This window comes from Leifsonia sp. RCC_180 (genome assembly GCF_058138205.1).
The window spans coordinates 278,146-389,172 of record NZ_CP200340.1 but is presented as its reverse complement, the minus strand read 5'-3'; the positions used below and the strand labels follow the sequence as shown (position 1 = coordinate 389,172).

The 111,027-nt window shown below is 68.8% G+C and carries 114 protein-coding genes, 2 tRNA genes and 1 other RNA gene (2 of these 117 cut by a window edge); 50 read left to right on the top strand and 67 right to left on the bottom strand.

Features of this window, described 5'->3' with window-relative positions:
- Both AB7E03_RS01980 and AB7E03_RS01975 read left to right on the top strand, forming a co-directional pair.
- On the top strand, positions 1–1,590 hold the 3' portion of the coding sequence (locus tag AB7E03_RS01980) for a DUF4062 domain-containing protein (protein ID WP_489938834.1). 993 nt of this gene lie to the left of the window's left edge; only the last 1,590 of its 2,583 coding nucleotides appear in the window; its start codon lies off the left edge, out of view; the stop codon is at positions 1,588–1,590.
- Positions 1,587–2,393: a hypothetical protein gene (locus AB7E03_RS01975; RefSeq protein ID WP_489938832.1), complete on the top strand. Its 807-nt coding sequence runs from the start codon at positions 1,587–1,589 to the stop codon at positions 2,391–2,393. The genes AB7E03_RS01980 and AB7E03_RS01975 overlap by 4 nt, the downstream gene beginning before the upstream one ends.
- A gap of 75 nt (positions 2,394–2,468) precedes the next feature.
- Here the strand turns inward: AB7E03_RS01975 and AB7E03_RS01970 are convergent, their stop codons facing one another.
- On the bottom strand, positions 2,469–3,305 hold the full coding sequence (locus AB7E03_RS01970; protein ID WP_489938830.1) for an alpha/beta fold hydrolase: 837 nt from the start codon (positions 3,303–3,305) through the stop codon (positions 2,469–2,471).
- A 103-nt stretch (positions 3,306–3,408) separates the two neighbouring features.
- On the opposite strand from AB7E03_RS01970, the gene AB7E03_RS01965 reads away from it, so the two are divergent.
- Positions 3,409–3,978, top strand: coding sequence for a TetR/AcrR family transcriptional regulator (locus tag AB7E03_RS01965; protein WP_489938828.1), 570 nt, complete (start codon positions 3,409–3,411; stop codon positions 3,976–3,978).
- 27 nt (positions 3,979–4,005) lie between these two features.
- On the opposite strand, the gene AB7E03_RS01960 is transcribed toward AB7E03_RS01965, so the two are convergent.
- Together AB7E03_RS01960 and AB7E03_RS01955 are read right to left on the bottom strand one after the other, a co-directional pair.
- The gene (locus AB7E03_RS01960; protein ID WP_489938826.1) at positions 4,006–4,425 is read right to left on the bottom strand and encodes a type II toxin-antitoxin system VapC family toxin; all 420 of its coding nucleotides are present in this window, start codon (positions 4,423–4,425) and stop codon (positions 4,006–4,008) included.
- Positions 4,422–4,667, bottom strand: coding sequence for a type II toxin-antitoxin system Phd/YefM family antitoxin (locus AB7E03_RS01955; protein ID WP_489938824.1), 246 nt, complete (start codon positions 4,665–4,667; stop codon positions 4,422–4,424). The genes AB7E03_RS01960 and AB7E03_RS01955 overlap by 4 nt, the downstream gene beginning before the upstream one ends.
- 128 nt (positions 4,668–4,795) lie before the next feature.
- Between AB7E03_RS01955 and hpaH the strand changes: the two genes are divergently transcribed.
- The 7 genes from hpaH (at position 4,796) to AB7E03_RS01920 (ending at position 12,312) form a co-directional block, all read left to right on the top strand.
- Entirely contained in the window at positions 4,796–5,617 is an 822-nt protein-coding gene (hpaH, locus tag AB7E03_RS01950) for a 2-oxo-hept-4-ene-1,7-dioate hydratase (protein WP_489938822.1), read from the top strand.
- On the top strand, positions 5,602–6,438 hold the full coding sequence (locus AB7E03_RS01945; RefSeq protein ID WP_489938820.1) for an HpcH/HpaI aldolase family protein: 837 nt from the start codon (positions 5,602–5,604) through the stop codon (positions 6,436–6,438). The genes hpaH and AB7E03_RS01945 overlap by 16 nt, the downstream gene beginning before the upstream one ends.
- Positions 6,439–6,523: 85 nt before the next feature.
- On the top strand, positions 6,524–7,975 hold the full coding sequence (locus AB7E03_RS01940) for a fumarylacetoacetate hydrolase family protein (RefSeq protein ID WP_489938818.1): 1,452 nt from the start codon (positions 6,524–6,526) through the stop codon (positions 7,973–7,975).
- On the top strand, positions 7,957–8,640 hold the full coding sequence (locus AB7E03_RS01935; RefSeq protein WP_489938816.1) for a GntR family transcriptional regulator: 684 nt from the start codon (positions 7,957–7,959) through the stop codon (positions 8,638–8,640). The genes AB7E03_RS01940 and AB7E03_RS01935 overlap by 19 nt, the downstream gene beginning before the upstream one ends.
- Positions 8,641–8,667: 27 nt before the next feature.
- Positions 8,668–10,230 (top strand): 5-carboxymethyl-2-hydroxymuconate semialdehyde dehydrogenase, encoded by a 1,563-nt coding sequence (gene hpaE, locus AB7E03_RS01930; RefSeq protein ID WP_489938814.1) that lies wholly within the window; start codon positions 8,668–8,670, stop codon positions 10,228–10,230.
- 64 nt (positions 10,231–10,294) lie between these two features.
- Positions 10,295–11,428: a 3,4-dihydroxyphenylacetate 2,3-dioxygenase gene (hpaD, locus tag AB7E03_RS01925; RefSeq protein WP_489938812.1), complete on the top strand. Its 1,134-nt coding sequence runs from the start codon at positions 10,295–10,297 to the stop codon at positions 11,426–11,428.
- A gap of 47 nt (positions 11,429–11,475) precedes the next feature.
- Positions 11,476–12,312, top strand: a complete 837-nt coding sequence (locus AB7E03_RS01920; RefSeq protein WP_489938810.1) for a hypothetical protein — start codon at positions 11,476–11,478, stop codon at positions 12,310–12,312.
- On the opposite strand, the gene AB7E03_RS01915 is transcribed toward AB7E03_RS01920, so the two are convergent.
- From AB7E03_RS01915 to AB7E03_RS01900, 4 genes are read right to left on the bottom strand one after another with little or no spacing between them, the layout of a single operon-like run.
- Positions 12,309–12,770: a GNAT family N-acetyltransferase gene (locus AB7E03_RS01915; protein WP_489938808.1), complete on the bottom strand. Its 462-nt coding sequence runs from the start codon at positions 12,768–12,770 to the stop codon at positions 12,309–12,311. The two genes, AB7E03_RS01920 and AB7E03_RS01915, sit on opposite strands and share 4 nt — an antisense overlap.
- A 34-nt stretch (positions 12,771–12,804) precedes the next feature.
- Entirely contained in the window at positions 12,805–13,308 is a 504-nt protein-coding gene (locus tag AB7E03_RS01910; protein ID WP_489938806.1) for a GNAT family N-acetyltransferase, read from the bottom strand.
- Positions 13,309–13,319: 11 nt separating this feature from the next.
- Positions 13,320–13,658, bottom strand: coding sequence for a hypothetical protein (locus AB7E03_RS01905; RefSeq protein WP_489938804.1), 339 nt, complete (start codon positions 13,656–13,658; stop codon positions 13,320–13,322).
- Between the two features lie 42 nt (positions 13,659–13,700).
- On the bottom strand, positions 13,701–14,090 hold the full coding sequence (locus AB7E03_RS01900; RefSeq protein WP_489938802.1) for a VOC family protein: 390 nt from the start codon (positions 14,088–14,090) through the stop codon (positions 13,701–13,703).
- A gap of 129 nt (positions 14,091–14,219) precedes the next feature.
- Here AB7E03_RS01900 and AB7E03_RS01895 point away from each other — a divergent pair, with 129 nt between their 5' ends.
- The gene (locus tag AB7E03_RS01895) at positions 14,220–14,357 is read left to right on the top strand and encodes a hypothetical protein (RefSeq protein ID WP_489938800.1); all 138 of its coding nucleotides are present in this window, start codon (positions 14,220–14,222) and stop codon (positions 14,355–14,357) included.
- Positions 14,358–14,437: 80 nt separating this feature from the next.
- Here the strand turns inward: AB7E03_RS01895 and AB7E03_RS01890 are convergent.
- The 5 genes from AB7E03_RS01890 to AB7E03_RS01870 form a co-directional block, all read right to left on the bottom strand.
- Positions 14,438–14,509 (bottom strand) — tRNA-Gln (locus AB7E03_RS01890).
- A 57-nt stretch (positions 14,510–14,566) separates the two neighbouring features.
- On the bottom strand, positions 14,567–15,511 hold the full coding sequence (locus AB7E03_RS01885) for an NAD(P)/FAD-dependent oxidoreductase (protein ID WP_489938798.1): 945 nt from the start codon (positions 15,509–15,511) through the stop codon (positions 14,567–14,569).
- 5 nt (positions 15,512–15,516) lie between these two features.
- Positions 15,517–17,034 (bottom strand): glutamate--tRNA ligase, encoded by a 1,518-nt coding sequence (gene gltX / locus AB7E03_RS01880; RefSeq protein WP_489938796.1) that lies wholly within the window; start codon positions 17,032–17,034, stop codon positions 15,517–15,519.
- Positions 17,035–17,074: 40 nt separating this feature from the next.
- Positions 17,075–17,860: a fumarylacetoacetate hydrolase family protein gene (locus AB7E03_RS01875; RefSeq protein ID WP_489938794.1), complete on the bottom strand. Its 786-nt coding sequence runs from the start codon at positions 17,858–17,860 to the stop codon at positions 17,075–17,077.
- Between the two features lie 10 nt (positions 17,861–17,870).
- Positions 17,871–18,359, bottom strand: a complete 489-nt coding sequence (locus AB7E03_RS01870) for a MarR family winged helix-turn-helix transcriptional regulator (RefSeq protein WP_489938792.1) — start codon at positions 18,357–18,359, stop codon at positions 17,871–17,873.
- 54 nt (positions 18,360–18,413) lie between these two features.
- Between AB7E03_RS01870 and AB7E03_RS01865 the strand changes: the two genes are divergently transcribed.
- Together AB7E03_RS01865 and AB7E03_RS01860 are read left to right on the top strand one after the other, a co-directional pair.
- Positions 18,414–19,154: a hypothetical protein gene (locus AB7E03_RS01865; protein ID WP_489938790.1), complete on the top strand. Its 741-nt coding sequence runs from the start codon at positions 18,414–18,416 to the stop codon at positions 19,152–19,154.
- A complete protein-coding gene (locus AB7E03_RS01860; protein WP_489938788.1) occupies positions 19,151–19,876 on the top strand; it encodes an SDR family NAD(P)-dependent oxidoreductase in 726 nt (241 codons plus the stop codon). Before AB7E03_RS01865 ends, AB7E03_RS01860 begins: the two co-directional genes overlap by 4 nt.
- Positions 19,877–19,911: 35 nt before the next feature.
- Here the strand turns inward: AB7E03_RS01860 and AB7E03_RS01855 are convergent, their stop codons facing one another.
- The 4 genes from AB7E03_RS01855 to AB7E03_RS01840 form a co-directional block, all read right to left on the bottom strand.
- Complete coding sequence (locus AB7E03_RS01855) at positions 19,912–20,793, bottom strand: ketopantoate reductase family protein (protein WP_489938786.1); 882 nt, start codon at positions 20,791–20,793, stop codon at positions 19,912–19,914.
- Between the two features lie 95 nt (positions 20,794–20,888).
- Complete coding sequence (locus AB7E03_RS01850) at positions 20,889–22,019, bottom strand: branched-chain amino acid aminotransferase (RefSeq protein ID WP_489938784.1); 1,131 nt, start codon at positions 22,017–22,019, stop codon at positions 20,889–20,891.
- 25 nt (positions 22,020–22,044) lie between these two features.
- Positions 22,045–23,100: a 3-isopropylmalate dehydrogenase gene (locus AB7E03_RS01845; protein WP_489938782.1), complete on the bottom strand. Its 1,056-nt coding sequence runs from the start codon at positions 23,098–23,100 to the stop codon at positions 22,045–22,047.
- 101 nt (positions 23,101–23,201) lie between these two features.
- The gene (locus AB7E03_RS01840; RefSeq protein WP_489938780.1) at positions 23,202–24,728 is read right to left on the bottom strand and encodes an MFS transporter; all 1,527 of its coding nucleotides are present in this window, start codon (positions 24,726–24,728) and stop codon (positions 23,202–23,204) included.
- 60 nt (positions 24,729–24,788) lie between these two features.
- Here AB7E03_RS01840 and AB7E03_RS01835 point away from each other — a divergent pair, with 60 nt between their 5' ends.
- A complete protein-coding gene (locus AB7E03_RS01835; protein WP_489938778.1) occupies positions 24,789–25,349 on the top strand; it encodes a TetR family transcriptional regulator in 561 nt (186 codons plus the stop codon).
- A gap of 63 nt (positions 25,350–25,412) precedes the next feature.
- Here AB7E03_RS01835 and serA read toward each other — a convergent pair whose 3' ends face one another.
- Positions 25,413–27,005 (bottom strand): phosphoglycerate dehydrogenase, encoded by a 1,593-nt coding sequence (gene serA, locus AB7E03_RS01830; protein WP_489938776.1) that lies wholly within the window; start codon positions 27,003–27,005, stop codon positions 25,413–25,415.
- Positions 27,006–27,152: 147 nt separating this feature from the next.
- Between serA and AB7E03_RS01825 the strand changes: the two genes are divergently transcribed.
- Positions 27,153–27,533 carry a DoxX family protein gene (locus AB7E03_RS01825; protein ID WP_489938774.1) on the top strand — a complete coding sequence of 127 codons (381 nt, stop codon included), beginning with the start codon at positions 27,153–27,155 and terminating at the stop codon, positions 27,531–27,533.
- Between the two features lie 28 nt (positions 27,534–27,561).
- Here the strand turns inward: AB7E03_RS01825 and AB7E03_RS01820 are convergent, their stop codons facing one another.
- From AB7E03_RS01820 to AB7E03_RS01780, 9 genes are all read right to left on the bottom strand, one after another.
- Positions 27,562–28,290, bottom strand: a complete 729-nt coding sequence (locus AB7E03_RS01820) for a copper homeostasis protein CutC (RefSeq protein WP_489938772.1) — start codon at positions 28,288–28,290, stop codon at positions 27,562–27,564.
- Between the two features lie 75 nt (positions 28,291–28,365).
- Positions 28,366–29,394 carry a ketol-acid reductoisomerase gene (gene ilvC / locus AB7E03_RS01815; protein WP_489938770.1) on the bottom strand — a complete coding sequence of 343 codons (1,029 nt, stop codon included), beginning with the start codon at positions 29,392–29,394 and terminating at the stop codon, positions 28,366–28,368.
- A 35-nt stretch (positions 29,395–29,429) separates the two neighbouring features.
- Positions 29,430–29,939, bottom strand: a complete 510-nt coding sequence (gene ilvN / locus AB7E03_RS01810; RefSeq protein ID WP_441782613.1) for an acetolactate synthase small subunit — start codon at positions 29,937–29,939, stop codon at positions 29,430–29,432.
- Between the two features lie 2 nt (positions 29,940–29,941).
- Positions 29,942–31,747: an acetolactate synthase large subunit gene (locus AB7E03_RS01805; protein ID WP_489938767.1), complete on the bottom strand. Its 1,806-nt coding sequence runs from the start codon at positions 31,745–31,747 to the stop codon at positions 29,942–29,944.
- 49 nt (positions 31,748–31,796) lie between these two features.
- A complete protein-coding gene (gene ilvD / locus AB7E03_RS01800; protein ID WP_410781350.1) occupies positions 31,797–33,491 on the bottom strand; it encodes a dihydroxy-acid dehydratase in 1,695 nt (564 codons plus the stop codon).
- Between the two features lie 72 nt (positions 33,492–33,563).
- Positions 33,564–34,388 carry a trehalose-phosphatase gene (gene otsB / locus AB7E03_RS01795; protein WP_489938764.1) on the bottom strand — a complete coding sequence of 275 codons (825 nt, stop codon included), beginning with the start codon at positions 34,386–34,388 and terminating at the stop codon, positions 33,564–33,566.
- Positions 34,389–34,416: 28 nt separating this feature from the next.
- A complete protein-coding gene (gene otsA, locus AB7E03_RS01790) occupies positions 34,417–35,889 on the bottom strand; it encodes an alpha,alpha-trehalose-phosphate synthase (UDP-forming) (RefSeq protein WP_489938762.1) in 1,473 nt (490 codons plus the stop codon).
- A gap of 191 nt (positions 35,890–36,080) precedes the next feature.
- Positions 36,081–36,986, bottom strand: coding sequence for an SGNH/GDSL hydrolase family protein (locus AB7E03_RS01785; RefSeq protein ID WP_489938760.1), 906 nt, complete (start codon positions 36,984–36,986; stop codon positions 36,081–36,083).
- 43 nt (positions 36,987–37,029) lie between these two features.
- Positions 37,030–37,716, bottom strand: coding sequence for a TetR/AcrR family transcriptional regulator (locus tag AB7E03_RS01780; protein ID WP_489938758.1), 687 nt, complete (start codon positions 37,714–37,716; stop codon positions 37,030–37,032).
- Between the two features lie 119 nt (positions 37,717–37,835).
- On the opposite strand from AB7E03_RS01780, the gene AB7E03_RS01775 reads away from it, so the two are divergent.
- Together AB7E03_RS01775 and AB7E03_RS01770 are read left to right on the top strand one after the other, a co-directional pair.
- Positions 37,836–40,772: an MMPL family transporter gene (locus AB7E03_RS01775; protein WP_489938756.1), complete on the top strand. Its 2,937-nt coding sequence runs from the start codon at positions 37,836–37,838 to the stop codon at positions 40,770–40,772.
- Positions 40,769–42,649: a YhgE/Pip domain-containing protein gene (locus AB7E03_RS01770; RefSeq protein WP_489938754.1), complete on the top strand. Its 1,881-nt coding sequence runs from the start codon at positions 40,769–40,771 to the stop codon at positions 42,647–42,649. Before AB7E03_RS01775 ends, AB7E03_RS01770 begins: the two co-directional genes overlap by 4 nt.
- Positions 42,650–42,709: 60 nt before the next feature.
- On the opposite strand, the gene AB7E03_RS01765 is transcribed toward AB7E03_RS01770, so the two are convergent.
- Positions 42,710–43,864 carry an SLC13 family permease gene (locus AB7E03_RS01765; protein ID WP_489938752.1) on the bottom strand — a complete coding sequence of 385 codons (1,155 nt, stop codon included), beginning with the start codon at positions 43,862–43,864 and terminating at the stop codon, positions 42,710–42,712.
- 62 nt (positions 43,865–43,926) lie between these two features.
- Here AB7E03_RS01765 and AB7E03_RS01760 point away from each other — a divergent pair, with 62 nt between their 5' ends.
- Together AB7E03_RS01760 and AB7E03_RS01755 are read left to right on the top strand one after the other, a co-directional pair.
- Positions 43,927–44,145 (top strand): hypothetical protein, encoded by a 219-nt coding sequence (locus tag AB7E03_RS01760; protein ID WP_489938750.1) that lies wholly within the window; start codon positions 43,927–43,929, stop codon positions 44,143–44,145.
- Positions 44,146–44,296: 151 nt separating this feature from the next.
- Entirely contained in the window at positions 44,297–44,740 is a 444-nt protein-coding gene (locus AB7E03_RS01755; RefSeq protein WP_489938748.1) for a hypothetical protein, read from the top strand.
- A gap of 27 nt (positions 44,741–44,767) precedes the next feature.
- Here AB7E03_RS01755 and AB7E03_RS01750 read toward each other — a convergent pair whose 3' ends face one another.
- Positions 44,768–46,144 (bottom strand): glucose-6-phosphate dehydrogenase, encoded by a 1,377-nt coding sequence (locus tag AB7E03_RS01750; RefSeq protein ID WP_489938746.1) that lies wholly within the window; start codon positions 46,142–46,144, stop codon positions 44,768–44,770.
- Positions 46,145–46,173: 29 nt separating this feature from the next.
- On the opposite strand from AB7E03_RS01750, the gene AB7E03_RS01745 reads away from it, so the two are divergent.
- Genes AB7E03_RS01745 through AB7E03_RS01735 form a run of 3 tightly spaced genes read left to right on the top strand, consistent with a single transcriptional unit; the run spans position 46,174 to position 48,748 of the window.
- Positions 46,174–47,961, top strand: coding sequence for a glycoside hydrolase family 15 protein (locus AB7E03_RS01745; protein ID WP_489938744.1), 1,788 nt, complete (start codon positions 46,174–46,176; stop codon positions 47,959–47,961).
- Positions 47,958–48,248 (top strand): ATP-dependent Clp protease adapter ClpS, encoded by a 291-nt coding sequence (clpS, locus tag AB7E03_RS01740; RefSeq protein ID WP_489938742.1) that lies wholly within the window; start codon positions 47,958–47,960, stop codon positions 48,246–48,248. The genes AB7E03_RS01745 and clpS overlap by 4 nt, the downstream gene beginning before the upstream one ends.
- The gene (locus tag AB7E03_RS01735; RefSeq protein ID WP_489938740.1) at positions 48,245–48,748 is read left to right on the top strand and encodes a DUF2017 domain-containing protein; all 504 of its coding nucleotides are present in this window, start codon (positions 48,245–48,247) and stop codon (positions 48,746–48,748) included. Before clpS ends, AB7E03_RS01735 begins: the two co-directional genes overlap by 4 nt.
- A 270-nt stretch (positions 48,749–49,018) precedes the next feature.
- On the opposite strand, the gene AB7E03_RS01730 is transcribed toward AB7E03_RS01735, so the two are convergent.
- Both AB7E03_RS01730 and AB7E03_RS01725 read right to left on the bottom strand, forming a co-directional pair.
- On the bottom strand, positions 49,019–49,522 hold the full coding sequence (locus tag AB7E03_RS01730) for a hypothetical protein (protein ID WP_489938738.1): 504 nt from the start codon (positions 49,520–49,522) through the stop codon (positions 49,019–49,021).
- A gap of 130 nt (positions 49,523–49,652) precedes the next feature.
- On the bottom strand, positions 49,653–50,774 hold the full coding sequence (locus AB7E03_RS01725) for a baeRF11 domain-containing protein (RefSeq protein WP_489938736.1): 1,122 nt from the start codon (positions 50,772–50,774) through the stop codon (positions 49,653–49,655).
- A 184-nt stretch (positions 50,775–50,958) separates the two neighbouring features.
- On the opposite strand from AB7E03_RS01725, the gene AB7E03_RS01720 reads away from it, so the two are divergent.
- The 10 genes from AB7E03_RS01720 (at position 50,959) to AB7E03_RS01675 (ending at position 62,057) form a co-directional block, all read left to right on the top strand.
- The gene (locus tag AB7E03_RS01720) at positions 50,959–53,037 is read left to right on the top strand and encodes a hypothetical protein (RefSeq protein ID WP_489938734.1); all 2,079 of its coding nucleotides are present in this window, start codon (positions 50,959–50,961) and stop codon (positions 53,035–53,037) included.
- Positions 53,034–54,056: a LacI family DNA-binding transcriptional regulator gene (locus AB7E03_RS01715; RefSeq protein WP_489938732.1), complete on the top strand. Its 1,023-nt coding sequence runs from the start codon at positions 53,034–53,036 to the stop codon at positions 54,054–54,056. The genes AB7E03_RS01720 and AB7E03_RS01715 overlap by 4 nt, the downstream gene beginning before the upstream one ends.
- Before the next feature lie 32 nt (positions 54,057–54,088).
- Positions 54,089–55,393, top strand: coding sequence for an ABC transporter substrate-binding protein (locus AB7E03_RS01710; protein ID WP_489938730.1), 1,305 nt, complete (start codon positions 54,089–54,091; stop codon positions 55,391–55,393).
- Positions 55,394–55,395: 2 nt separating this feature from the next.
- Entirely contained in the window at positions 55,396–56,373 is a 978-nt protein-coding gene (locus AB7E03_RS01705) for a carbohydrate ABC transporter permease (RefSeq protein ID WP_489938728.1), read from the top strand.
- Positions 56,370–57,278, top strand: coding sequence for a carbohydrate ABC transporter permease (locus tag AB7E03_RS01700; protein WP_489938726.1), 909 nt, complete (start codon positions 56,370–56,372; stop codon positions 57,276–57,278). The genes AB7E03_RS01705 and AB7E03_RS01700 overlap by 4 nt, the downstream gene beginning before the upstream one ends.
- Positions 57,279–57,297: 19 nt before the next feature.
- Positions 57,298–58,317, top strand: coding sequence for a glycoside hydrolase family 130 protein (locus AB7E03_RS01695; RefSeq protein ID WP_489938724.1), 1,020 nt, complete (start codon positions 57,298–57,300; stop codon positions 58,315–58,317).
- Positions 58,314–59,372: a glycoside hydrolase family 130 protein gene (locus AB7E03_RS01690; RefSeq protein WP_489938722.1), complete on the top strand. Its 1,059-nt coding sequence runs from the start codon at positions 58,314–58,316 to the stop codon at positions 59,370–59,372. Before AB7E03_RS01695 ends, AB7E03_RS01690 begins: the two co-directional genes overlap by 4 nt.
- 101 nt (positions 59,373–59,473) lie before the next feature.
- A complete protein-coding gene (locus AB7E03_RS01685) occupies positions 59,474–59,815 on the top strand; it encodes a YciI family protein (protein WP_489938720.1) in 342 nt (113 codons plus the stop codon).
- 22 nt (positions 59,816–59,837) lie between these two features.
- Positions 59,838–61,127: an RNA polymerase sigma factor gene (locus AB7E03_RS01680; RefSeq protein ID WP_489938718.1), complete on the top strand. Its 1,290-nt coding sequence runs from the start codon at positions 59,838–59,840 to the stop codon at positions 61,125–61,127.
- A gap of 87 nt (positions 61,128–61,214) precedes the next feature.
- Positions 61,215–62,057, top strand: a complete 843-nt coding sequence (locus tag AB7E03_RS01675) for an NAD(P)-dependent oxidoreductase (RefSeq protein WP_489938716.1) — start codon at positions 61,215–61,217, stop codon at positions 62,055–62,057.
- Here AB7E03_RS01675 and AB7E03_RS01670 read toward each other — a convergent pair.
- Positions 62,038–62,967 carry an NAD(P)H-binding protein gene (locus AB7E03_RS01670; protein ID WP_489938714.1) on the bottom strand — a complete coding sequence of 310 codons (930 nt, stop codon included), beginning with the start codon at positions 62,965–62,967 and terminating at the stop codon, positions 62,038–62,040. The two genes, AB7E03_RS01675 and AB7E03_RS01670, sit on opposite strands and share 20 nt — an antisense overlap.
- 67 nt (positions 62,968–63,034) lie before the next feature.
- Between AB7E03_RS01670 and AB7E03_RS01665 the strand changes: the two genes are divergently transcribed.
- Positions 63,035–63,373 (top strand): metalloregulator ArsR/SmtB family transcription factor, encoded by a 339-nt coding sequence (locus AB7E03_RS01665; protein ID WP_489938712.1) that lies wholly within the window; start codon positions 63,035–63,037, stop codon positions 63,371–63,373.
- 31 nt (positions 63,374–63,404) lie between these two features.
- Here AB7E03_RS01665 and AB7E03_RS01660 read toward each other — a convergent pair whose 3' ends face one another.
- From AB7E03_RS01660 to AB7E03_RS01640, 5 genes are all read right to left on the bottom strand, one after another.
- The gene (locus AB7E03_RS01660) at positions 63,405–63,872 is read right to left on the bottom strand and encodes a WapI family immunity protein (protein WP_489938710.1); all 468 of its coding nucleotides are present in this window, start codon (positions 63,870–63,872) and stop codon (positions 63,405–63,407) included.
- 93 nt (positions 63,873–63,965) lie between these two features.
- Positions 63,966–64,133 carry a hypothetical protein gene (locus AB7E03_RS01655; protein WP_489938708.1) on the bottom strand — a complete coding sequence of 56 codons (168 nt, stop codon included), beginning with the start codon at positions 64,131–64,133 and terminating at the stop codon, positions 63,966–63,968.
- 195 nt (positions 64,134–64,328) lie between these two features.
- Positions 64,329–64,404: transfer RNA gene (locus tag AB7E03_RS01650), tRNA-Lys, on the bottom strand.
- Positions 64,405–64,481: 77 nt separating this feature from the next.
- Positions 64,482–65,618: an AI-2E family transporter gene (locus AB7E03_RS01645; RefSeq protein ID WP_489938706.1), complete on the bottom strand. Its 1,137-nt coding sequence runs from the start codon at positions 65,616–65,618 to the stop codon at positions 64,482–64,484.
- Positions 65,619–65,715: 97 nt separating this feature from the next.
- Entirely contained in the window at positions 65,716–66,060 is a 345-nt protein-coding gene (locus AB7E03_RS01640) for a hypothetical protein (RefSeq protein ID WP_489938704.1), read from the bottom strand.
- Positions 66,061–66,119: 59 nt separating this feature from the next.
- Between AB7E03_RS01640 and AB7E03_RS01635 the strand changes: the two genes are divergently transcribed.
- The 4 genes from AB7E03_RS01635 (at position 66,120) to AB7E03_RS01620 (ending at position 70,204) form a co-directional block, all read left to right on the top strand.
- Entirely contained in the window at positions 66,120–66,923 is an 804-nt protein-coding gene (locus AB7E03_RS01635) for an inositol monophosphatase family protein (protein WP_489938702.1), read from the top strand.
- Between the two features lie 96 nt (positions 66,924–67,019).
- Complete coding sequence (locus AB7E03_RS01630; protein WP_489938700.1) at positions 67,020–67,964, top strand: ABC transporter ATP-binding protein; 945 nt, start codon at positions 67,020–67,022, stop codon at positions 67,962–67,964.
- Positions 67,965–67,967: 3 nt separating this feature from the next.
- Positions 67,968–69,224 carry an ABC transporter permease gene (locus tag AB7E03_RS01625; RefSeq protein WP_489938698.1) on the top strand — a complete coding sequence of 419 codons (1,257 nt, stop codon included), beginning with the start codon at positions 67,968–67,970 and terminating at the stop codon, positions 69,222–69,224.
- Complete coding sequence (locus tag AB7E03_RS01620; RefSeq protein ID WP_489938696.1) at positions 69,224–70,204, top strand: NAD(P)H-quinone oxidoreductase; 981 nt, start codon at positions 69,224–69,226, stop codon at positions 70,202–70,204. Before AB7E03_RS01625 ends, AB7E03_RS01620 begins: the two co-directional genes overlap by 1 nt.
- Here the strand turns inward: AB7E03_RS01620 and AB7E03_RS01615 are convergent.
- Positions 70,107–70,556: a ribosomal maturation YjgA family protein gene (locus AB7E03_RS01615; RefSeq protein WP_489938694.1), complete on the bottom strand. Its 450-nt coding sequence runs from the start codon at positions 70,554–70,556 to the stop codon at positions 70,107–70,109. The genes AB7E03_RS01620 and AB7E03_RS01615 overlap by 98 nt on opposite strands.
- A gap of 81 nt (positions 70,557–70,637) precedes the next feature.
- On the opposite strand from AB7E03_RS01615, the gene AB7E03_RS01610 reads away from it, so the two are divergent.
- On the top strand, positions 70,638–71,651 hold the full coding sequence (locus AB7E03_RS01610; protein WP_489938692.1) for an adenosine deaminase: 1,014 nt from the start codon (positions 70,638–70,640) through the stop codon (positions 71,649–71,651).
- Complete coding sequence (locus tag AB7E03_RS01605) at positions 71,648–72,478, top strand: alpha/beta fold hydrolase (RefSeq protein ID WP_489938690.1); 831 nt, start codon at positions 71,648–71,650, stop codon at positions 72,476–72,478. The genes AB7E03_RS01610 and AB7E03_RS01605 overlap by 4 nt, the downstream gene beginning before the upstream one ends.
- A gap of 15 nt (positions 72,479–72,493) precedes the next feature.
- On the opposite strand, the gene AB7E03_RS01600 is transcribed toward AB7E03_RS01605, so the two are convergent.
- From AB7E03_RS01600 to AB7E03_RS01590, 3 genes are read right to left on the bottom strand one after another with little or no spacing between them, the layout of a single operon-like run.
- Positions 72,494–73,204: an ANTAR domain-containing protein gene (locus tag AB7E03_RS01600; protein ID WP_489938688.1), complete on the bottom strand. Its 711-nt coding sequence runs from the start codon at positions 73,202–73,204 to the stop codon at positions 72,494–72,496.
- On the bottom strand, positions 73,201–73,881 hold the full coding sequence (locus tag AB7E03_RS01595) for a GAF and ANTAR domain-containing protein (RefSeq protein ID WP_489938686.1): 681 nt from the start codon (positions 73,879–73,881) through the stop codon (positions 73,201–73,203). The genes AB7E03_RS01600 and AB7E03_RS01595 overlap by 4 nt, the downstream gene beginning before the upstream one ends.
- A gap of 11 nt (positions 73,882–73,892) precedes the next feature.
- The gene (locus AB7E03_RS01590) at positions 73,893–74,282 is read right to left on the bottom strand and encodes a DUF7882 family protein (RefSeq protein WP_489938684.1); all 390 of its coding nucleotides are present in this window, start codon (positions 74,280–74,282) and stop codon (positions 73,893–73,895) included.
- A gap of 156 nt (positions 74,283–74,438) precedes the next feature.
- On the opposite strand from AB7E03_RS01590, the gene AB7E03_RS01585 reads away from it, so the two are divergent.
- Positions 74,439–74,798 carry a DUF8129 domain-containing protein gene (locus AB7E03_RS01585; RefSeq protein WP_489938682.1) on the top strand — a complete coding sequence of 120 codons (360 nt, stop codon included), beginning with the start codon at positions 74,439–74,441 and terminating at the stop codon, positions 74,796–74,798.
- A 1-nt stretch (position 74,799) separates the two neighbouring features.
- Here AB7E03_RS01585 and AB7E03_RS01580 read toward each other — a convergent pair whose 3' ends face one another.
- The 4 genes from AB7E03_RS01580 to AB7E03_RS01565 form a co-directional block, all read right to left on the bottom strand.
- Positions 74,800–76,056, bottom strand: a complete 1,257-nt coding sequence (locus AB7E03_RS01580; RefSeq protein ID WP_489938680.1) for an arginine deiminase — start codon at positions 76,054–76,056, stop codon at positions 74,800–74,802.
- Positions 76,057–76,090: 34 nt separating this feature from the next.
- Positions 76,091–77,542 (bottom strand): basic amino acid/polyamine antiporter, encoded by a 1,452-nt coding sequence (locus tag AB7E03_RS01575; protein ID WP_489938678.1) that lies wholly within the window; start codon positions 77,540–77,542, stop codon positions 76,091–76,093.
- Positions 77,543–77,655: 113 nt separating this feature from the next.
- Positions 77,656–78,327 (bottom strand): Type 1 glutamine amidotransferase-like domain-containing protein, encoded by a 672-nt coding sequence (locus AB7E03_RS01570; protein ID WP_489938676.1) that lies wholly within the window; start codon positions 78,325–78,327, stop codon positions 77,656–77,658.
- Positions 78,328–78,387: 60 nt separating this feature from the next.
- Positions 78,388–79,413, bottom strand: a complete 1,026-nt coding sequence (locus AB7E03_RS01565; RefSeq protein WP_489938674.1) for a peptidoglycan-binding domain-containing protein — start codon at positions 79,411–79,413, stop codon at positions 78,388–78,390.
- 281 nt (positions 79,414–79,694) lie between these two features.
- On the opposite strand from AB7E03_RS01565, the gene AB7E03_RS01560 reads away from it, so the two are divergent.
- Positions 79,695–79,934 carry a hypothetical protein gene (locus tag AB7E03_RS01560; protein ID WP_489938672.1) on the top strand — a complete coding sequence of 80 codons (240 nt, stop codon included), beginning with the start codon at positions 79,695–79,697 and terminating at the stop codon, positions 79,932–79,934.
- A 21-nt stretch (positions 79,935–79,955) separates the two neighbouring features.
- Here AB7E03_RS01560 and AB7E03_RS01555 read toward each other — a convergent pair whose 3' ends face one another.
- On the bottom strand, positions 79,956–81,218 hold the full coding sequence (locus tag AB7E03_RS01555) for a DUF1254 domain-containing protein (RefSeq protein WP_489938670.1): 1,263 nt from the start codon (positions 81,216–81,218) through the stop codon (positions 79,956–79,958).
- Positions 81,219–81,346: 128 nt separating this feature from the next.
- Here AB7E03_RS01555 and AB7E03_RS01550 point away from each other — a divergent pair, with 128 nt between their 5' ends.
- Positions 81,347–82,102, top strand: a complete 756-nt coding sequence (locus tag AB7E03_RS01550) for an SDR family NAD(P)-dependent oxidoreductase (protein WP_489938668.1) — start codon at positions 81,347–81,349, stop codon at positions 82,100–82,102.
- A 36-nt stretch (positions 82,103–82,138) separates the two neighbouring features.
- Here the strand turns inward: AB7E03_RS01550 and AB7E03_RS01545 are convergent, their stop codons facing one another.
- The 8 genes from AB7E03_RS01545 to AB7E03_RS01510 form a co-directional block, all read right to left on the bottom strand.
- Complete coding sequence (locus AB7E03_RS01545; RefSeq protein WP_489938666.1) at positions 82,139–83,113, bottom strand: Gfo/Idh/MocA family protein; 975 nt, start codon at positions 83,111–83,113, stop codon at positions 82,139–82,141.
- A 12-nt stretch (positions 83,114–83,125) separates the two neighbouring features.
- Positions 83,126–84,073, bottom strand: coding sequence for an aldo/keto reductase (locus AB7E03_RS01540; protein WP_489938664.1), 948 nt, complete (start codon positions 84,071–84,073; stop codon positions 83,126–83,128).
- Complete coding sequence (locus AB7E03_RS01535) at positions 84,070–85,152, bottom strand: NAD-dependent epimerase/dehydratase family protein (RefSeq protein ID WP_489938662.1); 1,083 nt, start codon at positions 85,150–85,152, stop codon at positions 84,070–84,072. Before AB7E03_RS01535 ends, AB7E03_RS01540 begins: the two co-directional genes overlap by 4 nt.
- Complete coding sequence (locus AB7E03_RS01530) at positions 85,149–85,505, bottom strand: tautomerase family protein (RefSeq protein WP_489938660.1); 357 nt, start codon at positions 85,503–85,505, stop codon at positions 85,149–85,151. Before AB7E03_RS01530 ends, AB7E03_RS01535 begins: the two co-directional genes overlap by 4 nt.
- Positions 85,506–85,524: 19 nt before the next feature.
- A complete protein-coding gene (locus AB7E03_RS01525) occupies positions 85,525–86,271 on the bottom strand; it encodes a carbohydrate ABC transporter permease (protein WP_489938658.1) in 747 nt (248 codons plus the stop codon).
- A 41-nt stretch (positions 86,272–86,312) separates the two neighbouring features.
- Complete coding sequence (locus AB7E03_RS01520) at positions 86,313–87,248, bottom strand: carbohydrate ABC transporter permease (protein ID WP_489938656.1); 936 nt, start codon at positions 87,246–87,248, stop codon at positions 86,313–86,315.
- Positions 87,245–88,621, bottom strand: coding sequence for an ABC transporter substrate-binding protein (locus AB7E03_RS01515; protein WP_489938654.1), 1,377 nt, complete (start codon positions 88,619–88,621; stop codon positions 87,245–87,247). The genes AB7E03_RS01520 and AB7E03_RS01515 overlap by 4 nt, the downstream gene beginning before the upstream one ends.
- Before the next feature lie 284 nt (positions 88,622–88,905).
- Entirely contained in the window at positions 88,906–89,937 is a 1,032-nt protein-coding gene (locus AB7E03_RS01510) for a LacI family DNA-binding transcriptional regulator (RefSeq protein WP_489938652.1), read from the bottom strand.
- 190 nt (positions 89,938–90,127) lie between these two features.
- On the opposite strand from AB7E03_RS01510, the gene AB7E03_RS01505 reads away from it, so the two are divergent.
- Positions 90,128–90,895 (top strand): SDR family NAD(P)-dependent oxidoreductase, encoded by a 768-nt coding sequence (locus AB7E03_RS01505; protein WP_489938650.1) that lies wholly within the window; start codon positions 90,128–90,130, stop codon positions 90,893–90,895.
- Entirely contained in the window at positions 90,892–91,755 is an 864-nt protein-coding gene (locus AB7E03_RS01500; RefSeq protein ID WP_489938648.1) for an SMP-30/gluconolactonase/LRE family protein, read from the top strand. The genes AB7E03_RS01505 and AB7E03_RS01500 overlap by 4 nt, the downstream gene beginning before the upstream one ends.
- A 9-nt stretch (positions 91,756–91,764) precedes the next feature.
- On the opposite strand, the gene AB7E03_RS01495 is transcribed toward AB7E03_RS01500, so the two are convergent.
- Genes AB7E03_RS01495 through AB7E03_RS01475 form a run of 5 tightly spaced genes read right to left on the bottom strand, consistent with a single transcriptional unit; the run spans position 91,765 to position 98,408 of the window.
- Positions 91,765–93,216, bottom strand: coding sequence for an aldehyde dehydrogenase (NADP(+)) (locus AB7E03_RS01495; protein WP_489938646.1), 1,452 nt, complete (start codon positions 93,214–93,216; stop codon positions 91,765–91,767).
- The gene (locus tag AB7E03_RS01490) at positions 93,213–94,112 is read right to left on the bottom strand and encodes a fumarylacetoacetate hydrolase family protein (RefSeq protein ID WP_489938644.1); all 900 of its coding nucleotides are present in this window, start codon (positions 94,110–94,112) and stop codon (positions 93,213–93,215) included. The genes AB7E03_RS01495 and AB7E03_RS01490 overlap by 4 nt, the downstream gene beginning before the upstream one ends.
- Positions 94,112–95,821: an IlvD/Edd family dehydratase gene (locus AB7E03_RS01485; RefSeq protein WP_489938642.1), complete on the bottom strand. Its 1,710-nt coding sequence runs from the start codon at positions 95,819–95,821 to the stop codon at positions 94,112–94,114. Before AB7E03_RS01485 ends, AB7E03_RS01490 begins: the two co-directional genes overlap by 1 nt.
- 36 nt (positions 95,822–95,857) lie before the next feature.
- Complete coding sequence (locus AB7E03_RS01480; protein ID WP_489938640.1) at positions 95,858–96,910, bottom strand: zinc-binding dehydrogenase; 1,053 nt, start codon at positions 96,908–96,910, stop codon at positions 95,858–95,860.
- 55 nt (positions 96,911–96,965) lie between these two features.
- Positions 96,966–98,408, bottom strand: coding sequence for a glycoside hydrolase family 5 protein (locus tag AB7E03_RS01475; protein ID WP_489938638.1), 1,443 nt, complete (start codon positions 98,406–98,408; stop codon positions 96,966–96,968).
- 322 nt (positions 98,409–98,730) lie between these two features.
- Between AB7E03_RS01475 and AB7E03_RS01470 the strand changes: the two genes are divergently transcribed.
- The 3 genes from AB7E03_RS01470 (at position 98,731) to AB7E03_RS01460 (ending at position 100,610) form a co-directional block, all read left to right on the top strand.
- Positions 98,731–99,216 (top strand): hypothetical protein, encoded by a 486-nt coding sequence (locus AB7E03_RS01470; RefSeq protein WP_489938636.1) that lies wholly within the window; start codon positions 98,731–98,733, stop codon positions 99,214–99,216.
- 64 nt (positions 99,217–99,280) lie between these two features.
- Entirely contained in the window at positions 99,281–100,108 is an 828-nt protein-coding gene (locus AB7E03_RS01465) for a hypothetical protein (RefSeq protein ID WP_489938634.1), read from the top strand.
- Between the two features lie 184 nt (positions 100,109–100,292).
- Positions 100,293–100,610 (top strand): hypothetical protein, encoded by a 318-nt coding sequence (locus tag AB7E03_RS01460; RefSeq protein ID WP_489938632.1) that lies wholly within the window; start codon positions 100,293–100,295, stop codon positions 100,608–100,610.
- 51 nt (positions 100,611–100,661) lie between these two features.
- Here AB7E03_RS01460 and AB7E03_RS01455 read toward each other — a convergent pair whose 3' ends face one another.
- Both AB7E03_RS01455 and AB7E03_RS01450 read right to left on the bottom strand, forming a co-directional pair.
- Complete coding sequence (locus AB7E03_RS01455) at positions 100,662–101,003, bottom strand: hypothetical protein (RefSeq protein ID WP_489938630.1); 342 nt, start codon at positions 101,001–101,003, stop codon at positions 100,662–100,664.
- 619 nt (positions 101,004–101,622) lie between these two features.
- Entirely contained in the window at positions 101,623–101,889 is a 267-nt protein-coding gene (locus AB7E03_RS01450; protein WP_489938628.1) for a hypothetical protein, read from the bottom strand.
- 105 nt (positions 101,890–101,994) lie between these two features.
- On the opposite strand from AB7E03_RS01450, the gene proS reads away from it, so the two are divergent.
- Both proS and AB7E03_RS01440 read left to right on the top strand, forming a co-directional pair.
- The gene (gene proS / locus AB7E03_RS01445) at positions 101,995–103,419 is read left to right on the top strand and encodes a proline--tRNA ligase (RefSeq protein ID WP_489938626.1); all 1,425 of its coding nucleotides are present in this window, start codon (positions 101,995–101,997) and stop codon (positions 103,417–103,419) included.
- Between the two features lie 229 nt (positions 103,420–103,648).
- Entirely contained in the window at positions 103,649–104,059 is a 411-nt protein-coding gene (locus AB7E03_RS01440; RefSeq protein ID WP_489938624.1) for a DUF4304 domain-containing protein, read from the top strand.
- A 605-nt stretch (positions 104,060–104,664) separates the two neighbouring features.
- Here the strand turns inward: AB7E03_RS01440 and ssrA are convergent.
- Positions 104,665–105,059: a transfer-messenger RNA gene (ssrA, locus tag AB7E03_RS01435) on the bottom strand.
- Positions 105,060–105,185: 126 nt separating this feature from the next.
- Here ssrA and AB7E03_RS01430 point away from each other — a divergent pair.
- Positions 105,186–105,854: an SIMPL domain-containing protein gene (locus AB7E03_RS01430; protein WP_489938622.1), complete on the top strand. Its 669-nt coding sequence runs from the start codon at positions 105,186–105,188 to the stop codon at positions 105,852–105,854.
- A 21-nt stretch (positions 105,855–105,875) separates the two neighbouring features.
- Here AB7E03_RS01430 and AB7E03_RS01425 read toward each other — a convergent pair whose 3' ends face one another.
- From AB7E03_RS01425 to prfB, 6 genes are all read right to left on the bottom strand, one after another.
- Positions 105,876–106,532 (bottom strand): DUF5666 domain-containing protein, encoded by a 657-nt coding sequence (locus AB7E03_RS01425; RefSeq protein WP_489938620.1) that lies wholly within the window; start codon positions 106,530–106,532, stop codon positions 105,876–105,878.
- Between the two features lie 63 nt (positions 106,533–106,595).
- The gene (locus AB7E03_RS01420; RefSeq protein WP_489938618.1) at positions 106,596–107,336 is read right to left on the bottom strand and encodes a tyrosine-protein phosphatase; all 741 of its coding nucleotides are present in this window, start codon (positions 107,334–107,336) and stop codon (positions 106,596–106,598) included.
- A 29-nt stretch (positions 107,337–107,365) separates the two neighbouring features.
- Positions 107,366–107,842 carry an SsrA-binding protein SmpB gene (gene smpB, locus AB7E03_RS01415; protein ID WP_489938616.1) on the bottom strand — a complete coding sequence of 159 codons (477 nt, stop codon included), beginning with the start codon at positions 107,840–107,842 and terminating at the stop codon, positions 107,366–107,368.
- Between the two features lie 69 nt (positions 107,843–107,911).
- Positions 107,912–108,817 (bottom strand): permease-like cell division protein FtsX, encoded by a 906-nt coding sequence (gene ftsX / locus AB7E03_RS01410; protein ID WP_489938614.1) that lies wholly within the window; start codon positions 108,815–108,817, stop codon positions 107,912–107,914.
- Positions 108,814–109,863, bottom strand: coding sequence for a cell division ATP-binding protein FtsE (gene ftsE / locus AB7E03_RS01405; protein ID WP_489938612.1), 1,050 nt, complete (start codon positions 109,861–109,863; stop codon positions 108,814–108,816). Before ftsE ends, ftsX begins: the two co-directional genes overlap by 4 nt.
- A gap of 109 nt (positions 109,864–109,972) precedes the next feature.
- Positions 109,973–111,027, bottom strand: partial view of a peptide chain release factor 2 gene (gene prfB, locus AB7E03_RS01400; RefSeq protein WP_489938610.1) — the 3' portion only. The gene runs 58 nt beyond the window's last position; only the last 1,055 of its 1,113 coding nucleotides appear in the window; its start codon lies beyond the right edge, outside the window; the stop codon is at positions 109,973–109,975.

Sequence of the window (111,027 nt, the reverse complement as noted above, 5' to 3'; positions counted from 1 at the left end):
GACCCTCTTCCCTCCGACGACGCCATGCGCCTGTTCGTCGAGAGGGCGCACGCGGTGCGTCCCGACTTCGAGATCACGCCGGCGAACTCCGACGACGTTGGCAGGATCTGCTCGGCGCTGGACGGGGTCCCGCTCGCGATCGAGCTCGGTGCTGCGCGCATCCGGGTGCTTCCGCCCGCAGAACTCGCGCGTCGCCTCGACCGGCGGCTCCCGCTGCTCGTCGGCGGTGCTCGAGACCTGCCGGAGCGCCAGCGGACCTTGCGCGCCACCATCGAGTGGAGCGCGCAGCTCCTCGACGAGCCCGAGCGCGTCCTGCTCGCCCGGCTCGGCGTCTTCCAGGGCGGATTCACGCTGGAGGCGGCCGAGGCGGTCGACGCCGCCGTCCGGGAGGTGGCCGACGAGGAGCCCGGGGATGATGTGCTCTCGGCGCTCGGCGCCCTGGTCGACAACAGCCTCGTCCGCCAGCACGACGACGCCCACGAGGCCCGGTTCTCGCTGCTGGCTACCGTCCGCGAGTACGCGGTGGAGCGGCTGGAGGAGGAGGGTGAGCTTGCCCGGGCCCGCGACGCCCACGCCTCCTATTTCGTCACCCTCGGCGACCGTGCCGATGACGCGCTGGAGCACGCCGCCCAGCACGACTGGGTGGTGCGGTTGAGCGCGGACACCGGCAACCTCCGCGCGGCGGTGCGGCACCTGCTCGACGAGCGGGAGTGGGAGCGAGCCGCCCACTTCGCCTGGAGCCTCTACCTGTACTGGTGGGTCGCGGGGCTCCTCGGCGAGGTCCGCGGCTGGATGGACGAGTTGCTCGCCTCCGGCGACCCGCTGGATGACCGGACTCGCGCGATCGCCCTCTACTTCACGCAGGCGATCACCTTCTGGCAGGACCCGGAGGGAACGGTGGCGACCGCCCTCACCGAGAGTGCCGACCTGTTCCGGCGCACCGGGGACACCGACGGCGAGGCGCTCGCCCTCATCTCCTACGCGCTCGCCGTGCTCGCCTCCCCCGCACCGGACGACAGCGCGGCGAACGACGCGATGGACGCCAGCCTCGACCTCTTCCGCACCCGCGACGACCGCTGGGGTCAGGCGATGGCGCTGGTGATGCTCGGCAGGGTGGCATTGCTGCGCCAGCAGGTGGGGGATGCGCTGGCCCGTTTCGAGGAGAGCCTGACGCTCGCCCGCGACAACGGCGACGACCTGGGAGTCACGATCGCGCAGCACCACCGCGGCTGGGCGCGGCTCCTCCTCGGGGACGCGGCCGGTGCGACCTCCGACTTCTCGGCCTGCCTCGCCCTCTCCCGACGGCTCGGTCACGTCGAGGGGATCGCCTACGGGCTGGAGGGGATGGTCGCCGTCGCCGCCCTCGCCGGCGACGCCGAGCGGTCCGGTCGGCTGCTGGGCGCTTCCCGTGCCCTCCGCGAGCGCACGGGGCTGTACAACGCTCCGGTGTTCACGTTCCACCAGCTCTTCGTCGACGGGATGCTGGCGGCGGGCGCCGACCGGGACGCGTTCGACGCCGCCGTCACCGAGGGACGCCTCCTCGCGGCGGATGCCGTCGTGGAGCTGGCGGAAGGACGAGCGGCCGGATGAGCGACCGCATCCACCCGTACACTCGGCTGGTCGGGGCGATCATCCTCCCGTTCCTCGTCGCAGCCTTCGTGCTGCTTTACCCGCTCGCCGACACCACCGACCTGTTCTTCGCGTGGACGATCAAGCCGCCGATCACGGCCATGCTGCTCGGCAGCGCGTACGCCGGCGGCATCGTGTTCTTCGTGCATGTGGTGAGGCCCAACCGGTGGCGTTCGGTTCGCCACGGCTTCCCGGCGGTCCTGCTGTTCGCGACGCTGCTGGCTGCTGCGACCTTCCTGCACTGGGACCGCTTCCACTTCGGTCACCTGTCGTTCATCGTCTGGGTGACCCTGTACGTGCTCACGCCGTTCCTGGTGCTCGCCGCCATGATCGTGAACCGCGGCGAAGATCAGGGAGGGCTGATCGAGCAGGATGCCGTGCTGCCCGGGTGGGTGCGCATCCTGCTTGCCCTGATCGGCCTCTGCTCGCTGGTGACCGGTCTGGTGCTGTTCGTCGTCCCGCAGCTCGCCATCTCCGTGTGGGCGTGGCCGCTCACCCCACTGACCGCGCGAGTGTGCGGCGCCATCCTCACCCTCCCCGGCATGGTGAACGTGTGGATGCTCGGCGATGCCCGGTGGAGCGCGTTCCGGCAGATCTTCCAGGCGCAGCTCGTCGCGCTCGCGCTGATGCTGCTCGCGCTCGGCTTCCGCGCGGGCGAGCTGCTGTGGGAGCGGCCGTCGGCCGCGCTGTTCGTGGGCGGCCTCGGCGCGTCGTTCGTCGCCTACGTCGCCCTCTACGTGTGGGCCGAACGACACCGACGGTGAAAAGGCGCGGCGCGGACCGCCCGAGGTCCGCACCGCGCCTGCTCCACGCCCGCCTGTTCTCTTGCCGGGGGCGGGTTACTTCCGGAGGAAGGCGAGGAGCGCCTCGGTGACTTCGGCCGCGTGCGTCCAGAGCAGGCCGTGCGGCGCGCCCTCGACCTCCACGTAGTCCGCCTCGGGGAGAAGCGCGTGGAAGGGACGCGCGGTGGCGTCGATCGGGAGGATGTTGTCGGCGGTGCCGTGCAGGATGAGCGCAGGGACGTCGATCTTCGCGATGTCGGCCCGGAAATCGGTGAACCACGTCAGCGGTGCCGCTGCCGAGGCGACCGCTCCGCTGCCCGCGGCGATGTTCCAGCTGTTGCGCACGGCCTCCTCGCTGATGCGGGTGCCCAGGTTCTCGTCGAGGTTGTAGAAGTCCTTATAGAACTGGGTGAAGTAGGCGTAGCGGTCCGCCTTCACCGCCTCCACGATGCCCTCGAAGAATTCGCGCGGCGCGGCGCCGGCCGGGTTGTCGTCCGTCTTCAGGAGGAACGGCTCGAGCGAGGCGAGGAACGCGACCTTGGCGATGCGCTCCGAGCCGTAACGGCCGAGGTACCGACCGACCTCGCCCGTGCCCATGGAGAACCCGACGAGCACGGCATCCCGGAGGTCGAGCGTTTCGAGCACGACCTGGAGGTCGGCGGCGAACGTGTCGTAGTCGTAGCCGGTGCTCGCCTGGCTCGACTGGCCGAAGCCGCGACGGTCGTACGTGATGACGCGGTAGCCGGCCTCGAGCAGCGCAGCCGACTGCTTCTCCCAGGAGTGACCGTCCAGCGGGAAGCCGTGGATGAGCACGACCGGCTGCCCGCTTCCGTGGTCCTCGTAATAGAGCTCGATCGGGGTGCTGTTCTCGGTTCCGACGGTGATGTACGACATCGTCGCGTTCCTTTCGTTCATCCGCTGCGGTGAGAACGATCGTTCTCGCCGGTGATGACGACTCTATGAGAACTATCGTTCTCAGTCAAGCTAGAATCGGAGTATGGTGGATGAAGAAACGCGCAGCCGGATCGTCGACGCCGCCGACGCCCTCTACTACGCACGCGGTTTCCACGCTGTCGGGATGGACCAGGTGCGGGATGCGGCCGGCGTCTCACTGCGCCGGCTCTACACGCTCTTCCCTTCCAAGGACGACCTCGTGCTCGCCGTGCTCGCCAAGCGCCACGACCTGTGGACCGACGGCGTGGCCGCTCGCGTCGCGACGGTCGCCGACCCGGAGGGAAAGCTCCTCGCGATCTACGACTACCTGTCGGACTGGTTCATCCAGGACACCTTCCGCGGCTGCGGGTTCATCAACGCCTTCGGAGAGCTGGGAGCCGCAGATCCGCGCGTCGCCGAGGCCGCCCGGCGCCACAAGGAGTCGTTCCAGGCGTTCGTCGCCGAGATCGCCGCGCAGGCGGGGGCATCCCCCGCGCTGGCCCCGCAGCTGGCGATCCTCGCCGAGGGTGCGCAGACGACCGCGGCGATCGCCGGCACCCCCGACGCTGCGGCCGACGCACGCGCGGCGGCGCAGGTGCTCATCCGGGCGGCGCTACCGGCCGGCGCGCACTGAGGGGCGCGCTGAGGGGCGCGGCTCGGTTCACCGTCCGGTCGGCCACGGATTGAAAAGAGTGACGCCGAAGCGCTCGAAGTCGCGCGTATTGCGCGTCACCACGACCAGCCTTCCCACTTCGGCCGTTGCTGCGATCAACGCGTCTCTCTCGGGCCGCGGATCGGGCACGTGGTAGGAGGCAGCGACGCTTGCGACCTCATGATCCACCGGCAGAATGCGCTCTCCGAAGAGCATCTGGACGTCATCCACCCAACGCCGGAGGTCCGCGCCGTGCGAAGGATCACTGCGCTCCTTCTGCGCCGTGCCCAGTTCGATCTCGAACATCGTCATCGCGGAGATGTACAGCGAATAGGGATTCTGCAGCTCGAGCCAGCGGATAACCGCCGGATCGGCGCGTTCAGGTCGCCGCGTCGCGCTGAGAGCGTCCGTATCGAGAAGCCACTTCACAGCTCGATCCGCTTCGCGTTGACCTGAGCGCGCGGGAACTCCATGTCGAAGTCTCCCCGCTCGTCCTGCCGGAGAAGATCGACGATGCTCCGAGTTCCGCCGGTGAGGCGCTCGTATTCGGCGTACGTCAGGAGCACGTACGACGGCTCGCCGCGGTCGGTGATGATGAGTGGCTCTGCTGCCGCGCTCCGCTTCGCCGCCGACGTGTCCTGATTGAATGCCCGCGCTGTGATGATGGCCATCTCGTCCCCTCGTATGTAGCTACGTAGAACCATATCAGGGTGCGCCCCGTTCCCCGGGCTATGAAGGCATTCACACCCACAGCACCTGGCCGAGGTGTACAGGAAGATATACGATCCACTCGGGGCGCATGCGTTCCTCCTCCGATGCCGAAGGGAGCCCACCGGTGCTCGACAGCCCGACCATCCAAGCCATCGCCGACGAACTCGCGACCGCCGAACGCGACCGGAAGACGGTCCCCCTGCTCACCGCCCGCCACCCCGAGATGACAGTGGAGGACTCCTACGCCGTTCAGAAGGTGTGGGTCGAGCGCGGTCTCGCCGACGGCCGCCGGCTCGTCGGCCGCAAGATCGGGCTGACCTCCAAGGTGATGCAGCAGGCGACCGGGATCACCGAGCCCGATTACGGCGCCATCTTCGCCGACATGGTCTACGAGACCGGCTCGGTCATCCCGTTCGATCAGTTCTCCAACGTCCGCATCGAGGTCGAGCTTGCCTTCGTGCTCGCGGAGCCGCTGGAGGGCCCCGACGTCACGCTGTTCGATGTGCTGAGCGCGAGCCGGTACGTCGTCCCGGCTCTCGAGATCCTGTCCTCGCGCATCGAGATGCAGGGCCGCACGATCGTCGACACCATCTCCGACAACGCCGCGATGGGCGGCATGGTCGTGGGCGGCAGGCCGGTGGCGGTGGATACGCTGGACCTTCGCTGGGTCTCCGCCCTGCTCTACCGCAACGAGACCATCGAGGAGTCCGGCGTCGCCGCCGCGGTGCTCGACCACCCGGCGACCGGCGTCGCGTGGCTGGCGAACAAGCTGGCCCAGCACGGCACGCGCCTCGAGGCCGGCGACATCGTCCTGGCCGGGTCGTTCACCCGACCGATGTGGGTGGAGCGCGGCGACACCGTCCACGCCGACTACGGAACCCTGGGAGCCGTCACATGCCGATTCGTCTGAACCCGTCGATGCACGAGCCGACGCCCACCTTCGCCGACCGGCTGCGGTCGGCCGACCGCACGCTGTACGGAATGTGGTCCTGCGCGGGAAGTCCGCTCGTGGCGGAGATCTGTGCCGGTAGCGGACTGGACATCGTCCTGGTCGACGGCGAACACTCCCCCGTAGGCCTCGAGTCGATCCTCGCCCAGCTGCAGGCAGTCGCCGCGTATCCGGCGGTGCCGCTCGTGCGTGCGCCGATCGGCGATCCGGTCCTCCTGAAGCAGCTGCTCGACCTCGGTGCGCAGAACATCCTGGTGCCGATGGTCGACAGCGTCGCCGAGGCCGAGGCGATGGTGCGGGCCGTCCGCTACCCGCCGCACGGCGTGCGCGGCGTCGGCAGCGCCCTGGCGCGTTCGTCGCGCTGGAGTCGCATCCCCGACTACCTCGCCCGCGCTAGCGACCTCGTGTCGCTGACGGTGCAGATCGAGACGGTGGAGGGACTCGAGGCCTCAGCCGGCATCGCGGCGGTCGAGGGCGTGGATGCGCTCCTCGTCGGCCCGGCGGACCTCGCTGCGTCGATGGGCCTGCTCGGGCAGCAGAACCACCCGGACGTGATCGCCGCCGTCGAGCGCGTGATCGCCGCGGGCCGGGCCGCGGGTACGCCGGTCGGCGTGAACGCCTTCGATCCGGCGACCGCCGATCGCTACGCGGCCGCGGGCGCGGCCTACGTCCTCGTCGGCGCCGACGTGACCCTGCTCGCCCGGGCGTCGGAGGCCCTGGCCGACCGCTTCATCCGGACCTCAGAGCCGGACGCGGGCTCCCCCGCCCCTGCCAGCTATTGAACGCATTGTCTGGAGAAGGGGAATCGTATATGATCTCGAATACGGTCCACCGGGACCCATCCCCGACGACGAGGAGCCGCCACCCGTGAGCGCCACCAGCCCGACCGGACTGCGAGAACAGGCCGGCAAGATCATCGCGGTGCACCTGAACTACCGCTCCCGCGCCGCGCAGCGGGGGCGCACCCCGGCCCAGCCGTCCTACTTCTTCAAACCCACCTCCTCCCTCGCCGCGACCGGCTCGGAACTCGAACGCCCGGCCGGGACCGAACTGCTCGCCTTCGAAGGCGAGATCGCCCTCATCATCGGCCGGCCCACGCGCCGCGTCTCGCCGGAGGACGGCTGGGCCGCCGTCTCGGGCGTGACCGCCGCCAACGACTTCGGCCTCTACGACCTGCGCGCCGCAGACAAAGGCTCGAATGTGCGCTCCAAGGGCGGCGACGGCTTCACGCCGGTCGGGCCCGGCGTCCTGGCCGCCGAGGACCTCGACCCCGATGCCCTCCGCGTCCGCACCTGGCTGAACGGCGAACTCGTGCAGGAGGGGACGACCGACGACCTGCTCTTCCCGTTCGGCCGGCTCATCGCCGACCTCTCGCAGTTGATGACCCTGGAACCCGGCGACATCATCCTCACCGGGACCCCCGCCGGCTCCTCTGTCACGCAGCCAGGCGACACGGTCGAGGTCGAAGTGGATGCGCCCACCGCGCCCGGCGCGCCCAGCACCGGCCGCCTGGTCACCCGCATCACCGAGGGCAGCATCCCGTTCGGCGACGTCGGGACGAAGCCCAGCCCCGACGACCATCAGCGCGCGGAGGCCTGGGGCACTCCGCCGGAACCCGCCTGGACCCTGACCGAGGAGCTGCGGGCCAAGCTGGCCAGCGTCGCCACCGCCACGCTCAGCTCGCAACTGCGCAAGCGCGGCCTGAACAACGTGTCCATCGACGGCCTCACCTCCACGCGTCCCGGCACCAAGGTGGTCGGCACCGCACGGACGCTGCGCTACATCCCCAACCGCGAAGACCTCTTCGCCGCTCACGGCGGCGGCTACAACGCCCAGAAGCGCGCCTTCGACGCCGTGGGCCCCGGCGAGGTGCTCGTCATCGAGGCCCGCGGCGAGCGCGGCAGCGGTACCGTCGGCGACGTGCTGGCCCTGCGCGCTCAGGTCAACGGTGCCGCCGGCATCGTCACCGACGGCGGGGTGCGCGACCTCGACGTGGTCGCTGCCCTCGACATCCCCACGTACCACAACGGCCCGCACCCCGCGGTGCTCGGCCGCAAGCACGTGCCCTGGGACACCGACGTGACCATCGCGTGCGGCGGAGCGGCCGTGCAGCCGGGCGACGTGATCGTGGGCGACGCGGACGGCCTCCTCGTCATCCCGCCGGGCCTCGTCGAAGAGGTCGTCGCCGATGCCCTCGAGCAGGAGCGCGAAGAGGAGTTCATCGCCGAGCAGGTCGCCCAGGGCGCCCCCGTCGACGGTCTCTTCCCGATGAACGCCGAATGGAAAGAGAGGTACCGCGCATGGTTGACGCAGCGCTGAAGACCGCGGCACCGAGCAAGTCGCAGCTGGCCTACGAGTTCATCCGCGCCCGGATCGACGACGGCCGGTACGTCTCCGGCTTCCGGCTCGTGCTCGGGCAGATCGCCGGCGAGCTCGACATCAGCGTCGTCCCCGTGCGCGAGGCGATCCGGCGGTTGGAGGCGGAGGGCCTGGTGACGTTCGAGAAGAACGTCGGGGCCCAGGTCGGCCTGCTGCAGGAGGCCGAGTACACCTACACCATGGAGACGCTGGCGCTCGTCGAGGGCGCAGCGACCCAGCTGTCCGCTCCCCTGCTGACCGCCGACCACATCGCCCGGGCGCGCGCGGTGAACCGCGAGATGATCGCGTGCCTCGACGACTTCATCCCGCACCGGTTCACTCAGCTCAACCAGGAATTCCACTCGGTGCTCTACGAGGAGTGCCCGAACCCGCACATCCTCGACCTCGTGCACCGCGGCTGGAACCGCCTGACGGTGCTTCGCGACTCCACCTTCAGCTTCGTGCCCGGCCGAGCCCGCGAGTCGGTCGACGAGCACGAGCAGATCCTCACGCTCATCGAATCCGGCGCGGAGGCGCTGGAGATCGAACTCGCCGCGCGTCGGCACCGGCTGGCCACGCTCCAGTCGTTGCACGCGTACCAGAGCGAGCACACGCAGCAGCACTGACCGTTTTCTACCGACAGGAGGCCGCGCATGGCGCAGCACCCCGCATCCACCCACCACATCCCCGAGAACCTGCCGGACAAGATCCAGCACTTCATCGACGGAGCCTTCGTCGACAGCGTGTCGGGGAAGACGTTCGACGTGCTCGACCCGGTTTCCAACGAGACTTACGTGCGGGCCGCCGCCGGTCAGAAGGAGGACATCGACCTCGCCGTCGCCGCCGCCACCCGCGCGTTCAAGGAGGGCCCCTGGCCGCGGATGAAGCCCCGCGAGCGTGCCCGCGTGCTGAATCGCATCGCCGACGCGGTCGAGGCACAGGATGCCCGCCTCGCCGAGCTCGAGACCTTCGACACAGGCCTCCCGATCACGCAGGCGCTGGGCCAGGCGCAGCGCGCGGCCGAGAACTTCCGGTTCTTCGCCGACCTGATCGTCGCGCAGGCCGACGACGCCTACAAGGTGCCGGGCAGCCAGCTCAACTACGTCAACCGCAAGCCGATCGGCGTCGCAGGCCTGATCACGCCGTGGAACACCCCGTTCATGCTGGAGAGCTGGAAGCTCGCGCCCGCACTCGCCACCGGCAACACGGTCGTGCTGAAGCCCGCCGAGTTCACTCCGCTGTCCGCGAGCCTCTGGGCCGAGATCTTCCGTGCCGCCGGTGTCCCGGACGGCGTCTTCAACCTGGTCAACGGACTCGGCGAGGAGGCGGGGGACGCGCTGGTGAAGCATCCCGATGTCCCGCTCATCTCCTTCACCGGTGAGAGCCGCACCGGGCAGATCATCTTCGCGAACGCCGCGCCGTTCCTGAAGGGGCTCTCGATGGAGCTCGGCGGCAAGTCGCCCGCGGTCGTCTTCGCCGACGCCGACCTCGACGCTGCCATCGACTCGACTCTGTTCGGCGTGTTCTCGCTGAACGGCGAGCGCTGCACCGCCGGTTCGCGCATCCTCGTCGAGCGTCCGGTCTACGACGAGTTCCTTTCTCGTTACGCCGAGCGCGCCAAGAACATTGTCGTCGGCGATCCGCACGACCCCAAGACCGAGGTCGGCGCGCTCGTGCACCCCGAGCACTACGAGAAGGTGATGAGCTACGTCGAGATCGGCAAGCAGGAGGGCCGGCTGCTCGCCGGCGGCGGTCGTCCGGAGGGTCTCGAGACCGGCAACTACGTCGCCCCCACGGTCTTCGCCGATGTGGCCCCCGACGCACGAATCTTCCAGGAGGAGATCTTCGGACCGGTCGTGGCGATCACCCCGTTCGACACCGACGATCAGGCGCTGGAGCTCGCCAACGGCGTCCGCTACGGCCTCGCCGCCTACCTGTGGACGAGCGACCTGCAGCGCGCGCACACCTTCGCCCAGAACGTCGAGGCCGGGATGGTGTGGCTCAACTCTCACAATGTCCGTGACCTGCGCACGCCGTTCGGCGGCGTGAAGGCCTCCGGACTCGGGCACGAGGGCGGCTACCGCTCAATCGACTTCTACACCGACCAGCAGGCCGTCCACATCACGCTGGGCCCCGTCCACACCGCCCGGTTCGGCGCCACCGTGCACCGGCCGGAGGAGGCTGGAGAGGCGGCCGAGGACGCCGGCGACGCCTGACCCGGCGCCCAACCCGGCGCCCGATCCCCACTCGATTCACTCAATGCAGAGGAACAGCACCACCATGAGCATCACCCCCGGCTCCCCGGAGCCCATCGTGACCGCCGGCGACCCGATCCCGGCGCCGGCCGACCGCATCCCCACGCCGAAGGCCACTCCGCCGGACGTCGTGCGCTGCGCCTACATGGAGCTGGTCGTCACCGACCTCGCCGCCAGCCGCGAGTTCTACGTCGATGTGCTGGACCTCGTCGTGACGGAGGAGGACGAGAACGCCGTGTACCTTCGGTCGTTCGAGGAGTTCATCCACCACAACCTGGTGCTGCGGAAGGGACCGGTCGCGGCCGTCGCCGCCTTCGCGTACCGCGTGCGCACCCCCGAGGACCTGGACCGCGCGGTCGAGTTCTACACCGAGCTCGGCTGCCGGGTGGAGCGTCGCGCCTCCGGCTTCACGAAGGGCGTCGGCGACTCGGTGCGCGTGGAGGACCCGCTCGGCTTCCCCTACGAGTTCTTCTACGAGGTCGAGCACGTCGAGCGCCTCGCCTGGCGCTACGACCTGTACACGCCGGGGGCGCTCGTCCGCATCGACCACTTCAACCAGGTCACGCCGGATGTCCCCAAGGCCGTGAAATATATGGAGGACCTCGGGTTCCGCGTCACCGAGGACATTCAGGACGAAGCGGGCACCACCTATGCCGCGTGGATGCGCCGGAAGCCGACCGTCCACGACACCGCCATGACCGGCGGAGACGGCCCTCGGATGCACCACGTCGCGTTCGCCACGCACGAGAAGCACAACATCATCGCCATCTGCGACAAGCTGGGCGCCCTGCGCCGCAGCGACTGCATCGAGCGCGGCCCCGGCCGCCACGGCGTCTCGAACGCGTTCTACCTGTACCTGCGCGACCCCGACGGCCACCGCGTCGAGATCTACACGCAGGACTACTACACCGGCGACCCGGACAACCCCGTCGTCACCTGGGATGTGCACGACAACCAGCGCCGCGACTGGTGGGGCAACCCCGTCGTCCCCTCCTGGTACACGGAGGCGTCGACGGTCCTCGACCTCGACGGCAACCCGCAGCCGCTGACCAGCCGCACCGACGACTCCGAGATGGAGGTCACCATCGGAGCGGACGGCTTCTCGTACACGCGCAAGCACGACGAGCCGCGGGGCTTCAAGCTGGGAGCGCAGGTCTAGCGCCCATCCACCCCTCGGCGGAGCGGGCGACTTGCTAAGGTCGACCCATGATCCGTTGGGGGGTGGGTCGCGTCGCCGCGGCCCTGGTCGTGGCCGCTGTCGTCGGGCTCGTGTCAGGATGCGCACTGCTCGCTCCGCCACGGCCGGCGCACACCGCTGCCCCCACCGAGGCCCCTGCTGCCGTTCCGATCGCCGAGCAGCTGCCGGACCCGAGGGTTCCCGGTCAGACGATCGGGACCGCCCGGCTCGTGGCCGTGGCGCACGACCCCATCACGGATCCCGTCGCCCAACATCCGCTCACCGGAGATGTGCGCATCGTCGTGAACTCGGACAAGCAGGTGGAGGTGCGCATCCGGCCCACCGGTTCCTCCGGCGCTGGCCTGGCGGCGCTCTCCGGCCTCGACCTGTTGATGTCCGGAAAGAGGTACGACGGCCTGCCGGAGAACATCCAGGCCCAAAGCAGATTCAGCCTGATCTCAGACCTGAACAGAGTCGACCCGGACGGCGAGCTCGTCCTGCAACTCGCGCCGGGCTTTGAAGCCCTCAACGACCCGTCGTTCCTGCACTCCATCGAAGAGTCCGTCTCCAGCGACGCCCGGGTGATCGCCGTCGCAGCGGTCACGTGGACCCTGCCTTCCCCCTTCCCGCATCTGAAGGCAGTGGACCACGGAGTGGTCTTGTACGCCCACGGCCGCGTCCTGATGGACGGCGACACTCTCGCCACGTACATCCCGAACCCGCTCGACACGCTCTACATGGTGTCCCGCCGGTTCGGCCTCACCGAGGTGCAGCTGGTCTGGCTGAACCCGGAGCTGCTGATCGGTGCGTCCGAACCCATGCTGAAGCAGGGAATCGGCGTCAACCTGGATCCGGCTCGCCGCTAGACCTGCGTGGCTGTCGGACCGCGCACGAGGTGGAGGTGGTGGATGCCCTCCTCCACTTTCTCCTCGCCGTCCGGCCGGAAGTCGGCCTTGCGGTAGAACGCCTGCGCCCGTGGGTTGGGATCGGCCACCCAGAGGGAGGCCGGCTCGTCGCCGAGCACCGCATCGAGAAGTCCTCGGCCGAGGCCCGAGCCGTGGTGATCGGCGAGCAGGTAGAGGAGGTAGAGCTCGGTCGGGCGCGCGGCTTCCGTCGCGTCACTGGCGGGCCCGGACATCGCGATGCCGACGATCCGGCCGTCGCGTTCGGCCACGGCGACCCTGTTGCCGGAGAAGCGTTCGTCGGTGAGGGCGGCGGTCCAGAATCGGACCCGGCGCTCCAGAAGGCCGGGGTCGTCGAGCAACTCGTCGCTCATGATGCCGCGGTACGTCTGCCGCCACGACTCGACGTGCACCTGTGCCATCGCGGCGGCATCCTCCGGCCTCGCACGGCGGATGTCAGCGTGCATCGCCGCCCGCCCCTACCGCCGGGGCATCACGGTGGACGACGTAGACGTGCAGCAGACGCCCCTCCGCCGCGAAGCCGTGGCGCTCGTAGACGACGACGGCTCGCGGGCTGGAGTGGACGGTCACGCGCTCAAGGCCCAGCTCGCGTGCACGGCCCACGATCGCGTCGATCAGACGTCCGCCGATGCCGCGGTTGCGCCGGCCGGGTTCCACGTAGGCGCACTGCAGGTCGCCGGAGGCCCTATCGAACGCCCGAGCGCTCGGCACGCGGGGCACGATTGCGAGCCACGTCATCCCGACGACCCGGCCATCCTCCACGGCGACGAAGCACTCGTGGGAGTCGCGGTGACCTCCGGCCCAGGCGGCGAACTGCGCCGCGAAGACCTCGCGAGCATCCAGCGCCTCTCCGCCGAACTCGTACACCGAGTCCCAGCGCAGACCGCCGACCGCCTCCCACTCGCCAGGCAGCGCCGGACGGACCTCCACCTCGCCCACGGCGGAGTGCGTCAGTGCGAGCCGAGCTGCGTGCCGACCATGGAGTAGCCTCCGCGGGGATCTTGCGACGCCTGCGGTTCGTCGAACCGCGCGTTCGCTTTGCCCGGCATGCTTTCCGGGACCGCACGCAGGCGGACCGCCGCGACGATCGCGAGCACCGTAGCCGCCACGAGAACCGCACCAGCGGCCACGAGCATCCAGCCGATCGCCGAGCCGCGCGTGAGCTCCACGACGCCCAGCGGAGCCGTCAGCCACACGCCGACACCGGCCAGGCAGGCGAGCACGATGAGCAGGATGCTGCGCCGCCTGCGCCGCTCGGCCTGCTCGAACTCCTTCATCAACTGCGTCATGGTGGACCCCCTTTTCGCCCACCCTACCGGGCCTCCGCCCTATTACGTCAGTTCCACGACCTCGAATCGATTCCCGTCGGGATCGTGCGCGGCGAACATGGCGGGGACGCCCGGCCAGCGCAGCACTTCGCCCACCTCGCCGCCGCCCCGGACCAGCGCGTCGTGAGCGCGGTCCGCATCCTTCGCTTCGAAGCGGATGCCGGTCTCCACCCCCGCCGGCGCCTCGTCTTTCTGCAGGACCAGCGAGACCGTCACCGGTGAGCCCGGCGCACCGAGCATGATCCACCGGCCGCCGAGCTGCGGCACCGGCGCATCCATCCGCACCTCCAGCCCCAGGACGTCCCGATAGAACGCGAGTGCGCGATCCTGATCCGCGACCAGGATGCCGATCGTGCTCACGCCGACGATGCCGGCGCCCTCCGTGTCTGTCATGGGCCGTATCCTCCCGCTGTGGACGCCGGATGGGAAGACGGTCGATCGAAGGAGATCCGGGCGGGTTTCTCCTTCGTTAACGGTCCGCACAGAGGCTCTCCTATGATGCAAGGGTCGAAAGGGATGCGCATGGCCAGACACAGACGCGAGGAGGCCGCCGCCGAGCAGGCGGAGGCCCAGGCCGAAGCGGCCACAGCTGCCACCGAGGTGGACGACGACTTCGTCGACGCGGATGAAGAACTGGAAGCGGACGAAGAGCCCGATTGAATGCGGACCCGAGCGTTTTGTGACGCGCCCGACATGCAGAAAACCCCGGTGATCACCGGGGTTTCGACTGGATTTTACTGCTGGGGTACCTGGACTCGAACCAAGAACAACGGTACCAGAAACCGCCGTGTTGCCAATTACACCATACCCCATCGCTCCGGACCACGGCCCGGGCACGAGAACCAACTCTAGCCTACCCGAAGGCCGGACTACAAAACGGCGGCGTCCTCCAGGGAGAGCCCGATGAGGTCACGGTTGAGCGCCGCCGCGACCACCGCGCCGGACCCCGCCGCCACGATCAGCTGCTGCGGACCGGGGGCCGTCGTCTCCCCTGCGGCGTATACGCCGGGCAGGGAGGTACGGCCGTGCGCGTCTGTGAGGAGGTAGCCCTCCGAGTCGCTGTCGAGGTCCAGATCCTCCGCGAATGCGAGGGCGGGCGACCACACGGGACGGAGGAATCCGCCGGCCCGCGCGATGGTCGTGCCGTCCTCCATCCGGATGCCGGTCATCACGCCCTTCTCCCCCACCACGTCGTCGATCCGGCGGCGCTCGACGGTCACGCCGAGCCGCGCGAGCGCGCGCTCCTCGTCCACCTCGACGACGTCTGCGCCGTTCGTGAACACGAGGAGGTCGTCCGTCCACTGCGTGAGAAGCAGGGCGCGCTCGGCGAGATCGGATGTCTCGCCGATGAGGGCGAGCGGCTTACCCGCCGACTCGTACCCGTCGCACTCGATGCAGCTGTGCAGCTGGGTCCCGTAGAAGGCGCGCAGGCTCGGGATGGCCGGCATCGTCTCCGTCACGCCCGTCGCGATCAGTACGGTGTCCGTGCGCACGTCGACATCCGCGCCGCCGCGCACTCCGCGGGCGGTGACCCGGAAGCCGTCACCCTCGACGGACACGGCGCCCACCTGCGCGAAGACCACGGATGCGTTCTCGTACGCATCGACCTCCTCCCGGCCCATCCGTCGCAGCTCGAGCGGAGAGATGCCGTCGCGGGTCAGGAAGCCGTGCGCGAGCAGGGTCGCGGCGTGCCGGGGACGGTTGCCGTCCACCACCAGCACGCGCCGCCGGGCGCGTGCCAGGTTGAGCGCCGCCGACAGCCCGGCCGGGCCGCCGCCGATGACGACGACCTCGTACGACGAATCGTCGGCCATCGCGCCTATCCCAGTGCCGCCGACAGCCGGTCCAGCCGCGCGATCGTCTCGTCCTTGCCGAGGATCTCCATCGACTCGAACAGTGGCGGCGACACCCGGCGACCGGACAGGGCGACCCGGAGCGGGCCGAAGGCGACCCGGGGCTTCAATCCGAGCCCCTCGATCAGCGCGTCGCGCAGGGCGGACTCGATGCTCTCGTGCGTCCACTCTGCCTCGGGAACAAGCTCCAGGGCGCCGAGAGATGCGGCCAGCACCTCGCCGGCGTTGTCCGGAAGGGACGCGCGCGCGTCCTCCTCGATCACGAGGGATACCGCATCGGTGAACAGGAAGCCCAGCATCCCGGGCGTCTCCCCCAGCAGCTGGACGCGCTCCTGGACGAGCGGCGCCGCCTTCGCGAGCACCTCGTGCTGGGCGGGCGTCAGCGGCTCCTCGAGCACACCGGCCGCGACGAGGTACGGGATGGTGCGCTCGGCGAAGTCGGAGACATCGAGCAGACGGATGTGGTCCCCGTTGATCGACTCGGCCTTCTTCAGGTCGAAGCGCGCCGGGTTCGGGTTCACGTCCTTCACGTCGAACGCCGCCACCATCTCCTCCAGCGAGAAGACGTCGCGGTCGTGCGTCAGCGACCAGCCGAGCAGCGCCAGGTAGTTCACCAGCCCCTCGGGGATGAAGCCGCGGTCACGGTGGTGGAACAGGTTCGACGACGGGTCGCGCTTGGACAGCTTCTTGTTACCCTCGCCCATGACGTACGGGAGGTGACCGAAACGCGGGACGAAGGTCGTCACTCCTGCGTCGATCAGCGCGTGGTACAGCGCGATCTGCCGCGGGGTGGAGGACAGCAGGTCCTCACCGCGGAGCACGTGCGTGATGCCCATGAGGGCGTCATCCACCGGGTTCACGAACGTGTAGAGGGGATGCCCATTCGGCCGCACGACGACGAAGTCGCTGAACGAACCGGCCTTGAAGGTGATCTCGCCCCGCACCAGGTCGTCGAAACTGAGGTCGTCGTCCGGCACCCGCAGCCGCAGAGCGGGCTCCCGGCCCTCGGCGCGGTAGGCGGCCTTCTGCTCGTCGGTGAGGTGGCGCTCGAAGTTGTCGTAGCCGAGCTTCGGGTCGCGGCCCAGCGAGATGTTGCGGGCCTCGATCTCTTCGGCGGTGGCGAAGCTCTCGTAGATGTGACCGGAGGCACGGAGACGCTCGATCAGGTCCTGGTAGATGCCGTAGCGCTGCGACTGCCGGTACGGGCCGTCGGGGCCGCCCACGTCGATACCCTCGTCCCAGTCGAGGCGGAGCCAGCGGAGCGCATCCAGGATCTGCTGGTAGCTCTCCTCGCTGTCGCGCGCGGCGTCGGTGTCTTCGATACGGAAGATCAGCTTGCCGCCGGTGTGGCGCGCGTACGCCCAGTTGAACAGGGCCGTGCGGATGAGGCCGACGTGCGGCGTGCCGGTGGGCGACGGGCAGAACCGCACGCGCACATCGGCGCCTTCGGCGGTGGAGAACGGGTGAGCGATCGAGTCAGACATACGTCTTCGATCCTACCGGGGACGCTCCTGTGGGGGCGCGCTACTTCGGAGCGCGCACCGGATTCACCAGCGAACCGACGCCCTCGACCTCCACCTCGACAGTGTCGCCGGGATTCATCGGGCCGATGCCCGACGGCGTCCCGGTCAGGATGACATCCCCGGGCAGCAGCGTGAACACGCTCGACGCGTAGGCGATGATCGAGGGGATGTCGTGCACCATGTCCGAGATCGGCGCCTCCTGCTTGAGCTCGCCATTCAGTCGCGTGCGCAGGATTGCGTCCGGTGCGAGCTCCGTCTCGATCACCGGCCCGAGCGGGCAGAACGTGTCGAAGCCTTTCGCGCGCGTCCACTGCCCGTCCTTCTCCTGCAGGTCACGGGCGGTCACGTCGTTGGCGACCGTGTAGCCGAAGATGTGCGCGGCGGCGTCCTCGGCGCGGACGTTGCGGGCGATCTTCCCGATCACGACGGCCAGCTCGCCCTCGTAGTCGACGCGCTGCGACTGCGGCGGCACGACGATCGCATCGCCCAGGCCGATCACCGCGGTGTTCGGCTTCAGGAACAGCAGCGGCTCTCCGGGCGCCTCACCGCCCATCTCGGCGGCGTGCTCACGGTAGTTCTTGCCGACGGCGACCACCTTCGAGCGCGGGATGACCGGCGCGAGCAGCGAGCCGACCTTGCCGAGCGGCACGCGCTCCCCGGTCGTGTCGAACCCGGTGAACATCGGGTCGCCGGCGAGCACCACCAGGGCGTCCTCGTCCACGATGCCGTAGTCGATCACCGGCGAGGTCGAGCCGTCGCGGGTGTGGCTGAAACGTGCGATCTTCACGAGTTCGAGCCTAGCGCCGAGAGGATGCGCGCGAGGGGTCGCCCTCGGCGTAGCCCGAATGGACCTCGGGGTCGAGCCGGTGGGCGGCGGCCAGTTTCGCGACCAGCGCCGTGAACACGTCCCGCTCCTCCGCCGCGAGAGGCGCGAGGAGATCGGCGCTCTGGGTGTCGGCGGCGGCACGCAGGGTGCCGAGGGCGACGTCCCCCGCTTCCGTCACCTCCAGCCGATGATTGCGGCGGTCCAGCGGGTCGCGGCTCCGCATCACCAGGCCCGCCGCCTCGAGCGCATCGACGAGAACGACTACCCGGCTGGGAGCGGAGCCCAGCCGCGTCGCCAGCGCTCGCTGGCTCAGCCCGGGCTCTCTGGAGAGGATGCGCAAGACGCCGGCCGTCGCGGGCGTCAGCCCGGACGGCTTGATGAGTTCGCCGAAACGGGCTGAGGCGAAGGCGCCGAGCTGGGAGACGAGGAACCCGATGCGAGCGGGCCGACTTGAGGTCACACAGCGATCATAGCTCCATTGACAGAATGATTCACCGTATGCATCATTAATGGCATGACCGAACTGAACCCCTCCCCGAGCCGCCGCTCGCAATCGGGCGGCCCGCCTCTCGGCCCGCTGGCGATCGTCGCCTTCGTCTTGACGCTTGCCGGAGTCGCGACGCTGCTGGTGGGAACCGGATCCGCGCCCGACCCGTTCGCCACCCCTCGCGAGGTGGCCGCCTGGTATGCGCTGAATCCGACCGCGGTGCGCGTCGGGGCACTGCTGACCTTCGGGTCGGCCGTCCCTCTCGGAATCTTCGCCGCCACGGTCTACGCACGTCAGTTACGTCTGGGCGTGCGCGTTCCCGGTCCCGTCATCGGGCTGTACGGCGGGATCGCCGCGTCGTTCGCGCTGCTGACCTCCGCCCTCGTCACCTGGTCGCTCAGCTTCCCGAGCGGACCCGGTGCGGATGCGGTCACCGCCACCCTCGCTCGCTTCGCCTTCGGGTTCGGCGGAGTGGGCTACGCCACCGGGCTCGGCCTGCTGATGGCCGGCATCGCCGTCCCGGCCTACATCCTCCGGCTGCTCCCCCGCTGGGTCGCCGGAATCGGGCTCGTGCTCGGCGCTCTCGGCGAGCTGTCGTTCCTCACGCTCGCCCTCGAGCCGTTGCAGCCTCTGCTTCCCATCGTCCGTTTCGGCGGAGGCGCGTGGCTGATCGCCATCGCGTTCCTGCTCCCAGTGAACCGGGCGAAACGCCGGCCGCGGGGCGCAGACGACGGAGGCATCGGAGCAGAGGGCGAGGACGTGCCGTGAGCACGGCGCTCGTCGTCGGCGCCAACGGCCTGATCGGTTCGGCGATCGCCCGTAGGATCGCCGCGAACTCGGATCGGATGCTCCTCGTCGCCCGCGACGCCGCTCAGCTGGACGCGCTGGCGGCCGAGCTGCGAGCCGAGGGGGTCATCGTCTCCACGGGCGCGTTCGACGCTGCCGAGCCCGGCGCGGTGCGCGGTTTCCTGACTGCGAATGCGGACGACGGCATCGACGTCGCGGTGAACAATGCCGGCGTATCGCATCCGCCGACACCCTTCGCAGATCTCCCCGAAGAGGTCGTCGTCCATATTCTCCATACGGACCTCACCGGGCTCGCGCTGTGTCTGCAGGCCGAGCTGTCCCTGATCCGCGACGGCGGTGCGATCGTGAACGTGTCATCGACCGCGGGAATCGGCGGGGCACCGGGCATGGGCGCATACGCCGCAGCCAAGCACGGCGTCGTCGGACTGACCCGCACCGCCGCCCTCGACTATGCCGCCCGCGGCATCCGCATCAACGCGGTCTGCCCCGGTCCGATCGAATCGGGGCTCGTCATGGCGCAGCCCGCCGCAGTCCGTGAGGCCATCGGGTCGTACATCCCGATGCGGCGCATGGGCCGCGCCGACGAGGTGGCAGAGGCCGTCGCCTGGCTGGCCTCCCCGGCGGCGTCCTTCGTCACGGGTGTCGCCCTTCCCGTCGACGGCGGCAAGACCGCGGCCGCCTGACCGGGCATCGCCCTCTTTCGGACCGCTGCGACGAGCTAGGAGTCCGCGTCCAGCGCCGAGAGGATGCGCGCGAGGGCGGGCGTCGGGATGCCGTGGCGCTCGCCCACACGTATGAGCGCCCCGCCGAGCGCGTCGAGTTCGCTCGGCGCACCGGCCGCGAGATCCTCCTGAAGGGAGGTCCGCATCCCGCCGGGGACGCTGCGGAGAGCGCGCACGAGGTCCAGTTCGGAGGCCGGCACGCCCTCGGCCGTCGAGCAGGCGGCGACCTCGGAGACGACGGCCTCCGTCAGCTCCGGGTCCTCGCTCAGTGCAGCACCCGCCGGCTGCCGCCAGTACGACGTGAGCAGCGCAAGGGAGGCGAGCAGGCGGAACTTCGCCCACAGTACTTCCGCCTCGCTGCCACTGACCCGCACGCTCGGACCCGCATCCGTCAGCGCCCGCACGGCCGCGAAATCCGCAGCGGACTCGGGGGCTTCGACGCGGACGAACGGGCTGCGGTGGTCGATCACGGTGGTGGATGCGCGCAGAGCCGACACGGCGACGGACGCACCAGCGACCGGAATCCCGGGCAGGGCGTCCCGCAGCGGCCGCATGTGCTCGATCCCGTTCAGGAACGAGATCACCTCGGCGGGGTTCGCGGAGACGATCCCGGGGAGCACATCCTCCAGCCCGTAGGACTTCGTCGCGAGGATGACGCTCGCACCCTCCGGCACCTCGGTGGCGGCCCTCACCCGCTCGATGCCGCTGCCGAACAGCTCGCTCCGTACCTCGATGCCGTCGCGGTTGATCGCATCCACCGTCGCCTGCCGCCCGACCGCGACCACGTCGTGCCCGGCGCGCCGCAGCAACCACGCGAGCAGTCCACCGACTGCTCCCGGTCCGACGACCGCGAACACGGTCTCGTCACCGTCCGTCACCCCACACTCCCCTCATCCGCCTCGCCGAGGTGCTCGCAGGTGCGGGGGCGCACGGCGTGTCGAGGGCAACTGCGAGCACCTCGCGAAATGGAAACCTACGCGTCGAGGCGGTACATCCAGTTGTGGCGGTCGTGGATGCGGCCGTACTGGATGTCGGTGAGTTCCTGGCGCAGCGACATGGTCAGCTCGCCGGGAGGCGCCGTGATGTCGCCCACCGTGAAGGTGTCCGACTTCAGCTCGCCGATCGGAGTGATAACCGCGGCCGTCCCGCAGGCGAACACCTCGACGATGTCGCCGGACTCCACGCCGTCGCGCCACTCGTCCAGGGTCACCTTGCGGCGCTCCACGGTGTGGCCACGATCGCGCGCGAGCTGCAGGACCGAGTCGAGGGTGATGCCCTCGAGGATGCTGTCCGACTCTGGCGTCACCAGCGTGCCGTCCTTACGGACCAGCACGACGTTCATCCCGCCAAGCTCTTCGAGATACGTGCCCTCGACCGAGTCGAGGAAGAGCACCTGTGCGCAGCCGTGCTCGTACGCCTCCGCCTGGGGCAGCAGGCTGGAGGCGTAGTTGCCGCCGGTCTTCGCCGCACCCGTGCCGCCCTTGCCTGCGCGCGACCAGCGGTCGGACAGCCAGATGGACACCGGGGCGACACCGCTCGGGAAGTACGCGCCCGCGGGGCTGGCGATCAGGTAGTAGGCGACCTTGTTGGCCGGGCGCACGCCGAGGAACGCCTCCTTGGCGAACATGAACGGCCGCAGGTACAGGCTCGTCTCCGCCGCATCCGGAACCCAGTCGCCGTCGACCGCGATCAGCTGCTTGAGCGAGTCGAGGAAGTGCTCCACCGGCAGCTCGGGCAGCGCCAGCCGGTAGGCCGAGCGCTGCATGCGCGCCGCGTTCGCCTCCGGGCGGAAGGCCCAGATCGAGCCGTCCTGGTGGCGGTAGGCCTTGAGCCCCTCGAAGATCTCCTGCGCGTAGTGGAACACCGCGGCCGAGGGCTCCAGCTGGATGGGGCCGTACGGTGAGACGCGCGGCCGGTGCCAGCCGCCCTTCGCCGACCAGCAGATGTCGACCATGTGGTCGGTGAAGTAGTTGCCGAACCCCGGATCCGCCAGGATCTCCGCACGTGCGGCCGCCTCGCGGGCGGCCTCATTGCGGCTGACGTTCCAGAGCAGACCCGACGTCTCGGTGGGTCCGTTGGTGAGAGAGATGCTGGTCGAGGTCATGACTGGTCCTTTACGCGACGGTGAATCAATTCTGCGCCACTCGCGCGGCGATCGCGTCGCCGATCTCGGCGGTCGTTCGCGCAGCGCCCGTGCGGGCGGCGAGGTCGGCGGTCACCGCCTGCTCGACACGCTCGGCCAGCTCCTTCTCGCCCAGGTGGCGGAGCAGGAGCGCGGTGGAGAGGATCGCGGCGGTGGGGTCGGCCTTCTGCTGGCCGGCGATGTCGGGGGCCGATCCGTGAACCGGCTCGAACATGCTCGGAAAGGCCCCGGCCGGGTTGATGTTGCCCGAGGCCGCCAGCCCGATGCCGCCGCTGATCGCGGCCGCGAGGTCGGTGAGGATGTCGCCGAAGAGGTTGTCCGTGACGATCACGTCGAATCTACCAGGATCCGTGACCAGGAAGATGGTCGCCGCATCCACGTGCAGGTAATCGACCGCGACGTCGGGATGCTCGGCGGCCACCGCATCCACGATCCGCTTCCACAGACCGCCGGCGAAGGTGAGGACGTTCGTCTTGTGCACGAGGGTCAGCTTCCGGCGTCGCTGCTCGGCCTGCTCGAACGCGAACCGCACGACGCGCTCGACGCCGTAGGCGGTGTTCACCGACACCTCGTTGGCGATCTCGTGGTCGGTGCCCTGCCGGATCGCGCCGCCGTTGCCGACGTACGGCCCCTCGGTGCCCTCGCGAACCACGACGAAGTCGACGTCGCCCGGGTTCGCGAGCGGGCTCGCGATGCCCGGGAACAACGTCGTCGGGCGAAGATTGACGTAGTGGTCGAGCGAGAAGCGCAGCTTCAACAGCAGACCACGCTCGATGTTCGCCCCCGCGAGCCGCGGGTCACCGGGCTTGCCGCCGACCGCGCCGAGCAGGATGGCGTCGTGCGCAGCGATTGCGGCCAGGTCGTCGTCCGTCAGCACGTCACCGGTGGCCAGGTAGCGGTCGGCGCCGAGGGAGAAGTGCGTCTTCTCGAACGACAGGTCGCTGCCGTCCACCACCGCGTCGAGCACCTTGACGGCCTCGCCGATGACCTCCGGACCGATCCCGTCCCCGGGGATGACGGCGAGCTTGACGGAACGGGACATGGCACTCCTGCGCTGATCGATGGGCGGAATCGGTAGTGCCACCCTATCGCCGCCCCGCTGATGCCGATGGCTGGTCAGACCCGTCGGCCAGAAGCGGCCGGTCAGGAGCGGACGCGACGCAGGGTCACCAGGGCGACGACTGCCGCGGAAGCGACCAGCGCAGCACCGATGACGGCCGTCACCCCCACGCCGCTGTCGAAGGCGGCACGCGCGGAGGCCAGCAGCTCCCCGGCGAGCGGTCCGGGCAGCCCGCGCGCGACCGTCACGGCCCCGCCGAGGGTCTCGCCCGCCGCATCGGACTGCGCGGCCGTCAACCCGTCCGGGATGACGAGCGCCGCCCGGTAGGACGCCGTGATCAGCGTCCCGAGCGTCGCCGTGCCGAGCACCGCCCCCAGCTCGTACGCCGTCTCCCAGACGGCCGAGGCTGCGCCCGCCTTCGCCGCCGGAGCGGTCGAGATCGCGAGCTCGTTCGAGACCGTCTCCGCTGCGCCGATACCCGCCCCCAGCAGCACGAAGGCGGCAAGGAGCACACTCCACGGCGCACCGCCACCGGTCATGGCGACCAGCAGGTAGCCGCCGGCTGACAGCGTCAGGCCGCCGGCGATGACGATGCCCGGGCGGATCCGGCGGGCGATCGGCACCACCACGAGGCTCGCCACGATCATCGTCGCGAGGCCCGGCACGAGCACCATGCCCGCCTGGATGGGCGTCAGCCCTAGCACCAGCTGCAGGTGCTGCGAGACGAAGAACAGGAAGCCGACGAGCGAGACGACGCTGAGCAGGTTCACCACGACGGCACCGCTGAACGCCGGACGCGTGAACAGTCGCATGTCGAGCATCGGGATCGGGCGCCGCAGCTGGCGACGGACGAACAGCGCACCGCATCCCACGCCCACGGCGATCGCGAGGACAGCGACCGGCGAGAACCCGTCGACCGCGAGCGTCTTGATGCCGTACACGACCGGCGCCATGGTGAGCAGCGACAGCACGATGCCGGGCACATCCACCGGACCGGGCGCCGGGTCGCGCGACTCGCGCACGAGCAGCGGGGCGAGGACCAGCAGCGGGATGAGGACGGGCACGGCCAGCAGGAACACCGAGCCCCACCAGAAGTGCTCCAGCAGCAGGCCACCGACGATCGGGCCGAGGGCCGACCCAGCGGCGAAGCCGGACGACCAGATCGCGATCGCGAGCCGGCGCTGCTCGCGGTCGGCGAAGACGCCGCGGAGCAGCGACAGCGTCGACGGCATGAGCATGGCGCCGAAGACGCCGAGCGCGGCACGGGCGGCGATCAGCAGTTCGGCGGTCGGCGCGAACGCCGCAACCGCGGACACCGCGGCGAAGCCGGTCGCGCCGATGAGGAGCAGGCGGCGGCGGCCGATCCTGTCGCCCAGGCTGCCCATCGCGACGAGCAGGCCCGCGAGCACGAGCGGGTATACGTCGACGATCCACAGCATCCCGGTCGCCGAGGGCTTCAGGGCCTCGGAGATCGCGGGCAGCGCGAAGCTGAGCACCGTGTTGTCGACCGAGACGAGCAGGGTCGGGAGCATGAGGACGCCGAGCGCGAGCCACCCGCGCGCGCCGGCGCGGGTGGCCGCGGGGGTCGAGAGGGTCGTGGTCGCGGACATGCGATCTACTGTACCGTCCGGACGGTACAGTGGCAAGCGGATGCGGCTAGCATGGCTCTCATGCCGCCCGCCACCGCATCCGACTCCCCGTCTGCCCGCGACCGCGTGCTCGATGCGTTCGAAGAACTGCTCGCGGAGCAGAGTGAGCGTGCGGCCACGCTCGACGCCGTCGCCGCGCGCGCCGGGGTCTCCAAGGGTGGACTGCTGTACCACTTCGCCTCCAAGGAGGCGCTCGTGGCGGGCGTACTCGACCGGTTCGCGGCACTCATCGACGAGGATGTGGCGCGCATGCGGGCGGCGGAAGACGGCCCGGTCGACTACTTCCTGCGCACGTCCATCCCCACCGACTCCCGCTTCGAGCGGGCGGTCGTGGCCATCGCGCGCCTGGCGCAGGCGGCGGACCCGCGGGCGCGCGACGCGCTGGCGAGCGCCCAGCGTCAATGGCTGGCAGTGCTGCAGGAGGCCGTGGGCGATCCCCTCGTCGCGCGCACGATCATGCTGATCGGCGATGGGATGTACTACAACACCGCGCTGCTGCCGGCGGCCAACAACGTGCTCCGCGACGAGACCGACGTGGACGAACTGGTCGCCCTCATCCGCCGGTTCGCCGAGGGTCGCTGAGTCTCCGGAACCCCGCTGAGTCTCCCCGAACCACGCTGAGGCCGGCCGAAATGCCGCCGAGCCTCAGGACTCGGTGATGTCGATCTCCTGCATGAGGTCGGCGTCGATCGCCAGCCGCACCTTCTCGAGCAGGCCGTCCGGCACGCGCGAGTCGACCGTGAGAACGCTCAGCGCCTTGCCTCCGGCGGACGTTCGGGCGATCTGCATGCCCGCGATGTTGATCGCGGCCTCGCCGAACTCGCGGCCGTAGACGGCGACGATGCCGGGGCGGTCATCGTAGACCATGACGACGAGGTGCTCGGCGACCGGCACCTCCACGTCGTAGCCGTTGATGCCGACGATCTTCTCGATCTGCTTCGGGCCGGTCAGCGTGCCGGACACCGAGATCTGCGACCCGTCGCTGAGCGCGCCACGCAGCGTGATCAGGTTGCGGTACTCCTCGCTGACCGAGTCGGTGATAAGCCGAACCTCGATGCCGCGCTGATCCGCGAGCAGCGGCGCGTTCACGTAGGACACGGTCTCGCTGACGATGTTGGTGAAGATGCCCTTGAGCGCTGCCAGCTTCAGCACGCTGACGTCGTAGTCGGCGAGCTCTCCGCGCACCTCTACGTCGACGCTGGTGACCGGGCTGTGGGCGAGACCGGAGAACACCTGGCCGAGCTTCTCGACGAGCGGGATCCCGGGGCGCACGTACGGGTCGATGACGCCGCCCGCGACATTCACCGCGTCCGGCACGAGCTCGCCCGACAGCGCGAGGCGCACCGAGCGTGCGACGGAGACACCCGCCTTCTCCTGCGCTTCATCCGTCGAGGCGCCCAGGTGCGGCGTGACCACCACGTTGGGCAGCTCGAGCAGCGGCGATTCCTGCGGCGGCTCGGAGACGAAAACGTCGAGGCCGGCGCCGGCGATCGTGCCGGTCGTGAGGGCGCGGTACAGCGCATCCTCATCGATGAGACCGCCGCGCGCCACGTTGACGACGAAAGCGGTCGGCTTCATCAGGGCGAGCTGGTCGTCGGAGATCATCCCTGTCGTCTCGGGGGTCTTCGGCATGTGGATGGTGACGAAGTCGGCCTGCGCGAGAAGCTCATCCAGCGTCACCAGCTGCACGCCGAGCTGCTGCGCCCGTGCGCTCGTCACATAGGGGTCGTACGCGATGACGTTCGTACCGAAAGCCTGCAGGCGGGCCGTGATGAGCGCCCCGATGCGGCCGAGGCCGATGATGCCGATCGTCTTCTCGTAGAGCTCGACGCCCGTGTACTTCGACCGCTTCCACTGGCCCTGCGCGAGTGCGCCGTGCGCCGCCGGGATGTGACGGGCGAGGCTCAGGATGTGACCGACGGTGAGCTCGGCGGCCGAGATGATGTTGGAGGTCGGAGCGTTGACGACCATGACGCCCGCGTTGGTCGCGGACTTGATGTCCACGTTGTCGAGCCCCACACCGGCGCGGGCGATGACCTTCAGGACCGGTGCGGCGGCGATGACCTCGGCGTCGACCTTGGTCGCGGAGCGCACCAGGATGGCGTCGGCGTCCGCGACGGCGGAGAGCAGGGCCGGCCGGTCGGTCCCATCCACCGATCGGACCTCGAAGTCCGGCCCGAGGGCGTCGACGGTGGCGGGCGAGAGTTCTTCGGCGATCAGGACGACCGGCTTTGTCACGTGGCAGATCCTTACGAAAAGCGAGGCTGGCTTGGGAGGGGCGCCACGGTCGGTGGGGCGCGGAACGGGTTAACTCTAGCGGGCGGTCAAGCGCGCTTTTCGCCGCGTTACGCCCGGCTGTGGATGACCGCGCGAGAGGATGGGCTGGTGACGCTTTTCGAGATCACCCAGCTGATCGTCCGCATCGCCCTGGCCGTAGTGTTCGTGGCGATGGGCGCGCTGCACTTCGTGCCGGGGCCGTCGCGCGGGATGGCGGCGATGGTCCCGCCGGCCCTGCGGGTGGTCCGGCCGAGCATCCTCGTGGCCTTCACCGGGCTCTGCGAACTCGCGGGCGGAGTCGGCCTGCTGATCCCGGCGACCCGCGTCGCCGCAGCGATCTGCCTGGCGGTCTTCCTGATCGCCGTGTTCCCGGCGAACGCCTACGCCGCAGGGAAGACGGACCGCTTCGGTGTGTTCGCCACGCCGCTCGTGCCGCGCGCCATCCTGCAGGTCGTCCTGATCGCGCTCTGCGTTTTCTGCGCCCTGTAGGGGCAGACGGTCCTGTGGCCGCAGACGGTCAGCGCTGCGCCGCCGCGGCGACCGCAGCACGCACTGTCGCCGGATCGGTGACGTCGTAGGCGGCATCCCCACCGCCGGGACCGCTGGGCGCGCCGAGCACCGGCTCCCGCGCCGACAGATGCACAGCGCCGATCCCCGTGGCAGCAAGCGCCGGGATGTCGTCGACCCGCACTCCCCCGCCCGCCATGACCTGCAGACGCCCGGAGACCGCCGTTGACAGAGCCTGGAGCACCTCGACGCCGTCGATGCTGCGCGCGGCCCCGCCGGAGGTCAGCACGCGCGTCACGCCGAGCTCCGCGAGCGCTTCGGCGGAAGCGACCGGATCACGCACGACGTCGATCGCCCGGTGGAAGGTCACCTCGAGCCCTTCGGCCGCAGCGACGATCCGCCGGACAGTCTCCAGATCGATCGCGCCGTCGCCGGTCAACGCCCCCACCACGACCCCGGAGGCACCGGCCTCCTGCGCGAAGCGGACGTCGGCAAGGGTCAGGGCGAGCTCGTCGGCGTCGTAGACGAACCCGCCGCCCCGCGGCCGGACGAGCACCTGGACGAAACCGTCGCGCCCGGCATCCCGTGTTTCGGCGACCGCCGCCCGGACGAGACCCGCCGACGGTGTCAGGCCGCCCAGGCCGAGGGCGCTGCAGAGCTCCACCCGGTCGGCGCCCTCCGCGAGGGCCACGCGTACTCCGGCGATGTCCTGGACCGCGATCTCGACGGCGATGCCCATACGGCTCCTGACGCAGAAGGGTGGCGCACGCGTCGCGTGCGGCACCCCGAGACTACTGCGTGGCGCGGGCTGGGATCAGCGCGCGACCTCGCCGTCGACGTAGTCGTCGTCGTTGGATGCGTTCCAGGCGAACAGCTTGCGCAGCTCGCGACCGGTCGCCTCGATCGGGTGCTCCTCGCCCTTCTTGCGGAGGGCCAGGAACTCCGGCGCGCCGGCGTCCTGGTCGGCGATGAAGCGCTTGGCGAAGGTGCCGTCCTGGATGTCGGCGAGCACCGCCTGCATGTTCTCCTTGACGTGCGGGTCGATGACGCGCGGGCCGGAGACGTAGTCGCCGTACTCGGCGGTGTCGGAGACGCTCCAGCGCTGCTTGGCGATGCCACCCTCCCACATCAGGTCGACGATGAGCTTCAGCTCGTGCAGCACCTCGAAGTAGGCGACCTGCGGCTGGTAGCCGGCCTCGGTCAGGGTCTCGAAGCCGTACTGGACGAGCTGCGAGACGCCGCCGCAGAGGACGGCCTGCTCGCCGAACAGGTCGGTCTCGGTCTCCTCGGTGAAGGTGGTCTTGATGCCGCCGGCGCGGAGGCCGCCGATCGCCTTGGCGTACGAGAGGACGAGCGGCCAGGCGTTACCCGACGAGTCCTTCTCGACGGCGACGATCACGGGGACGCCGCGGCCGGCCTCGTACTCGCGGCGCACGGTGTGCCCCGGGCCCTTCGGCGCGACCATGATCACGTCGACGCCCTCGGGCGCCTCGATGTAACCGAAACGGATGTTGAACCCGTGGCCGAAGACGAGGGCGTCGCCGTCCTTCAGGTTGTCCTTGATGTCGTCGGCGTACAGGTGACGCTGCACCTGGTCCGGTGCGAGGATCACGATGACGTCGGCCCAGGCGGCCGCGTCGGCCGCGCTGAGGACGCGGAAGCCCGCCTCCTCGGCCTTGGGCTTCGACTTCGAGCCCTCCTTGAGGCCGATGACGACCTCGACGCCCGAGTCGCGGAGGTTCTGCGCGTGCGCGTGACCCTGCGAGCCGTAGCCGATGACGGCGACCTTCTTGCCCTGGATGATCGAGAGGTCCGCGTCGTTGTCGTAATAGATCTCAGCCACTGGTGCTTCTCCTTGCTGGTTGGTTCGTGGGTCTTCTAGTTTTTGAAAACGCGCTCGGTGATCGACTTGCCGCCGCGGCCGATCGCGAGGAGGCCCGACTGGGCCATCTCCTTGATGCCGTACGGTTCGAGCACCTTGAGCAGCGCCTGGGTCTTGCCGCTGTCGCCGGTGACCTCGATCACGAGCGCGTCGGTCGCGACATCGACGACGCGGGCGCGGAAGAGGTTCACCGCTTCGAGCACCTGCGAGCGGGTGGAGTTGTCCACCCGTACCTTGATCAGCAGGTGCTCGCGCTGCACCGACTGCGACGGTTCGAGCTCGACGATCTTGATGACGTTGATCAGCTTGTTCAGCTGCTTGGTCACCTGCTCGAGCGGGAGCTCTTCCACGTCGACGACGACGGTGATGCGCGACAGGCCGTCGACCTCGCTGGTGCCCACCGCGAGCGAGTGGATGTTGAAGCCGCGACGGGCGAACAGGCCCGCCACGCGCGTCAGCAGACCGGGCTTGTCCTCCACGAGGAGGCTCAGAACGTGCGTGCTCATGGTCACTCCCCTCCGAACGACGGGCTGTGGTCGCGGGCGTACTGGACGTAGCTGTTGCTGACGCCCTGCGGCACCATCGGCCACACCATCGCGTCGGCGCTCACGACGAAGTCGATGACGACCGGGCGGTCGTTGGTCTCCAGCGCCAGCTTGATCGCGGCATCCACCTCTTCCTCCTTCGTGACGCGGATGCCGAGGGCGCCGTACGCCTCCGCCAGCTTCACGAAGTCGGGGACGCGCACGGTGTCGTGACCGGTGTTCAGGTCGGTGTTCGAGTAGCGGCCGTCGTAGAAGAGGGTCTGCCACTGCCGCACCATGCCGAGCGACGAGTTGTTGATGATCGCGACCTTGATCGGGATGTTGTTGATCGTGCAGGTGGCGAGCTCCTGATTTGTCATCTGGAAGCATCCATCGCCGTCGATCGCCCACACCGTGCGGTCCGGCTGCGAGACCTTCGCACCCATCGCCGCGGGCACCGCGTAGCCCATCGTCCCGGCGCCGCCGGAGTTGAGCCACGAGTTGGGGCGCTCGTACTTGATGAACTGCGCCGCCCACATCTGGTGCTGGCCGACGCCGGCGGCGTAGACGCCCTCCGGCCCGGTCAGTTCGCCGATGCGCTGGATGACGTACTGCGGAGCGAGCAGGCCGTCGGTGGTGGCCGTGTAGCCGAGCGGGAACTCCTCACGAAGCCCGTTCAGGTACGTCCACCATTCGACGGTGTCGGGCGTGGTCGCCCGGATCGCCTCCTGGTACGCCGCGGTCAGATCGACGATGACGTCCTTGGCATCGCCGACGATGGGGACGTCGGCGACTCGGATCTTGGAGATCTCGGCGGGGTCGACGTCGACGTGCACGATCTTCGCATTGGGTGCGAACAGGGAGGTGTTGCCCGTCACGCGGTCATCGAACCGCGCGCCGAGCGAGATGATCAGGTCGGCCTCCTGCAGAGCGAGGACCGCGGGCACCGTCCCGTGCATGCCGGGCATGCCGAGGTGCTGCTTGTGCGTGTCCGGGAAGGCGCCGCGGGCGGTGAGCGTGGTCACCACGGGCGCGCCCGTCGCCTCGGCGAGCTCCAGGAGTTCCTGCGAGGCACGGGCGCGGATCACGCCGCCACCGACGTAGAGCACCGGCTTCTTGGCCTCCGCGAGCAGCTGGGCGGCCGCGAGGACCTGCTTGCCGTGCGCCTTGGTGATCGGTCGGTAGCCTGGCAGGTCGACCTTCGGCGGCCAGATGAACGGCGCCGAGTTCTGCTGCGCGTCCTTGGTGATGTCGACGAGCACCGGACCCGGACGCCCGGTCCCGGCGATGTGGTACGCCGCCGCGATCGTCGAAGGGATGTCCTCGACGTCCTTCACCAGGAACGAGTGCTTCGTGATCGGCATGGTGATGCCGACGATGTCGGCCTCCTGGAACGCGTCCGTGCCCATGAGCGTGGAGAACACCTGGCCGGTGATGAACACGACGGGGACGGAGTCCATGTGCGCGTCCATGATCGCGGTGACGAGGTTCGTCGCGCCGGGGCCGGAGGTCGCCATAGCGACTCCGACCTTGTTGCTCGCGACCGCGTAGCCTTCGGCGGCGTGACCGCCGCCCTGCTCGTGGCGGACGAGGACGTGACGGATCCGCGTGGAGTCCATGATCGCGTCGTAGATGGGGAGGATGGCACCGCCGGGGAGCCCGAAGACGTCGGTGACGCCGAGGAGCTCGAGGGTGCGGACGACCGACTGGGAGCCGGTCAGCTTCTCGGGCGACGCCTTACCGGGCGCCGCGGACGGCAACACACTGCTGGGGGTTGCATCCGTGGACATGCGTGTGATCAGTCCCTTACATAGGAAGAGTGGATGGTGTCGGCGACGTTCAGCCCGTGACCGCGCCTTCGGCTGCGGAGCGCACGAGCTTGGAGAACTTCGCGAGAACGCCACGGGTATAGCGCGGAGGAAGAGGCGCCCAGCCTTCACGGCGGGCGGTCAGCTCTGACTCGTCGACAAGTAGGTCGAGGGAGCGAGCCGCGATATCGACCCGTATCAGATCACCATCGCGCACGAAGGCGATGGGACCTGCGTCCACCGCTTCGGGTGCTATGTGGCCGATGCACAGGCCGGTTGTGCCGCCTGAGAATCGTCCGTCCGTCAATAGTAGTACATCCTTGCCGAGGCCTGCGCCCTTGATGGCGGCGGTGATGGCGAGCATCTCGCGCATCCCCGGACCGCCCTTCGGGCCCTCGTACCGGATGATGACGACGTCGCCCGCGTAAATGCGGCCCTCGGTCAGCGCGTCCATCGCCTCCCGCTCGCGCTCGAACACGCGCGCCGGGCCCTCGAACACCTCGGCGTCGAAGCCGGCCGTCTTGACGACGGCGCCGTCGGGTGCGAGCGAGCCCTTGAGGATGGTGATGCCGCCGGTGGGGTGGATCGGGTTGTCGAGCGTCCGCATCACCTCGCCGTCGGGTGCAGGCGGGTTGATCTCGGCCAGGTTCTCGGCCACCGTCTTGCCGGTCACGGTCAGGCAGTCGCCGTGGAGCAGGCCCGCGTCGAGCAGGGCCTTCATGACGACCGGGACGCCGCCGTGGCGGTCGACGTCGTTCATGACGTACTTGCCGAACGGCTTCAGGTCGCCGATGTGCGGGATCTTGTCGCCGATGCGGTTGAAGTCGTCGATCGTCAGGTCGACCTCGGCCTCGTGCGCGATGGCCAGCAGGTGCAGGACGACGTTGGTCGAGCCGCCGAACGCCATGGCCACCGCGATGGCGTTCTCGAACGCCTTCTTGGTGAGGATGTCGCGAGCGGTGATGCCCTTGCGGAGCAGGTTCACGACGGCCTCGCCGGAGCGATGCGCGTAGTAGTCACGGCGACGGTCCGCCGACGGCGGCGCTGCCGAGCCCGGCAGGCTCATCCCGAGCGCCTCTGCGACCGAAGCCATCGTGTTCGCGGTGTACATGCCGCCGCAGGCGCCCTCGCCCGGGGCGATGGCGCACTCGATGCGCTTGAGGTCTTCCTCGCTCATCTTGCCGGCCTTGCACGCGCCGACCGCCTCGAAGGAGTCGATGATCGTGACGTCCTTCTCCGTGCCGTCGGAGAGCTTCACCCAGCCGGGCGCGATGGACCCGGCGTAGAGGAACACCGCCGAGAGATCCAGCCGGGCCGCTGCCATCAGCATGCCGGGGAGCGACTTGTCGCAGCCCGCGAGGAGGACGGTGCCGTCGAGGCGCTCGGCCATCATCACGGTCTCGACGGAGTCGGCGATGACCTCGCGCGATACGAGCGAGAAGTGCATCCCCTCGTGGCCCATCGAGATGCCGTCGGAGACCGAGATGGTGCCGAACTGGAGCGGATAGCCGCCCCCGGCGTGCACGCCCTCCTTCGCGCCCTGCGCGAGACGGTCGAGCGAGAGGTTGCAGGGGGTGATCTCGTTCCACGAGCTGGCGATGCCGATCTGCGGCTTCTCCCAGTCTTCGTCACCCATTCCGACGGCGCGGAGCATACCGCGGCTGGTGGTGGCTTCGATCCCGTCCGTGACGACGCGCGAACGCGGCTTCCAATCGACTTCTGGCATGGAACAACTCTAGGACGTCTCGAATGCCGCTCGGACCATGCGTCCCGCACCCGTGGAGAACGGGCCCCCGCGTCAGGCTGTGGACGACTTCAGGTGCGCCTCGCGCGCCTGCGCGAGCAGTCCGAGCAGCGTCGCGATGGCGCGCTCGTCCGCGACGCGGTACTGCGCCGCGGTCTCCCCCGCGCCGACCTTGATGCCGACGTCGCCCTGCGACGGGCGCAGCACGGTGAAGCCGTCCTCGTCCGTGACGTCGTCGCCGGCGAACAAAACGGCAGTCGCCTTCGTGTACTCGCGCAACCGCTCGACGCCGTCGCCCTTGTTCGCCCCGCGCACTGAGAACTCGATGATGTCCTTGCCGTCGCGGATCGTCAGCTCGGGGCTCACGGCGGCAGCCGCTTCGCGCGCACGGGCGACGACCTCCGCACCGCGCTCCCCCGCCACGCGCCGGTAGTGCACGCCGAATCCGACCGGCTTCGTCTCGAGCTTGGTCTCCGGGATGCTGTCCACGAGCCCCTGCAGCGCGTCGCCGAGCCGGCGCAGCGTGTCCTGCTCCTCCTCCGTCAGGTCGAGGGAGACGCCGTCGCGGCCGAAGCGGATCTCGACGCCGTGCGAGCCGATCAGCAGCGCATCCTCGTCGGCCTCGGTCACGAGTTCCAGGCTCGACAGCGGGCGGCCGGACACGTACGCCACCCAGGTGTTCGGCAGGTGCTCCAGGCGGTCGAGCGCCGCCTTCGACTCGGGCAGTGCCCGGGCGCCCCGTGGGACGTCGACGAAGGGCGCGAGCGTCCCGTCGAAGTCGAGGGCGAGGAGCAGCCGGTCGGCGGTGGCGAGCCTCTGCAGGGCGGAGGCGAGGGCGACGGCGGAGGCGGGCGGCAGGTGCGAAGCGGTGTGAGTCATATGTCTTTCAGAACAGTGAAAAGGGAAATCAGCGCCGGTTGACGGGCGGGTCCTGCAACGGGTGGTCGCCGTGGGCGCTACGGGTGAGCGCGTCCAGGAAGGAGGCGGACCAGCGCGCAACGTCGTTGGTGAGCACCTTCTTGCGCAGGGCGCGCATCCGGCGGGTGCGGTCGCGTTTGGGCATCGCGAGCGCCTGCATCACGGCATCCTTGAGGCCCTCGATGTCGTGCGGGTTGATCAGCAGGGCCTGGCGGAGCTCGTCCGAGGCCCCTGCGAACTCGCTGAGCACGAGCACGCCGTCCTCATCAACCCGGGTCGCGACATACTCCTTCGCGACCAGGTTCATGCCGTCGCGCAGCGCGGTCACCAGCATCACGTCGGCCGCGAGGTACAGCGCCACCATCTCCTCACGGGGGTAGCCGTGGTGGAGGTACGCGATGGCGGTGTGGCCGAGCGTCGAGTAGTCGCCGTTGATGCGGCCGACGGTTAGTTCGATCTCATCCCGGAGCTGGCGGTACGTCTCGACCCGCTCCCGGCTGGGGCTGGCGACCTGGACCAGGGTGACGTCCTCCGCCTTCACCCGGTCCTCGGCGAGGAGTTCGCCGAACGCGGCGAGGCGGTGGCCGATCCCCTTCGTGTAGTCGAGCCGGTCGACGCCGAGCATGATCTTCTCGGGGTTGCCGAGCTCTTCACGGATCTCCTGGGCGCGCGCCTGGATCTCGGGACGGCGGGCGAGCTCCTGGTACTGCTCCGCGTCGATCGAGATCGGGAACGCCCGGGCGAGCACGGTGCGCACGAGGCCCCCGCGGCGGTCTGTTGTGACGTGACGGTGCGATCCGGCCTCCGGATCGTCGGTGTCGATCGGCACCTCGATGATCGGCCCGCGGGTCTCGAAACCCTTCAGGCGGCGGACGGCGCGGGAGAAGTTGCCGGCGTCGGCGACCCGCTGGAAGCCGATGACGTCGGCGCCGAGCAGTCCGTCGATGATCTGCCGCCGCCAGGGCAGCTGCGAGTAGATGCCGTACGGCGGGAACGGGATGTGGTTGAAGAACCCGATCACGAGGTCGGGCCGCAGCTCGCGCAGCATCGCCGGGACCAGCTGCAGCTGGTAGTCGTGCACCCAGACGACCGCGCCGGGCGCCGAGGCGGACGCGGCAGCCTGCGCGAACCGCCGGTTCACCTTCACGTAGGTCTCCCACCACTCGCGGTGGTAGCTCGGCTGCGCGATGACGTCGTGATAGAGCGGCCAGAGGGTGTCGTTGGAGAAACCCTCGTAGTACTCCTGCAGCTCCTGCTCGGAGAGGGGCACGGGCAGGATGTTGATCCCGCCGGCCTCGAACGGGTCGACCTCTTCATCCGAGACGCCGGCCCAGCCGACCCAGATGCCGTCCTGCGACCGCATCATCGGCTCAAGCGCCGCGACGAGGCCGCCCGGTGAGGGCCGCCAGTCGGCGTTCCCGTCGTCGTCGAGCACCCGGTCCACGGGCAGCCGGTTGGACACGATGACCAGGTCGTACGTGTCGTCGTCGCTGTCGGTGGTGGTCGCGTTCGTCGCGTTCGTCGCGTTCGTCGTCGTCGAGTCAGGCTTCGCGGTGATGGTGGGTCAACTCCCTCAGGGGGTCGCGGTGGACACCAGCCAGGGTACCAGCGTCCTCCAACCCCGCCCGGGGCGAACCCGGGTTCCGCGCGGGGCTACTGCGCCTTCCCGAGCAGCTGGATGAGTCTGCTCGCGTACTCGGCGTAGCCCGCGGCGGTCGGGTGGAAGACGTCCGGACCGGTGGTGTTCAGCCAGGGCTTCCGGTCGCCGATCGCGTGCCCGGCGAAGTCGACGGGGAGGTACTCCATCGGCTTGCCGTCGGCCCGCTGCTCGTCGACCGCTTGGCGGATCACCTCGTTCAGCCCGAGTGTCGCGGCGTTGAGTGCGGCGGCGGTTCCGAAATCGGGAGCGTTCGGATCCGACGAGTCGTAGAGCAGCGTGTAGCCGGTGACGACGATGCGGGCGTTCGGCGCCGCCTGCGCGATGGCGCTGTAGACGGTGTCCAGGCGGTCGGGCAGTACGTTGAGCAGGGAAAGCGCAGCCGTGACCTCGTTCCGGCAGGCGGCCGCCTTGCCCGCCGCGCAGTCGCCGGCGATCGCCGCGACGCCCAGGTCGTTGCCCCCGATGCTGACCGTGACGAGATCGGTCCGGTCGTCGAGCGCGAGCAGCTGGTGCTTGAGGAGGTCGGATGTGGTGGCGCCGGCGCACGCGGCGTTGACCACCAGGTCGATGCCGGCCTTACGGGCGAACACCGGCGGGTACGCGGCGGGACTCAGCCGGCACTTCCCCTGCTCGTCGCCTCCGCCCATCCCGGCCGCGAACGAGTCGCCGACGGCGACATAGCGGGTGGATGCTGTCAACGGCTCCTTCGGGAAGGGGTCGGGGGCGGCTGTGGGCGTCGGCGCGGCCGTCGCCGCGGCGCGCGGCGTCTCCGCGCCTCCGGGCGACGCAGAACACGCCGTCAGGAGTGCCACGACCGCAGCCGACGCGAGCAGCGCGGCGGCGCGGAACGCTCGGGGCACGCGCGGCGCGCGTGGGTTGCGGGATGCTTCGGGTCGCATCCCTCAAACAGTAGTGGCCGACGCTTGGCGAACGCTCAAACGGTCAGACCCGCTCGGTCAGCGCCAGCAGGATGGTCGGCACCGACTCGGAGAGCCGCTCGGTGAAGGTGCGCTCGTCTCCGGCCAACACCGCGCGGGCCTCCCCGCTCCCGCACAGCTCGGCGATGACCCGGACCGCTTCCTCCGCATCGATGGTGAAGCGCCGCCCCGCGCTGTCGAGGGCCGCGACGACGATCTCCGTCAGGTCGGCGAAGAACTCGTCCTGGTAGCGCAGGTAGTCGGCCGCGATGGAGTGGTCGCGGAGCGCCATGAGCTGGAACTCGGCCTGCACCAGCCACCAGCGCCGGTCGTCGGACTGCAGTTCGAGGATGCGCGTGATCGTCTGCAGCACATCCTGGTCGCCGAGGCCGGCGTTCCCGTCGCCCACGAGCGGGGTGAGGAACTGGGCGACGCCGGTGTTCAGCTGCTCCAGCCGGATGGTCTTCTCGCGGTCCATGAGCGCGAAGAACAGCTCCTCCTTGCTGGAGAAGTTGGAGTAGAAGGCGCCCCGGGTGAACCCCGCGGCCTCCGCGATCAGCTCGACGCTCGCGGCACGGACACCGTGCTCGGCGAAGACGTCGAAGGCCGCGTCGAGCAGGCGCGCGCGGGTGCGCTGCCGCCTCGCCGACTCGGTGGGCGCATCCTCGCGGACCTCTGCCGCGGCGTCGTCACTGAGAGTCGTGCTGTCCAAGCTGAAACCTTCCTGAATCCAACTTACGATACAGAAGTGTATCGGATACGGTCATGTATGGATACAACGGTGTATCGAACACCCTTGATCACTTTCGGTACTCACCCACTGGAGAACGCGTGTCCTCGCTTCTGTATTCGGTCGGCCGGTGGGCCTACCGCGCCCGCCGTCTAGTCGTCATCATCTGGATCGCACTCCTCGCCCTCCTCGGCGGCGGCGCGCTCCTGTTCAACCAGGGCACAGATAACAGCTTCAGCATTCCGGGCACCGAGTCGCAAGAGGCTCTCGACACGCTGAGCCGCACATTCCCGCAAGTCAGCGGCACCACGGCGCAGATCGTCGTCGTCGCTCCGGAGGGTCAGACGGTCGACGACGCCGACATCAAGCAGCCGGTCGAGGATGCGGTCGAATCCATCAAGGACATCGACGGCGTCTCCAGCGCCAGCTCCCCCTATTCGGCGCAGGTGAAGAACCTGATCTCCGACGACCGCTCGGCCGCGATCATCACTGTGCAGCTGAAGGGTCAGATGACCACCGTGACCGCCGAGACGAAGGATGCCGTCAAGGCGGCCGGGGCCGAGCTGGCGAAGGATCTCCCCGACGGATCGAAGTCCGCCGTGGGCGGGCAGCTCTTCTCGCAGAATCTCCCGACGCTCTCCGTCATCGAACTGATAGGCGTCGGCGTCGCGCTGGTCGTCCTGATCCTGACCTTCGGCTCGTTCCTCGCGGCCGGGATGCCGCTCCTCACGGCCATCCTGGGCGTCGCCCTGTCGATGTGCCTGATCTTCATCGCGACGCTGTTCGGGTCGATCTCCTCCACCACACCGATGCTCGCGCTCATGCTCGGGCTCGCGGTGGGGATCGACTACTCGCTGTTCATCATCTCCCGGCATCAGGCACAGCTGAAGGCCGGTGTTCCGCCGGAGGAGTCGACCGCCCGTTCGGTTGCGACGGCGGGCTCCGCCGTGCTCTTCGCCGGCATCACGGTGATCATCGCCCTCGCGGGGCTCGCTGTGGCGAACATCCCGTTCCTGACGACGATGGGCCTGGCGGCGTCCGTGGCCGTGGCGGTCGCGGTGCTGGTCGCGCTGACGCTGACCCCCGCGATGCTCGGCTTCGCCGGGGCGCGGCTGACGCCTGGGCGCCGTAAAGCCGCACGGGAGGCCAAGCGGCAGTCGGCGGAGACGGCGGAGGGAGCGGCCGTCGCGCCGGCGCCGACACCCGCACCGACACCCGCACCCGCACCCGCTGACGCGACAGCGCCGTCCTTCGCGCACGCGGCAAAAGCCGACATCCCGCCCGGATTCTTCCGCGGCTGGGTCCGCGCGGTCACCCGCTTCCCGATCGTGACCGTCGTGGCCGTGATCGTCGCGCTCGGCATCGCCGCCCTCCCCGCGCTCCAGCTGCGGCTGGCCCTTCCCGACGCCGGCTCGCAGCCCGAGAGCTCGTCCGCACGCGTCGCCTACGACCTGGTCTCCGAGCACTTCGGTCCGGGCTACAACGGCCCGCTGATCGTGACCGGCTCCATCATCTCCAGCACCGATCCGGTCGGGCTCATGACGAAGATCGGGGATGAGATCGCCGATCTCCCCGGTGTCGCCTCCGTCCCGCTCGCCACCCCGAACGCGACCGCCGACACCGGCATCGTGCAGGTCGTCCCGACCACCGGTCCCGACGACGCGAAGACGGCGGACCTCGTCTCGGAGATCCGGTCGAAGCACCAGCACTTCCTCGACGAGTACGGGGTCGACCTCAAGGTGACCGGAAACACGGCGGCGCAGATCGACGTCTCCTCGCGACTGGGCGGAGCGCTGCTGCCGTTCGGCGTGCTCGTCGTCGGCCTCTCGCTGATCCTTCTGACGATGGTGTTCCGCTCCATCGCGGTGCCGATCAAGGCGGCACTCGGCTACCTGCTCTCGGTGGGCGTCGCGTTCGGGGCGGTCACGGCCGTGTTCGAGTGGGGATGGTTCGCCGACGCCCTCCACGTCGACAAGACCGGGCCGATCATCTCGTTCATGCCGATCATCCTGATGGGCGTGCTCTTCGGCCTGGCGATGGACTACGAGGTCTTCCTGGTCAGCCGCATCCGCGAGGACTACGTGCACGGCGGCGAGGCGCGCCGCGCCATCCAGAGCGGATTCGTCAGCTCGGCGAAGGTCGTCACCGCGGCCGCGATCATCATGATCTCCGTGTTCGCCGCATTCGTGCCGGAAGGCGACGCCTCGATCAAGCCGATCGCGTTGGGCCTCGCCGTCGGTGTGTTCGTCGACGCGTTCATCGTGCGGATGACGCTGGTGCCGGCGGTGCTGCAGCTGCTGGGAGACAAGGCCTGGTGGATGCCGCGCTGGCTCGACCGCATCCTACCCTCCTTCGATGTGGAGGGCGACGGCCTGCAGAAGGAGCTGGAGCTCGCCCACTGGCCCGAGGGCACGACCGGCCTGGTGGCCGCGGCGGACGGGCTCGGCGTCAGCACGCGGAAGAAGCGCCTGGTCGGGGACGTGTCGTTCCGGCTTTCAGACGGCGAGGTGCTCGTGGTGCACGGCGACGACCGCACCGCCGCGCTCGCGCTCCTCATGGCGGTGACCGGGCACACTCCGGTCGACACCGGAACGGTCAAGGTGGCGGGCTTCGTCCTGCCGACCCGCGGTTCGGCGGTGCGCGCGCGCACCTCACTCGTCCGGATGGAGGCGTCCGAGACGCCCGTCGGCGACATCCGGCTGGCCCTCGCCGGCCGTCCGCAGCTGCTGGCGCTCGACGCCGTCGACTCCGTCACCGACCCGGTCGAGCGTCGCCGCATCCGCGCCGAGCTCACCGCGGCGCTGAGCCGAGCCCGGGTCGAGGAGCGTCCCTTCGCGCTCGTGGTCTCCTGCGTCGACCCGGCCGGACTCGACGATCTCCTGCCCGACAGCGCCGAGCCGACGGCCGTCGACCTGGATGCCGCAACGCGACCGGCGCGTCGTCCGGGCGCACCTGGGGCGGACGCCGCGGACACCGACCTCACCGACCCCGACCGCGCCGAGCACGGCGCCCACCTCGAGAAGGCTGACGCCCGATGACCACCCCCACCTCTCCCCTACGCCGCCCGGGTTCGCTGTTCTCGCTGGAGCGGATGCGCTCGGACAAGCGCGTCACCTGGCTGACCATCGCCGGCATCCTGCTGGTGCCCATCGTCATCGGCGGGCTGCTCGTCTGGGCGCTCTGGAATCCGACCGAGCGCCTCGGCGACGTCAAGGCGGCCGTAGTCAACCTCGACCAGCCGGTGAAGGTGAACGGCCAGACCGTTCCGCTCGGCCGGCAGCTCGCGGCCGGCCTCCTCGACACCAAGAACGACAACTTCGACTGGGTGCTGACCGACAAGAAGGATGCCGACAAGGGCATCGCGAGCGGCGAGTACGTCGCCGTGGTCACCGTGCCGGAGAACTTCTCGAAGGCGGCCACCTCGACCGCCGGCGCCGCGGCCGACGCCACCCAGGCGACCATCGACGTGCGCACCAGCCAGCAGTCGAAGCTCGTCGACCCTGCGATCAGCCAGGCCGTCACCACCACCGCGACCGCGGTGCTGAACAAGCAGCTCACCTCGACCTACATCGCCAACGTGTACGTCGGGTTCAACACGCTCGGAGAGCAGCTCGGCAAGGCGGCGACGGGAGCCGACCAGCTCGCCGGAGGACTGACGCAGCTGGCGAGCGGGACGCATCAGCTGGCCGACGGCGCAGCGCAGCTCTCGACCGGAGCGTCGTCGCTGGCGGGCGGGATTTCGCAGCTCTCCGACGGCACGTCGCAGCTGTCGGACGGCCTGAACACTCTGGCGTCGAGCGGAGCGCAGGTGCAGAGCGGCGCCCAGCAGCTGGCGGATACCGCGGGCACCGCATCCACCACTCTCAGCAGGGCGACCACGGGGATCAACACGGCGGTTGCGCAGAACTGCGCTCCTCCGATCGTCGACCCGAAGCTCGGTGCGCTCTGCGAGCAACTCAAAGCCCAGCTGACCGACCTCAACACGGCACAGGCGTACGGGGCGGGCCTCGCCTCCGGAACCCAGACCTTCTCCTCGCAGCTCGGGCAGTACACCGGCGGCGTCACGCAGTCGGCGTCGGGAGCCTCGCAGCTCGCCTCCGGCGCCTCCCAGTCGGCGGACGGCGCGCAGCAGTTCGCCACCGGTGTGCAGCAGCTGAGCGCCGGCATCCCGGCCCTCGCCACCGGTGCCGACCAGTCGGCGTCCGGTGCCGCATCCCTCGCCGCTGGCCTCCACACGGCGGTGAAGCAGCTGCCCAGCTACGACAAGGGCGAACGGACCAGCCTCGCCGACGTGGCGGCACAGCCGGTCGGGCAGAAGACCTCCGGCAACACTGCGTTCGGCACCTCCAGCATCCCGCTGTTCGCCGCGGTGGCGCTGTGGCTCGGGGCGCTGGCGACCTTCCTCGTGCTGCAGGCGCTGTCGCGGCGCGCGCTGCTGACCTCCCGCGCAGCCAGCCGGATCGCCCTCGACGGGTTCCTGCCCGCAGCGGCGCTCGGGGTCGTGCAGGGCGTGCTGGTCGCCGGGATCATGGCGCCGGCGCTCTCGCTTGACGTCGGCCACTGGTTCGGCTTCGCCGGGCTGGCCGCGGCGGTCGGGATCGCGTTCGCCGCCGTCAACCACGGCCTGGTCGCCCTCCTCGGCGGGGTCGGGCGGTTCCTGTCGATGCTCGTCGTCGTCGTGACACTCGCCTCGGGAATCGTGTCCACCGCGCCCGGCTTCTTCGACGCGGCCCTGCCGTGGCTGCCGACGTCGTCGGCCATCACGGCGCTGCAGGGCGCGATCGACGGCTCGGCGGACGCGTGGCGCGGCCTTGGCGGCCTGCTCCTGTGGGCGGCGTTCGGCTTCGCCCTGGCCCTCATCGCCGTGGCCCGTCGCCGCGTGGTCAACGCCGCGCGCCTCCTCCCCGCCGAATAAGCCCATCCAGTTGACGCGACACGCCGTCCAGCGCACCCGCGCGACGGCGTGTTGCGTCACCTAGACGGTGAAGGCCAGCGCCAGCGTCGCCAGAATGACCGTCACAGGCGCGACGATCAGGCCGAGCAACACGTAGCGGCTCCAGCGGATCTCCACGTCGAACGACGTCAGCCGCTGGTGCCAGAGCAGGGTCGCGAGCGACGCCCACGGCGTGATCAACGGTCCCGCGTTCACGCCGATCAGCAGCGCGGCCAGACGCGCGGGGCTGTCGGCCGCAGGCTCCAGCGCCAGATATGCCGGGAGGTTGTCGATCGCGTTCGCGCCGACCAACCCCGTGAGGGACAGCCGCAGGAGGGCGAGCGGCGACTCCCCCATCCCGGAGACGGTCGCCATCAGCGTCCCGAGGCCTTGCGCGTGCAGCGCCTCGATGAACAGGAACAAGCCGGACGCGAGCAGCACCAGCTGCCAGGGCACCAGCCCGAAGCGCACGACGCCACGCTTGCGGACGAGGAACACCACCGCGAGCAGTACGGCTGCGACACTGGTCGGCAGCCACACCGGCAGGCCGGAGACGAGCAACGGGATGAGAACCACGAGGACCACGGCCGAAATCCAGAACAGCACCGGGTCCTCGATGCCGTCCTCCTCGCCCGTGGCGTACCGGACCAGCAGCGATCGCCGCGCGATGAGGAACACCACGACCATCGGGACCGCCATCGCCACAAGAGCGGGAGCCAGCATGAGCGACGCGAAGGCGGCGGGGGTCGGGTCACCCATCGCGTGCTGGGCCAGCAGGTTGGTGAGGTTGGAGACGGGAAGCAGCAGCGAGCCGGCGTTCGCCATCCAGACCGTCGTCAATGCGAAGGGAAGCGGGTTCAGCCCGGCGTGGCGCGCCATCACGATGACCACGGGAGTGAGCAGCACGGCGGTCGTATCGAGCGACAGGAAGATCGTGCTGAGTGCTGCGACGACCACGACGAGCAGCCAGAGCGCCCAGGCACGGCCACGCCCCCAGCGAGCCGTCTGCTGGGCAAGCGCGGTGAACACGCCCGCCTCGGCGGCGAACTCGGTCACCACGGTGATGGCCACGACGAACAGCAGGATGGGCCACACGCGATCCCACAGCTCGACGGCTTCGGGAACGGGCAGCAACCCGGTCGCGACGGCAACCCCACCGAGTGCGAGGAGCACGGCGCCGACGATCGCGGTGCGCATCCTCCTCCTCCCGGTCCGGACCTAGGAAGCGTACGCTACGGGTCGACATCGAAAGGAACAGGATGCGCAAGTACCTCTTCAACGGCGCGGTCATCAGCGCGGCGTTCGGTCTGTGGACAACGGTCCAGTCGTCCAAGAAGGGCGTCCGTGACTGGCGCGTCCCCCTGATGTGGATCAACGCCGCTATCTCGCTCGCCCTGGCCGTCGGAGCGGTGATCCAGGAGTCGCGGGAGGCGTCCGAGCGCGAATCCAACCCCCTTGGTGCACGAAAGAGCCGTTGACCCGCTGATTTCCGCAAAACTCCCGGCGTGTCCGGCGGGTTCGCGCGGCTTCCGTCCATGACACTTGTATTCAGGTGAACCTGGAAGGGGTTGCGCGATGTTTGGTCGTAGGCGGCACGCCGCCGTAGTTCCGGTGGCTCCAGTCCCTCAGTTGACGGACGCTCAGATCCTCGAACTCGTGCACACCAAGGTTGCCGAGTTGATCGGCGTGAACGGCGAGTGGACGGTCATCCGCCGTGCGCACGACGACACCGACACCATCTTCCACTCCATCCTCGCCCAGTCGGTCTCGGTCGGCATCGCCGCCGCCCTCGCCGAAGCGCGCCGACGGCTCGAAGCGGGCGAAGCGCTCTCCGAGCCGCAGCACCTGGCCCCCTCGGTCGCGGATGCACCCGCGCCGGCCGAGGCAGCCGAGGTCATCGCTACTCCGGCAGAGGCCGCCGTCGAGACTCCCGCCGCCGTGGCGGACGTCCCCGTCGCCGAGGCTCAGCCCGCCGCCTTCAGCTGGGAACCCGCGCCGATCACCCAGTGGACCGACCTGCGGAAACCCGTGACCGGCGAGTTCCCGCTCGTCTCCGTCCGCTCCGCGGCCTAGAAGCCGACAGAGAAGCCCGGCTCGGCCTCAGCCGAGCTCCTTCCAGTCCTCGGGCCCTTCCGACCCCGCCGGGTACTCCTCGAGCGGCACGCGTCCGTCGTGCCACGCCTTCAACACGGGCTCGACGATCCGCCAGCACTCGACCGCCGTGTCCGCACGCACCGACAGCGTCGGGTCCCCGTCGAGGATGCCCTCCAGCACCTCGCCGTAGGCCAGCAACGCGCCGGGCCCGAAGTCGGCCTGGAGTGATGCGCGCTCCAGCTCGTACGGGTCGTCCGACCCATTGATGTTGATCTCGAACGACATCCGGTCCGGAGCGAACATGAGCCGCAGCTTCGCCGGCTCCATCGTTCCCGTCAGCCCCGTCGGGATGTGCTGGGCCGGCGCGAACGTGATGACCATCTCCCGCCGTCTTCCGCCGAGCGCCTTGCCCGAGCGCAGTGTGAACGGCACGCCCTTCCAGCGCCAGGTGTCGATCTGGAAGGTCACCTCGGTCAGCGTCTCCGTCTCGCGCGAACGGTCCACCCCGGACTCGTCGGCGTACGCCGGCAGCTTCTTGCCGTCGATCTCGCCTGCCGCGTAGCGCGCCCGCCGGCTCGCTGTGACCGGGTCGTCGTTCCAGACCCGCGTTGCGCGCAGCACGAGCTCCTTGGCGTCGCGGAGGTCCTCCGCACCGAGGGTCGAGGGCGGCTCCATCGCGAGCACGGCCAGCACCTGCAGGAGGTGGCTCTGGATCATGTCCATCAGCGCGCCTGCGGTGTCGTAGTACCGGGCGCGTCCCTCCAGCGCCAACGTCTCGTCGTAGATCACGTCGACGCGTTCGATGTGCAGCCCGTCCCAGATCGGCTCCAGGATGCTGTTGGCGAAGCGCACGCCCAAGATGTTGAGCACGCTGGAGCGCCCGAGGAAGTGGTCTACCCGGTGGATCTGGTCCTCCGGCACCAGCCGGGCCAGCTGCTCGTTGAGTCGAATCGCGCTCTCACGGTCGGTGCCGAACGGCTTCTCCAGCGCGAGTGTGAGCCCCTCGGGCAGGTCGAAGGTGCCGAGGGCGTCGCACGCCTTCGCGGTGACGGCGGGTGGGAGGGCGAAGTACAGCGCGGGCACGCCCTTCGCCTCCGCGAGGAGCTTCATCAAGTCGTCGGCGCTGGTGGCATCCCCTTTGATGTAGCGGGTCTCCTTCAGCAGCCGGTCGACCGCCTTCCCCTTCGCATCGACCGTCGCGAACGACTTCTTCACGAGCGAACGCCAGGCGTCGTCGTCGAGGTCGTCGCTGCTCGAGCCGATCAGCGTGAACGCCCGGTCCGGCTGGCCGGTGAGCAACTGTCCGATAGCGGGGAGGAGGAGCCGTGACGTGAGGTCGCCGGATGCTCCGAGAATCACAAGAGTGTCCACGGACTGCGTCATGCCGATCACAGTACGTCCATACTGGGAATATGTCGCTCCCCATCGAGGATTACGCCCTGATCAGTGACTGCTTCACCGGGGCGCTCGTCGGCAAAGACGGCAGCATCGACTGGCTGTGCCTCCCCCGGTACGACTCGCGGTCCACGTTCGGCGCCCTACTCGGCACCGAGGACCACGGGCGCTGGCTGGTCGCGCCGACCGATGCGTCTGCGACGAGCACCCGTCACTACGAGGAGGACACCATGATCGTCGTCACCCGGTGGCGCACCGCCGAGGGCGAGGTCGAGGTGGTGGATGCGATGCCGATGGGCGACCACCGCGCCGATATCATCCGGCGCGTTCGCGGCGTCAGCGGCCGGGTGCACATGCGCCAGGATCTCCGCATCCGGTTCGGCTACGCGGACGCGATGCCGTGGGTGCGGCAGGATAAGACGGACCGCCCGCATTCCCTGATCGCCGTTGCCGGCCCCGATGCCATCGTGGTGCGCGGCTCGCAGCTGCACCCCGCGAATCACGCCCACCAGGGCGAGTTCACGGTGCGCGCCGGCGAGATCGTCGACCTCACGATGACGTGGTTCCCTTCGCACCGCGACGCACCCGTCGCCCTCGACGTCGACACCGCCCTGCAGCACACCCGCGAGTGGTGGACCGGGTGGGCGAAGGGATGCGCGCACGAAGGGCCGTACCGCAGCGAAGTGGTCCGTTCGCTGCTGATCCTGCGCGCGCTCTCGCACCTCGAGACCGGCGGCATCGTCGCGGCGGCCACCACCTCGCTGCCGGAGGCGTTCGGCGGCGAACGCAACTGGGACTACCGCTATGTGTGGCTGCGGGATGCGTCGCTGACGATCGGCGTGCTCCTCTCGCACGGCTACAACGACTACGTGGACCACTGGCGCGACTGGCTGCTGCGCGCGATCGCGGGCGACCCCGGCGATGTGCAGATCATGTACGGGCTCGCCGGCGAGCGGTACCTGGGCGAGCGGACCATCGACAGCCTCCCCGGCTACCAGGGCGCGCATCCCGTGCGGGTGGGCAACGACGCCTCGAACCAGTTCCAGGCCGACGTGATCGGCGCGGTCATGCTGGGGCTCGACCACGGCCGCCGCGCCGGGAACACGGAGACGCGGTTCTCCTGGGCACTGCAGCGCGCGCTGATGGGCTACCTGGAAGCGCACTGGCGCGAGCCCGACCACGGCATCTGGGAGATCCGCGACCATCCGCAGCAGTTCACGCACTCGCGTGCGCTGGTCTGGGCCGCCTTCGACTGCGCCATCCGGGGCGTCGAGCAGTACGGCCTCGACGGTCCGGTCGAGCGCTGGAAGCGGGAGCGGGACGCCATCCGCGCCGACATCGAGGCGAATGGCTGGGACCCGCACCGCGGCACCTACGTGCAGCACTACGGCACCACCGAGGTGGATGCGTCCCTGCTGCAGCTGGCCCAGGTCGGCTACGTCAGCGCCGACGACCCGCGGATGCTCGGCACAGTGCGTGCACTGGAGGAGGACCTCCTGCGGGACGGCCTGCTGCTGCGCTATCGCACCGAGTCCGGGGTGGATGGGCTGCCGCCGGGCGAGCACCCGTTCCTCGCTTGCTCGTTCTGGCTGGTCGAGCAGTACGCCACGTCCGGCCGGAAGGAGGACGCGGTCCGGCTCATGGACCGGCTGGTCGCGCTGGCGAACGACGTCGGTATGCTCTCCGAGGAATACGACGTCGAAGGCCGGTCGCACGCGGGCAACACCCCGCAGGCGCTCACCCACCTGACGCTGGTGCGCGCCGCGGACGCGATCGCGGGCATCCCGCTGTGGCCGTCGTCGTGACCGACGCAGGAACCCTGGAGCAGACGGGCACCGACGAGCTGCTGGAGCTCGGCTCCCCGTGGGTGACGATCGTGTGGAACGACCCGGTGAACCTGATGAGCTACGTCACCTACGTGTTCCAGACCTACTTCGGCTTCCCGCGGGCGGAGGCGAAGCGCCGGATGATGCTGGTGCACACGGAGGGTCGTGCGGTGGTCGCCACGGGCACACGCGAGGAGATGGAGCGGCACGTGGAGGCGATGCACGAGTACGGCCTGTGGGCGACGCTGACGAAGGCGGACGCATGACGCCGTTCCGCCGGCGCCGGGACGGTCGGGTCACGGCGTCCTTCGCGCCGGAGGAGGCGCAGTTGCTGCGCTCGCTCACCGAGGAGGCTGTGGAGCTCGCTCGGGCGGCGGCCCACCCGGAGAACCAGCTCGCCGACCCCGCCCTCGGCCGGCTGCTGCCGGATGCGTACCCGGACGACCCGGAGGCGTCCGCCGAGTTCCGCCGGTTCACGGCTGCGGGGCTCGCCGACCGCAAGGAACGCAACGCAGAGGTCGTCATGGAGTCGCTCGCTCAGCCTGCGGACGGCAGGGTGAAGGTCGTCCTGGACGAGGCGCAGGCCAGCGCGTGGCTCCGCACCATCACGGACGTGCGCTTGGTGCTCGCCGCGCGGCTGGGCATCCGCGAGGACGGCGACGAGGGCGACATCCACGACGAGGAGTCCGCGATGCAGCGCGCCGTCTACGACTGGCTCGCCGGCGTGCAGGAGCTGCTGGTGCTGGCGCTGCAGCGGCGGCGCTGAGCGCGTCCCGCGCGGTCCCACGCTGAAGCGATGCCCCCTGCAACCCGGGCTCGTGGGGTCATTGCGTCCCGAACCGAGTCGTCAGAACCCGGCCCACGGCGCGATCTCTCTCTGGCAGCCGCTGAACATGTTCAATCCCGATTGGGACAACGAAGCGGTTCGGACCGAGGTGAGCCTGATCCTCGACGACAAGCGGGCCGTCTCCGTCTCGCCGCCTGATCCCGCGACGTTCTCAGGAGACTCGCGAGAGCCTGCCGAGGCCGCCCTTACTTAGCGCCCGGCTAGAACGGAGCGCGCGTGCCTCCCCGCTTGCTCGTAGAAGTTGGCTACTTCTCGGCCGAGGCCATCGACATAGGCGAGGCCTTCCTTCGTCGTTACCCAGCCGTTCCCCTGCTTCACGATGTGGTCCAATCCTTCATCGAACTTCGCGTGTGCCCGAAGTACGGCAGGCGGAGCGCCATACAACTTCAGCATCTGGAACCCGTGCATGAGCCGGGATGCATCAGCCTTCTCGAAAGCTCGTAGGACGTCTGCCGCCTGCACGTCCCCCGACGCACCCTTCATCGCGATTGCTCCTGCTCGAATCGCGCGCTGTACTTCCACGAGAGATCTACCGGCCTCGCCATAAGCCGAAACAAGTTCCTCGTATCTTTGCCGCCTTTGCTCCCTGTTCGCGGCTCCTCGGCTCTGCAAGAGGTTGGTCACCAAGCCTGCGATGGCTACTACTAGGGTGGTCGCCGTCGCAACGAGCGCGACAATTCCGGACTCCGTCATGGCTCAAAGATAGGGGTAGGGATCTACGTGGCCCTCTACCTCGCAGACCCGGAGGGCCCCGACCTGCCGAGTTGATCGAGTCGCTCCTAGTCCCGCTCGCCGCACGGTATCGCCGAGGCCCCCACCGCCGTCAGACGGGATAGCGCACGGCCGCGGCCGCCGCTCCCCCGCCGGGCACGTCCTCCGCCCGCAGCGCGTACACCCGTGCCTTCGCGAGCAGTGCTCGCCGCAGGATCTCGTCGACCACGCCGTAGGACCCGGACTCTTCGTCGTCGCCGAAGGCGATGGCGCCGGTCTCGTCATCGACGGTGCCGGGGACGCGCCGGTCGATGTCGATCACGAGCGACTCGACGGCGCCGAAGGTCGCCGCGCGGGCGATGTCGCTGAGGTCGACGATGGCGGTGCCGGCCGCGATGCGGGCCTCATACGCTTCCCGCAGCTCCCCGACCTTGTGCGCGTACAGCCGGTCGAGCACGCCCCTCGCCGCAGTGGCGAGCTCCTCATCCGTCTTGTCCTCGGGATTGCCGGGGATGGTCTCGGCGACGAGCCTCGGACGCTCACCGGCGCCCCGGAAGATACTCGCCAAGGGCTCGGCCGCCGCGAGGATGAGCGGCTCGGTCGAGTTGGGCAGCATCGGGCGGAGCGCACGGTCGATCGCCTGGGCGTACTCCAGCATCCGTACCTTCTGGCCCTCCGATCCCTGGATGCGTCCGTCCGCCGTCCGGCCGCTCACGGAGGCGAGTCCCACGGCCGCGGCGACATCGCGCGGCATGCCGGGCACGTCGATGCGCTCCGGCGGGCGGTCGGGCGTCACGTGCAGGAGGCGCACCGAGTTGCCCGCGAGCGCCAGGATCAGCGCCGACTGCGGGAAGGTCAGCGCGCGCAGCAGCGGCTTCACGTAGAACCGGTCGGCGATCTCGCACGCGGTCGTCAGCCGGTTCGGAAGGCGGAAGGTCTCTGCGAGCTCCCCGTCGAGGAAGACCGCGAGCGAACGGGACTGGTACCTCCAGAAGTCGCGATCCTCGAGGATGCGCTCCCCCTCGGCCTGCACCCTCTGGATGCGGTCCCGCGGCACCCCGAGCTTCTCGAGCGCGCGCACAGCGCTGGCGAGGTGATTCTTCAGCTCGATCCGGGCCTTGTCGGCCTCGGCGGGGGTGGTCCCGGTCGGGAGGTAGATGCTCACGCAACCGGGCTGTCGCATCGCGGCGATCCGTTCGACGTCGGCTTTGGTGGGTATGTCCTTGTACTCCACGGAAGTTCCTCCCTGCCCCATCGGTGCGGCGTCGTCGGTCGCGGTGCGGCCAGTCTGGTCGCGTACGGGTGGCTTCACAAGACCGACGTTGACTTTCTCGGAGACCGGGCCTACCGTCCCTTAAACCGGTTTAGATGACGGCCTCGAAGCCTGGGGGCCGCCCCATCCATGAGGGGTCGCAACGATGCGCAACCGACAACTGACGATGCCGCGGGCCGTGCTCGCTCTAGGCCTCGGCGCTCTGCTCGCCCTGACGGCGACCGGCCTTCCCGCGCAGGCAGCTGGCACCGCAGAAGCGCCGGCCGGGGCCGCCGCCGAGGCGTCGCAGCCGAAGCTGACGAACCTCGCGCATCTCGACTTCCTGCTCGACGATGTCCCGCTCCTCGCGGGCGTCGCCGGGCACACCACCTACCGTGCCGCTGAGGAACCCGTCGCCCGCGCCCCCTGGGTGTATGCGGACCGGCAGGCCGACGGCAGCTTCCACCGCGTCGGCGGCGGCCCGATCACGGATCCCGCCCGCGGCTGGTACGCCCAGGGCGCCTACGACGCCGACGACATCTCCCGAGCCGCGGTGGTCTACCTGCGCGACTGGAAGCAGAACGGCACCGCGACGAGCCGCAGCAGCGCATACGAACTGCTCCGCTCGCTGACGTACCTGCAGACGGCCGACGGCCCGAACGCGGGCAATGTCGTCCTCTGGCAGCAGCACGACGGAACACTGAACCCGTCCGCCATCCCGAAAGAGCTGCCCGACCCGTCCGACTCCGCCGAGTCGTTCTGGCTGGCGCGCACAGTCTGGGCGCTCGGTGAAGGATATGCGGGCTTCCGTTCCGCCGACCCTGCCTTCGCCGCCTTCCTCGCCGACCGGATGCACCTCGCGCTCACGGCACTCGGCCGCCAGTCGCTCGCCCAGTACCCGCAGACCCAGGTCGCGAACGGGGTCACCGTCCCCGGGTGGCTGATCGTCGGCAGCGCCGGTGCGACTGCGGAGGCAGTCCTGGGCCTCAGCGCGTACGTCGCCGCACAACCGGCGGACACCGTCGCCCGCACCGCTCTTGCGCACTACGCGGAGGGCATCGCGAAACTGCAGAGCGGAGGCATCGGACAGTGGCCGTTCGGCGCGCTGCTGCCCGAGGCCAACTCCCCCACCTTCTGGCACGCCTGGGCCGGGATGCAGCCGGCGGCTCTCACTTCCGCCGCGACCGTGCTCGGCGACGCCTCCCTTCAGCGGGCCGCATCCACCGATCTCGCCCAGTTCACCGCCCAGCTGCTCGCGACCGGCGGACCGGACAACGGCTGGACGCCGACGCCGGCCGACCGCACGCAGATCGCCTACGGCGTCGACTCCCGGCTGGAGGGGCTGATCGCCGCCTCCGACGCGACCGGGGCCACAGGTCTCGCCGCCCTCGCGGGCGCTCAAGCCGCCTGGTACTTCGGGGCGAACCGCGCCGGCGCCCCGGCATACGACCCGGCCACCGGTGTCTGCGTCGATGGGATCGCCGGCGACGGCACCGTCAACCACAACTGCGGGGCCGAGTCCGTCATCCACACCCAGCTGAGCATGCTGGCTCTGGATGCGCATCCCGCCATCGCCCGCACCGCCACCTCCCTGACCCGCACGACCGCGACGGTCGGGCTGACCGTCGCCGAGGCCGAGAGCGGCACCACCGCGGGCCCGGTGACCGTCGTGACCCCACCATCTGCATGGACCGGTTCCGCGAACTGGTCGGGCGGCGCCTACCTGCAGGCGGGCGACGGGTCGACCGTGACCATCGCGCTGCCGGCGGGCCACCCGGCGGCGCGCATCCTGCCGATCGCGGACCTCGGCCCCGGCGGCTCGGGGACAACCAGTTGGACCGCTCCTGTCGGCCGCCTCGCCCTCCCGCTCGGCCGCACCGACAACGTGCGCCCCGGCGAGCAGGGCATCGCGCCCAGCCCGGTCTTCCTGCTGCCGCAGACGCTCCCCGTGCCGGTGCCCGCGCAGGCGACCTCGGTGACCGCGCGCGTCTCCGGAACGGCGCGACTGGATGCGGTGCTCGTGCAGCCGATCGTGTCCCATCTCGGCCTTGCCGGCACCTCCTCCCTCGACGTCTACGTCAACGGGACGAAGGTCCCCGTGCCGCAGAAGCTCGACGCGAGCGGACCCGTGACCGTGACGCGGTACGACTCGGCCGGACGACAGGTCGGGCGCACGCAGACCGTCGGCGCCCACGGCATCGTCTGGGTGCAGCCGGGAGGGTTCACGACGGTGAGCCCCCGATGAGTCCGGAGAGCGTGACGATCAACGACGTCGCCCGCGCGGCGGGCGTCAGCAAGTCGCTCGTGTCGCTCACTCTCAACGCGCGGCCGGGGGTGGCGAGCGGGACGAGGGAGCGCATCCTGCAGACCGCCCGCGACCTCGGCTGGACCCCGCACCCGGGCGCGCGTGGTTTGACCACCCGCCGGGCGTACGCCCTCGGGCTGGTGCTGCGGCGCGAACCACGGACCATCGAGGTCGACCCGTTCTTCGCCGCGTTCATCGCCGGTGTCGAGACCGTCCTCTCGGAGCGCGGGCACGTCCTCGTGCTCACCGTGGTGCCCGACCGGGAGACGGAAGAGCGCGCGTACGAGCGCCTGGTCGCGGACAAGCGCGTCGACGGGTTCCTGCTCACCGACCTGCTGGCCGAAGACGAGCGCATCCCGCTTGTCGCCCGGCTCGGCTCGTACGCGGTGTCGCTCGGTGAACCGCTCGGCGGCAGCCCCTTCCCGGTCATCACGCGCGACTACGACTCCGGAATCGACGAGCTCGTCGCGCATCTCGTGGGTCTCGGCCACCGCCGCATCGCCCACGTCTCGGGTGACGAGCGGATGCTGCACGGCCTCCGCAGGCGCGAGCGGTTCGAGAGCGCGGCGCTGGCCGCCGGCCTCTCCCCCGTCGTCGTCACCACCGACTTCTCTCCCGAACAGGGCGCCGAGGCCACCAAGGCCCTGCTCGAGACCGAAGACCGCCCGACCGCGATCGTCTACGGCAACGACCCGATGGCCATCGCGGGGATGGGCGTCGCACACGAACGAGGACTCGACCTGCCGGGCGAGCTCTCGGTCACCGGGCTGGACGGCTCCCACATCGGGTCGTTCGTCTACCCCTCCCTCACCACCCTCGACAACGACCCGGCCGGTTGGGGCATCGCCGCCGCCACTGCACTGCTTCGGCTGGCGGACCACGGCGAAGCGGACGACGTCGCCCTGCCCCCCGCCCGGCTGGTGGTGCGCGCATCCACCGCACCGCCGGCATCCCGCTGAACGAACCCCGCACACCCCGAAAGGCACACACCATGAGATGGAACACCCCACGACGGCGTCGGATCGCCGTCTCGCTCCTCACCGCCGGTCTCATCGGCGGCACCCTGGCCGCCTGTGGCTCCAGCGGCGGCGGCAGCGACGCCATGAAGGCGCACGGACCGATCACCATCTGGTACTCGAACAACGCCCAGGAGGTGCAGTGGGGCAAGGCCATGGTCTCGGCCTGGAACTCCGCGCACCCCAAGGAGAAGATCAAGGCCCAGGAGGTGCCTGCCGGCAAGAGCACCGAGGAGGTCATCGGCGCCGCGATCACCGCCGGCACCACGCCCTGCCTGGTGTTCAACAACCTCCCCGCTGCGACCGGCCAATGGCAGAAGCAGGGCGGCCTCGTCGACCTGTCGAAGTTCTCGGACGGCGCCAAGTACATCGAGGCGCGCAGCGGTGACGCGGCGGCCCAATACAAGTCGGCCGACGGCGACTACTACCAGATGCCGTGGAAGCAGAACCCGGTCATGATCTTCTACAACAAAGCCATCTTCCAGAAGGCGGGCCTCGACCCGGAGAAGCCGGACCTGTCGACGTATGACAAGTTCCTGGCGGCCGCGCAGAAGATCAAGTCGTCCGGCGCTGCACCGTACGCGATCTACCCGGCGCCGACCAGCGAGTTCTTCCAGGTGAACTTCGACTACCTCCCGCTACTGGCCGCCCAGACCGGCGGGAAGACCTTCATCGAGGACGGCAAGGCGAGCATCACGAGCCAGGATGCGCTCGACGTCGCGAACTTCTGGAAGTCCGTCTACAGCGACGGACTCGCCGGCAAGGAGCAGTTCCAGGGCGACGCGTTCGCCGAGGGCAAGGCCGCGATGGCGATCGTCGGACCGTGGGCCATCGCGTTCTACGGCGACAAGGTGCAGTGGGGCTCCGTCCCCGTCCCGACGAAGGACGGAAAGTCGGCCGACGAGACCTATACCTTCCCCGACGCCAAGAACATCGGAATGTACACCTCGTGCAAGAACCAGGGCACGGCGTGGGATGTGCTGAAGTTCGCGACCAGCAAGGACCAGGACGGCAAGCTGCTCGACGTGAGCGGCCAGATGCCTATCCGCAAGGACGTCGCCACGACGTTCGCTTCGTACTTCGATTCGCACCCCGCGTACAAGGAGTTCGGAGCGCAGAGCGCCCACACCGTGGACGACCCCACCGGCACCAACACGATCGCCCAGATGCAGGCGCTGCGTGACGCGTACACGAAGGCGGTCGTGAACGGCAACGGGTCGGTGGAGGACGCCTTCAAGGCGGCCGCGCAGAAGATCGACAAGCTGCAGGCCCAGAAGTAGCCATGACCACCTCCGTTCGCGGCTCAGCAGCCGCGGGCCCGGCGGCGGGCCGCACGCCCACCGCCGGGCCGGACCGTCGGCATCGGCGCCCGCTGGTGCAGCGCATCCTGGGCACCAACCCCCTGGGCTGGCTGTTCAGCGCGCCCTACCTGGTCTTCGTCCTGGGGATCTTCGCCTTCCCGCTGTGCTTCGCGGTCTACATGTCGTTCTTCGACTACTTCTTCGCAGCGCCGGGGGCGAACGTCGACCGGCCGTTCGTCGGATTCGACAACTACATCCAGGCGTTCACCGACCCCCAGGTGCAGCAGTCGTTCGTCAACGTCGGCATCTTCCTGATCATCAACGTGCCGCTCACGGTGGTACTCGCGCTGCTGCTCGCCTCCGGGCTCAACAGCATCGTGCGGTTCCGCACGTTCCTGCGCGTCAGCTACTACGTGCCGTATGTGACGGCGAGTGTGGCGACCATCGCGGTGTGGCTGTTCCTGTTCGGGCAGAGCGGACTCGTCAACCAGATCCTCGGGCCACTCGCGCCGAGCCCCAGCTGGCTGTCGAGCCCGACCCTCGCCATGCCCTCCATCGCGATCTACGTGACCTGGAAGGGCCTCGGCTTCTACATCCTGCTCTACCTGGCAGCGCTGCAGAACGTGCCGACCGAGCTGTACGAGTCGGCGGCGACCGACGGCGCGGGCAAGATCCGGCAGTTCTTCTCGGTCACCGTTCCGGGGGTGCGCCCGGCGACCGTGCTCGTCCTGCTGCTTGCCACCATCACCGGCGCCAATCTGTTCACCGAGCCGTACCTGCTGACCGGTGGAGGCGGACCGGAGGGACGCTCGGCGTCGCCGGTCCTGCTCATCTACCAGCAGGGCATCCAGCAGGGCCACCCGGGCTACGCCTCCGCGATCGGAGTGGTGCTCGTCATCGGGGTGCTCATCATCGGCTGGCTTCAGAACCGCTTCGTCGGAGGGAGGGACCAGTCATGACCACACGGACGCCCATGCCGGCGGCGACAGCGCCGAAGACGCGGCGGAGGGACCTGGGGACGCCACGGCGGCTCAGCCGCAAGCAGATGATCCTGCAGGGCATCGTGCTGACGATCGGCGCGTTCGCCTTCCTCTTCCCGTTCTACTACATGGTGATCGGGTCGCTGCAGTCGTCGCCGGACACCTCCGTCGCCGGCGCGTTCCCGAACCCGGCAAACCTGACGCTGAACAACTACGCCGAGATCAACTCCCGCATCAACCTGGTCACGGGCCTGGTGAACTCGGGGATCTTCACCGGCGGCGTCCTGCTGTGCACGGCGGTGTTCGGTGTGCTCGCCGGCTACTCGCTCGCGGTGCTGCAGTGGCGCGGCCGCGGGGTCACCTTCGCGCTGGCGCTGCTGGTGCAGACCATCCCGTTCCAGCTGCTGATGATCCCGCTCTACGTGCTGATCGCACGCAACTACGGGCTCGCCGACAACTACCTCGGGATGATCCTGCCGTTCGCGATCAATTCGGCCGCGGTGCTCATCTTCCGGCAGTACTTCCTGCAGTTGCCGCGCGAGCTGTTCGACGCAGCGCGGGTGGATGGCGCCGGCGAGTTCCGCCTGCTCTGGCGGGTCGCACTGCCCCTGGTGCGCCCGGCGCTGGTGACGGTGCTTCTGCTGACCTTCATCGGCCCGTGGAACGAGTTCCTCTGGCCGTTCCTGATCACCAAGGAGGCGAGCCTGCAGCCACTCGCGGTCTCACTGGCGAACTACATCTCGACCGTCGCGGGCTCGACCGCGAACCCGTACGGCGCGATCCTCTCGGGGGCCGTCGTGCTGGCGGCGCCCGTCGTGGTGCTGTTCATCCTGTTCCAGCGCTACTTCACTTCGACCGACCTGGGCTCGTCCGTCAAGGGCTGAGCCGATACGTAAGGAGACCATGGAACCCCTCGCGCCCGCCGACCACGACGCGCTGCTGGCGAGCTACCAGGAGGCGCTCGCGCACACGAACGCCCTGACGGACCGCATCTCGACCGACCAGTTCTCGGCGCACTACCCGGTGCGCCCGGACTGGGCCATCGGACCGTTCGAACGCGACGACGGGCTGACCTTCCGCCTGGAAGGCCAGTGGGACGATCCGACAGGGGTGGGATGGACGAGCGATTCCATCTTCAACCCGACGGTCATCGAGCGCGGAGACGAGGTGCACCTGTTCTACCGGGCCTCGCCGCGCAAGGAGTCGACGGCGAGCAGGATCGGACACGCCGTCCGACAGGACGGCGTGTGGCGGGATTCGACAGCCAACCCGGTCATCTATCCGACGTTCGAGAACGAGACGCTCGGCTGCGAGGACCCCAAGGTCTACGCCCTCGACGACGGCTACGTGATGTTCTACAACGGGATCTGGCGGCGGGACGACGGCACGGTCGCCGTCGACATCCTCTCGGCCGTCTCCGACGACCTGGAGCGGTGGGACAAGCGCGGCCTCGTCGTGCCCTACGAGGTGTCGGAGTACTGGGCGAAAGGCGCGGTCATCCCCCGCGACGAGCACGGCCGGGCGGTGCGCATCGGGGGCGAGTACCTCATGTTCCTGTCGGAGGGAACAGGCGGCCGGCCTACCGTCGGGCGTTCCCCCGACGGGCTCGACTGGAGCTTCGACGTCCAGCCCTACCTCGACCTTTCCCCGCTCGGCGGCTCGCTGTTCGAGGTCGCCTGCGCGGTCCTCGACGGCGAGCACCTGGTGCTCGACTTCTTCTACGCCGACCCCGACGGCGACTTCGCCGCGGCGCAGGCGCTGTACCGGCGAGGCGAGCCGTTCACCCAGCTGGAGGTGAACCGCGGCGGATCCCTCGCCTGGGGCGGCCTCCAGAAGCTGGACGGGCGCTGGTCCTTCGCCCAAGGCTGGGATGCGGCCGCCGGACTTCGTGAACTGTACTTCTACCGGGAGGTGGACGCATGACTGTGTTTCCGTATCGGCTCTCGCGCGCGGGTGTCGTGATGACGCCCGTCGCAGGCGACCCCCTGGAGGCGGAGGGCGTGCTGAATCCGGCGTCGGGGCGCGGCCCCGACGGCGAGCTGTACCTGCTGCCGCGCCTCGTCGCCGAGGGCAACGTCTCGCGCGTCGGCCTCGCCCGGGTCGTGGTGGAGGACGGCGTCCCCGTCGCGGTCGAGCGCCAGGGCGTCGTGCTGGAGCCCGACCGTCCGTTCGAGCGCGGCCGGTCCAACGCGGGCGTCGAGGACCCGCGCGTCACCTTCGTGCCGTCCCTCGGCCTCCACGTGATGACCTACGTCGCCTACGGGCCGCTCGGGCCGCACACCGCGGTCGCGGTCTCCGACGACCTGCGTGCCTGGCGCCGGCTCGGCCCTGTCTCGTTCGAGTACGACGACGCGCTCGGGATCGACCTGAGCCTGTTCATCAACAAGGACACCGTGTTCTTCCCCGAGCCCGTCACCGCGCCGGACGGCACCCCGAGCCTCGCGGTGCTGCACCGGCCGGTGTGGGATCTCGGCGACATCCGCGCGGGCGAGGGCGCGCATCCACCCGCCGGGGGCGAGGAACGGCCGAGCATCTGGATCGCGTTCATTCCTCTGGATGCGGTGCAGCGCGACCTGCGGGAGCTGGCCCGCTGGCGGCAGAACCGGTTCGTCGCGGGCCCCGAGTTCCCCTTCGAGGAGCTCAAGATCGGCGCAGGGCCGGCGCCCCGCCGCGTCCCCGAGGGCTGGCTGCTGCTCCACCACGGCGTGACCGGGAGGCTCGAGACGGGGGTCGCGCAGCAGAAGAACGTCAACTACGCGGCGGGCGCGATCATCCTCGACGCTGACGAGCCGTGGCGTGTCGTTGACCGTACGAGCGAGCCCCTGCTCTCGGCCGAGACGGAGGACGAGCGGAGTGGGATCGTGCCGAATGTCGTCTTCCCGACCGCGATCGAGACCGTGGACGGCCGCGACTGGGTCTTCTACGGCATGGCCGACTCGAAGATCGGGGTGGCCCTGCTGGAGCGGGTGGCGGGCTAGGCGAAGCTCAGAACTAGCGGACGGTGTCGAAATAGCGGGAGGGTGTTCGTGTAGACGGTGAGAGCGCCGCCGCGACGGCGGCGCCGGAGAGGATCACGACCATGACCCAGTACCTGCTCAGCGTCTACCAGCCCGACGGCCCCATCCCGGAGCCCGACGCGCTCGCCGAGATCGGAGCGAACCTCGACGCCCTCAACGCGGACATCCGAGCGGCCGGCGCCTGGGTGTTCTCCAACGGACTGCTGCCGGCGTCGGCCGCGACCGTGCTGCGTCCAGAAGGCGGCGACGTGCTCGTCACCGACGGCCCCTTCGCCGAGGGCAAGGAGCACCTCGGCGGCTTCACCATCGTCGAAGCGCCCGACCTGGATGCGGCACTCGAGTGGGGCCGCCGCCTCGCGCTGGCGACGACCCTGCCCATCGAAGTGCGGCCGTTCGCGGGCTGACGGGCGGGGAGCGGGAACCGGGATGGATGCGGTCGGCACGGATGCGGCTGAGCCGGATGCGGCTGGCTCGGATGCGGCCGAGCCGGACGGCGCCGCCGTCGCCCTCGTGTTTCGCGAGCAGTTCGGCCGCGCCGTCTCGGTGCTGTACCGCGTCCTCGGCGACCTCGACCTCGCCGAGGACTCGGTGCAGGAGGCGTTCGCCGTCGCGGTGGTGCGCTGGCCGCGGGACGGCATCCCCCCGTCGCCTGCGGGATGGATCATCACGACCGCGCGCCGCCGTGCGATCGACCGGCTGAGGCGGGATGCGGCGGGCAGGACCAAAGAGGTCGAAGCGGCGAGGCTCGCCGAGCTGACCGCCGCGGACGCTGCGCCGGAGGCCGACGACATCCCGGACGACCGCCTCCGCCTGATCTTCACGTGCTGCCATCCCGCCCTCTCGCCGGAGGCGCGCGTCGCCCTCACCCTCCGCCTGCTCTGCGGCCTGACGACGGCGGAGATCGCGCGCGCATTCCTCGTTCCCGAGGCGACGATGGCGCAGCGGATCTCCCGCGCGAAGGCGAAGATCCGGGATGCGCGTATCCCGTATCGCATTCCCTCGGCCGCAGATCTGCCCGCGCGCCTGGGTTCAGTGCTCGCCGTGCTGTACCTCGTCTTCAGCGAGGGCTACGCCGCGAGCGTCGGCGATCGACTCGTGCGCGAGGAACTGTGCGAGGAGGCGATCCGGCTCGCTCGCGAGGTGCGCTCCCTGCTCCCCGACGAGGAGGAGGTGCTGGGCCTCCTGGCGCTGCTGCTGCTGGTGGATGCGCGCCGAGCCGCGCGCGTGGATGCCGAGGGCGCGTTGGTGCCGCTCCCTTCGCAGGACCGTACGCAGTGGGACGCTGCGCGGATCGCCGAGGGGCACGAACTCGTGCGCGCCTGCCTGTTGCGCGGCCGCCCGGGTCCGTACCAGCTGCAGGCGGCGATCCAGGCCGTCCACGACGACGCGCGCACGGCTGCGCAGACGGATTGGCCGCAGATCGTGGCGCTGTACGACCAGTTGCTGCGGGCATCCCCTACCCCGATCGTCGCGGTGAACCGGGCGGTCGCCGTCGCGGAGGTCGACGGGCCGGAGGCTGGGCTGGCCGCCGTGGAGCCGCTGCGGCAGGCGCTCGACGGCTTCTACCTGCTCCACGGGGTGCGGGCGGGGCTGCTGCTGCGGACGGGCCGGGAGGCGGAGGCCGCGGAGGAGTACGGGGTCGCCGCATCGCTGTGCGGGGGCGAGGCGGAGCGTGCGTTTCTGCTGCGGCGCCGCGATGCGCTCGCGGGGTCCTGAAGACAGGCACAGGCTCGCCCGCGGGTCCTGAAAACAGGACCAGCCCCGCCCCTTCCCCGAGCGCGGCCGGAGGCGCACAGTGGACGCATGGACATCGCCCTCCTCGGCCTCGGACGCATGGGCCGCGAACTCGTCACCCACCTCATCGACGCGGGGCACCGGGTCACCGCGTGGAACCGTTCCCCCGGGCCCACCGAGACGGTCGGTCGTCGCGGCGCCCGCATCGCCGCGTCCGCCGCGGAGGCGGTCGAGGGCGCCGAGGCTGTCATCACCGTGCTGTTCGGCCCGGATGCGGTGCGGGAGACGGTGATCGAGCCAGCGCTGCCCATCCGCTCGGGCGCCCTGTGGATCGACGTGACCACCGTGGCGCCGACCGACGCTGACGGCTTCGCGTCCTGGGCCCAATCGAAGGAGGTGCGCTACGTGCACTCTCCCGTAGTCGGCTCCCTCGCGCCCGCCCGCGCGGGCAGCCTCGCCGTGCTCATCGGCGGCGAGCACGACGCCGCCCGCGAGGCGCGCACCATCGTCGCCCTGTGGGCGGACCCGGACAAGATCCGCACCTTCGACTCTCCGGCAAAGGCGGCGACCGGGAAGCTCGTCGCGAATCTCGCCCTCGCGATCTCGATGGAGGCGCTGAGCGAATCCCTGCGACTTGGACGCTCTGGGGGCCTTGCGACCGACGAGGTGCTCTCCCTGCTCCCCCTCACGACGATCGCACCGATCGCGGGCATGAAGGGGCCGGTCGTCGCGTCCGGCGAGTTCGACGACACTCAGTTCTCCGCAGCCCTTCTCGCGAAGGACCTGCGACTCATGCTCGCGACCGCCGACACGCCCCTCCCCGCGGCTGCCCTCGTCGCTGCCGAACTGCAGCGCGCCATCGACGCCGGCCAGGGGGACAAGGACTTCTCGGTCATCGCCCGCGACCGCTGACCGCGGCGGCACGCTTGCGCGCCCACCACTCCACGATCCGCAGGTCCTCCCAGCCGAAGCCCCCGACCGGCAGCGCAGCGCGGATCCGCTCGTCGCTGAACGACCGCGACGGCCGGAGGTCGATCGGCAGTTCCGGAACCGCTGGCGCGGCCTCGCTGACGCCCTCGTCCAGCATTCGCGCCTGGGCCTTCGCGACGAGCGGGACGACCATCGTCCACTCGGTGAGCTGCGCCAGTGCGCGGATCGTCCACACCGGGGCGGGGACGTAGACCGGGCGACGCCCGGCGACCCGCGCGATCCGGCGCACCGCCTCGCCAAGCGTCAGCTCGTCCGCGCCCATCACGGCGACCGTCGGCTCCGGGATGCGTCCCTCGATCGCCGCCTGCAGCACGTCCACGGCATCGTCGACCGGGATCGGTCTGACCGTGCGCTCCCGGAAGCCGACGGTCGCGAACACCGGCACCGTCCGCACGGCGCGCGTGACGTGGTTGACCATGTGGTCGCCGGAACCGTAGATCATCCCGCATTTCAGGATGGTGTGGTCGAGTCCTGAATTACGGACCAGTTCCTCAGCGGCCCACTTGGTCTCGTGGTAGGCGGAGCCGCAGTCCGGCCGAGCCCTCAGGAAGCTGACCATGACGATGCGCCTCACTCCAGCCCGACGGGCAGCCTCCACGACCGCCCGCGTGCCGTCGACATGGATGCGCTGAAAGCTCTGGTCGCCGATCTCCCGGTTGATTCCGGCGCAGTGGGCTACGACCTCGCAGCCGGCGAACGCCCGTGCCAGCGCATCCACGTCGTCGATGTCGACACCGGTCCGGCGCGAGATCAGGACTGTCTCGTCGGGATCCAGCCGCTCCGCGAGGTGACGTCCGACGAACCCGGTACCGCCTGTGATGGCTACTCGCACGATTGCGCTCCTTCGCTTATTAGCAATGAAGCTAAACTGTATCTAGCAATAGTGCTATATTGCAACCATGACAGATGCCGCCACCGAGATCTTCGCCGCGCTGGCCCATCCCACCCGGCGGCAGATCCTGCAGGACCTCAAGGACGGCGAACTGGCGGCCGGAGAGATCGCGGCGAGGTTCAACGCGACCGGGCCCACCATCTCCCGTCACCTGAGTGTGCTGCGCCAGGCGGGCCTCGTCACCGAGCGGCGCGACGCCAATCGCATCCTCTACTCCCTGGTGAGCGACCGCCTCGCGCTCTCCGTCGGCGACTTTCTGTCCACCGTCTGCCCGGAGCAGATCGTCCTCCGCGAGGTCCGCAAGCGCGGCTCGGGTCGCACGAGCACTCGCGCGGCCAAGGCCTGAACGCTGATTCGTAAGCGCCGGGCCGAGAAGCTCAGGTTCCGTTCGGAAACCGTCGGCGAGGAACCGGGTAAGACCTGAGTTCTGACGCCCACTCATCCGCGGCGCTTTCGACGTCGCGCAGAGCCATATTCAGGATGATGTGTGCAGGAGTCTCGGAAGTTTCCTCTGGAGCGGACTCATTCGAGAACATCAGGCGCAAGGCGGCACCCTCTGGGTTGGACTCGTCGAGGGCGAAAGCGACGTTCGGTTCCGTGAACCGCAGTTCTTCAGGTGAGCCGCCTTCCGCGACTTCACGAAGCCAATCCAGAAGTTCCTGCGCCTCCACCGTCATCAGACAGGGGTCGACGAAAGACCACTCGACGCCATTTACGCCAAAGGTGCCGCGAACGCGCAACCACGTGGGGTCATGGTCGAGCGGATCCGCAACCGACACCAGCTCGGGAAACTGATATCCCTCGATCGTCAACTCGACCGATGACCCGCCGGAACGCATTCTCATCGCGCGTCACGAGTAACGAATCCTGAACGCCACACGCGAATATCCGGAAACGGAATCCGCCACGCACTGCGCGCTTGTTCTGGCCTGTGAACTTCAGGGTGCGTCAGGGTCCGGCTCACTGTTGGCCCAATCCCTGTCGTCAGCAGAACCCGCATCCTCGGTATGAGTTACCGAGTTCCAAAAGACCCGCAAGTCCTTCCCGCCGCTCAGGCCGCTCGGCTCAGCAGCCCAGTCGAGGAAGCGCTCGATCCCTTCGCCCATGCAGGCACTCTAACGCGGGACGCGTCGGCCGGCCATCGAAATCAACCGTTCTCCATCCATACCGGCACGCATCTGCACCGGGCTTGAGACAAGACCGTGAGCTCGCTGGCGTTCGCCCGCTCATGGACGCAACGAGAAAGGCCCCCGATCCCAGTGTTTCCACGGGATCGGGGGCTTCTCGCACCTCGCGGTGTGTGGTGCGCCCCCAGGGACTTGAACCCTGAACCCATTGATTAAGAGTCAATTGCTCTGCCGATTGAGCTAGAGGCGCATCCGGTTCAGTTTCCCGAACCGAGGCTCAACACTAGCATCCGGTCCGCGGTTCTCGCCAATCGAGGATCGCTCGCTTCAGGTGCGCTCTTTGCGCGGCATGACGACCTCTTTGATGATGAGAATGATGCCCGCCGAGATGGGGATCGCGACCAGCGCTCCCGGCAGTCCGAACAGCGTGGAGCCTGCCAGCGCAGAGATCAGGACGACCGATCCGGGCACCTGGACGGCCTTCCCCATCACCCGCGGCGTGAGGATGTACGCCTCCACCTGCATGTACACGAGCATCAGAAGGAGCACGACGATGCCGCTCACCGGCGAGTGGATGAACGCGAGAACCGACATGACCGCCGTCGTCAGAACCGTTCCGATCAGTGGGATCAGAGTGATGAAGAAGGCGGCGAGCGCGATGAGGAACGCCCCGGGCACGCCGGTGGCGAGCAGCAGGATGAGGCTGTACACCGCATTGCAGAAGGCGAGGATGACCATCCCGCTCAGGTACTTGCCGAAGTTCTGCAGGATGCGCTCCGTGTAGCTCTCGAAGCTCGCGCGGTGCGAGCGCCGCACCAGCCGGTACGCCGCCTGCTTCGTCGAGTCGTACGACGCGATGAAGTAGATGGTGAGGATCGCGATGAAGAAACCGGTGGTGAACGCGTTCAGCACAGAGAGCCCGAAACCGACGAGGCCGTTGCCGATCGTGGCCCAGGTGTTCGGGTCCTGGACCTGCTCGCCGATCCAGTTCACCAGCCCGGCGAGCGCGCCGTTCGTCGCGTCGTTGACGGTGTCGAACCAGCCCTCCGCCCGCAGCGCCGCGATCTCCTTGGGTACTGCGGTGGCGAGGAACGAGATCTGCTGCACGATCAGCGGCACGACCACGCAGATGATCCCGACGAGCACGGCGACGATGATCAGGATGACCGTGAGGATGGCCCAGCCGCGCCGCATCCCGCGCCGCTCGAACCAGCGGATGAGCGGGTCGAGACCGACGGTGGCGAACATTGCGAGGAAGACCGAGAAGATGATCGACCGGAGGCCGTAGAGCATCAGCCCGGTGGCGACGGCGCCGATGGCGCCCAGAGCGATCAGGTAGCCGAACAGCAGCGGGCTCCGCGACAAGAGCGGCCGGCGGTCGGCATCCGAGCTGGAAGCCGAGGCGGAGCCGACCGAGCGCCTGCTCACCGGTGGCCGGATGAACCGCATGCTGCCTCCGCTCACGCCCGACGGGCTACCGCGAGCGTATTGGAGGGGGCTCCAGCCGACAAGGACCGGCGGCGACCCTCGCCGTGGCCGTCAGCCCACGCACCCCAGACCGTCAGCCGAGGTCGTCGGCGTGGCTGGGCACTCCACCTGACGCGCCGTCGGCGGGCTCGGCCGTCGTTTTCCGCGGAGAAAGTTCGGCGGTCAGCGCTCTGAGCTTGGCGACGAGCTCCTCATCGCGGATCTCCGGCCCGACGAGCTCGATGGGCTCGCTCACGATCTGGCTGGCGGGGCCGACCAGCATCTCGATCCGGTCGAGGTCCCCGTTCACCGTCCGCCCCGGCACGAAGATCGTGTCGGCGATGTCGTGGCGCGCGAGCGCGCGTGCGTACTCCATGAGGGCTTCGGCCAGATCATCGCCGGTGTAGAACGTCGTCCCCGCATAAGCGATCTTTCGCATGTATCCACAGGTACTCTCAGGCCGGGCGCCTGCCAAGTGCGCGACGCTAGGCTCGGACCGTGACAGACACCGCAGCGTCAACTGCCCTCGCCGCCGACCTCGACCTCGCCCTGAAACTCGCCGATGCGGCGGATGCGATCTCGCTCGGCCATTTCCGCGACCTCGACCTGCACGTGGAGACGAAGCCGGACCGCTCCCCCGTCACGGAGGCCGACCTGGCCGTCGAGCGGGCGATCCGCGAGACGCTGAGCACCGAGCGTCCGGGCGACGGCATCCTGGGTGAGGAGTACGGCACCGAGGGCGACACCGTGCGGCAGTGGATCATCGACCCGATCGACGGCACGGCGAACTACCTGCGCGGGGTTCCGGTCTGGGGCACCCTCATCGCGCTGGCGATCGACGGAACGCCCCGGGTGGGCGTCGTCAGCTCGCCGGCGCTCGGCCGTCGGTGGTGGGCGGCCGCGGGTGGCGGAGCCTGGACGACGGATGCGCCGGGCGAAGCTCCCCGACGCATCCACGTCTCCGGCGTCGACGACCTGGAGCACGCCTCCCTCAGTTTCCAGAGCATCGCCCAGTGGGATGAGGCCGGCTACCTCGACCGGCTCGTCGCGCTCACCCGGCGCATCTGGCGCGACCGCGCGTACGGCGACATGTGGTCGTACATGCTGCTGGCCGAGGGACTGGTGGATGCGGTCGGCGAGTTCGGCGTGAAGACCTATGATCTCGCCGCGCTCATCCCCATCGTCGAGGAGGCCGGCGGCACGTTCACCTCGGTGGATGGCACTCCAGGCCCTGGCAACGGCTCGTCGCTCGCCTCGAACGGTCTCATCCACCCCGCGCTGCTGGACGCGCTCGCCGGCTGACCGCGGGGCCCGACACCCCGGGCGGACACCCGGATCCGAGCGGATGCGGCACGTCGACCCTTCGCACACCCGCCCGGAGCCCCTAGGCTGACCCCGATGAGCGCACCGACAGCCGCACCGACGGTCACGACGACGGAGCCCCTGGTCCACATCGCGAACTTCCGCATGGACTTCGGGCGCACCACCGTCATCCGCGACCTCTCCTTCGACATCCGCCGCGGCGAGACCTTCGGTTTCCTGGGCAGTAACGGCTCGGGCAAGACGACCACCATCCGCGCACTACTCGGCATCTACCAGCCGACGGCCGGGGTCCTCCACATCGACGGCCGCGTATTCAGCCCAGAGGCGGGCGAGCGGCTCGGCTACCTGCCGGAGGAGCGCGGGCTGTATAAGAAGGAGTCCGTCATCGACGTGATGGTCTACTTCGGGCGCCTCAAGGGCCTCGGCGCCGAGCAGGCGCGCCGCTGGTCGCGCGAGTACCTGGAGCGGGTCGGCATCGGCGAGAAGGAGAAGGTGCGGCTCGACAAACTCTCCGGCGGGCAGCAGCAGAAGGTCCAGCTCGGCGTGACGATCATGAACGAGCCGGAGCTCCTCATCCTGGACGAGCCGACGAAGGGCTTCGACCCGGTCAACCGCCGCCTGCTGATGGACATCATCGACGACCAGAAGCGCGCCGGCGCCACCGTCATGATGGTGACCCACCAGATGGAGGAGGTGGAGCGGCTCTGCGACCGCGTCATCCTTCTCAAGGACGGCATGGCGCGGGCTTACGGCACTGTCGCCGAGGTGCAGGACCAGTTCGGCGGCACGATCATCCAGGTCGATCATGCGGGAGCCATCCCCGCCTCCCCCGCCTACCGGGTGCTGGCCGACGAGAACGGCCACGCCCAGCTCGAGGCGGCCGACGGCGCCGAGCCGTCCGCGATCCTTGCCAGCCTGGTGGATGCGAGGGTCGCGGTGTCGCGCTTCTCCCCGACCCGGAAATCGCTCGACGACATCTTCGTCGAGGTCTACGGCGCCGAGAGCCGCCAGGAGGACTGAGCCATGGCCCGCCACAACCTCAGCACCGTCATCGGGTTCGAGTTCCGCCGCACGGTCACCAAGCGGCGCTTCTGGGCGATCACGCTCATCCTGCCCATCCTCGTCTTCGGGCTGGGCGGCCTGATCATCGCCTCGAACGTCTCCACCGCGAACACGGCCGACCAGCAGAAGAACGCGCGCTTCGAGTTCCTGTACTCGGACGCCTCCGGGCTGATCGATCCGGCCATCGCCAAGGAGTACGGCGGCACCGAGATCCAGTCGGAGGCCGAGGGCGTCGAAGAGGTGCAGATCGGCGGCACGCCCGCCTACTTCGCATACCCGGCCGACCCGGCCAAGCAGACCGTGAAGGTGTTCGGCGAGGATGCGGGGCTCTTCCAGAACAGCAAGTACTCCGCGGTCGCGCAGTCGCTGCTGTCGGCGAGCGTCGAGCGGAAGCTGGGCGACCCGACCGATGTCGCTGTGCTGCGCGGGGACGTGAACACCGCGACGACCACGTTCAAGGACGGCAAGGTCGCGCCCGGGTTCGAGGCGATCCTGCCCGCGCTGGTGTTCCTCGCGGCGTTCTTCATCGTCATCGTCTTCCTCGGCAACCAGATGCTGAACTCCACGCTCGAGGAGAAGGAGAACCGCGTCACGGAGATGATCCTGACGACGATCAACCCGACGAATCTGCTGTTGGGCAAGGTCATCTCGCTGTTCGCCATCGGGATCATCCAGCTCGCCGTGTTCGCGCTGCCGATGCTGATCGGATACCTCTTCTTCCGCAGCAAACTGCAGATCCCGAGCCTCGACCTGAGCGGTCTCGTGTTCGACCCGCAGAAGATGATCGTGGGATCCCTGATCCTGATCGGCGGTTTCGCCCTCTTCACCGGGACGCTCGTCGCCGTCGGAGCGATCATGCCGACGGCGAAGGATGCGGCCCCGGTGTTCTCCGTCGTCATCTTCGCGGTGGTCATCCCGCTCTACGCATCCGGCTTCGCCATCAGTTCGCCGCAGTCGCCGATCGTGCAACTGCTGGCCTACTTTCCCTACACCGCGCCGATCACGGCGCTCATCCTGAACGCGTTCGGCTCGCTGCCGCTCTGGCAGGCGATCATCATCATCGTCGAGCTGTTCGTGCTGTCGTTCGTCGTGCTCCGCATCGCGGTGCGGCTGTTCCGGTACGGGTCGATCGAGTACTCGAGCAAGGTGAAAATCCGGGATGTGCTGGGTCGCCGTTCCGAGCGGGTCGAGCCGTCGCAGCCGGTGGGCGGCGCCTGATGCGCGCCGTCGTGGTGCCCGAGCCTGGTGACGCGGACGCGCTCACGCTGGCCGAGCGACCCGACCCTGTGCCCGCCGCGCGCGAGGTCCGCATCCGTGTCGCGGCCGCCGGTCTCAACGGCGCGGACCTCAGCCAGCGCCGCGGCTTCTACCCCTCTCCCCCCGGCGCGCCGGAGTGGCCGGGGCTCGAGGTCTCGGGGACGGTGGATGCCGTCGGCGACGACGTCACGGAGTGGAGCGTCGACGACCGCGTCTGCGCGCTCCTGCCGGGCGGTGGCTACGCGGAGCTCGTCACCGTTGATGCCGGACTGGTGCTGCCGGTGCCGGAAGGCGTCGACCTGGTCGAAGCGGCCGGTCTCCCGGAGGTCGCGGCGACGGTCTGGTCGAACGTGTTCGTCCTCGGCCGGCTCGGCGCAGGCGAAGCGCTCCTCGTCCACGGCGGCTCCAGCGGGATCGGGACCATGGCCATCCAGCTGGGGCGCGCCCTCGGAGCGGACGTCATCGCCACCGCCGGCAGCGACGACAAGGCGGACTTCTGCCGCGAGGTCGGCGCCCAGGCCGCCGTCAACTACCGCACGGACGACTTCGTCGAGGCGGCCCTCGACTTCACCGACGACCGTGGGGTGGATGTGGTGCTCGACATCGTCGGAGGATCTTACATCGCCCGCGATCTCGACGCCCTCGCGACCGGTGGGCGGATCGTGTCCATCGCCGTCCGCGACCGCCAGCCCGCCGCCCTGGATCTGGGGCTGCTCATGCGCAAGCGGGGCAGCATCCACGCGACGACCCTGCGGGCGCGCCCTCTCGCCGAGCGGGTCGCGATCATCGCCGCCGTGCGTGAGAACGTGTGGCCGCTCCTCGCCGAGGGGCGCGTGCGCCCGGTCATCGACTCGGTGTTCCCCCTCGAGGATGCGGCTGCGGCCCATCGGCGGATGGAGTCGTCCGCCCACCGCGGGAAGATCCTGCTGCGCGTCGGCTGAGTGCATCCACGACACCGACCGCCGCAGCGCCGATGGCGTAGGCGACCAGGTCGGTCCACTGGAACGTCGTGCCGAGCACGAGGGCAGCGCCGGGCACGGTTCCGGCCAGGTGGGCGGGTATGCCCGTGAGCTGGAAGACCTCGACGGCCGCGCACACCGCGAACGCGATCGGTGCGACGACGGCGGCACGCAGCTGCGGAGCGATGAACGCGACGACGACATAGAGCAGGGCTGCGTAAAGCGCGTCGCCGGCGAACGCCGCGGCCGCCCCCTCGATGCCGCGGGCCACGCCGATCCCGCCCGCCATCAGGACGACGGCGACGGCGACGAGCAGGATGCGGCGGCGGGTCATCCTGCGACGCTACCGGGCCGCGAACCACCCGGGCATCCCTCGTGCGGCGCAGGCGCATCCGTCGGTGGGAGGATCGTGAGCATGACCGACGCCCTCACCGACGACGCACTGAACGCCCTACCCAAGGCCGAACTCCACCTCCACATCGAAGGCACGCTGGAGCCCGAGCTCGCCTTCGAGCTGGCGGCCCGCAACGGCGTCGAGCTGCCGTACGCCGACGTGGCGGATCTCGCGGCACAGTACGACTTCGACGACCTGCAGTCGTTCCTCGATCTGTACTACGCGACCATGGCCGTGCTGCGCACGCGGGAGGACTTCGCCGATCTGACCCGCCGCTACCTGCGCCGGGCGCACGCCCAGGGCGTCCGTCATGTCGAGCTGTTCTTCGATCCGCAGGCCCACACCTCGCGCGGCGTCGCCTTCGACGACGTCGTCGACGGGATCGGCGACGCGCTCGACGAGGCACAGAGCGAGCTCGGGATATCCGGCGGGCTCATCCTGTGCTTCCTGCGCGATCAGCCGGTGGAGTCCGCCGAGGAGGCGCTGACCGCTGGCCTCACCCGCACCGACCGCATCATCGGCGTCGGGCTCGACTCCGCCGAGGTCGGCTACCCGCCGTCAATGTTCGAGGGCGTCTACGCCCGCGCCCGCGCCGCCGGCCTGCACGCCGTGGCGCACGCCGGCGAGGAGGGACCGCCCGCATACGTGCGGGAGGCACTCGACCTGCTCCACGCCGAACGGATCGACCACGGCATCCGCTCGATCGAGGACCCGGAGCTGGTGGCGCGGCTGGCCGCCGAGCGCATCCCGCTCACCGTCTGCCCGCTCTCGAACGTGCGGTTGCAGGCGACACCCGACCTGCGCGACCACCCGCTGCTGCGCCTGGACGCCGCCGGGGTGCCGGTCACGATCAACTCCGACGACCCCGCGTATTTCGGCGGCTACGCCGGGCAGAACCTCGCGGCGGTGCGGGATGCGCTCGGGCTCACCGAGGAGCAGGCCCGGCGGTTCGCGCGCACGTCGATCGAGGCGTCGTTCGCCTCCGACGACCGCAAGGCCGAACTGCGTGCCGAGCTGGAAGGATGGCGTCCATGACCGGTCAGGATTTCCGCACAACGGAGGGCCGCGCCGTCCGCTTCTTCGACACCGGCGGGGACGCCGACGCTCCCGTTGTGATCTGGCATCACGGCACACCGCAGACAGGCGCGGTGATCGCTCCGGTCGCGGCTGCGGCGGCAGCGCACGGGATGCGCGTGCTCTCGGTCGCCCGGCCCGGCTATCCCGGATCGGATGCCCGGCCAGGCCGGTCCATCGCGGACGCCGCCGCCGATGTGCTCGCCGTGGCCGACTCCGTCGGAGTGGACCGCTTCGTGACCGCCGGCGCCTCGGGCGGCGGTCCGCACGCCCTCGCCCTCGGCGCCCTCGCACCGGAGCGGGCGACCGCCATCGTCACACTCGCGGGTCTCGCCCCCTATGACGGCTCCCCCGACTGGTTCTCCGGGATGGCGTCGCCGGGCGCCGTGTACTCCGCGCTCAACGGTCGAGCGGCGCGGCTCGCGTACGCGGAGACGGCCGAGTTCGACCCGGAGTCCTTCGTCTCGCGCGACTGGGAGGAGCTGAACGGCGCCTGGGGTCCGCTCGGCGCTGACGCCGGCGCCGGCGCCGCCGAAGGACCAACAGGCGAAGCGGACGACGACGTCGCCTACGTCTCGCCGTGGGGCTTCGCCCTGGGTGCCGTCCGCCCGCCGGTCCTGCTGGTGCAGGGCGGCGCCGACCGCGTGGTCCCGCCGCAGCACGCCGCGGCCCTCCTCGAGCATCTGCCCGACGCCGAGTTGTGGATCCGCCCGCGCGATGGTCACGTCTCGGTGCTCACGGTGCTCGGCGTGACGCTCGGCTGGGCGCTGGGCCGTTCCGCATCCTGACACGGGACACCACGCTCACAACTCCAGCTTGAGCTCCACGATCGCCTGGGCGACGGCCGACAGTCGCGCCTGATGCGAGCGCGCGTACTGACGGATGACCGTGAACGCCTCTTCGACCGAAATCCGCCGACGGTAGGCGACCACGCCCTTGGCCTGCTCGATCAGCACACGGCTGTCCAATGCCGTCTGCAACTGCGCCCGCACCTGGCTGCTCTCCGCGAGTGCCCGCTCGTGCAGGATGCCGATGGTCGCCACATCCGCGAAGGCTTTGGCCGCCACCAGGTCGTCCTCGGGCAGCTCGCCCGGCTCCGTCCGCAGCAGGTTCAGAGTGCCGATGGTCGTCTCCCGCAACCGCATCGGGATTGCGTGGACGGCACGGAACTCGAGTTCGAGCGCCTTGTCGCGGAACGCGGACCAGCTCTCCGGCACATCCCGGATGTCCGGGACGGAGACGACGCGCCCGGTGCGGAAGCTCTCGATGCACGGCCCCGCGGCCGCTCCCAGCTGCATCACCCCGACCAGCCGGGTCGCTTCGCTGGTGGAGGCGACCACATCCAGGTCGCCGTTGTCGTCGGCCAGCAGAACTCCCGACGCACTGGCTCCGAGCAGAGTGCTGCACGTCTCGACCAGGGTCTGCAGCAGTTCGACGACGTCGTAGTCCTCCACGAGCGTGTCCGCCAGCACGGCGAACGCCCGCAGCAGTTCCTGCTCCCGGGTCGCCGTCACCGCTGGCCGCTCCCGGACCCGGAGCCGAGGTCGGGGTCCGAGAAATCGAGTCGGCGATCGAGAATCTCCTGCGCGACCGACATCATGGACCGATTGCTGGCGAAGGCGTGCGCCTGAATCACCATTCGCGCATCGTCCGGGCCGATCCCCAGCTGGGCCAGCACCATCCCAGTGGCCTGGTGGATGATCTTCCGCGAGTACGGGTTGTCGTCCTCGGCGAGGTCGTCGTCGGCGTCGCCGACGGCCGACTCCAGCGCCCGCTGCAACACGGTCCGGGCGGCGACGTCGGCAAGCTCCGACGCGCGGCGCTCCTGCACGGCGTCGAGCCTCAACGGCCGATTCGAGTACAGGTCCACAGCGCCCACCTGGAGCGGACCCACGAACAGCGGAAAGGCGAACAGGGCATTGATCCCCTCCGCGAGCACCGCTTCCCGGAACACCGGCCAGCCCGTGCTGTCCACCCGCAGATCCGGGTGGTGCACCGGGCGACGCGACCGCACCGCATCCCAGCAGGGTCCTTCGCCCAGATCGAACTGCAACTCGTCCAGCCGGGCCGCCGTGGGGTCGCTCGCGGCGACGGTCTGGGTGCCCAGCAGATCGCCGATCGTCGAGACGGCAGTCCGCGACACCGGCAGCTCCCGCAGGAAGTTGCCGACCAGCTCGTGCTCGCCCTCCATGATCCCTCCGGCTAATACCCCGGGCCGCGCGCGTTCACCCGCTGTCGCGGGGCCCCGACGGCGACCTCGTCCCCTTCGGGGCTCGAGTTCGCGCCGGAGTGAGCGGTGACGCTGTCCTCTGTCATGATCACAAGTCCCCGGGAACTGTTCGCAGCGACCGTCATCGCCTCGATCCACTCGGGATTGATCTTCGGGGAGCGGCTGCCGCTGTACTTGAAGTACAGGTAGTGCGCCGGATGGATCCAGATGGAACTGTGCCCGTCGCCCACCTCGATGGCATCGCGCCACGACATGAAGAAGCTCTCGTTGCGACGGATCTTGGTCGCAATGACGATCTGGAGATGTGCGAGCAGCCGATCATCGAACTCGATGACGACACCGTCGTACTGCAACGAACCCATGCCGTGGCCTCCCGCCGATCACCTCGATTTCACACTGGCCTCCGTTGCCTCAAAAGTCCATACCCGGGCTTCGAGGATCCCGAAGCGAAACGGTGTCAAGCCCTCTCACCGCCTCCCCCCCCGTGCTTGCGTGTCGTGTGAGCGAGGAGGAACAGCATGAGCGACCGCACCCGCGACGAACTGCCGCTGCCGGACTACGACCACATCACCACCGGGGAGCTGCCGGGCCGCATCCACGGCCTCGATGCCACCGGGGTGGAGCAGCTGCTCGCCTTCGAGCGCGAGCACGGCGACCGGCTGCCCATCGTCACCGTGCTGGAGCATCGCCTCGAGGAGCTGAAGAATGGCGCGGAGCCCAGCGGCCCCGTCACCGACGACTCCCCCACGATGAACCACGGAACAGCCGGAGGCAGCAAGGTGTCGCCTGCGACCAGCGGGCCGACGATGAACCCGCCATCGCACGGCGTCCCGACGAACCCGGCCCAGCCGCGGCCCGAGGGTCCGCCCCGCGCCTGACTCAGTACTCCACGGCGTCCCGGATCAGCGGGGAGGTCATGCAGTGCCCGCCGCCGCGCCCGCGCCCGAGCTCGGCGCCGACGATGGGGATGACCTCCACGCCGGCTTTCTCCAGCAGCGCGTTGGTGGAGGTGTTGCGGTCGTACGTGTAGACCACGCCCGGCCGGAGGGCGACGGCGTTGTTGCCGCTGTCCCACTGCTGACGCTCGGACTCGTAGTTGTCGCCGGCCGTCTCGACCACGTGGATGCTCGCCAGGCCGAGCGCTTCGGCCACGACCTCGACGAAACCGCGGCTGCCGTGGTCGATCACGCGCACGCCGGGGGCAGCATCCTCGGGCACCAGGGTGAAGGTGTGGACGGCATCCATGATCGCGGGATACAGCGTGACGATGTCGCGGTCGGCGAAGGTGAACACCGTGTCGAGGTGCATCGCAGAGCGGAGCTTGGGCATCCCCGCGACGATGACCTTCCCGGCTCCGCCGCGCTCGAACAGCGCGGCGGCGAGCTGGGTGATCGCATGCCGAGAGGTGCGCTCGCTCATCCCGATGAGCACGACGCCGTTGCCGACGGGCATGACGTCGCCGCCTTCGAGGGTCGCCTGCCCCCAGTCCGTCTCCGGATCGCCCCACCAGACGTTGGCTCCGACGAAGTCCGGGTGGAAGGAGTAGATCGCCTTCATCAGCAGGGTCTCGTCGTGCCGGGCCGGCCAGTACAGCGGGTTCAGCGTGACCCCGCCGTAGATCCAGCAGGTCGTGTCGCGGGTGTACAGGGTGTTCGGCAGCGGGGGCATCAGATACTCCTGCACGCCGGTGGATTCACGGGCCAGGGCGAGATAGTCGGTGCGGTAGTCCTCCGGGAGGTCGGAGGTCGCCAAACCGCCGATCAGGTAGCGCGACAGCTCGGCCGGAGTCAGAGACTCCAGGTACGCGCGGGTGCCCTCCATGAGGCCGATTCCGACCTCCCCGGGCACGATCTTCCGATCGAGCAGCCAGTCGCGCGCTGCTGTGTCCGCCATCGTGTCGGCGAGGAGCTCGTGAAGTTCCACCACGTCGACGTCGTGCGAGCGCAGGTCGGCGACGAACGCTTGGTGGTCCTTCACGGCGTTGTCCACCCACATGACGTCATCGAACAGCAGGTCGTCCGCATTGGTCGGGGTGAGCCTGTGGTGGGCGAGCCCCGGGGAACAGACCAGGACTTTTCGCAGCTGCCCGACTTCCGAGTGGACGCCGTAGTGGGATGCGGTGGATGTGTCGGTCATCGCCCTGCCTCTCAGTGGTGGATGGTGTGCGTGCTCAGATCGTGATCCAGCCGGCGGCCAGGCCGACGATGCCTGCGGCGGCTCCGATGAGCGCCACCGCCAGGATCACCAGCTCGCGCCCGGTGAAGACGCGCTTCCCCTGCTCGCGCCTGGCCATGACGAACAGCACGGTCGCCGGCGCGTAGATGATGAAGGAGAGCAGCACGAACGTCAGGCCCGCTGCGAAGATCAGGTACATCGTGTAGAGCGTCGCCAGGACGGCGATGGTGGCCTCTCGGCCGAAGCCGTGCGGGGTGTCGCGATAGGTGTCCCTCGTGATCACGAGTTTCAGCGCATAACCGGCCACGAGGAAGAACGGGATGAGCGTCAGCGCACTCGTGAGGTCGAGCGCCAGGTTGAAGGCGTCGTGCGAGAAATACGTGATGATGAGCACGACCTGCACGAAGATCGCCGTCATCAGCAGGGCGGGGACCGGAACATCGGCGGAGTTCGAGCGGCCGAGGAATCGCGGCATGTCCTTGTCCTTCGCCGCGACGAACAGCACTTCGGCCGCCATCAGGGACCAGGCCAGGTACGCGCCGAGCACCGAGACGATGAGGCCGATGCTCACGAACCACGCGCCCCACGGGCCGACCGCCGCGGCGAGCACGCCAGCCATCGACGGCTGACGCAGCTTCGCGATCTCGCCCATCGGCAGCACCCCGTACGAGACGATGGTCACCGACGCGAAGATCGCGAACACGCTCAGGAACCCCAGGATCGTCGCGCGTCCCACATCCGCTCGGCGCTTGGCGTGCCGGGAGTACACGCTCGCGCCCTCCACACCCAGGAAGACGAACACCGTCACGAGCATCGTCCCGGTGACCTGATCGAAGAGCGACCCGGCGTAGTCGGCGCCGCCCCAGTTCTCGGCGAACACCTGCGGCTTCAGAACGAACACGCAGAGCAGGATGAACACGACGATCGGCACGAGTTTCGCGACCGTCACGATCCGGTTGATCACCGCCGCTTCCTTGATGCCGCGCCGGATCAGGAAGAAGAACCCCCACAGTCCGAGCGAGGAGAGCGCGATCGCCAGGATGCTGTCGCCTTCGCCGAGCGCCGGGACCACCGCCCCGATGGTCGACATGATGAAGACCCAGTAGAAGACCAGCCCCATCCCGGCGCTCGCCCAGTAGCCGATGGCCGAGTAGAAGCCGAGGTACTGGCCGAATCCGGCCTTCGCGTACGCGTAGACGCCCGCGTCGAGTTCCGGCTTGCGATTGGCGAGCGTCTGGAACACGAAAGCGAGCATCAGCATGCCGAAGCCGGCGATCGACCAGGCGATGAGGGCACCGGCGACGCCGGTCTCCTGGGCGAACCGTCGGGGCAGCGAGAACACGCCGGCGCCGACCATCGATCCGACGACCATGCCGGTCATCGTCAGCATCGACAGTTTCGCTGTAGGCCCCGCCGCCTGGCGCTGCGGCTCTTCCGTCGTCGTCATGGAACCCTCCCCCGGGGTGTGCCGCGTCAACGATCAGGACTGGTGTGACTCGGACGCGTTGTGACGCGCACATTCAACTCGCCGACCGGTCGCATGGCAAGAACCGTCGTGGTTCAGCCGGGGAAGTGCTCCCAGTGCCCTTCGCTGATGACCTCGACGTCGCCGTCTCGGACAGAGATCGCCGTCTGTTCATCGATCGCGTACGCCGGCCCCGGGAGCTGCGCCGCCCAGCGGCGTGCGGACTCCAGGGTGTTCTGAGACCAACCCGGATAGTCCAGATGCGGGAAGATCGAGAAGTCGACGACACCGAGCGTCTCGTCGGGGCCGTCGGGCTGCCAATCGACGAACGCTCGGCCGATGCGGGGAGTCATCACCATGCTGCCGGCGCTCACCCCCACCCAGACGAGGTGCGGCAGCGACGGCAGCAGGTCGGCCAGCCCGGACTCCCGAAGCCAGTGGGCGAGGTACACCGCCTCGCCGCCGTCGACGAGCAGGACGTCCGCATTCCGCACCCAGGGCACCCAGCGGTCCTCGGAGATGCTGGGCAATGCGGTGAGCTCGAGCACGCCGACTGATTTCCAGCCCAGGCCGGGCAATCCCGGTTGGTCGGGCCAGCGGTCCGCCGTCGAGGCCCAGACGGTTTCGGGCGTGCACGCCGGCTGCCCCCACTGCGCCGTCGGGATGAAGAGGGCTCGGCTCTCGGCGATCGGCTTGCCGAGCAGCCGGATGAGCGCGTCGCGGATGCTGGCGTTGGTGACACCACCCGAGGTGAGAAGCAGCTTCATGCCGCCATCGAAACAGACTCGGGGCACTTGGTATAGGTATAGCGGATACCGCCGCAACGGTCAGGGTGACGGCGCCGCCGACGGGGTCGGAGCGGGGCTCGGGTGTTTCGCCTGCGCGACGGCCTTCTCGAAGGCGCTGACGGTGGCCGCGTCGACGACCCCCGACTGCGGTACCCCGAGCTGTGCCTGAAGAGCCTGCAGGGACTCGGTGAGCGCTGGAATCCAGATGCCGTCGACGGCCCCGTCCCAGTAGCCGGCGAGCTTCAGCGTCTGCTGGATCGCAGCCGTGGTGGCGCTCTCCTGCTGCGCCGTGGCGCCGCCCTGAGCCACCAGCTTCGCTTGCAATGCTGCGGCGGTCGCCTTGTCGACCGCTCCGGTCACCGGCAGTCCGCTCGCCTTCTGGAGCTCTTCCACCGCAGCAACGGTCTGCGGCCCGTAGATCCCGTCGACCGCTGCACCGTAGTAGCCGGCGGCCGCGAGGTCCTTCTGTAGCGCTGTCACGTAGGCGGTGACCGCTTCTTGAGCCTGGGCGGTCTGAGCATCCGGAATGCATCCGGCTTCGGCGAACAGCCGGAACCAGGCGAATTCCAGGGCCACGGCAGCACTGTTGAACCGCTGCGAGGCGTCCGCGAGAGTGGTCTGATCGGTGATCGACTGCTGTGCGGCGGTGAACTCCTCGTCTGCCTTCTTGACCCGGTCGACCGTTGCAGCAGGGACGAGCGGCTCCGAGGTCGGCGGGGGCGTCACCGTTGTGGCGGGCGAACCGGTCGGGCCTGCGCTCGCCTTCGCCAGAGCGGTCTGAGCCGCCGCGAGTTCCTGCGCGGCAGCGTCTACTTTCTGCTGCGCTTCCACAGCCGCTTCGGCTCCGTCGAAGGCAGCGTCACGCGGCTTGCTGAGGTCGGAACCGGCTGTGGTGACGTCGCCGACGGTCGGCGCCGTGTCCGTGAGCACGTCCGCGTAGCGATCGAGGGCCTCGATGTACGTCTTGGCTGCATCGCAGAAGCTGTCTGACGCCGATTTCGCAGCCGCTTGAGCCTCGCTGAGGGCTTTCTCCTTGGCCGCGACCTGCGATTGAGCACGCTCCACGTCGCTTCCGCTCTGCGAGCATCCGACCAGAGCGCACACGGCCAGCATTGCCACGACCAACGAAAACCCGGCTCTTCCCGTCGCCATCGCGGGCCCCCGTCTCAGCGGGTATCAGGGTTCGCCCGCGTACCGAACGATGGCACGTCGGGGCGAGGGTTGGGTAGGGGGTGATCGGGTCGGACATTTCGGGACTATCCACACGTCTAGTGCGCGCATCACACTTTCCCCACGCGGCAGGTCGGCGCATACGCGCCGGTCAGCCTGTCGCCTACCGGGGAGGAATGCTGCCGACCATGCACGCCACTGTCACGCACGAACTGCACCCTGATGAGAACGCGCCGGTCCCCTACCTCAGGAACGGCCAGTTGATTTCCTTGATCCGATGGGACCGCGTCGCGGGCGATTGGAAGTACACCACTCTGCTCGCCGAGTACGCGGGACGCGACGAGAAAACCTGGCAGGTCGTGGCTCAGGGACGGCCGATGATCCTCGACCGCGCCGAGTGGGCGATCTTCAACTGACGCCTCCGCCCGACGCAGAGCTCAACCAGCCCTCCGATCGGTGCTCCCGAGGGTGAACACGGGGGCGGTGTAGTGGCCGTTCTGGATGGCTTCGCTCGGGCCGTAGAGGCGCAGGATCAGGTAGGAGTCCTTCTCGGGGATCGGAAGGAAGTGGGGGTCGTCGCGGTGCGCGTCGACATCTGAGCTGAGAAGGATCGAGTACGAGCCGTCCTCGTCCGGCGTGAGCGTGCGGTCGCCGCGGCTGTGCCGGTTGATGCTGTTGTGCGCCATCAGCCGGTCGTCGTCGCCGTAGACCGTGAACGACCAGAACTGCGACACCTCGGGCGCTGCGAACACCGCGCGGTACTCACGCCCGCCTGCGCCGGTGATCGGTCGCCCCTCGGAGTCCATCTCGATCTTGACGTACACCGACTCCACCGGCGGCAGCCCCCACTGGCCGACCAGGGTCCCGATGTCGAAGAGGTCGCGGGGCGCATCCTGCAACTCCTCCCGAGTGCCGAGAACCCCCTTCGAACTCGTCACCGTCGGTGCGAGTTCGGTCAGGTGCCGCATCCCGAGGTCTTCTCCTCGAGCCGCGGCTTCCCGCTGCTCCTCGGTGAGGTCCGTGCGGCCCGGCGCTACTCCGACCTCGGCGAGCGGCTCCAGCCACGCGGCATCCGCTTCAGCCATCGACCCGTCGGCCAGCAGGAAGTTCACCCGCTCGAGCCAGGTCGTGGTCGCTGGGTCCGGGAAGTCCCTGACGAGTGGCGCGGGCACCGGGTCGCCGCGGTACTCGGACAGAGTCTGCAGGAGCCAGCGGCCCTGCAGCGCCCGTGCAACCTCCAGATCGTCGCCACCGGTCGTCATGATGCGCCCCATCACCTTGATGAGATTGGAGTCCGAACGGACGACCTCGTCGATCCCCTCGGGCACCTCGCCCTGCCAATTGCGGGCGGCGAACAGGAACCGGCCGCCCTTCGCGCCGCGGGTGCGTGAGCCGATCATCGCGGTCGTGTAGTGCCCCATGTCCATGGTGTGCAGGATCCAGTAGCGATCGCCATCCGCATCCGGAACGGTCACCACCACCGGCTCTGCGGCGACATCGAACCACCCCTGCAGATGGAGGGTGTCGTTGTTGATGGTCGGATGCGCCGTGTAGGTGTCGTCGGCGAGATCGCGGAGCTTCTGGAACTCGTTCAGACGCACGCCCGGCTCGATCGTCGTCTCGTACAGAAACCCGTAGGCCTTGTCCATCGAGTACCCGTACAGATACGCGTCGCGGGCGGTCTCATCCGTAATGGTCATGCATCGCTCCTCGTCATCAGCACAGGCTGGGGAGAGTCCAGCACGTCGCCGCTGAGCTCATCTAGGGGTGAGTTCGGCCTGCAGGTCAGGCGGATCCGGCCGGCTCCGAACGTGACTAGGCTTTCGTCGTGTCGCTGAATTCGATGTTTGGGCTCCAGGACCGCGTCGCATTGGTGACAGGAGGCAGTTCAGGCATCGGGCGCGCTATTGCCATGGCGTTGGCAGACGCCGGCGCGCACGTCAAGATCGCAGCGAGAACCCAGGCGAGCATCTCTGCAACTGTTGACGAGATCCGTTCCGCCGGTGGTTCAGCGGAGGGGATCCGCGCGGACCTCGCTTCCAGCTTGGGCGCTGAGGACCTTGCGGCCGCGGCAGGGCACGTCGACGTCCTCGTCAACTCTGCCGGAATCAATCTGCGCCCGCCGATGGATCAACTGGATGAGGCGACCTGGCGATCCGTCATGGCGGTCAACCTGAACGCCCCGTTCATCCTGGGTCAACGTCTCGCGCCTCTGATGGCGGAAAGGGGATTCGGTCGAATCATCCACATCAGCTCGCAGCAAGCCCACCGCGCGTTCGCGTCGAGCGGGGCGTACGGCGTGTCGAAAGCCGGCCTGGAAGGACTGGCACGGTCACAAGCAGAGGCATGGTCGAAGAACGGCGTGACGGCCAACGTTCTTGTACCCGGATTCGTCGAAACGCCCCTGAACGAGCGCCTGAGCTCGGACCGTGCGGCAGTCGCGGCCCTGGCCGCTCGGACGCTGGTCGGACGCAACGGTATCGTCTCCGACTTCGCGGGTGCGGCCGTCTTCCTGGCCAGCCCCTCCGCCGGGTACGTGACGGGACAGTCCATCGCTGTCGACGGTGGCTTCTCCGTTCACTGATCGACCTCGCAACGGTCACCGCGTAGCGGTCGCCGCCTAGGACGGCCGGCGCACCCCGGCGGCCGCGTAGATCGCGTCGATCGCGGTCATGTTGCCGACGTAGTCTGCGCCCTCGGTCGCCAGCGGCGTGTTCTGGCGAAGCGCGTCGACCACAGCGGCGAGCTGGTGATCGTAGGAATCGAGGCCGGCGACCGTCGAGATCCGGGTCACGCCGTCCTGTTCGATGGTGATCGAGTGGCCCTGGGCGGGGAAGACGAGATTGTCGACGCGAACCGTCGCGGCTGCGCCGATGAGGGTGATCGTGGATTCGAGCGCCACCTCCGGCTCCATGCTCGCGAAAAGCCGACCCCGCACTCCCCCGGCGAATTCGAGCGCCGCTTCGATGCGGAGGTCCGCGTCGAGCGGGTTCGGCTCGAAGGTCGCAGCCGTGACGGTCGGCTCCCCGAACAGGCTGCGCATCCAATGGAGGGGGTAGCAGCCGAGATCCATGAGCGCGCCGCCGCCCAGCTCCGGGGCGTGCCGGATCGAGCGGGGGTCGAACGGGTTGGCGCCAGTGAAGGTCGCCGTGACCGAGACCGGCGATCCCAGGGCTCCGGTCTCGACGAAGTCACGAAGCCACTCCTGGAGCGGATGGTAGTAGTCGTGGAAGGCTTCGATCGCCCGTCTGCCGGTCCGGTCGGCCGCGGCCCGGATCTCCTGCGCCTCCGCTGCGTTCATCGCGATCGGCTTCTCGCACAGCACATCTTTTCCCGCTTCGAGAGCGGCGATGGTCCAGCGTGCGTGCTCCGACGGCGGGAGGCCGACGTAGACGAGGTCGACCGAGTCGTCCGCGAGCAACTGCTCGTACCGCGGGTACGCCGCCGCGATCCCGTGACGCTCGGCGAAACCCGCGGCGTCATGCCGGGATGCGACGGCAGACAACGTGACGTCGTCTCGCCGCCGGACCGGGGCGATGATCGAACGGGGCGCGATCCCAGCAGCGCCGAGCAGGCCGATCCGGAACGTGTTCACCGTGCCGGCCGGTCAGTCGAGCCAGTACTCGGCGGAGGGGACGAGCGTTTCCAGCTCCGCCCAGAGGTCGCCGGGGATGTCCACCGAGGCGTACTCGAGTGTCTGGGAGACACGCTCCGGGGAGGAGACGCCGACGACGGTCGCGTCGATCACCGTCGCGCGGAGCGAGAACTGCAGGGCTGCCGCCGCGAGCGGCACGCCGTGGCGCCCGCAGACGGCGGCCATCGCCCGCGCCGCGCCGGCGACGTGGTCGTCGCGCTCGCCATAGCCGTACTTCGCCTGCACCTCTGGGCCCTTGGCGAGCATCCCGCCGCCGTACGGGGCAGCGTTCACGACCCCGATGCCTCGCTCGCGCGCCGAGGCGAACAACCGCGCGGCCGAGCGGTCCAGCAGGGTGTACCGGTTGTGGCTCAGGACGACCTCGAAGGCGCCCGTGTCGAGGTAGCGTTCGAGCAGCCCGACGGGGCCGCCCGCGACGCCGATGTGGTCGACGCGCCCTTCGTCGCGAAGCCGGACGAGCGCCTCCACGGGCCCGTCCGGGGCGGTGCCCTGCTCGAACGTGATGCGCTCAGGGTCGTGCAGATAGAGCAGAGGGACGCGGTCGACGCCCAGTCGCTGGAGGCTCTCTTCGTAGGACGCGCGGACGCGGTCGCCCGAGAAGTCTCCCGTGAGCGGATCGGGGTCGACCTTGGTGGCGAGGATCACGTCGTCGTCAAGCCCGCCTCGGGCGGCGACGGCGAGGCCGATCCGCGTCTCGGCTTCACCGTTCTCGCCGTACCCGTTGGAGGTGTCGATGAAGCGGATCGCGCTGTCGAGCACCGCTTCGATGGTCGCCACCGCCCGCTCGTCGCTCACGTCGTAGCCGTAGAGCTGCGGCATGCTCGCGAGAGGGCTCGTCCCCATGCACAGTGCGGTGACGTCGAGGCCGCTCCTGCCCAGCGGGCGTGTCGCGAGACTCACCGCGCCTCCGCCAGCGCCGGCGCACGGTCGGCGAACGCCTGCCGAGCGGCGTGGGCGGCGTCGATCACGCGGTCGAGAACCTCCTCGGTCGCGTCGTCCCCCGCTGTCGACTCGGGATGCTCGGCGCGCCACTCCAGCATCCGCCGCACCGCCCGCTCGAACGTCAGGTGCGGCGCGAAGCCGGGCACGAAGCGGCGGATCTTGGAGTTGTCGAACACCGCCGAGTGCCCCAGATCGCCCACGAACTCGCCCGACCAGAACCACTCGGGCGCGACGATCGGAAACAGCTCGCTCGCGACATGCACGAGGCGGGGCTCTACCCCGAGCGCGGTGGCGAACAGCGTGTAGATCTGGTCCCAGGTGAGGATGTCGTCACCCGTGATGTGGAACGTCTCGCCGATCGCCCGGTCACTGCCGAGCAGGCCGACCAGTCCCTGCGCGAAGTCCTCGGCATGCGTGAGCGTCCACAGGGACGTCCCGTCGCCGTGCACCGGGATCTCCGCGCCGCGTGCGAGGCGGTCGATGACGGTCCAGCCGCCGGGGAGCGGTGGATTCGCGTCGTCGTAGGTGTGGGACGGCCGGATCACCGTGACCGGGAAGCCCTGCTCCCGGTGCGCCTTCGCCAGCGCGAGCTCGGCTCGCCACTTGGCGGTCGCATAGGGCAGCGGCGGGTTCGGTCCTGTCGGCGTCGACTCGCTGATCGGTGTGACGAGCACCGGCTTAGCGTAGATCGAGGCGGAGCTGATGTGCACGTACTGTCGCGTCCGGCCGGAGAACAGTGCGACCATCCTGGCCACATCGTCTTCGTCGTAGGAGAGGAAGTTGACGACGGCGTCGAAGCGGCGACCACCGAGCGCGTCGCGGATCGAGGCGTCGTCCGACACATCGCCCGTCACCTGCTCGACACCGGCCGGCAGGGAACGGCCCGCCTGATTGGCGCCGCGGTTGAGCACGGTGACGGCCAGGCCGTCAGCGGCGGCACGGCGGACGCAGGAGGCGCTGATCGTTCCGGTTCCGCCGAGGAACAGCACAGACAGCGGTGCGCCGTCCGAGCGCAGCAGGCTTTCCGTGGCGCTCATTTTCCTGCGAACCAGTCTTCGAAGCCGTTCTCGACGAGCGAGATGAGCACATCCTCCTGGCGGATGCCCAAAGCACCGAGCTTGGCCACGACCGTCTCGAAGAACCGGCGCTTCACGGCCACCGGATACATGTGCACCGCGGTCACCTGGATCAGAAGCAGACTCTGGCGGTCGACACCGTTGTAGCCGGGGTCGAACGCGAGCTCGGCCTCGCCGTGCGGCCGGAACACCTGGAACCGATCGTCGGCGGGGATCCCGAGCGCCTCGATCTGGGCGTCGTGGATCGCATCGCCGATTGCGGCATGCGACGCCTCGAACAGGCTCCGGTCGAGGTCGACTTGGATCAGTGGCATTTCACTCCTAGGGGTTGGATCACTTGATGGCACCGGCCGAGAGGCCGCGCTCGAACATGCCTTGCAGGCACAGGTAGGCCACGATCTCCGGGAGCGCCGTCAGCACGGCGGAGGCGAGGATCTTGGTCTGGTCGTTGCTGAATTCGCCGACGAAGAACTGCGGCACCAGGGTGATGGTCTGCATGTCCTGCGACTGCAGGAACACCAGGGGCATCAGGTAGTCGTTCCAGGCTCCGATCAGCGTGAAGATGAGCACCGCGGCCGCGATCGGCCGGGTCAGCGGAATGACCAGGTGCAGGAATCCGCGCATCGACGTCGCACCATCCACCCGGGCGGCCTCGAACATCTCATCGGGCAGCCCGTTGATGAAGTTGCGGGTCAGGAGCACGGCGAACGGCACCTGCAGCGCAGCGAGCGGGAGGATCACCGCCCAGTAGGTGTTGGAGAGCCCCACGGCCTGCGTCGTGGTGAACAGCGGTGTGAGCAGCACGACCTCGGGCAGGGTGAGGCAGGCGAGCAGCATCCAGAAGTACACCTCGCGGAACCGGATCCGCAGCTTCGAGAACCCGTACGCCGCGAGCATCGTCACGACGTAGACGAGCACGATGACACCGGCGGAGATGATCGCGCTGTTCAGGAAGAAGCGGAAGAACCCGGGCACCTGGAGGACATCCCGGTAGTTGCCCCAGCCGTCGCCGGCGAACGATCCCTGTACCATCGCGATGAGCGGGAAGAGGTAGGGCAGCACGAGGAGTGTGGCCACCACTTGCAGCAGACCCTTGCCCCACCATCGACGGACTTCGAACATCAGCGGCCTCCCGCTCTCTCACGGCCGGCGACCTGAAGGATGATCGCCATGACGAGGGCGATGACCAGCAGGACGATGGACAGCGCTGCTCCGTAACCGACATGGGCCAGCTGGATGGTCATCTGGTAGATGTAGGTACCCAGGAACTGCGTCGAGTTGTTGGGCCCGGCGACCGTCACCAGCCACGGGACGTCGAACGTCTTCAGGGCGCCGATCGCGCTCAGGATGCCCAGTGCGAGGGTGGTGCCGCGCAGGCTCGGCCAGATGATCGCGGTCAGGGTACGGATGTTGCCGGCGCCGTCGATCCGCGCCGCCTCCAGGAGCGACGGCTCGATCTGGCTCATCGCCGCGTAGTAGAGCACGAATGTGAGGCCGGTCCACTGCCAGATCGTGATCGCCATGATCACCGGCAGGGCGGTCGAGTCCTGCCCGATCCAGGGCTGCGCCAGGAAACCCAGCCCGATGTGGCTGAGGACCCAGTTGAGCTGGCCGTCCGCCGCGAAGATCTGACGGAACACCGGGGCCATGATCGCAGGGGCGAGCACGACCGGGACGAAGATGATCACCTTGTAGATCACGGCCAGTCGCAGCTTCGAGTGCATGATGACCGCGAAGACCACGCCGATTGCCGTCTGCAACACGAACGTGACGATGAAGAACGAGACCGTGTGGCCGATCGCCTTCCAGAACACCGGGTCGTTGAAGAGGTTGACGTAGTTCTTGAGGCCCACGGACTCCTGGTCCGGGCTGGCGCCGTCCCAGTTGAGGGTGGAGAGGAATCCGGTGTAGCCGATGCAGTAGTAGATGAGTCCGGCGCTGAGGACCAGCGCCGGAATGATCCACGGGAGGCCGGGTGCCTGGAGGCGGCGACGGGGGCCGCGCGGCCGGCTCGTCGAGCCGACCGCGCTGCTCACCCGCTGGGTGGTGGTTGTCATCCGTTCGCTGCCTTGGCCGCGTCCGCCGCCTGTTGCAGTGTCTTCGCCGCCGCCTGCGGTGTCGCGCTGCCGCTGCCGACCGACTGTGCGGCGGCGAGGAACGCGTTTTCGATGTCGGCGTTCAGCAGGGCGAACCGGGGCTCGTCGATGGAGGCTGTGCCCTTCAGGTACTCGTTCACCGGGTCGCTCTGCGAGGCGGGGTCCACGAATTTGATGGTCGAGAAGTCGGGGGCGACTCCCTTGAGCACCGGGGTGGTGTCCAGCCGGTCGGCCACGACCTGCTGACCCTTCTCGCTGGTCGCCATCCACTGCACGAAGGTCTCGGCCGCCGCGCTGTGCTTGGACTTCGTGGCGACGGCGAGACCGTAGTCCGCGTCACCGAACATCTCGCTGGTGTTGCCCTTGCCCGCCACGTCCGGGAACTGGAGCGGCAGGATCGGGAACGGCTTGGCTCCCGCGACACCCGCTGCCGAGATCGCCTGGGTCATCGCGGCCTCGGTCGCGTACTGGGTGTACCAGCTACCCATCATGACCATCGCGTACTTGCCGGTGAGGAAGGCGTTGTTGATGTCCGGGTACTGCTGAGCCCCGAGCGCGCCCTTCTGCATGATGCCGCTGTCGAACAGGTCCTTCCAGATCTTGAGCGTCTGCACGATCTGGGGCGAGTCCCACTTGGCCTCGCCCTTCGATGCCTTCGTCCAGTAGCCGGGCTCGACCGAGTTGGAGATGGCCTGCAGGGTGTCCTGGTCGAAGCCCTCCTGTGCCGCGCCCTGGGCGAAGCAGCCGACGCCGTTGCTCTCGAGGGTCTTGCAGACCTGCTTCCACTCGTCGAGGGTCTTCGGCGGCTCGAGGTTGTACTTCTGGAAGACCGCTGCGTTGTACCAGAGCGATCCGGCGTACGAGGAGCCGATGGGGAGAGCGGTCAGCTTGCCCTTGGCGGTGAGGCCGTCGACCGCGATCTTCGCGATCTTCGACTTCCAGTCGCTGCCGAGCGACTTCTCGGCGACCGGGGCGAGGTCCTTGGCGTAGGTCCCGAACTGCTGCACGTAGGCGCCGGGCTGCAGGTCGAAGACGTCTGGGCCGCTGTTGGAGGAGAGCGCAGGGCGCATCGCGGCCTGGTAGTCGGAGATGCCGATCAGCTTGAAGTTGACCTTGATGTCCGGGTACTTCTCGTTGAACGCGGCGATGAACTCTTTCGCCTCGTCGGTGTTGGTCGGGGTCCAGCCCCACCAGTTGATCGTGCCGCTCGTCGCCGAGCCGGCTTCGCCTTGGCTCGAGCCGGAGCAGGCGGCGAGGCTCAAGCTCGCCAGTCCTGCCACGGCTACCGCGGCGATCGATCGAAGCGCTGTCTTCGATGTGAATCTGAATCGCATGTCAGTCCTCTTGCGTCGCGGACACGGCAGCGTGCCCGGGTGAGCGCCGGGCCAGGGGACCCGACGGGATGGAAGGTGCCGGGATCAGATGAGACCTCGTCGTCTTCGTGTGCCGCGTCGGTGGGACGCGTCTTACCGCTGGAGATGAATGTAACGACGTGGATAACACGAAGTCAAGTTTTCCAAACCAGTTCGAAACCTTTCGCAGAGCGGGTGCGCGGAAAGGCGGCCTTGGCGGTGAACGCGCCGGGAGAATGCGCGGGGAACGCGTACGGTCGAGTGCGTCAGGCGCGCGGAGGAGCCGTACTCTCGCGCACGACCAGCGAGGTCGCCATCTCGACGCGGCTGAAGGCCAGCTCGGGTTCGTCGCGCAGCCGGGTGACGAGGTGCGTCGCCTGCTCGGCCATCTCACCGAGGGGCACCCGCACGGTTGTCAGCGGCGGGCCGGCCCACTGCGCGATCGCGAGGTCGTCGTAGCCGACGACGGAGAGATCCTCCGGCACCCGGACACCGAGTGTGCGCGCGGCCTCGTAGACGCCGAGGGCCTGCAGGTCGCTCGAGGCGAAGATGGCGGTCGGCGGCTCGGCCGACGTGAGCAGGTCCCTTCCCTCGCTGACACCATCCACCCGGTGGAAGTTGCCGGGGCGGATGTACTCCCGCCGGACCGGGATCCCGGCCGAGTCGAGCGCCGCGCGGTAGCCGGAGAGCCGCGCCGTGGAGGCCATCATCCCGTCCGGCCCCGTGATGATGGCGATGCGTTCGTGACCCAGCCCGATCAGGTGCTCGACAGCGAGATAGCCGCCGTTCCAGTCGGCCGAGCCGATGGAGGGCGCATCGGTCGCCGGGGCCCCGTACGGATCGATCATCACGATCGGGATACCGCGACTGCGCAGCCGCGCTTTGTCCTTCTCCGGCAGCAGGGCGGCGACCAGGATGATCCCGATCGGCTGCCGGCGCAGCACCCCGTCGACCCAGCTCGGGCTGGGGAGATGCGACTCCTCCGCGCTCGTGACAACCATCCCGATGCCCTGCTCGCGGGCGACCCGCTCGATGCCGACGATCGCCGCACCGCCGAACGGGCTGTCGATCTCGTAGCAGAGCACCTCGATCAGCGGGGCCGTGCTCTGCGGACTCAGGCGCCGGTTGTAGTTGCGCTCGTCGAGCAGCGACTCGATCCGGCTGCGGGTCTCGACCGAGACTCCGCTCCGGCCGTTGAGCACCTTGGAGACGGTCGCCACCGATACCTTCGCGAGCTCCGCGACTTCCGAGAGCGTCGCTCGTGTCGGCGGCGCTTCGCCGGCGGCGTCGTTTTCCATGGGCCTCATCGTATCCGCGGCCGCAGCCGGACCGGCTCCGCCCTGCTGGGCGGTTGACGGTCCGCGTGCGACCTCCTAGTCTGGCGCTTCAGAGAGTTTTCGCTCTGACTGAGAAACGTTACCGCGAAAAGGGCATCAATGACGATCACCGACGCACCCTCCGACCTCCGAGCGCTGACCGCCGACGACGGTGCCTGAGTTCGCCCGCTATCCGTCGCTCGCCGGACGAACCGCCTTCGTCAGCGGAGGAGCGACAGGACTGGGGGCCGAGTTCGTGTCGCAGCTCGCGGCGCAAGGGGCCCGCGTGGCCTTCGTCGACATCGACGACGCAGCCGGGGAGGAGCTCGCCTCCGTCATCGCCGACCGTGGGGATCCCCAACCGCTCTTCCAGCACGTCGACGTGCGCGACGTCGCCGCCCTGACACGGTCGATCGAGACGGCCGCGACGCGACTCGGTCCCCCGACGGTGCTCGTCAACAACGCGGCCAACGACACCAGAAGACCGGTCGCCGACATCGACGTGGACGCCTGGGACGATGGGATCGCCGTCAATGTGCGGCACCACTTCTTCGCCGCCCAGGCCGTCTGGCCGTTGATGAAGGAGGCCGGCGGCGGGTCCATCATCAACCTCGGCTCGATCAGCGCGCACATCGACCTGGTCGAACTGCCCGTCTACATCACCGCCAAGGCCGGCATCGAGGGACTCACCCGGACCCTCGCCCGCGAGCTGGGCGGCGACGGCATTCGGGTGAACTGCATCATCCCCGGGTGGATCATGACGCCGCGGCAGCTGAGCAGCTGGGTCGGACAGGCCGAGCACGAGAAGATCATGTCGGCGCAGTGCCTGCCCGAGCTGCTCTATCCCGCCGATGTGGCCCGGATGATGCTCTGGCTCGCCGCAGACGATTCGCGGCTGGCGACCGCGCAGACCTGGGTCGTGGACGGAGGCTGGCAATGAAGGCGGAGCAGGTCACGGGACCCGTCACCTGGCACGGCGAGGGGCCGTTCTGGGACAGGGTCGGCGGCCGGATGCTGGTGGTCGACATGCTCGCCGGCGCGGTCGTCGACCTCGCCTCGCTGGAGCGACCGGAGCGGTACGACGTCGGCAGTCCGGTGGCAGCCGTCATCCGACGCCGGGTGGCCGGCGGCTTCGTCGTGGCGACGGAGCACGGCTTCTCGCTGTTCGACGAGCACTTCTCCCTCGAGCGGCGACTCCCGGACGTGCTGGACGACCCGAGGATCCGCCTCAACGAGGGCGGCTGCGACCCTCACGGCCGCTTCTACTGCGGAGCGATGGCCTACGACGTGTCGCCGGGCGCCGCCTCCCTCTACCGGCTGGACCCGGACGGCTCCGTCTCCATCGCGCTCACGGACGTCACCATCTCCAACGGGCTGCAGTGGAGCCGGGATGGCGCGCTCGCGTACTACATCGACACCCCGACGAGGCGCGTCGATGTGTTCGACGTCGACAGCGTCGACGGCTCGTTCCACGATCGACGCGCCTTCGCCGCGTTCGGCGACGAGGTCGACGGCGCCCCCGACGGCATGACGATCGACGCCGAGGGCGGCCTCTGGGTCGCGTTCTGGGGCGGCGGTGCCTTACGGCGCCTCGACGCGGACGGCAACGTCACCGCCGTGGTGGAGGTGCCCGGCGTCACCCAGACCAGCGCTGCCGCGTTCGGCGGGCCGGACCTCGACACGCTGTACATCACGTCGTCCCGGCAGCACCTTGCCGATGACGCGGAGCCCCAGGCCGGCTCGGTCTTCGCGGTCCGGCCGGGGGTCCGCGGAAGCGTGCTGCCCGACTATGCGGGCTGACCCTCTCCTCTACTCCTGCGCTCCGTCGACCAGGCGCGGGATTCCCAGTGGGTTGGCCTCCTGCAGCGCGGGAGGCAGGACGGCGTCCGGCGTGTCCTGATAGGCGACCGGACGGAGGAATCGCGCGATCGACGCCGTGCCGACCGACGTGAAGTGCGGTGCCGTGGTGGCCGGGTACGGACCGCCGTGCTGCTGTGCGTAGGAGACGGAGACCCCGGTGGGCCAGCCGTTGAAGAGCACGCGTCCCGCCTTGGCGGCGAGCACCTCCACGAGGTCGCCGACACGGTCGCCGTCCTCCCCCTGCACCGTGGCCGTCAGCTGCCCGTGCAGGCTGTGGGCGACCGCACGCAGCTCGTCGTCGGACCCGTAGCGGACGAGCAGCGCCGCTGGGCCGAAATGCTCCTCCAGCAACTCTTCCGGATGGGCGAGGAAGGTGGCCGCATCGGTGGCGTACACGGTCGGCGTCGGCTGATCGAGGCGCTCGGCCGAACCGGCGAGCAACTCGACGTCGTCGCGGTCGGCGAGCGGATCGAGGCTGCCGTAGAACCCGTCCCGGATGGCGTCGGTGAGCATCGGCCCGCCCGCTGTCGCGCGAACCGCCTCCACCACCTGCCGAGTCAGCGCGGAGCCGTCCGGTACCAGCAGAACGCCCGGCTTGGTGCAGAACTGGCCGACGCCCAGCGTCATCGACGCCGCGAACCCGTCGGCGATCTGCTGCGATCGGGCTTCCGCCGCGGCACGCGTCACGAAGACCGGGTTCACGCTGCCCAACTCGCCGTAGAACGGGATCGGCTCGGGCCGGGAGGCCGCCAGATCGAAGAGGGCACGGCCTCCCGCGAGAGAACCGGTGAAGGTTGCGACGGTGAGACGCGGGTCGAGCACCAGCGCGCGGCCGGCCTCGCGGCCCTCGACCAGGGCGAAGACGCCGCGCGGCGCACCGGCGTCCGCGAGGGCCGTGTGCACATGCCGCGCGACGGCGCGACTGAGCTCCGGATGCGCTGAGTGCGCCTTGACGACGACGGGGGCGCCGGCCGCGATGGCCGCGGCGGTGTCGCCGCCGGCGACCGAGAACGCGAACGGGAAGTTGCTCGCCGCGAAGACCGCGGCGGGACCGAGCGGCCGGAGCACGCGCCGGAGGTCCGGCCGTGCCCCCATCGGCCACGCCGGGTCGGCGTGGTCGATCCTCGCGTCGAGGTAGCGCCCGTCCTCCACCGTCTCGGCGAACAGCCGCAGCTGGAACGTCGTCCGCACGAGTTCGCCGGTGAGGCGCGGGACCGTCAAGTGGCTCTCCCGTGAGGCGAGCTCCACGAGGGCGTCGGAGTCGTCGTCCATCCGGTCGGCGATGGCGCGCAGCCAGCCGGCGCGGGTGCTGGGCTCCGACAGGGCGAGTACGGGTGCTGCGCCGGCGGCCTCCGACATGGCCTCCTCGATGTCGACCGCGATGCTGTCCGTCTGCGTCATAGCGTGCCCTCCTTCTGAGCTTCGGAGGGACTTCCTGCCCCAACGAGTGTGACGCCGTTGACGAGGCGTCCGATTCCTGCGATGTCGATGGCGACCTCGTCGCCGGGCAGCAGCGTGAAATCGGCGTCCGGGACCACGCCGGTGCCCGTGAGCAGGATGACGCCGTCGGGGAAGTCGAGCCCCCGGAACAGCCAGTCGGCGAGATCGTCGAGCCGGCGCGCCATCTGATCGGTGGAGGAGGAGCCGCTGAACTCCAGCCGATCCCCGCGACGGATCTCGAGCCCGATCGCGAACGGAGGCTCCGCCGCCCACGCGGGCACGATCTCCGGTCCGAGCGCGCACGCTGCCGTGTAGACCTTCGCCTGCGGCAGGTACAGGAGGTTCTCGCCCTCGATCGATCGGCTGGACGCGTCGTTGCCGGGCACGTAGCCGAACAGCGCTCCAGTGGAGTCGAGGACAAGGCCGAGCTCGGGCTCCGGCACGTTCCACGGCGAGTCGGCGCGGACTCCGACGGCGGCGCCAGAGCCGACGACGCGTGCGCCGGTCGACTTGAAGAACAGCTCGGGACGCTCCGCCTCGTACACCCGGTCGTAGGGAGTGCCGTCGGTCGCCTCCTCGATCCGGCCGTCGCGGCTGCGCAGATACGTGACGCCCGCTGCCCACACCTCCTGGTGGGGGTCGATGGGCGCGAGGACCCGTGCGGGGCTGAGTCCACCCGCGGCTGCCCGCTCGACGGCCTCGCGTGCCTCCGCCGCCGGAAGTGCCAGCAGCTCGGACAGGGTCATTCCGAGCGGCGAGTACGTGTCCCGTCGGCGCACGGCCCAGAGCGTCTTGCCGCCGGCCTCCACCCGGACCAGTGCCGTCGAGGGCCGGACGCCGGTGTTCGTCTCGCTCATCAGTGCGACTCCCTCGTGACGACCGATCCGCTCGACCCGACCAGGAAGTCGAGGTCGGCGCCGGTATCGGCTCCCTGAACATGCTCTATGTACAGCTTCTGCCATCCGCGGTCGGCGCGCGCGAAACCGTCGACTTGGCGCTGCGCGGCCGTGCGGCTCGCCAGCTCGGCATCGTCGATCAGCACGTCGAGGCGGCGGCCAGGGACGTCCAGCGAGATGAGATCGCCGTCCTGCACCAGCGACAGCGGACCGCCTGCCGCTGCCTCCGGAGCCACGTGGAGGACGACCGTCCCGTACGCGGTCCCCGACATCCTCCCGTCGCTGATGCGCACCATGTCGCGCACACCCTGCTTCAGGAGCTTCTGCGGGATGGGCATGTTCCCCACCTCGGGCATGCCAGGGTAGCCCTTCGGGCCGCATCCTCGCAGCACCAAGACGGAGTCGGCGTCGACGTCGAGGTCCGGGTCGTCCAGCCGCGCGTGCGCGTCCTCGATCGAGTCGAAGACCACGGCGCGCCCGGTGTGCACGAGGAGCTCCGGGGTCGCGGCTGCCGGTTTGATGATGGCGCCGCGCGGAGCCAGGTTGCCGCGGAGGACGGCGATTCCGGCATCGTCCTGGAGCGGCGCATCGCGGACGGTGATCACGCCGTGATCCCACACAGGGTTGGCCCCCAGATACTCCGTCAGCGGCCGGCCCGTCACCGTCATCGCGGTGGGGTCCAGGCGGTCGGTGAGCTGGTCCAGAACCGCGAGGAAGCCGCCGGCGCGGAACAGATCCTCCATGAGGAAGGCGCCAGCCGGCTGAAGGTTGACCAGGAGAGGCACCTGGCCGCCGATCCTGTCGAAGTCGTCGAGCGTGAGGTCGATGCCGAGCCGGCCCGCGATCGCCAGGAGGTGCACGACCGCATTGGTCGATCCACCGATACCGGCGAGCGCCACGATGGCATTGTGGAAGGACTCCTTCGTGATGACCTGCGAGATGCGCCGGTCCTCGAGTGCCAGCTCGACCGCGAGCCGGCCGGATGCGTGCGCCGCCTCGAGGAGCCGGCTGTCCGCCGCCGGGGTGCCGGCGACACCGGGGATGGTCATCCCGAGCGCCTCTGCCATCAGCCCCATCGTGGACGCCGTGCCCATGGTGTTGCAGTGGCCCTTGCTGCGGATCATCCTCTTGTCGGTCGCCTCGAATTCCGCCTCGCTGAGTGTTCCGGCGCGGACCTCCTCCGACAGCTGCCAGACGCCTGTCCCGCAGCCCATCCGCTCACCGCGGAAGTAGCCGTTCAGCATCGGGCCGCCCGGCACCACGACCGCGGGGAGGTCGACCGACGCCGCCCCCATCAGCAGGGCCGGGATGGTCTTGTCGCACCCGCCGAGCAGAACGGCGGCGTCGATCGGATTGGCGCGGAGCATCTCCTCCGTCGCCATCGCGGCCATGTTGCGCCAGAGCATCGCCGTCGGCTTCACGAGGGTCTCCCCCAGCGACACCATCGGGACGTTGACGGGCACGCCGCCCGCCTCCCAGACACCCTGCTTCACGTATTCGGCCACCTCGTTGAGGTGCATGTTGCACGGCGTCAGATCGCTCGCGGTGTTCGCGATGGCGATCTGCGGGCGGCCGTCGAACGCATGGTCGGGCACCCCCCGCCGCATCCATGCCCGGTGGATGTAGGGGTCGCGGCCCTCGCCGGCGTACCAGCCTTGTGAACGCACCATCGTCTTGAATCTCCTTCGATCACTGATCATTGCGCCCTACGGCACCAGAATGCCTCGACCGACCGCGCCGGCCGTCAAGCGCCGGTAGGCCTCGCCGAAGTCGGCCAACGGCAGCCGGTCGCCGAGCAGCCGGTCGATAGGCAGCTTCCCGGCTAGGTAGAGCGAGAAGATGCGCGGCAGGTCGAGCTGCGGATTGCTGGAGCCGTAGAGCGAGCCGACGATCCGCTTCTGCCGCTGCACGAGCTGATTGAGCGGCACCGAGAATCCTGCGTCCGCCGCGCCGAGACCGACGACGACCAGCGTGCCTCCCGGAGCGAGACACACCACGGCCTGTTCGAGTGTCTGGGCACGGCCGATCGCCTCGATCGCCCAGGGCACTCCCTCACCAGCGGTGATCTCGAGCACGCGCTCCACCACATCCTCTTCGCGCCCGTTGATCGTGTGCGTCGCACCCAGCTCTCGCGCCAGCTGGAGTTTCGCCTCGTCGACGTCGACGACGATCAGCGGTCGGGCCCCGGCGAGCGCCGCGCCCATCACGGTGGAGAGTCCCACCCCGCCCGCGCCCAGCACCAGCAGCGGACGGCCGGAGGCCTCGCTCACCTCGTGGAACACGGCCCCGACACCGGTGATGACCGCGCAGGCCGAGATGGCGGCGACGTCCGCCGGGACGCCGTCGGGCACGGGGACCGCCGCGTTCTCGTCGACGACGACACGTTCGGCGAAGCACGAGACGCCCATCAGATGGTGCAGCTCGCCGCCGTGGGGCAGGGACAACCGGCTCGTGCCGTCCGGCAGGCCGCCGGACTTCGCCTGCACCGGGCCGCGCTCGCAGAGCACCGGATTGCCGGCGATGCAGGCGGCGCACTGCCCGCAACGCGGACGCCAGAGGAGCGCGACCCTGTCCCCCACCTGGATTCGTCCGGATGAGCCCTCGCCCACCTCCTCGACGATGCCGGCGCCCTCGTGCCCGAGCACGAGCGGAAGCGGAGCGGTCAGGTCACCCGTCATGTAGTGGTAGTCGCTGTGGCAGACGCCTGCCGCTTCGATGCGGACGAGCAGCTCACCGCTTCGGGGCGCGGACAGTTCCACGTCTTCCAGCTGAGGTGCCGCGTCCGGGGACCGGAGAACGATCGCCCGCACTGGGTCAGGCCTGCCCGGCCGACGCCGCGGGGACGGACTGCGGGTCTTGGCCGGCGACCAGCTGGTCGCGCAGGCTCTCGCGCACCACGCACTGCTCGAACGAGAAGGAGTCGGCGAGCGCGTCGAGCTCGTCGTCGCTCAGTCCGCGGAACAGCTCGGCGTACTCGTCGGCGAGCGGCTGGGCGAAGAGGAGGTTGTTCAGCACCGTCGCGACGGTGTCGAATCGGCCCCACGGGTACGGCGTCCAGTCCGGAAACTCGCGCGCCATCAGATCCTGCACCGCCTGGCTGACCTCGCGGACACCCTCACCGCCGAGGCGGTCGCTGCCCCACTGGTCGGCGGCGAGCCGGTTCTTCTTGGCGACGAACGCGTCGAACCGGAGCCGGTACGGCGAGTCCTCCGCCACGTTCACGAGTCCCTGCCGGCCCAGATCCTTGTACATCCAGCTCGTCCAGCTGGCGTCGAACTCGCTGTACAGGTCGAGCTGGTCGGCGAGGATCTGCCTGCGCATCGCGTCCGTGCGCTCATCGCCGGTGTAGATGGGGGCGAACTCCCCGACGAAGATCGGCGTTCCGGTGCGTCTGGCGTACTCGGAGCGCTGGAGGAACTTCCGCCGGGCGTACTCCTTGTCGATGTACGTGCCATCGGTCACGCCGGGATAGTCGCCGCCGCGCCCGAGCCCCGCCGCGACGTAGTCGTGCAGTGAGTACACAGTGTTAGGCCAGGCCTCGTCGTCGAACATGTCGAACTCCGTCGAGTACGTGTTCCCGTCGAGGTAGATCGTGTGATCGGGATCGATCGCGCGCACCGCGTCGAAGAGGCGGCGGTAGAGCGGACCGACGACGGCGCGGGACTCGTCGGCGGGCTCGTTCATCAGGTTGTAGCCGGCCACCCAGGTGTTGTCCTTGTAGTGCTCCGCGATCGCCTTCCAGATGTGCTCCACCCGGTCCTGGAAGTGCGGGTGCTGCCACAGGTGCGGCTCGTGGGTGGAGTTGTCGGAGTGCCAGTGGTGGTTCTGCCTGCCCGGCAGAGCATGGAGGTCGATGATCGAGTAGATGCCGTGCCGGCCGGAGGCCTCGATGGCGCGATCGAGGTGGTCGAACGCCGTCGGGAGGATCGTGAAGGGATCTGCGTCGGACTCGAAGTGCCGATAGTTGACCGGGATGCGGAGGATCGTCATCCCGAGCGAACCGAGGAACTCGGCATCCGCCTCACCGTAGAAGGCCGTCAGAAGCCGGTCGAAGAAGCGCTCGGCGCGGTCGGCGCCGATGACAGCGGCGACCTTGGTGCGCATGAGCGTCTCGTTGGCGGAGTACCCGGTGATGAAGTTCTCCATGTTGAGCCATCCGCCGATGCACACCCCGGTGAACCGGGTGCGGCGTCCCCAGCCATCGAGAAACCACGGCCCATCGACCTGCACGAACCTCGGCGGGCGCTCTTCAATCATGCTGTCTGACCTCGCTGTCACGAAACATTTCGTTGTTTTTACGACTGTTTTCGTCGTAATCACAGGCTAGAGAGCACGCGGAGGACTGTCAAGTGGACCGGCGGCCGGTCCATTGAACGAGGACGGGAACTACTTCGGTTGCCCCATTGATCGACCGTCCATTGATTCGGCTTGCCCGGGTCGGTCAGGCGTCCGGAGAAGTTGCGCCGGACTCGACCGGCAGGCAGAGAGCCTGCCGCTCGCGCTTCCTTCGGACGCGGTGGACTCACTAACGTGCTGGTGGAAGTATCGGTCTCCATGACCTGCAGAAAGGATCGCACAGATGACGTCGGAAGACGCTCCCCATCAGGAGCGGCGAAGGAACCCTGTGATGGTCCTGCTCGTTGGCGAATTGGTCGCGTTCGTGATCGTTCTATTTGTCTTTGTGTTAACAGTCAACGCTGCTATCACGAATTTCGGCGCTGCAACCGGGTGGGTCGTGCTGCTGAGCTTTCTGGTCGCGGCTGTGGCGCTGGCCCTCTTGTTCACAGTGGTGGTCGTCCGAACACGCCGAAAAGTGTGGGTGAGGGTGCGGGATCTGGCGCAGCGCTTTCCCGGCGCTGCGGTAATTCCGGCCTACTGGAGCGCAGCACTTCTGCAGCCGTCGTTCGTCCCGGGACCTTGGCTCCGCGGCGTCGGCTCTCGGGGATTCCCGGTAACGCTTGTCCAAACGGACGAAGGAGTCGCCTTCTGGCGAAGCATGGGCGACACTCCTGATTTGCGAGATCCTGCACTCGTACAGCGGGTGGCAGCGAGTCTTGCACCGTGACCGATAACGATGGTGCTTCGTCGTTCAGCGACGCGGTCGCGGCGCTCGTTGGTAGTGTCTGACCATGATCGGTGGGGTGACTGCCCGCGTCGCCGCGGCCGCGGTGGCAGCGTGTGTCGTAGGGCTGATGTCGGGATGTGCGCTGCTCGCCCCGCCGAACCACTCGACCCCGACATCGCGGGCCGTGAAGCAGGACACTGCGCCGGTCGCACAGCGCCTCCCGAACCTGCTGGTCGCCGGCCAGACGATCGGTTCGGGCCAACTTCGGGTCATTGACCACGAGCCGATCGGGGATCCGGTTGCCGAGCACCCGCTGACGGGGGCCGTACGAATCGTAGTTCGCGCGGACCGGGGCATCGAGGTCCGCATCCGCCCCGACGATCCCGCCACCAGCGTCCCGACGGGGATAGACCTCATGATGACCGGCAAACGCCACGACGGCCTGCCGGAGAACATCCAGGACCCGTCGTACTTTCCCCTGATCCCGGGCGCGCCGAGCGTCGATCCGGACGGCGAACTCGTTCTGCCTCTACTGGTCGACAAAGCGTCCTTCGGCGACCCGACGTTCCTCCATTCGATCGAGGAGTCTCCCGCGGGCGACGCACGGGTGTTCGCGGCGGCCGTGATCACGTGGACCCTTCCCCCAGCGTTCCCCGGACTGAAGCCTGTGGACCACGGCGTGATGACGTACGCCCTCGGGAGGACGATCACCGATGGCGGCGTGCTCGCCTACTACATCCCGAATCCCTACGACACCATTTACATGGTGTCCCGCCGCTTCGGCCTCACCGAGGCGCAGCTGGTCTGGCTGAATCCCGAACTTTTCATGTACTCTGCCCAACCGCAGCTGACGATCGGAGTCGGCGTCAACCTCGACCCGGCCCGTCGGTGACTATCGCCGCACGTTGTAATCCGGCGGGCCGGACCGGTGGCCGATCAATCCTTACAAGCAGCAATGATCGGGTTCAGTCCCATTCTTGGGGTCAGGGGCCGACTCTCTGCCTGGCCCCGTAGAGCGATCCTTGGATAGGCAGCAGTCACGTGTCGGCGCTGATTCTTGCTAGGAGAATAGTTGCATGACCAGTGCAGTAAACGAGCTTCGCGGGAACGTAGCTGCGGCGATCCAGCTCCTCGAGCACTGTAGATATTCGCGAGGGACCGACTGGCTCCGTGAGATGGATCGAATCCTGGTGGCCCCGGATGTTGACGGCAGTCATCTCGCCGCGGCGAAATTGCTTGCGGCCTCAGCAGCGGGTATGGGTCGGCCACTCGAAGTGGTCGATCCCATGCCTGAATCAGGGCTCTCTCGTGAAGAAGCGAACCGGCGTCGCGACATGCTCATCGACTCGATGTGGCACATTTCGAAGCGAATGGCTGAGCAAGCAGATCTTTAGAGGGCAGGATCACCAGAATTGCGTGCCGATGGACGATCGGTTACTGCGTCACTATCGGTATTCGGCGACGACCTCGATCGTGCCGACGATGTTGGCATTGAATTCGGGCAGGTCGTCGGCCGGAATCCAGTACTCCAAGATGGTGTTCCCACCAGCCTGTTGCACCTCATAACGGTCGAGGAATTCCTTGCGCACTTCGAACCGGGTGACGAAGCCGACCCCGCTAGCTTTGACGTTCCAGTCTCGCGCGATCTTGGTCGCGTATTCCTCATTCAGAACTGGATAGAAGATGGGCTGGTCTGGCAGCCTCGGCGGCCATTCGTGCCAATCCGACGCTTCGACTAGCGCAAGCTCTTCGGGGCCCGTGGGACGCCAAAGTGTGACGGTTTCCATGGCTAGAATCCTGCCATTCCAACCGATGGTAAGTCGGCTGCTCGGCCGTTACGACGTACGACGGCTCGCGCAGGTACTGCGCTCGACGCCAGGCCGCCGCAGCGCGATCGCTGGCGTGCCCGCAAGCCGATCCGCCTACGGGCGCGGCGCTACGCGTGCTTCGGACGCTACCTTTATCGCCATGAGTCAGGTTGCGGGAGGTCGCCGCTTACTTGACGTTAGGCCACATCCTCACGGCGGCGATACTGGATGGACGCAGAGATCGTGCAGCGATCCCGCGATCGCAACAAGTCTCGAGGGATGCGCGGCACCCTGAGGCACTAGAGCTGGTCGCCGTCGTGCTCCCATCTGACTCATTCCAACAGACAACTGGCAAGGAATACCGGTCGCCGTCCAGTCTCGCAAGGGATCGGCTAACGGCGAGACTCGGCCCCGCGTTACCCCATCCCGGCCCGGCACGAACAGCGGCTGCCTCCGTCTTCAATTGGCCGCTCAGCGGGGGTGCGCGTTGCGACTAGGGCGGGACCGCGAACCAGAGTACACGGCGGAGCAGCCGCTACTGCGTTCTCCATGACGACGTCTGCGCGGATCCCGCAGGCGGGTCCCCGAGCAAGCGAGGTCACTCTGGTGGACCTGCTTCCGGACCGAGAAGAACGATCGTTCCGATGAAGCCGGCAGGGTCTTCCTCGTCAGCAAAACCGACGCTGACGTGTTCGGTGACCGGGATACTGCCGACGACGCCTGCATCTGTCCTGAACCAGACAGTCGGCACTGGGAAGTCACCTCGAGCGGAAGCCTCTAGGGCTTCGGCAGCGAGGCGTGGCCAACGGGCTTCCTGGTCTGGTGAAACAGCCATGGCGGCTTGGGCGATCGTCATCACTCGCATTGCCCCATCCTGCTCCGCGAGCTTAGGGATGTTCCACTGGCCGATCCGCTTACGGGGCGCGTGGCGGGTCTCGATGAGCCGACTTGGGCGCTCTAGGGTTCTGACATGACTGGTGGCAATGGTTCTGGTGTGCTCGCTTCGTTCGAGGACGATTTCCCGCGCTGGTATCAAGACGTGCTCGAGAAGGCGCAGCTGGCCGAGAACGGGCCGGTTCGCGGCACCATGGTCATCCGTCCGTACGCGTACGCGATCTGGGAACGGATGCAAGCGGACCTTGATGCGCGGATCAAGGCGACGGGCGCGGAGAACGTCTACCTGCCCCTGTTCATTCCGCAGGCCTTCCTCGAGCGCGAAGCCGAGCACGTCGAAGGATTCAGCCCTGAACTGGCCGTCGTCACCCACGCCGGCGGGAAGGAACTCACCGAGCCGGCCGTGGTGCGCCCCACGAGCGAAACGGTGTTCGGGGAGCTGATGGCGAAGTGGATCCAGTCGCACCGGGACCTTCCAATGAAGCTGAACCAGTGGGCAAACGTCGTCCGCTGGGAGCTGCGGCCTCGGTTGTTTTTGCGCACGTCCGAGTTCTTGTGGCAGGAGGGGCACACGGCGCACGCGACACGCGAGGATGCTGCCGCGTACGCGCGCCGCATCCACCTCGACGTGTACCGGGACTTCCTGCAGGATGTGCTCGCCGTCCCCGTGTTTGCCGGCGTGAAGAGTCCGCGTGAGCGGTTCGCGGGCGCGGTGAACACGCTGACGTGTGAGGCGATGATGGGTGACGGCAAGGCGCTACAGATGGCGACGAGTCACGAGCTTGGGCAGAACTTCGCGCGCGCTTTCAACATCGGTTACTCGGATACGGATGGCGTCGTGCAGACCTGTTGGACGACCTCGTGGGGGTCCAGCACCCGCATGATGGGCGGCCTCATCATGGTGCACGGCGACCAGGCTGGTCTTCAGGTGCCGCCGCGGATCGCCGCAGTGCAGGCTGTCGTCGTGGCGGTGAAAACCGATGGGCGCACGGTAGCGGCGGCCGAGTCGCTGGTGGGCGAGCTGAACAACGCCGGTGTCCGTGCCCGGGTCGACGTGCGGAGCACGCCGAGCTTCGGTCGCAGGGTCGTCGAGTGGGAGTTGAAGGGGGTGCCCGTTCGGGTTGAAATCGGACCCCGAGACCTTGACGCGGGGCAGGCAACCCTCGCCAGGCGTGACGAAACGGCGAAGTCGACCGTCCAGCTTGTCGACGTTGCCACCGAGGTGGTGCAGACCCTCGAGCAGATTCAGAGCGGATTGTTCGCTGCTGCTGCGTCCCGCCTCCGGGAGAACACCGTCAGCGTCGGGACTGTGGATGAGGCGATCGCTGCGGCCCGTTCCGGGTTCGCCCGTATCCCATATGCTGCACTCGGAGAAACCGGAGAAGACGCACTCGCGGACCACGCTGTCACGGTGCGCTGCTTGCAGACGCAGGACGGTGATCTCCCCACCGCCAGCGACTCGCTCGACGCCCTCGACGCTGTCGTGGCTCGCAGCTACTAGCTTGCAGCCCTCACCGTCCCTAACCGGATCGACCACTGAAACGGTTGCAGGTGCTCCGCGTCTTGGTTGAGGATGAACCGTGACGCACTTCGCTGACGCCTGGACAGCCTGGCGCTTCCGCCGACGCAACCGGCCTGACGATTCGCTGCCATCTTCCTCGGATCGGGCCGCCACCCAAGATGCGGACACTACAACGTCACTGACGGCTCAGGAGGTGTACGCCCAACTCATGAAAGATCGAATAGCGCCACTGCTCCGCACCAACGGCTTGATCGGTTCAGGTGGGCGGTTCTCCCTGAAATCGGAGACGCATTGGGCCCTGCTCGGTTTTCAGAAGTCGGCCTACAGCGATCGTTCCGAGGTCCGATTCACGGTGAACGTGCTGGTAGTGCGTCGGGACGAGTGGAACGAGTTGGTGGTGCGCGAGCCACACCACGGACCGAACCCGACACCCACGATCACGTACCCGGCGCCCGTGCGGAACGAACGGATCGGCCAGCTCACCGAAGATCGAGCGGACAAGTGGTGGCGGATCAACCCGGGCCAGGTCCTCGGCCCTCTAATGTCGGATCTGCAGAGCGACCTCCTGGAGTCGGCGTTGCCGTGGATGCGACAACAGATCGCGGCGTCTACCCAGTAGCTCCGGGCTGGCCGAACCGTGGAACGCGTGTGCGGTAGCCGGTCCCGCAACGCACCAGAGCATTGCGCTTCCGTTGTCGGATGGACGATGTGTCGACCGCTCGCCGACCGGGATGAAGGAGTGTCGGCCTCGCTCGTGGCCGGTGCGTGGAACTGGCCGGTTCATGGACGGCGGCATCCATGGTAACGAAGGCGTGCAGGTGTTTCGCGAGGTCCCGCCGTCATGAACTACCTCCCCCGACAGCGTCACCGAACGCCTTCGAATCAAGAGACGCGGGAATCGCTCACGTGTCGCGGTTACTCGAGACAACGATCACGAGGTGCCTGAGTATTGGCCGCATCATGCGACGCGAAGCCACGCTGGACGCTACGGACCGAGGGCGCCGTCGGCCAACGTCCCCGACGTCTGGGCACTCGCCTGACTCTCTCCGTGCAGATCTAGTGTCATCACAATTCGCTCGAGTGAAAGCAACGAGATCACACTGCGCCCAGAAAAGTGTGGCCAAAGCGTGGGCACGAAAAAAGTTGGGGCCTCCTCCGCAAGCGGAGAAGGCCCCAACTTCCGCGTGATTACGCGGACCTCAAGCAACGCGCGACAGCGACCAATGGTGGAGATGGGGGGAATCGAACCCCCGTCCACTGCTGTGGTCATGTGCCTTCTACGGGCGTAGCCAGTGAAATCGCTTTCTCGGCCCCGGAACTTGTCAATGGCACCTGCTCCGACGGGCCCAGTATCAGTTGGAGTCCCTCTACGCCCTGATGCTCAACGTAGAAGCAAGTCCCCTAGCTGACGCCAGGATCCGGGTAGGGAACAATTCCCGGACTGACGGTCTCTCAAATGGCGGAGGTTAACTTACGCCGCGAGGGCGAAGTCGGCCTTGGCCGAGACAGTGCTCTTGTTATTGGCACTTATTTTTTCGCATGGATCGTTAACGAGATAACCATGCATCCTCGACCCGCTTCTCACAGTCACGCAGACAATGTCGAAACCGATCATCCCCGTGAACGGCCGTGAGGCCGGGTCGCTGTCGCGCGCTGTTGAATTGTCCAGTTACGGATCCCGCCGCAAGCGGCGAGCTACTCATTCTACAACATCCCTCTCCCCTCGTTTATGCCACGATCGGTGGATGGCCGACACGATCATCACCGTCCAGGGAGAGTACGAACTGCGCCACCCCGCGGAGCGCGGTGCGGTGCGGCTCCGCGTCGGCTACGACGGCCCGTCACGGGATGAGGTCCTCGCACTCACGACGCAGCGCCAGCTCTCCCTCGCCGGCGAGCTCCGGGAGTTGCACAACCCGCTGAGCGGACCGGTGACGCAATGGTCCTCCGACCAGCTCCGCGTCTGGGGCGACCGGCCGTGGACCGGTGACGGACGACGCCTCGACGTAGTCCATCATGCGGAGGTCGGCATCGACGCGCTGTTCAGCGATCTCCCCGCGCTCTCCGACTGGGTCGGCGTGGTGTCGCTGCTCGACGGGGTCACCATCGACGGTGTCACCTGGTCGCTCACCGAGGCCCGCCGGCAGACCCTCACCCAGGAGGCGCGCCGCCGTGCCGTCGAGAATGCGGTCGCCAAGGCCACCGTCTACGCGACCAGCTTGGGCCTGACCACCGTCAAGCCGCTCGCCCTGAGCGACCCGGGGATGCTCGGCGACACCTCCGCGCCGGGCCAGCCGCCCCAGCCGCTGTTCGCCCGCGCGGTCTCCGCCGACACCGGCGGCGCGACGCTGGCGCTGAAGCCCGAAGAGCTCACCATCGCGGTGCAGGTGCACGCACGGTTCTCAGCGAGCTGACGCACCTCAGGCGCGCGCGCGTCAGGATCCCGGCGTCTGCGGCCCAGGAGTCTGCGATCCGGGGGTCGACGGCGGCCGGGTCGGGAAGGCGTCCAGCTTCAGGATGCGCGTGGCGGTGAGAGAGCCGTCGGACCGCTTGCCGAGGACGACCACCTCGTCGCCCTTCGCGAAGTCGTCCTTCGACGCCGACTGCCCCGGCATGCCGAAGGCCGTCGAGGAGTCGATCGTCACCGTCACCGAAGCACCGCTCTGGCGGTCGATGGTCCAGGTGTCGCCGGACATGGATGCGATGGTGCCGCGCAGCAGCACGTGTCCCTGCTGGTCCTGGTTCCCCTGCTCGCCGCCGCCGCCGTTGCCGCCGTCCCCCGGCTTGCCAGGGACCTGCGGAACGCCGGGCATCGGCTGACCATGGTCGGGAACCACCCGCGAGATCGCGCGCTCACCGACATGCATGACCACGTTCGCGACGGCGAACGCACCCGCCGTGAACAAGCCGAGCAGGATGACCGCCGAGAGCACCAGGGTCGAAATGGCGAACGCCAGACCGTGGCGCTTGTAGAACGGCTCACCCACTACCCCGGGCGGCGTCGCGCCGGGCGGCGCAGGCGGCGTCCCGCGGTCAGCAGGCGGCGTCCCACCCTGTGGCGGTAGCGGCTCGGTCGGCTGGGTGTTGCTCATGATCACATGAAAGCAGCCTTGGGCCGCGTCCCGGCTGGGAGGCGGTTATGGTTCCGGTGGGAATCACGCAGGCTCGACGAGCACCGAACGCAGTTTGGCCAGCTCCAGCTCGTCGAGGCCCGCATCGAGGAGGTACTGCCGGACGCTGCCGGCGCGCTCCTCGATCCGGTCGATGGTCGTCTCGAGCGCCTCCCGGGGGCTTCCGCCGAGGATGATCCGCAGGTCGGGCGTCACCTCCACGCCGTACCCGCGGACGAGCTCAAGCATGCCCTCCAGCCACGGGCCTTGCAGGTTGGCCTCGGTGAGCGCGTAGTCGGAGACGACGGTCTCCCGGTCGACGCCCACGGCGAGCAGCGCGAGCGCCACGACGATGCCGGTGCGGTCCTTGCCCGCAGTGCAGTGCACGACGACCGGCGCATCGGCGGTGTCGGCGATCTCGCGGAGTGCACGCACGATCACGTCGGTGTGCTGGAAGACGATCTTGTCGTACAGGTGCACGATGGTCGCGCCGACGGTCGACGCCGAAGCGCCGGAGCCCTCGAACACCGGCAGATGCAGCACCTCGACATCTAGTCCCTCGAGGTCGTCGGGCAGCGCCTGCACCTCGAAGTCGTCACGGAGGTCGATGACGATCCGGATGCCCAGCTCACGCAGCGCCTCGCGGCCTGCCTCACTGAGGCGGCCGAGCGCGTCGGCGCGGTACAGCTTGCCCGAGCGCGTTACTCCCCCAGCGACCCTGTAGCCGCCGACATCCCGGAAGTTGTACGTACCTTCGATCGGGATGCGCGCAGCGGTCGAGTCCATGGAGCTAGTCTGTCACTCCGGCGTGCCCGTCACTCCCCCAGGTGGCTCCGGCCGGACATGGCCCGCTGCGCCTCGCGCTGGTCCTGCCGCTCGCGCAGCGCCTGCCGCTTGTCGTACTCGCGCTTGCCCTTGGCGACCGCGATCTCGACCTTCGCCCGGCCCTCATTGAAGTAGATCGACAGCGGGATGATCGTGTAGCCGCCCTGCTTGACCTTGTTCTCGATCTTCAGGATCTGCGCCTTGTGCAGCAGCAGCTTGCGCTTGCGCCTCGGGGCGTGGTTGTTCCAGGTGCCGTCGGCGTACTCGGGGATGTGCACGGCATCCAGCCACGCCTCGCCGCCGTCGACGAACGCGTAGCCGTCGACGAGCGACGCCCGGCCCAGCCGCAGCGACTTCACCTCGGTTCCGGTGAGCACCAGGCCCGCCTCGAAGGTGTCCTCGATCGTGTAGTCGTGGCGCGCGCGGCGATTGGTGGCCACGACTTTCTGGCCACGTTCCTTCGGCACAGCTCGCTCCTGACGTCGACGATGGGATGCTGCCCGGCTCGGTGCCGGGCAGCAGACCAGTCTAGCGTGTCAGACCTTCAGGTATCGCTTGATCGCGAAGTTCGCCGAGGCCGCCGCCAGCACGATGCCGATCACGATGAGGATCGGGATCACCAGCCACGCCTGCTCCATCCCGACGAAGTTGATCGACTGGATGCGCTGGCTCAGGTAGCCCCGCACGAAGAAATGCACGCCCAGCGCGATCACCACCGACGCGAGGATCGAGCCGATCAGCGCCGCGATCACGCCCTCGATGATGAAGGGCGTCTGAATGAACCGGTTGGAGGCGCCGACCAGCCGCATGATCCCGATCTCCCGTCTTCGGGAGAACGCCGAGAGCCGGATGGTCGTGGCTATCAGCAGCACGGCGGCGACGAGCATGAGCGCCGCGATCCCGATGGCGGTGTAACTGGCGGAGTTCAGGATGCTGAAGATCTGATCGAGATAGCTGCGCTGATCCACGACGCTCTGCACCCCGGCCGCCCCGGAGAGCGTCTCGCTCAGCACGGCCGACTGGTTCGGGTCCTTGAGGTTCACCCAGAACGTCTGCGGGATCATGTCGGGCGTGACGAAGTCCGCGATCTGGTTGCCCTTGAACTGCTGCTTGAACTGCTCGTAGCCCTGCTTCTGATCCTGGAAGTAGAACTTCTGGATGTATGGCGAGAGCTCGGGAGACTGCAATTGCTTCTTCACGGCGGCGATGGACTGCTCGGTCGCCGCTCCCGCCGGGCAGTTGTCCGTCGTGGTGCACATGTAGACCGCGACCTGGGCACGGTCGTACCAATAGGTCTTCATCTGGCCGATCTGCATCTGCAGGAGCACGGCCGTGCCGACGAAAGTGAGGGAGATGAAGGTGACGAGGATGACCGAGACCACCATCGACAGGTTGCGCCGCAGGCCGTTGCCGACCTCGGACCAGATGAGTCCGAATCTCATTTCGTCGGCCCCACATTCTGGTCGCCATCGCGTTCCGACCCGTCGCGGAGTCCGCTGAGGTCGAGGTTCGCGGTGAAGTTCAGGTGCTCGGGCAGGTCTTCCGACGCCGGGGCCGGCGGGACGGGCGCGGTGGCGAACTGCACGGGCGCCGGGTAGGCGGCCGGCTGCTGCGGCTCCTGCTGCTGGTGCGCCGGCTGCTGGTTCGTCGGGACCGAGACCGGCCCGGTCGGCGACGAGGTCGGGGCATGCGGACGCGTCATCGGCGCCTCCGCGGCGGTCGCGGCGTAGGCGGGTGCCGGAACAGCAGCCGCGACGGCCACCGGCTCGTCGCGCTCAGCGGGCCGGACGACCGGGACAGCGGCGGTGACTCCGTAGCCGCCGTGGCGCTCGTCGCGCACGATCTGTCCGCCGACCAGCTCGATCACTCGGCGCTTCATCTGGTCGACGATCGCCGCCTCGTGGGTCGCCATCAGCACCGTCGTGCCGCCCGCGTTGATTCGCTCGAGCACGGCCATGATGCCGGCGCTCGTCGCAGGGTCGAGGTTTCCGGTTGGCTCGTCGGCGAGGAGCACCTGGGGCTTGTTCACCACGGCCCGGGCGATCGCGACACGCTGCTGCTCACCACCGGAGAGCTCGTGCGGCAGGCGGAGCGCCTTCCCGTCGAGGCCCACCATCTTGAGCACGTCCGGAACGGCCTCCTGGATGAAGCCGCGCGACTTCCCGATCACCTGCAGCGTGAACGCGACGTTCTGGAACACCGTCTTGTTCGGTAGCAGGCGGAAGTCCTGGAAGACCACGCCGATGTTGCGGCGGAAATAGGGCACCTTCCGCGAGGAGATCGTGCCGAGGTCCTGACCCAGCACGTGGATCTTCCCCTTGCTCGGCTTCTCCTCTTTGAGGATGAGGCGCAGGCAGCTGGACTTGCCCGACCCCGAGGCGCCGACGAGGAAGACGAACTCTCCGCGCAGCACTTCGAGGTTGATGCCGTTCAGTGCCGGACGCGCTGTGCCCGGGTACTGCTTGGATACGTGTTCGAACCGGATCATGACCTCTTGAGACTAAGCAGTCATCGGGGGTTCCGGGAGTAGCGACTCGCCTATTGGCGGCAAGCCTGACAGCGAGCCGGACGCCGCATCCACGCGGGCGCTGTGCCAGCTAGGCGTCGCCCTTGTTGCCCGCGCGCCAGCGGATGCCCGCCGCGATGAAGCCGTCGAGGTCGCCGTCGAAGACAGCGCTCGGGTTGCCGGACTCGTAGCCGGTGCGGAGGTCCTTCACCAGCTGCTGCCCATACAGGAAATAGGAGCGCATCTGGTCGCCCCAGCTCGCGGTGATGTTTCCGGCGAGCTCCTTCTTCTTGGCGGCCTCCTCCTCTTTCTGCAGCAGGAGCAGCCGGGTCTGCAGCACGCGCATCGCGGTCGCGCGGTTCTGGATCTGCGACTTCTCGTTCTGCATCGAGACGACGATGCCGGTCGGGAGGTGGGTGATGCGCACCGCGGAGTCGGTGGTGTTGACCGACTGGCCGCCGGGCCCGGAGGAACGGAACACGTCGACCCGGATGTCGCCCTCGGGGATGTCGACCTCGGTCGCCTCCTCCATGAGCGGGATGACCTCGACGGCGGCGAACGAGGTCTGCCGCTTGTCCGCCGAGCCGAACGGGCTGATCCGCGCGAGCCGGTGCGTGCCGGCCTCGACCGAGAGCGTTCCGAACGCGTAGGGCGTATCGATCTCGAAGGTGGCCGACTTGATGCCGGCGCCCTCGGCATAGGAGGTATCCATCACCTTGAACGGATACTTGTGCTGCTCTGCCCAGCGCAGGTACATACGCATGAGCATCTCGGCGAAGTCGGTGGCGTCGTCGCCGCCGGCGCCCGAGCGGATGGTGACGATCGCCGCGCGCTCGTCGTACTCGCCGCTCAGAAGCGTCTGCACTTCGAGTTCGCCGAGGGCGCTCTGCAGCGACTGCAGTTCGGTGCGCGCCTCGGCAGCCGACTCCTCGTCTTCCGCCTCGTTCGCGAGCTCGACCAGCACCTCGAGGTCGTCGAGGCGCCGCTGGATGGCCTCGATCCTGGCCAGCTCGGACTGCCGGTGGCTGAGGGCGCTGGTCACCTTCTGCGCGTTGGCCGTGTCATCCCAGAGGTCGGGCACTCCGGCCTGCTCGCTGAGGTCGGCAATGTCGGCACGGAGCTTGTCGACGTCGACGACCGCCGTGA

Excerpts from the sequence above, each read along its gene's own strand:
- AB7E03_RS01440 (WP_489938624.1), top strand. The coding sequence starts at position 103,649 with ATGAAAGATCGAATAGCGCCACTGCTCCGCACCAACGGCTTGATCGGT.
- AB7E03_RS01630 (WP_489938700.1), top strand. The coding sequence starts at position 67,020 with ATGAGCGCACCGACAGCCGCACCGACGGTCACGACGACGGAGCCCCTG.
- AB7E03_RS01495 (WP_489938646.1), bottom strand. The coding sequence starts at position 93,216 with ATGACGCAGACGGACAGCATCGCGGTCGACATCGAGGAGGCCATGTCG.
- AB7E03_RS01570 (WP_489938676.1), bottom strand. The coding sequence starts at position 78,327 with ATGAAGCTGCTTCTCACCTCGGGTGGTGTCACCAACGCCAGCATCCGC.
- hpaE (WP_489938814.1), top strand. The coding sequence starts at position 8,668 with ATGGCGCAGCACCCCGCATCCACCCACCACATCCCCGAGAACCTGCCG.
- AB7E03_RS01705 (WP_489938728.1), top strand. The coding sequence starts at position 55,396 with ATGACCACCTCCGTTCGCGGCTCAGCAGCCGCGGGCCCGGCGGCGGGC.
- AB7E03_RS01470 (WP_489938636.1), top strand. The coding sequence starts at position 98,731 with ATGACGTCGGAAGACGCTCCCCATCAGGAGCGGCGAAGGAACCCTGTG.
- AB7E03_RS01625 (WP_489938698.1), top strand. The coding sequence starts at position 67,968 with ATGGCCCGCCACAACCTCAGCACCGTCATCGGGTTCGAGTTCCGCCGC.
- AB7E03_RS01520 (WP_489938656.1), bottom strand. The coding sequence starts at position 87,248 with ATGACAACCACCACCCAGCGGGTGAGCAGCGCGGTCGGCTCGACGAGC.
- AB7E03_RS01840 (WP_489938780.1), bottom strand. The coding sequence starts at position 24,728 with ATGTCCGCGACCACGACCCTCTCGACCCCCGCGGCCACCCGCGCCGGC.
- ftsE (WP_489938612.1), bottom strand. The coding sequence starts at position 109,863 with ATGATCCGGTTCGAACACGTATCCAAGCAGTACCCGGGCACAGCGCGT.
- AB7E03_RS01895 (WP_489938800.1), top strand. The coding sequence starts at position 14,220 with ATGGCCAGACACAGACGCGAGGAGGCCGCCGCCGAGCAGGCGGAGGCC.
- AB7E03_RS01615 (WP_489938694.1), bottom strand. The coding sequence starts at position 70,556 with ATGACCCGCCGCCGCATCCTGCTCGTCGCCGTCGCCGTCGTCCTGATG.
- AB7E03_RS01760 (WP_489938750.1), top strand. The coding sequence starts at position 43,927 with ATGCGCAAGTACCTCTTCAACGGCGCGGTCATCAGCGCGGCGTTCGGT.
- AB7E03_RS01585 (WP_489938682.1), top strand. The coding sequence starts at position 74,439 with ATGAGCGACCGCACCCGCGACGAACTGCCGCTGCCGGACTACGACCAC.
- AB7E03_RS01905 (WP_489938804.1), bottom strand. The coding sequence starts at position 13,658 with ATGACGCAGTTGATGAAGGAGTTCGAGCAGGCCGAGCGGCGCAGGCGG.
- AB7E03_RS01605 (WP_489938690.1), top strand. The coding sequence starts at position 71,648 with ATGACCGGTCAGGATTTCCGCACAACGGAGGGCCGCGCCGTCCGCTTC.
- AB7E03_RS01710 (WP_489938730.1), top strand. The coding sequence starts at position 54,089 with ATGAGATGGAACACCCCACGACGGCGTCGGATCGCCGTCTCGCTCCTC.
- AB7E03_RS01425 (WP_489938620.1), bottom strand. The coding sequence starts at position 106,532 with ATGAGCAACACCCAGCCGACCGAGCCGCTACCGCCACAGGGTGGGACG.
- AB7E03_RS01665 (WP_489938712.1), top strand. The coding sequence starts at position 63,035 with ATGACAGATGCCGCCACCGAGATCTTCGCCGCGCTGGCCCATCCCACC.
- AB7E03_RS01750 (WP_489938746.1), bottom strand. The coding sequence starts at position 46,144 with ATGACGCAGTCCGTGGACACTCTTGTGATTCTCGGAGCATCCGGCGAC.
- AB7E03_RS01920 (WP_489938810.1), top strand. The coding sequence starts at position 11,476 with ATGATCCGTTGGGGGGTGGGTCGCGTCGCCGCGGCCCTGGTCGTGGCC.
- AB7E03_RS01490 (WP_489938644.1), bottom strand. The coding sequence starts at position 94,112 with ATGAGCGAGACGAACACCGGCGTCCGGCCCTCGACGGCACTGGTCCGG.
- AB7E03_RS01620 (WP_489938696.1), top strand. The coding sequence starts at position 69,224 with ATGCGCGCCGTCGTGGTGCCCGAGCCTGGTGACGCGGACGCGCTCACG.
- AB7E03_RS01510 (WP_489938652.1), bottom strand. The coding sequence starts at position 89,937 with ATGGAAAACGACGCCGCCGGCGAAGCGCCGCCGACACGAGCGACGCTC.
- ftsX (WP_489938614.1), bottom strand. The coding sequence starts at position 108,817 with ATGAGATTCGGACTCATCTGGTCCGAGGTCGGCAACGGCCTGCGGCGC.
- AB7E03_RS01575 (WP_489938678.1), bottom strand. The coding sequence starts at position 77,542 with ATGACGACGACGGAAGAGCCGCAGCGCCAGGCGGCGGGGCCTACAGCG.
- AB7E03_RS01530 (WP_489938660.1), bottom strand. The coding sequence starts at position 85,505 with ATGCCACTGATCCAAGTCGACCTCGACCGGAGCCTGTTCGAGGCGTCG.
- hpaH (WP_489938822.1), top strand. The coding sequence starts at position 4,796 with ATGCGTTCCTCCTCCGATGCCGAAGGGAGCCCACCGGTGCTCGACAGC.
- AB7E03_RS01965 (WP_489938828.1), top strand. The coding sequence starts at position 3,409 with ATGGTGGATGAAGAAACGCGCAGCCGGATCGTCGACGCCGCCGACGCC.
- AB7E03_RS01455 (WP_489938630.1), bottom strand. The coding sequence starts at position 101,003 with ATGGAAACCGTCACACTTTGGCGTCCCACGGGCCCCGAAGAGCTTGCG.
- gltX (WP_489938796.1), bottom strand. The coding sequence starts at position 17,034 with ATGTCTGACTCGATCGCTCACCCGTTCTCCACCGCCGAAGGCGCCGAT.
- AB7E03_RS01515 (WP_489938654.1), bottom strand. The coding sequence starts at position 88,621 with ATGCGATTCAGATTCACATCGAAGACAGCGCTTCGATCGATCGCCGCG.
- AB7E03_RS01850 (WP_489938784.1), bottom strand. The coding sequence starts at position 22,019 with ATGACCTCGACCAGCATCTCTCTCACCAACGGACCCACCGAGACGTCG.
- AB7E03_RS01885 (WP_489938798.1), bottom strand. The coding sequence starts at position 15,511 with ATGGCCGACGATTCGTCGTACGAGGTCGTCGTCATCGGCGGCGGCCCG.
- AB7E03_RS01685 (WP_489938720.1), top strand. The coding sequence starts at position 59,474 with ATGACCCAGTACCTGCTCAGCGTCTACCAGCCCGACGGCCCCATCCCG.
- ilvD (WP_410781350.1), bottom strand. The coding sequence starts at position 33,491 with ATGCCAGAAGTCGATTGGAAGCCGCGTTCGCGCGTCGTCACGGACGGG.
- proS (WP_489938626.1), top strand. The coding sequence starts at position 101,995 with ATGACTGGTGGCAATGGTTCTGGTGTGCTCGCTTCGTTCGAGGACGAT.
- AB7E03_RS01535 (WP_489938662.1), bottom strand. The coding sequence starts at position 85,152 with ATGAGCGCCACGGAAAGCCTGCTGCGCTCGGACGGCGCACCGCTGTCT.
- AB7E03_RS01430 (WP_489938622.1), top strand. The coding sequence starts at position 105,186 with ATGGCCGACACGATCATCACCGTCCAGGGAGAGTACGAACTGCGCCAC.
- AB7E03_RS01450 (WP_489938628.1), bottom strand. The coding sequence starts at position 101,889 with ATGCGAGTGATGACGATCGCCCAAGCCGCCATGGCTGTTTCACCAGAC.
- AB7E03_RS01735 (WP_489938740.1), top strand. The coding sequence starts at position 48,245 with ATGACGCCGTTCCGCCGGCGCCGGGACGGTCGGGTCACGGCGTCCTTC.
- AB7E03_RS01485 (WP_489938642.1), bottom strand. The coding sequence starts at position 95,821 with ATGGTGCGTTCACAAGGCTGGTACGCCGGCGAGGGCCGCGACCCCTAC.
- AB7E03_RS01835 (WP_489938778.1), top strand. The coding sequence starts at position 24,789 with ATGCCGCCCGCCACCGCATCCGACTCCCCGTCTGCCCGCGACCGCGTG.
- AB7E03_RS01955 (WP_489938824.1), bottom strand. The coding sequence starts at position 4,667 with ATGGCCATCATCACAGCGCGGGCATTCAATCAGGACACGTCGGCGGCG.
- AB7E03_RS01660 (WP_489938710.1), bottom strand. The coding sequence starts at position 63,872 with ATGAGAATGCGTTCCGGCGGGTCATCGGTCGAGTTGACGATCGAGGGA.
- ilvN (WP_441782613.1), bottom strand. The coding sequence starts at position 29,939 with ATGAGCACGCACGTTCTGAGCCTCCTCGTGGAGGACAAGCCCGGTCTG.
- AB7E03_RS01915 (WP_489938808.1), bottom strand. The coding sequence starts at position 12,770 with ATGGCACAGGTGCACGTCGAGTCGTGGCGGCAGACGTACCGCGGCATC.
- AB7E03_RS01590 (WP_489938684.1), bottom strand. The coding sequence starts at position 74,282 with ATGGGTTCGTTGCAGTACGACGGTGTCGTCATCGAGTTCGATGATCGG.
- AB7E03_RS01580 (WP_489938680.1), bottom strand. The coding sequence starts at position 76,056 with ATGACCGACACATCCACCGCATCCCACTACGGCGTCCACTCGGAAGTC.
- AB7E03_RS01715 (WP_489938732.1), top strand. The coding sequence starts at position 53,034 with ATGAGTCCGGAGAGCGTGACGATCAACGACGTCGCCCGCGCGGCGGGC.
- AB7E03_RS01610 (WP_489938692.1), top strand. The coding sequence starts at position 70,638 with ATGACCGACGCCCTCACCGACGACGCACTGAACGCCCTACCCAAGGCC.
- AB7E03_RS01555 (WP_489938670.1), bottom strand. The coding sequence starts at position 81,218 with ATGACCATTACGGATGAGACCGCCCGCGACGCGTATCTGTACGGGTAC.
- AB7E03_RS01805 (WP_489938767.1), bottom strand. The coding sequence starts at position 31,747 with ATGTCCACGGATGCAACCCCCAGCAGTGTGTTGCCGTCCGCGGCGCCC.
- AB7E03_RS01690 (WP_489938722.1), top strand. The coding sequence starts at position 58,314 with ATGACTGTGTTTCCGTATCGGCTCTCGCGCGCGGGTGTCGTGATGACG.
- AB7E03_RS01730 (WP_489938738.1), bottom strand. The coding sequence starts at position 49,522 with ATGACGGAGTCCGGAATTGTCGCGCTCGTTGCGACGGCGACCACCCTA.
- AB7E03_RS01655 (WP_489938708.1), bottom strand. The coding sequence starts at position 64,133 with ATGGGCGAAGGGATCGAGCGCTTCCTCGACTGGGCTGCTGAGCCGAGC.
- AB7E03_RS01865 (WP_489938790.1), top strand. The coding sequence starts at position 18,414 with ATGACCGAACTGAACCCCTCCCCGAGCCGCCGCTCGCAATCGGGCGGC.
- AB7E03_RS01970 (WP_489938830.1), bottom strand. The coding sequence starts at position 3,305 with ATGTCGTACATCACCGTCGGAACCGAGAACAGCACCCCGATCGAGCTC.
- AB7E03_RS01500 (WP_489938648.1), top strand. The coding sequence starts at position 90,892 with ATGAAGGCGGAGCAGGTCACGGGACCCGTCACCTGGCACGGCGAGGGG.
- AB7E03_RS01475 (WP_489938638.1), bottom strand. The coding sequence starts at position 98,408 with ATGATTGAAGAGCGCCCGCCGAGGTTCGTGCAGGTCGATGGGCCGTGG.
- AB7E03_RS01820 (WP_489938772.1), bottom strand. The coding sequence starts at position 28,290 with ATGGGCATCGCCGTCGAGATCGCGGTCCAGGACATCGCCGGAGTACGC.
- AB7E03_RS01595 (WP_489938686.1), bottom strand. The coding sequence starts at position 73,881 with ATGGAGGGCGAGCACGAGCTGGTCGGCAACTTCCTGCGGGAGCTGCCG.
- AB7E03_RS01680 (WP_489938718.1), top strand. The coding sequence starts at position 59,838 with ATGGATGCGGTCGGCACGGATGCGGCTGAGCCGGATGCGGCTGGCTCG.
- AB7E03_RS01640 (WP_489938704.1), bottom strand. The coding sequence starts at position 66,060 with ATGCGAAAGATCGCTTATGCGGGGACGACGTTCTACACCGGCGATGAT.
- AB7E03_RS01900 (WP_489938802.1), bottom strand. The coding sequence starts at position 14,090 with ATGACAGACACGGAGGGCGCCGGCATCGTCGGCGTGAGCACGATCGGC.
- AB7E03_RS01845 (WP_489938782.1), bottom strand. The coding sequence starts at position 23,100 with ATGTCCCGTTCCGTCAAGCTCGCCGTCATCCCCGGGGACGGGATCGGT.
- AB7E03_RS01975 (WP_489938832.1), top strand. The coding sequence starts at position 1,587 with ATGAGCGACCGCATCCACCCGTACACTCGGCTGGTCGGGGCGATCATC.
- AB7E03_RS01560 (WP_489938672.1), top strand. The coding sequence starts at position 79,695 with ATGCTGCCGACCATGCACGCCACTGTCACGCACGAACTGCACCCTGAT.
- AB7E03_RS01765 (WP_489938752.1), bottom strand. The coding sequence starts at position 43,864 with ATGCGCACCGCGATCGTCGGCGCCGTGCTCCTCGCACTCGGTGGGGTT.
- AB7E03_RS01700 (WP_489938726.1), top strand. The coding sequence starts at position 56,370 with ATGACCACACGGACGCCCATGCCGGCGGCGACAGCGCCGAAGACGCGG.
- AB7E03_RS01465 (WP_489938634.1), top strand. The coding sequence starts at position 99,281 with ATGATCGGTGGGGTGACTGCCCGCGTCGCCGCGGCCGCGGTGGCAGCG.
- AB7E03_RS01785 (WP_489938760.1), bottom strand. The coding sequence starts at position 36,986 with ATGCGACCCGAAGCATCCCGCAACCCACGCGCGCCGCGCGTGCCCCGA.
- AB7E03_RS01720 (WP_489938734.1), top strand. The coding sequence starts at position 50,959 with ATGCGCAACCGACAACTGACGATGCCGCGGGCCGTGCTCGCTCTAGGC.
- AB7E03_RS01945 (WP_489938820.1), top strand. The coding sequence starts at position 5,602 with ATGCCGATTCGTCTGAACCCGTCGATGCACGAGCCGACGCCCACCTTC.
- AB7E03_RS01770 (WP_489938754.1), top strand. The coding sequence starts at position 40,769 with ATGACCACCCCCACCTCTCCCCTACGCCGCCCGGGTTCGCTGTTCTCG.
- AB7E03_RS01460 (WP_489938632.1), top strand. The coding sequence starts at position 100,293 with ATGACCAGTGCAGTAAACGAGCTTCGCGGGAACGTAGCTGCGGCGATC.
- otsB (WP_489938764.1), bottom strand. The coding sequence starts at position 34,388 with ATGACTCACACCGCTTCGCACCTGCCGCCCGCCTCCGCCGTCGCCCTC.
- hpaD (WP_489938812.1), top strand. The coding sequence starts at position 10,295 with ATGAGCATCACCCCCGGCTCCCCGGAGCCCATCGTGACCGCCGGCGAC.
- AB7E03_RS01420 (WP_489938618.1), bottom strand. The coding sequence starts at position 107,336 with ATGGACTCGACCGCTGCGCGCATCCCGATCGAAGGTACGTACAACTTC.
- AB7E03_RS01675 (WP_489938716.1), top strand. The coding sequence starts at position 61,215 with ATGGACATCGCCCTCCTCGGCCTCGGACGCATGGGCCGCGAACTCGTC.
- AB7E03_RS01935 (WP_489938816.1), top strand. The coding sequence starts at position 7,957 with ATGGTTGACGCAGCGCTGAAGACCGCGGCACCGAGCAAGTCGCAGCTG.
- AB7E03_RS01695 (WP_489938724.1), top strand. The coding sequence starts at position 57,298 with ATGGAACCCCTCGCGCCCGCCGACCACGACGCGCTGCTGGCGAGCTAC.
- AB7E03_RS01745 (WP_489938744.1), top strand. The coding sequence starts at position 46,174 with ATGTCGCTCCCCATCGAGGATTACGCCCTGATCAGTGACTGCTTCACC.